The organism is Tyzzerella sp. An114 (assembly GCF_002161055.1).
GTDB classification, from domain to species: Bacteria; Bacillota; Clostridia; order Lachnospirales; family Anaerotignaceae; genus Fimicola; species Fimicola cottocaccae.
This window is the reverse complement of sequence record NZ_NFLT01000004.1, coordinates 57,672-173,014: the sequence shown is the minus strand read 5'-3', so window position 1 is coordinate 173,014 and position 115,343 is coordinate 57,672. Positions and strand designations below refer to the sequence as shown.

Below are 115,343 nucleotides of genomic sequence, written 5' to 3'. Positions count from 1 at the left end.
TTTAATAATATTTCCAAATTCAACAGCTGCATATCCTCCAACAGAAATACATAAAGTGGCAATAAGGGCTGCTAATATAAATTTAAGAGGTGTTATCCTTTTTTTCATAACAAATTCCTCCTTTTTTGCAGCTTCAAATATTTTATTTGTAAGCTGTTCTTTTTCTTCATGGTTGAATTTTATATTTTCAAAATCATTTTTAAAGTCCTTCATAATCCACCTCCATATATTTCTTTATCATATTTCTAGCACGGCTTAATCTTTTTCTAACAGCAGAAGGAGAAATCCCCAAAATATCAGAAGTTTCATCGGATGTAAAACCTTCTATACAACAGAAGTATATTATATTTCTATATTTTTCAGGAAGTTTTTTTATAATATCCAAAATCTCCATTTCATCATAATGACTACTTAAAAAACTTGTATTTTCATATTTATCAATAGATACATTCTTTTTAAATCTACTACTTTTAAGTATATCTTTACATTCATTTACAGCTATTTTTATTATGTATGACCTTTCTTTTCTATAATCTTCAAAAACCATATTCTTTTTCATAAGTTTTATGTAGATGTTTTGACATATATCAAAGGCATCTTCCTTTGAAAGTGAGTATGTAATACATATCCTAAGTATTATATCTGAATATGTATTTACAAAATATTCAGCCTTTTCTCTTGTTTTCCAATCATTCATATTTTCACCCCTTTCACTTATAAAACGAATAATAACATCTATATGTGACAAAGGGTATAACAATATTTACAAACAAAAAAAGAGTATCCCAAATGGGATACCCTTAAAAACTTTTATGTAATATTTTAATTATTATCTAGCAAGTTTTTTGAACTCATCAGCAACAAACTGTACCTGTGTACCAACGATAACCTGAACACTTGTTTTTCCAGGTCTCATAACACCTGCAACACCTGCTGATTTGATTAATTTTTCATTTACAAGAGACTGGTCTTTAACTTCAAGTCTTAATCTTGTAATACAGTTGTCAATGCTTGTAAGGTTGTCTTTACCGCCAACACCTTCAAGTATTATTCTAGCAACTTCTGTGAAGTCGTTATTTGAAAGAGTTACTTTTGTTTCATCTGTGTCATCATCTTCACGACCTGGTGTCTTGAAGTTGAAAGCTTTGATTGCTACACGGAATACTACATAGTAGATTATACCAACAACGATTGCTATTGGAAGTATCATCCATGGGTTCTGTGCTAATGGTGTGAAAGAACTTAAAATCCAGTCGATAGCACCACCAGAGAATGAGAAACCAACTCTAACTGGAAGAGCAACTGTGATACCTGCTGTAATACCTGCAAGTAAAGCATGGATTAAGTAAAGTCCAGGAGCAAGGAACATGAATGAGAATTCAATTGGTTCTGTAACACCTGTTAATATTGAACAGAAAGCTGCTGAAGCAAGAAGACCATAAACCATTTTCTTTTTGCCTGGTTTTGCTGAATGATACATAGCAAGACAAGCAGCTGGAAGACCAAGCATCATGAATGGGAAGAAACCTGTCATGTACATACCTGTCTGTCCGTAAACACCTGTGCCACCCCAGAAGTTTCCAAGGTCATTGATACCTGCAACGTCAAACCAGAATACTGAGTTGAGTGCGTGGTGAAGACCAAATGGGATAAGTAAACGGTTGAAGAATGCATAGATACCAGCACCAAGAGCGCCCATACCTAAGAATGTTTCACCAAGTTTTACAAGTAATCCGTACAATACTGGCCATACGAAGAATAATATAGCTGCTGCTACGATTGATGTAAGTGCTGTTACGATAGCAACTGCACGTTTACCACTAAAGAATGCAAGTGCATCTGGAAGTTTTGTTCCTTTGAACTTATTATAACATTTAGAACCTATAATACCTGCTAAAATACCAACAAACTGGTTCTGGATTTTTGCGAAAGCTGGGTCAGCTTCTGCACCAGTAAGACCTGCTACTGTACCAGAATTTAAGAGTGTTGTAATCATAAGGAATGATACAAGACCTGCAAGACCTGCTGTTCCGTCTCCGTCATCTGACATACCAACAGCAACACCGATTGCAAAAAGCCAGTGCATGTTATCAATGAGTGCTCCACCTGCTTTAATTAAGAAAAATCCAATAGTATAAAGTGCACCGCTTGTTGCGTAACCGTTTAATTCTGCAACTGCCGCTCCTGCCATAACTCCAGGTGCGAGTATGTATCCAAGACCCATAAGGATACCAGCCGCTGGAAGACAAGCAACAGGAAGCATTAAAGATTTACCAAGTTTCTGGAAAAACTTCATCATAATAATATACCCCTTTCTTCTGCCTTTTTGGCTTATAATATTTTTTATATTAATCCGCAGTCCGTAAACCTGCGGATTATATACATTAATTAATAAAGTAATAGATGATTAAAGTTCGATTATTGTATCAAGTTCTTTTACAGCTCCTGTATGAACTTTCATATTAGGATAATCTGCTGAATTACATATAACAACTGGTGTTATAACATCAAAACCTTTTCCTTTTATTGCATCAATATCAAATTCAATAAGAAGGTCTCCCGCTTTAACTTTATCTCCCTGAGATTTATGCGCTGTATAGTGTTCACCTTTAAGGCTTACTGTATCAAGTCCAACATGAACAAGAACTTCAGCCCCATTATTAGCAGTAATGCTTACTGCGTGTTTTGTATCAAACATAACTGTAAGTGTTCCATCAATTGGAGCAACAACTCTTCCTTTTGCTGGTTTTATTGCTATTCCTTTTCCAAGGAGTTCTTCACTAAATGTAGGGTCTGATACTTCTTTTATTGATACTGCTTCACCTTCAACTGGTGCAAGAATTTTTACAGTATCTTTTCCTCCAAACATTTTTTTCAATCCTTCAAACATTCTAAAATTCCCCTTTCCCTAAAATACTATATCATTCTTAATCTTTTTATGTGTACGGCAAGGTATATTGTCTCCTCGTCCGTCACCTCTTTATCATACGCTTCCTTAATATATTCTTTGATTTTTATACTACATTTATACTCTTCAGGATACATACCTGATATAAGAGTATTAAATTCAATATTGTCGCTATTAAGCATATTGTCAGCTATAACTCTTTGGGCAAGAAATCTTAAATGCGTTATAAAACGCTGATAGTCAAGAGATTCTTCGTCCATATTCATGGAAAAATAATCTTTTACTATTTCAACAGCATTATGTATAAGGTTTGTAATGTCTGTTATATCACGCATATTACTTGTATATTCTGCATTGACTATGTGAAGAGCAATAAATCCAGCTTCTGCCGATGAAAGTTTTAATTTCAATTTTTGCTCTATAAGTCTTACAGCATACTCACCTATAAGGTATTCTTCTTTATAAAATGTTTTAACATCATTAAGAAGAGGATTTGAAAACTGAATTCCATTTTTAAATCTCTGTATAGCAAAACTTATATGGTCAGTAAGTGTGATATATATATTCTCATTAAGTCTTCTATTTAAAACACTTTTGGCATAAGATATTATTTCTGCTGAAACCTCTATATGTTCAAGTGGCATTTTTCTTAAAAGCTCTTTAAATTTTTCAAGACCACTTTCATCGTCCATTCTGAAGATTTTTTCTATTTTATCTTCCTTAAGGACTTTTCCACTTTTTGTTCCAAAACCTATGCCTCTACCCATGACAACAATTTCTTTTCCATCATTGTCAATACAGCTTACAATATTATTATTTATTATTTTATCAATCTTCATGGCTGTGCACTCACCTTCTATGGGAAAAAAAAAACCAATTTTGATTTATATAAAAGTACAAAACTATTCATATAAATCAAAATTGGTTTTGCCTGCCTTCCCAGTAACAATCCAAAAACTATCAAATTGAATACATCTACAATATAACTTATGTATCACATAAAGTCAATAGCTTTTTTTCACTTTGTAGATTTTCAATATATTTTAACCAACTTTTTTATGCATAAAAACCATATATATTAAATATAATCTGTCTTTATGTATAAGATTTATATTTTTGATATCTCTAATATATCCAAAGGTTTCTCAGCTATATATTTAGCTCCTGTTTCAATGAGAACTTCTCTATCTCTAAATCCCCATGTAACTCCAATAGAATCAACACCTGCATTTTTTGCTGTTTCCATATCTGTGTCAGAGTCTCCTATATATAAAACACATTCTTTTTTTGAGTCAAGTATTCTTAAAGCCTCAAAAACACTATCTGGAGCAGGTTTTTTTGCTATTCCTTCTCTCTCACCAACAGCAATATCAATAAGGTCGCCAAAATAATCTTTACAAAGCTCTTTTACAGCTCTATCAAATTTATTTGAAACAACTCCAACTTTCATATTATTGTCTTTTAAAGTTTTTAAAAGCTCCATAATACCTTCATAGGGTGCAGTTTTATTTCTCATATTTTTAGAATAATACTCTTTAAAATCTTTTATACACTGGTCAATAACACTATCATCAACATCATTTGGTAAAGCTCTTACCATAAGTTTTCTTACGCCTTCGCCTACAAAACTTCGTACTTCCTCAACAGTTCTTTTTTTATATCCATTTTTTTCAAGAGCAAAATTAGTACTGTCTGCTAAATCGTTAATTGTATTCAAAAGTGTACCATCAAGGTCAAATATAAATGTATTTTTCAAATCTTTTCTTCCTTTCTTTAATATTCAACATCATCAACATTACTATCTTCAATATTACTTTTACTCTTTTTTGAATATAAAAAAGCTGCTATAAAAGATGTAAAAGGAATTGTAAAAAGTATTCCTATACTTCCCACAAGAGCTTGAAGTATTTCAACAACTACCATTTCTCTATTCATAAGACTTAAAATATTAGGATTATATATTATAAGCAAAAGAACAGATGAGAGAGAACTACCTATATATGCAAGAACAAGAGTATTTGCCATAGTTCCCATAATATCTCTACCTATTGTAAACCCTGAACCAATAAGCATATAAAAATCAGCATTTTCAACTTTTTTTGAAAGTTCATAGAGTGATGATGATATAGACATTGAAACGTCCATAACAGCACCCATAGCACCTATTATTATTGAACCAAATATTATACCTAAAAGGTCAATAGGTTTTTCTGTATCAAGAAGTGTTATATGTATTGAAGTTTCATCTAGAACACCTGTAAGATGTAAAATCTTATTCATTATAAGTGTAATTACACCTGCAAGCAATACACCGGAAAAGCAACCTATAATGGCTGAAAGTGTTTTTTTATCACAGCCATTAACTATTACAAGAGTCATAATTATTGTATATAAACATATTATAACAGATGTTATATAAATATTCGCCCCCGCCAACACAGAAGGCACAAAAACACCGAATATAGCAAGACAAGTAAATCCAAGGGAAACTATTGTATTTACACCTTTTTTCCCTCCAAACAAAAGTATAAGCAACAAAAATGCTACCATAAGTATCATAAGTTTATCTGTTCTTAACATCTCTGAATAAATCCAATCTCCGGAAATATCAATGTTATCCCCCTCATCATGGGTTAAAAGAACTTTGTCACCTTTCTCTATCTGTTTTGTGACATAAGGTGAAAAATTATCTATATTCTGTATACCACTTACTATTTTACCTTTATACTCTCCGCTTAATATTTCAGCTTTAAAATTTACCGTTATAGTGGACATAGATGTTCCTTCTCCAAGAGAATATTCATCTGTATCTATGCTTTTTATCTCAATTATCCTAGCTTTTTCAGCCAAGCCATTTTGTCCTTGCCATAACACAGATTTCTGTGTAAAAATCCTATTTCCGGCAAATATAAATATGACAGAGAATATAACCGTAATAATGTACATTATGCTATTAAGTTTTTTCTGTTTAGTTATTTTCACAAATTATCATCTCCTACAAATTATAATAATACATTATATAATCGAAAAAATCAAAAAAAGATTACACAACTTTAAATATATGATAAAATATCAAAGTAGTTTAATATTAAAAAATCCTTTTGGAGAGTTGATTTATGTCATACACAGCATTATATAGAAAATACCGTCCCGACACATTTAATGGTGTTATAGGACAAGACCATATAGTAAAAACACTTAAAAACGAAATGAATACAGGAAGGATTTCCCATGCATATCTTTTTTGCGGAACAAGAGGAACGGGAAAAACTTCAACAGCAAAAATATTTGCAAAGGCAATAAACTGCGAAAATCCTATTGATGGAGAGCCCTGTGGAAAATGTAATCCTTGCACAGCCATAGCCCAAGGACGCAGTGTAAATGTTATTGAAATTGATGCTGCTTCAAATAACAGTGTAGATAACATAAGAGAGATACGTGAAGAAGTAAAATATCCACCAACGGAAGGAAAATATAAAGTATATATAATTGATGAAGTTCATATGCTTTCTCAAGGAGCTTTTAACGCTCTTTTAAAAACATTGGAAGAACCTCCAGCCCATGTTATATTTATACTGGCAACAACAGACCCTCAAAAAGTGCCTGTTACAATACTTTCAAGATGTCAAAGATTTGATTTTAGAAGAATAACTTCTGACGATATTGTTTCTACATTATCAAAATATCTTGAAAATGAAAATGTTCAGGCTGATGAAGACGCATTAAGATATATTTCCCATTTGGCTGACGGTTCAATGCGTGATTCTTTGAGCATACTTGACCAATGTCTTTCATTTTTCTACGGCGAGACAATAACTCTTGAAAAAGTTATTGATATTTCAGGAGCTGTTGACACAACAGTATTTTTTAAAACAGCTGATGCGATTTTTAATAAAGACGCTAAAAAACTTATGGACATTGTTGATGAAGTTGTAATGGAAGGTAGAGATGTCAAACAGTTTGTATCAGAACTTATAAACCATTTTAGAAACCTTCTTGTAGCTATTTCTGTTGATAATCCTTCAAATATACTTGATATGTCAACAGAAAATATAAAAGAACTTAAAAATCAAAGCAATAATACTTCTGCCGATGAGCTTATATATCTTATAAAAACATTTTCAACATTGTCAAACGAAATAAAATATTCAGATAATGAGAGAGTACTTCTTGAAGTTATGTTTATAAAACTCTGTACACCTTCAGCAGAAAAAAGTTATGATGGACTTTTAGCAAGAATAAGTGCCATTGAGAGGGCTGTAAAAGATGGTATAAAGGTTTCTGCAACTATTGAAACACCAGTTTCAAAACCTGTTAAAAAAACTAAAGCAGCCCCTAAACCAAAGGCAGAAAGCGAAGATTTTAAGAGGCTTAGAAATATGTGGCTTGATTTTTGCGAAAACTTCAAAATGCCTCTTAGAGGAATACTTTTAAAAAGTGAGCTTAGACAAAAAGACTCTGACACCGTATATATATCTTGTGAAAAGCCTTTTGAAAGGGATATGGTCAAAAATAGTCTTAACATTATAAAAGATATTCTTGATGAAAAAACAGGAAAAGAATTTGAATTGGCAACAATAACAGAAAGTGAATATAAAAGATGGCATGACATAACTTATGGAGTTGAGGAAAGTCAATCTCCAGAAGATGAGGACTGGGAAAGTCTCATGTCAAATGTATTCCCTGACGCTGATTTTCTATAATTTTTATAAAATCAATGATTTTTATGATAATGTTGCAACTATTTTAAGTATACTGTAAAATATAAAAAAACAAAATTTAGGAGGATTTATAATTATGGCAAGAGGATTTAACCCTATGGGTGGTATGGGCGGCATGAATATGAATAATCTCATGAAACAGGCCCAGAAAATGCAGAAACAGATGCTTGAGGCTCAGGAGACTTTAGGAGATAAGACTCTTGAAATGTCATCAGGTGGCGGTGCCGTAAAAATCGTTATTTCAGGTAAAAAAGAAATAAAATCAATAAAAATTGACCCTGAGGTTGTTGACCCAGATGATGTTGAAATGCTTGAAGACCTTATACTTTCAGCAGTAAACGAGGCTATACGTCAGGCAGATGAAATGTACAACTCTGAAATGTCAAAAATCACAGGAGGTCTTGGTGGAGGTCTTTTCTAATATATGAACTACTACGGAGACCCTATAACAAAACTTATAGAGGAATTTGCCTCACTTCCCGGAATTGGTGGAAAATCAGCTCAAAGAATAGCTTTTCATATTATAAATATGCCTAAAGACAGGGCTTATGCTCTATCTAACGCTATAAAAGACGCTGTTGAAAATGTACATTACTGTTCCATATGCTGTAATCTTACAGATGAAGACCCTTGTCCTATATGTTCAAACATAACAAGAAACCATAATATAATAATGGTTGTTGAAGACCCAAGAGACATGGCAGCCTATGAGCGTACAAAGGAATTTAATGGAGTTTACCATGTTTTACATGGTGCTATATCACCAATGACAGGAATAGGACCTTCCGATATAAAAATAAAAGAACTTCTTACAAGAATTCAAAATAATGATGTGGAAGAAATAATACTTGCAACAAACCCAAATGTTGAAGGTGAAGCAACAGCAATGTATATAAGCCGTCTCATTAAACCTTTGGGAATTAAAGTTACAAGAATAGCAAACGGTGTGCCTGTTGGTGGAGACCTTGAATATGTTGACGAAGTCACATTATCAAGAGCTCTTGAAGGCAGACGAGAATTATAAATTTATAAAAATAAAAGGTGTCATATTAATATGACACCTTTTTATTTTATCTTTCTTCCCTAAAATAGTTTATACCGCAACTTTCAGGTATATTATTTTCTTTAGACTGTTTAACAGATGTTATAACAAGTACAAGAGCTGTTATAAGGAATGGGAGCATATCATAAAATGCATTTGGAAATGGGAATACTGATTTAGGTATATAATACTTAAGTACACGCAAAGCACCAAATATAAATGAGCCCCATATAGCATTTACAGGTTTCCATGATGCGAATATAACAAGAGCAACGGCAATCCAACCAAGACCACCAACGTTGTTACTTATCCACACACCACCGTTTATAATCATAGAACAGTAAGCTCCACCAATACCACATATACCTCCACCAATAAGGAGATTTATATATTTAAGTTTAGTAACCTTTATACCTGCCGCATCAGCTGCCCCTGGATTTTCACCTATTGCTCTTACATTAAGACCAATTCTTGTTTTATAAAGATAAAATCCAACAGCAATAGCAATTATTATTCCCATATAAACAAAAGGATTATATGAGAAAAACATTTTTCCTATTACAGGTATATCACTCAAAAAAGGTATATGTATGTCTCTCATCTGAGAAGTTATATTTTCAGGTAATTTTAATGTTCCTGTTTCAGATTTTCCAAGCATATATATTCCTATAAAGTTTGAAAGACCTATACCGAATATTGTAAGGGTAAGACCTGTAACGTTTTGATTTGCCATAAATGTTACAGTCAACACAGCATATATAAGAGATGATAAAGCTGCTGCAATAAATGAAGCTATAATGGCAAGAACAAAATTATCTGTAATATATCCTACCATAAAGCCTGCACAAGCACCTATTGACATCATACCCTCAACACCAAGGTTAAGATGACCAACTTTCTCATTTATTATCTCTCCAACAGTACCAAAAAGGAGTGGAGTACCTGCAAGAACTGCTGCTACAAATATATTTAAAACCATATCCATTATCAGGCACCTCCTTTTTTGCGGAATACAAATTTATATCTTACAAAAAGTTCACAGCCAAGTACAAAGAAAAGTATTATTCCCTGTAAAACGTCGGCACAATCTGTTGAAAGTCCATAGGATGATTGTAAAACACTACTTCCCTTTTCAAGTATACTGAAAAGGAATGATATTACAAATATCATAATAGGATTAAGTTTTGCAAGCCATGCAACTATAATGGCGGTAAATCCGACACCACCTGCAACAGCTGTTGTAAGAGTTTTGTCAGAACCTGTTGCCTGTATCATTCCAGCTATACCACATATAGCACCACTTAAAAACATTGTTCTTAAAGTTATAAATTTTACATTCATACCGGCATATCTTGCTGTCTCGTGGCTTTCACCTACAACACTTATTTCATAGCCTTGTTTTGTATATTTTATGTATATAAAAACAACAACAGTAAGTATTATAGCCACAATCCAACCTATATGAACACCAAAAACTCTATCAAGCATTGCATTTTTTGAAAATGTAGCAATTTTTGAATAACCTTGAGAACCCGGGTCCATCCAAGGGCCATCTCTTAAATATGACACAATGTGTAATGCTATATAGTTAAGCATAAGTGTGAAAAGTGTTTCATTTGTATCAAATTTTGATTTAAAAAATGCTGGTATAAGACCCCACAAGCCACCGCCTATAATTCCAGCAACAAACATTATAAATATAAGAAGTCCATGATTTAAAGTATCATGGAAAAGTGCAAAATATGAAGCAAATATTGCACCCATAATAATTTGACCTTCAGCACCTATATTCCAGAATTTCATTTTGAAGGCAAGGGTTACGCCCAAAGATGTTATAAGTAGAGGTATCATTATTTTTACAGTGCCTTGAAATGCCATAGCACTTCTAAAAGCACCGGATATTATTGTTCCATAAACAGCAAAAGGATTTTCACCTATTAAAAGTATAAAAACTCCTCCTGCAACTATGGCAAGTATAAAAGCCATAATTCTCAATAAAGCAACCTTTTTCCCTGAAATCTCAGCTTTTTTAACAACACGTGCAAAAGGCTCTTTTGTTGTTTTTAAGGCTGTCTGATTAGTCATCTTCTTCCTCCTCTCCAATTCTTCCACCTGTCATAAGAACTCCTATTTCTTCTTTTGTTGTTGTTCTTGCATCAACAATTCCTGTTATTTTTCCATGACAAAGAACCATAATTCTATCAGAAAGCTCTAACAAAACATCAAGGTCTTCACCTATAAAAAGTACAGCCACACCCTTTTCTTTTTGGTCATTTAAAAGGTCATAAACTGTATATGATGAATTTATATCAAGTCCCCTTACAGGATAGGCAGTTATTAAAAGATTTGGGTTTGATTCTATTTCTCTACCTAAAAGAACTTTTTGCACATTTCCTCCAGACATAAGTCTTACAGGAGTATCAACACTTGGAGTAACTATTTTAAGTTTTTCTTTAAGTTTTTTAGCAAGCTCTCTTGCCGGTTTTCTATCAACAAAAAATCCTTTTTTATCTTTATAGGATTTTAAGAGCATATTATCAACCATACCCATTGAAGCAACAAGTCCCATTCCCAATCTATCTTCAGGAACAAAACTCATACTTATTCCAAGTTTTATTATATCAGCAGGGCTTTTTCCCAATATATTTTCTTTTTTATATAAAATAGCTCCTTCTTTTGCTGGCATAAGTCCTGCTATTGTCTCGCAAAGCTCCTTTTGTCCACTTCCAGCAACTCCAGCAACTCCAAGTATCTCCCCTGTTTTTATATTAAAGGAAATATCATCAAGGGCTTTTGTTCCGTCATCTTTTACTACTGTTAAATCAACAATTTTAAGTATTTTTTTCTTATCTGAAATTTCATTTCTCTCAATTTCAAGACTTACAGGGCGTCCCACCATAAGTTCAGTAAGCTGTTTTTCATTTGTCTCTGAAGTTTTTACAGTATCAATGCTCTTTCCTTTTCTAAGTATTGTAACTCTATCACTTATTGCCATAACCTCATTAAGTTTATGAGTTATTATTATTATTGCACAGCCCTGTTCTTTCATTTTTCTAAGAAGGGCAAAAAGTTTTTCTGTCTCCTGTGGTGTTAAAACAGCCGTAGGTTCATCAAGTATTAATATTTTTGCTCCTCTATAAACTACTTTTAAAATTTCAACAGTCTGTTTCTCACTTACAGACATATTATATATTTTTTTATCAGGGTCAATTTCAAGACCAAGTTTTTTGCTTATATTTCTTATTTCTTCTTTTAAAGCCTTAGGCTTCATTTTCTTTGTATTTGCACCGAGTATAATGTTATCACCAGCACTAAAAACTTCCACAAGTTTAAAATGTTGATGTATCATACCTATTCCAAGTCCCATAGCATCAACAGGAGAATTTATACTTACTTCATCACCGCCAATATATATAGTACCACTATCAGGGTGATATATTCCCGAAAGCATATTCATAAGTGTTGTTTTACCTGAACCATTTTCACCTAAAAGAGCAAGTATTTCTCCATATTCCACATTAAGTTCTATATTATCATTAGCAACAACACTTCCGAAAGTTTTTGTTATCCCCTTACATTCTATGGCATATCTTACTGCCTTTTCATTAGACATAATGTCACCTCAAAATAATAAAATATTTTTAAAAAGGCGGTCATATTAAGACCGCCTTTAAATTTAGGGTATCAATTATTTTTCAACAATATTCTTGAAATACCAGTTAATTCCGCCTGTGATTGTTGCATCATCAAGACCTTTTCCTTCAGGGTCAATAACTTCACCTGTATTTGTCTCAATTGGACCTGTGAATACGTCCCATTCACCAGACTCAATTTTTGTTTTTTCTTCTTCAATTTTTTCTGCTGTTCCTTCAGCACAGAAATCTGCTAAAGGAGCTAAATCAACAAGACCTTCATGAATTCCACCGAAATAGTTTTCACCTGTCCATTTTCCATCTATTATTGACTGAACAGCATATGTATAATAAGCACCCCAATTCCATATTGTTGATGTTAATACAGCCTTAGGAGCATCTTTTGACATATCTGAGTTATAACCTACACCGTAAACACCAGCTGCTTCGGCTGCAAGCTGTGGGTTTGGAGTGTCACAGTGTTGTCCTATAACGTCACAGCCTTCTGCTATAAGAGCATCAGCAGCCTGTTTTTCGCCTTCTGGGTCAAACCAGCTGTTTGTTGTTTTAATATAAACTTTAGCATCTGGATTTACTGCATAAACACCCATAGCAAAGGCATCAGCACCACCTGTTACCTCTGAGTTATCTTTTCCCCATGCTGCAACGTATCCAATTTTATCTGTCTCTGTTTTTAAACCTGCTGCAATACCTGTAAGGTATCTTGATTGATAAATTCTTCCGAAGTAGTTGTTAAAGTTTTTACCATTTGATTTGTAGCCTGTACCATGAGAGAATATAACATCTGGATATTCTTCTGCAAGAAGTTCACAAGTATCCATATATCCCCAACTTGTTGCAAATATTACATTACAGCCTTCTTCTATACACTCAAGCATTGCTGTTTCAATAGCAGTAGGGTCATCATCTGCAACATCATTTTTTCTTACAATCTGACTATCCTCAAGACCAATTGCATTCTGCATTGCAACTATACCTTGGTCATGAGTATATGTGTATCCTGAGCCTTCAGCAGGGTTTGAAATGTGAATAACACCAATTTTAATATCTTCTTTTGCTATGGTAGGCATAACACCTTCACTGCCTTCTTCACTTTCACCTTTTGCTTCTGTCTGTGTCTCTGTGCCTTGTGTGTTTTCATCTTTTGTACTGTTTCCACAGCCAGCAAGAGCACCAAAAACCATTGTCAAAGCAAGTGCAATACTTAAAAACTTTTTCATAACAATCCTCCTTCAAAAAATATCCCTAATTTAAAATATGCAGGTTTTTAAACCCATAAAAATATAAAAAGGCAAAACAAGATACTGTTCTGCCTATTTTTTTATATTTTTACTACAAAATAACTTTAAACTAAAATCATAAAAATTTCAATATTATTCACACAGTATACTTTAATATCTACATCTTTAACAAAATTTATATGTCTAAAAAGGGCCTTTTCAACATTTGAAATCACATAAAAAGATATTTTTTGAGTTGATTTTTTTGTAAAAAAACAATTTTTTTAAATTTTTATTGATTATTTACAAATTTTTTATTCTTCTTAAAAATTTTTTAATATTTGAGAAGGGTTCAAAGTGTTGAAATTACTATAAAAAAGAGGTATCATTAATAGTATTGATTTTTTATAATAAAGTTTTTATGACATAATAAAAAGTATGTTTTTTATATTTTAAAAATCTGACTATACTAGTAACATCTTACAAATTGAAGGGAGAAATTTTTAATGTTTACAAAAGATATGGGTATAGACCTTGGTACAGCAAATACGCTGGTTTATATGAAGGGAAAAGGAATTGTTGTCAATGAACCTTCTGTTGTTGCAATAAACACACAGACAAGAGAAGTTCTTGCTGTGGGAAATGAAGCTAAAGAAATGATTGGACGTACACCAGGAAACATTGTTGCTATAAGACCAATGAAAGATGGTGTTATTGCAGACTTTGACACAACACAGGCTATGCTTCGCTATTTTATAGGAAAAGCTTATGTTCGTTCAATGTTTGGACCAAAACCAAGAGTTGTTGTATGTGTTCCTTCAGGAGCAACAGAAGTTGAAAAAAGAGCAATTATAGAAGCTGCTATATCAGCAGGTTCAAAAGATAAAGACACATACCTTATAGAAGAGCCTATGGCTGCTTCAATCGGTGCTGGACTTCCTGTTGAAGAACCTACTGGAAGTATGGTTGTTGATATTGGTGGTGGTACAGCTGAAGTTGCTGTAATATCTCTTGGCGGTATAGTTACAAGTACATCTTTAAGAGTTGCCGGTGATGAATTTGATTCATATATCGTAAACTACATTAAAAAAGAATATAATCTTGCTATTGGTGATAGAACAGCAGAAGAAATCAAAATACAGATTGGTTCTGCATTCCCTAAAGAAACACCACAGACAATGGACATAAGAGGTCGTGACCTTATAACAGGTCTTCCAAAAACAATTCAGATAACTTCACCTGAAATTATGGAAGCCCTTCACGAGCCTGTATACTCAATAGTAGAAACAATAAAACAGACTCTTGAGGCTACTCCTCCAGAACTTGCTGCTGATATTATGGAAAGCGGTATAACACTTACTGGCGGTGGTGCTCTCTTAAGCGGTCTTGACCAGCTTATATCATCAGAAACAGGAATGCCTGTAAATGTTGCAAACGAACCATTAAACTGTGTTGCTATGGGTACAGGACTTGTTCTTGAACATATTGATACATTAAAATCTGTTCTTGTTTCACCAAGAAAAATAAGATTTTAATTTTGACTTATTGTTTTTGGCTATTTTTAAGGAGAGTTTAAATTGAAATTTTTTGAGAACTATAAAAAACAAATATTGACAGTTCTTGCTGTTGTACTTGTTGCCGCCTCTATACTTACAGCAGGCAGAACAGGCAACGCCAATTTTCTTGAAAGTACTCTCGGCTTTGTAATAACTCCTTTACAAAAGGTTACTACAAATGTATCTTCATTTTTTGGAGATAAATTTTCAAATATAAAAAATGAAAAAGACCTTGAAAAAGAAAACGAGGAACTTAAAGCCGAAATTGAACGTCTTGAAAGAGAAAACAAGAGACTCTCCCTTATGGATGAGGAAAACAAAAAACTTTCCTCACTGCTTGAAATTTCTCAGAAATATGCAGCCTATGACACAACTGCTTCGCAGATAATAGCAAAAGACCCGGGGAACTGGTACAATATATTTGTTATAGATAAAGGCACAAAAGAAGGTCTTTCAGCAAACATGGTTTTGACTGCTGAGGGCGGTCTTGTAGGAAAAATAACAGAGTCAGGATACACATACTCAAAAGGTATGAGTATCCTTGACAGTAGAAGTTCCGTATCTGCCATGAGTGTCAGAACAGGAGACTTAGGAATTGTAAAGGGTGATTATACTCTTATGAATGACGGTCTTTGTAAAATGGAGTATATTGACTCTGATGCGGAAATTATGGAAGGAGATGAGATAATAACATCTCACCTCAGTGATATATTTCCTCCGGGTATAAGCATAGGTACCGTAAAGGAGATTAAAACCGACTCAAACGGTCTTACAAAATATGCTATAATAGAGCCTCATGTAGACTTTAAACATCTTGACACTGTTCTTGTTATAAGTGAAAGCGGAGAGATGGAGGAAACAGCAAAAAAAGCCTCAGATAACGAGGAGGTATCCAATTGAAAGAAAGAGTTATATCAACAGCATTGATACTTATTTTGAATATAATACTCCAATCTACCCTTTTTCAGGCAATACGAATTGTAAATATAATGCCTAACACATCTATTATAATAATAGTTTCTTATGCCCTTTTGAGGGGACGTACTGAAGGAGCAGCCGTTGGCTGCTTTTCGGGTATTCTTACGGATATATTCTTTGGTACATCTTTCGGATTTTATGCTTTTTTAGGCATGATGACTGGGTATATATGTGGAAGAAGTTTCCACAATCTTTATCGTGAAAACTATATTCTTCCAATAATGATTTCCTCTGCGGCAGTATTTATATATGAAAACATAATATATTTTACAGGTTTTCTTTTTAAAGGAAACACAGAATATTTTTATTTCTTAATTCACCTTATAATACCTGAAATGGTTTATACAGGAGTGTTTTCAATAATAATATACAGACTTCTTTTTGCTGTTAATGACTGGCTTGAACAGAGAGAAAAATATAGATATAGACTTTTTTAACATAATTATAAATGCTTTAAAAGGAGGTTTACATGAAAAGTTTTTTTGAAAGACTTTCCGAACTTTTTAAAAGCAGAATATTCATAGTCTTTTGTGGTGTATTAGTTCTTTTTGTTATACTTGTATTTAGACTTTTTTACCTACAAATATTAAATGGTGAAAAATATCAACAAGAACTTAAAACAAGTATAATGAACGAGGTTTCAATACCTGCTTCAAGAGGCTGTATATATGACCGATACGGAAGACCTCTAGCCGTCAATCAGGTGGCCTTTTCCGTAAAAATAGATGACAGTATAAATGTAGATTTTGCAGACTCCAGAAATAATGTTATAGACATAGTAGCAAAACAAATTTTTGCACAAGGTCTTACATTAGAAAATACTTTACCTATATCAGACACAAATCCTCCTGAATTTTTATTTGATGGAGATAAAAAGGCAGAAAAAGAATGGAAAGAAAGTATCGGATTATCAAAATCTAATCTTGATATAAGTGCTTCTGAAACTCTTGAATTTTTATATGACAAATATGATATTTCTTCGTCATATACAGAGAGTCAAAAAAGAGGAATTGTTTCACTTGCTATTGAGTCAAGCGATAGAAATCTTATGCTTATAAATCTTATAAACACCCTTAGAGAAAACGGTGAAGAAATTGTAAACGATGTTCCTATATCTCAATCAGAGCCTTATACATTTATGTTTGATGGCAATGAGAAAAAAGAAGAGACATGGAAAAAAGAAGTAGGCATGGAAGATGACGAACTGAAATACTCTGCTGATGAGACAATGGATTATCTTGTGGACTATTTTGGAATAGCAAAAGGTTTACCTGAAACTATAAAAAGAGATATGGTTTCTTTAAGATATTCACTGTATCTTATACGTTATAAAAAATCTCAACCGGTAACAGCGGCTATGGATATAAGTGATAAAACAATAGCTGTCATAGAAGAAAATCAGGACACTTTACCTGGAATCGTAATAGATACAGACTCACTTAGAGTTTATCCAGATGGTGAATATTTTGCTCATATAATAGGATATATAAGAAGTATGTCCGCTGAAGAATATGATGAATATTCTCAATACAAAACAGCAGATGGTTCCAATGTATATTCTATGAATGACGTTATCGGAAAAATAGGTATAGAAAAAGTTGAAGAACTCAATCTTAACGGTCAGGACGGAGAAATACTTGTAGAGGTTGACAGTCTTGGTCGTCGTATAAACACAATAGAAACTAAACAGCCTGTAAGTGGAAAAAATGTTTTTCTTACAATAGATAAAAATCTTCAAATGGTTGCTTATAATGCCCTTGAAAAATATCTGGCAGATGTTCAAATTGTAAGACTTACAACAGGTTCTTCAAAAGATAAAACTGTTTCAACAACAGAGCTTTTTATAACAATGGTTGAGAGCAACAATATATCAGCTAAAGAAATTTTATCATCAACAGAAGGCGAACAGAAAGCTGTTAAAGATATAATACTTGCTGAAAATCCTGCCTTATCTGCTGAAAACAGTGAAGATATAGAAACTGCAAAAACAATAATAATAAATGATATAGAAAAAGGATTAATTTCTGTCCGTCAGCTTACACTTATATTATTTGAACAAGGTGTAATAACTGGTGACGAGGATTATATAAACAGTGTTAGAAGTGGCTCAAAATCTGCTTTGACAGTTGTACTTGAAAAATTAAGAAGTGGCGACCTTAAACCTTATGAAACAGGTCTTGACCCTTGTACAGGTTCAGTTGTTGTTTCAAAGGTTGACAGTGGTGAGACTCTTGCTCTTGTAACATACCCTTCTTATGATAACAACAGACTTGTAAATACATTTGATAACGATTACTATAACAGTCTTCTTCAAGACCCATCAACACCTCTTGTAAACCGACCATTAAGCGAGAAAAAAGCTCCCGGTTCTACATTGAAAATGGTGACTTCATTAGCTGGTCTTGAAACAGGTGTAATAAGCCCTAATACTACTATATATGACCAAGTTTCATTTACTAAAGCCGGTTGGCCTTATGCTAAATGTTGGATTTCTGGAAGTGGTTCCCATGGAGCTATAAATGTTTCTCATGCTCTTGAAGTTTCATGTAACTATTTCTTTTATGAGACAATGTACAGAATGGGAAATGCACAAGACAATACTACTTTAAACAGTATAAAGACATTAAACGAATATATGACTATATTCGGACTTAACACATATACAGGAATTGAAATAGGTGAGACAACACCTAATATGGCTTCAGCAGAGTATAAAGAACGTACAATAAAATCACAAAACCCTGATGCTTCATCAAGTCAAACAAGATGGACTGATGGTGACTCTATACGTGCTGGTATAGGACAGTCTGTAAATAACTTTACAGCAGCAAACATGGCAAAATATATAGCTACTCTTGCAAATGGTGGAACACTTTATAAAATGCATATCATTGATAAAGTAGATAATCCTGACGGTACAACATTTAAGGAAGTTGAAGAAGTAGTTGAAAATGTTCATGAGTTTAAACAAGAAAACCTTGATGCAGTATATGAAGGTATGCTTCTTGTTACACAGGGCTCAAAAGGTACTTTGAGAAATGCTTTCAGAGATTTTCCTATTGATGTAGCTGGAAAATCTGGTACAGCTCAGCAGTCAAGCCTTAGAAGTGACCATACTCTTTTTGTAGGCTTTGCACCTTATGAGGACCCTCAAATCTCTGTTGCTGTAATGGTTCCTTTTGGAGATTCCTCTGTATCTCCTGCACCAGCTATCGCAAAGGAAGTTATAGCAGAGTATATGGGACTTAATTATCAGCCTGAAAATGATTATATGGAAAATATACTTGCTGAATAAAAAAGGAGTGGCAATAAAATGAATAAAGATAACTGTGTTGTTTTTAAAGGTACTGGCAAAGGAATTGCCATTGTACTTTCAGAAAATGCATCTTTTGATGATATAAAAACTGTTCTCGCTGCAAAAATAGAAGCTTCATCAAAATTTTTTGAAGGTGTGACAACAGGTATAACATTAAAAGGAAAAGCTATATCAGAAGATGAGGAACAAGAGCTTATAGAAATTATTTCTGAAAAGCTTAATATGAATATATCATTTTTAAAAACAGACACAGATACAAATAATACTTCCGCAGTACTTACAAAAGATTTAAAAGATTGTAGCTTCACAAAATATCATAAAGGCTCTATTCGCTCAGGACAGGTTTTAAGTTTTGAAGGAAGTATAGTAATAGTTGGCGATGTAAATCCTGGTGCTGTTGTAAAAGCAACAGGAAATATAACTGTATTAGGTCAACTTAAAGGAATTGCCCATGCAGGTTTTGGCGGTAACAGAGATGCTTTTGTCGCCGCAGTATGTATGGTTCCTGTACAACTTAGAATTGCTGATATAATAACTGTTTTCCCTGAAGAAAATATAAAAGGGAAAAAATCTTCCGAATTTGCTTATATAGAAAATGGGCAGATATATGTGAAACCTCTTAACTAATTTTATAATAAATTGACGTAAAGTGTTACTTTTTAAGATTTTTGTACAAAATTTGCTTTAAAAAACTGGTGCAAATTTTTAAAATTTTTGTTAATATATATTTATTAAAGTAGAAAAGTATAAAAATACCTTCTATTTATTGAGAGGAGTAGCATAAATGAGTGAAGTAATTGTAATAACAAGTGGAAAAGGCGGTGTTGGCAAAACAACCACCACTGCAAACCTCGGCTGCGGTCTTGCCCTTTCCGGAAAGAAAGTAGCCCTTGTTGATGCTGATATTGGACTTAGAAACCTTGATGTGGTTATGGGTCTTGAAAACAGAATAGTATATGACCTTGTTGATGTTGTTGAAGGCAATTGTAGATTAAAACAAGCCCTTATTAAAGATAAAAGATATGACGGTCTTTTCCTTCTTCCAGCTGCACAGACAAGAGATAAAGATGCAGTTACACCAGAACAGATGAAAAAACTCTGTAATAATCTTAAAGAAGAAGGCTTTGAATACATACTTATGGATTGTCCTGCTGGTATTGAGCAGGGATTTAAAAATGCCATTGCTGGTGCTGATAAAGCTATCGTTGTAACAACACCTGAAGTCTCTGCTGTAAGAGATGCTGATAGAATTATAGGTCTTCTTGAAGCAAATGGTCTTAATAACCCAACTCTTATATTAAACAGATTAAGACTTGACATGGTTAAACGTGGCGATATGATGACAATAGAAGACGTAAACGAAATACTTGCAATAGATATATTAGGAGTTGTTCCTGATGATGAAAGTATTGTTGTTTCAACTAATAAGGGTGAACCTGCTGTTACAAATGAAGAATCAAAAGCAGGACAAGCTTACCGCAATATAACAAAAAGAATTATGGGAGAAGATGTTCCTCTTATTTCTCTTGAAGATGAGCCGGAAAGCATAATAGAAAAACTCAAAAAATTATTCCGTCGCTGAGAACAAAGGATGTGTATTTAAAAATGGATTTCTTCAGTTTTTTCAAAAAAAAGGACAGCAATGCCTCAAAAGATGTTGCAAAAGACAGACTTAAGCTTGTTCTTGTTCACGACAGAGTAAACTGTTCATCTCAAGTTCTTGAAATGCTTAAAACAGATATTATAAAAGTAATATCAAACTATATGGAAATTGATGAAGAAGAACTTGATATTCAGATTACACAGACTCAGTCCGAAGACAATACCGGTACTGTTCCTGTGCTTTATGCCAATATTCCTATAAAGAGTATGCGAAAAGTAAATCAGGAAGACTAATTAATGTATTACAAATAAGCATTGTTTTTTACACAAAAAACACTATTTTATATGTTTTGCATAATCAATTCTTTATTTTTAGTATATATTTATACATTTAGAACATCATCTTTTGGCAACTTGCAATAATTGTTTGCATGATATAAACAAAAAATTTACTTTTGGCAGAGTGATTTTTATTGCTCTGCTTTATTATTTCTATTATAATATTAATGGGGTATGTTCCAAACAATGGAGGTATAGAATGGACTTAAAAAGACACATTGCCAGTTTGGATTACTGGGTTATAATTGCGGTGTGTATACTTTCTGTATTTGGTATAATATGTATAGGAAGTGCAACCCATATCAATCTGGGAGAATCGCCCAGTACTTTTTATTCACAAATAGCTTGGTTTGCCATAGGAATAGTCCTTATGATTTTTGCCAGCCATGTGGATTATACTTTTTTTTCACAGTTTTACAAAACATTTTACATTATAAATATAGTTCTTCTTTTGGCTGTTCTTGTAATAGGCCGTGAAGTAAACGGTGCCAGAAGATGGATTTATATAGGACCTGCAAGTATACAGCCATCAGAATTTACAAAAATAATAATGATATTCTGTTTGGCAAAATTTATAGAAAAAAATAAAGAGGATATAAATCGCATACCAACACTTATTAAAATATGTGTATTTGCTCTTGTTCCTGTAATATTGATACAAGCTCAACCTTCATTATCAGCCAGCCTTGTTTCAATAGCAATACTTCTTATAGAATTATTTGTGGCAGGACTTAGTTTTAAAATAATATCCACTTGCTTAGGAATAGGTCTTCCTGTAATAGGTGTTGTTATGTGGGATATAAGCAGGGATACCCATTTGTTTGTTGATAAAATCCTTAAAGCTCATCAGATTTCACGTCTTGAGGCTTTTATCGACCCGGCACAAAATCCCAACACTTATTACCAGACATTTAAGTCAATAAGTGCCATAGGTTCTGGTCAGCTTCATGGAAAAGGTCTTTATGAAGGAACTCTTAACCAGCTTAGCTATCTTCCAGAGCCTCACAATGACTTTATATTCTCAGTAATAGGAGAGGAATTTGGTTTTATAGGCTGTATATTCGTTTTAGCACTTCTCCTTTTTATAATTTTCAGATGTATACTTATTGCATTATCTGCAAGAGACTTCTTTAGCCAGCTTGTAGCTTCCGGAATAGCCGGAATGTTCGCTTTTCAAACATTTGTAAATGCTGGTGTTGCAACAGGAATAATGCCTAATACAGGTATGCCACTTCCTTTTGTAAGTTATGGAGGAAGTTCCATGTGGATGAATATGCTTTCGATAGGGCTAGTCCTAAATATAGGGCTAAGAAATTCAAAATCATTATTCGAGGGGGTTTAAACTATGAACATAGCTCTAATTGCACATGACAACAAAAAGAAACTTATGGAAAATCTTTGTATAGCATACAGACATATTTTATGCAAACACAATCTTTACGCAACAGGCACAACAGGAAGACTTGTAGAAGAAACAGCAAATCTTGTTGTTCATAAATACTTAGCTGGACATCTTGGAGGAGAACAGCAGTTAGGCTCTCAGGTTGCAAACAATGATATTGACGTTGTAATATTTTTAAGAGACCCTGTATCATCCAAAAATTATGAGCCTGATATAAACTCTATATTAAGACTCTGTGATGTTCACAATATACCTGTGGCTACAAATCTTGCTACTGCTGAAATTCTTCTTCTTGCCCTTGACAGAGGAGACCTTGACTGGAGAAATATGGTGAAATAATTATGAGTATAATTACAAAAATACTTATAATTTATTATATTACAGTAAATATAGTTCTTTTTGCAATGATGGGCATTGACAAAAAATATGCCATAAAACACCGCTATCGTATACCAGAGGCAAATCTTTTTGTTGCCTCTCTTTTAGGTGGTTGTGTTGGTGGTTTATTGGGAATGAGAGTTTTTCATCACAAAACAAAAAAAACTTCATTCTATGTAATATATGGTATATCTTTAATATTACATTGTGCCCTTGTGTATTTTATAGCTGTAAATTTCATAATAAAATAAAAAAATCCAAAGCTTTCGCTTTGGATTTATTTTTTTATTTTATATTATCTATTAAAAACAGGTTTTAAAACTTTACAAACTAAATATGCAACTGGTGCAACAATAACAGCTTTTAAGAGATTAAAAGGTGCTATTGAGAAGAATATAAGTGTTTTGAAATCAACAACCATAGGTGTTACAGCATTTGCTATATTTACAAATTCTTCAATATCTGTTCCAAAAGTCTTTGCAAATGCAGGTATAAGTATGTAATAATTAAATACACAAGCAACAACAACCATTACACAAGCACCTATAATACTTCCTATAACAAAGTTTTTAAGTGTGTGGTTCTTTTTATACATAACACCAATAGGAACAACAAGAGCAATTCCTGTAAGGAAGTTTGCAAGCTCTCCAACTCCCGCTGTACTTGTCTTAAAAAGATGAAGTACATTTTTTATAAGTTCTATTAATACTCCTGCTAAAGGTCCCATTGCAACTGTACCAACAAGAGCTGGAATATCACTTATATCCATTTTTAAGAAAAATGGGAATATAGGGAATGAAATCTCAAACATCATAAGTACAATTGAAACTGCACTTAACATACCGATTTTTACTACCTTAGAAGTGTCTGTTCTTCTAACTTTTACTGCTGCTGTTGTACTACTCATTTTAAATCTCCTCCATTTTTTCTGAATTTTCAAAGCCATTTTTTATAATTTTATAAAACCATAAAAAAATGACCTGAAAATCTTCAGGCCAAATAAAGCAAAACAAATATTGATATGCAAAATAAATATGTCAAAAAAGCATATCGATTTATGTTTTTCTTCTCCCATCCAGACTATACTGTCGGTTTTGGAATTACACCAAATCAACAAAGTTTTAAAAATTTAAAATTTTAAAACCAAGCTCGCGGACTATAACCGCCGGTCGGGAATTACACCCTGCCCTGAAGAATTTCTTATTATTATTTACAGTGCTATTATAAAACACAAATATTATTTAGTCAATAGTGCTACATATATTTATAAAAAAATGCTGTTTTTTTTTAAAAAACAGCATTTTTTTGAACTTATTATTTTATACCTCTCATTGTAAGAGAAACTCTTTTCTTTTTAAGGTCAACACCTAAAACCTTAACATCAACTATATCTCCAACACTTACAGCGTCAAGAGGATGTTTTACATAGCCATCTGAAATTTCTGAAATATGAACAAGCCCATCTTGATGAACTCCAATATCAACAAAAACACCAAAGTCTATTACATTTCTTACAGTTCCCTTTAATATCATACCCTCTTTTAAGTCGTCCATTTCAAGAACATCACTTCTTAAAACAGGAGCAGGCATATCCTCTCTAGGGTCACGACCTGGTTTTTCAAGCTCTTTTATAATATCATCAAGAGTTGGAACACCTATGCCAAGCTTGTCCGCCATTTCTTTTTTATTTGAAACTTTATCCCCTATACCATGAATATTTTTATTTTTAACATCTTCAAGGCTATAACCTAAAATATTTAAAAGTTCTTCTGCTGCCTTATAGCTTTCAGGGTGAACCCCTGTATTATCAAGAACCATATCACTTTCAGGTATTCTCAAAAATCCTGCACACTGTTCAAAGGCTTTTGGTCCAAGTTTAGGAACTTTTAAAAGCTCTTTTCTTGTTTTGAATTTTCCGTTTTCTTCTCTATATTTTAATATATTTTTAGATACAGCACTGCTTATACCTGAAACATAAGAGAGAAGTGATGGAGAAGCTGTATTAAGGTCAACACCAACAGAGTTTACACAGTCCTCAACAACTCCGCTAAGTTCTTCTGAAAGTTTTTTCTGGTTCATATCATGCTGATACTGTCCAACACCTATTGATTTAGGGTCAATTTTTACAAGCTCAGCAAGAGGGTCTTGAAGTCTTCTACCTATTGATACAGCACTTCTAAGAGCAACGTCCATATCTGGAAATTCTTCTGCTCCAAGTTTTGATGCTGAATAAACAGAAGCTCCCGCCTCATTTACCATTACATAATAAACTTTTCTCTCAATTTCTTTAAGCATATTTACAACAAATATTTCACTTTCTCTTGAAGCTGTACCATTTCCAACAGCTATTATATCAACATGATATTTCTCTATAAGATTTTTTAATTCTTCTTTCTCTATATCTGTTTTTTTAGGATTAATTGTAAAATATACAACTGTTGTATCAAGAGTTTTTCCTGTCTGGTCTATAATAGCAATTTTACAACCTGCTTTATATCCTGGGTCTAAAGCAAGAACAACTTTATCTTTAATAGGTGGCTGTAAGAGGAGCTGTTTAAGATTTTTATTGAAAACTTTCATTGATTTTTCTTCTGCTTTCTCTGTAAGCTCATTTCTTATTTCTCTTTCTATTGAAGGGAATATAAGACGCTTAAAGCTGTCTTCAATTGTGTCTTTTAATATATCTGTTGTCTGACTGTTTTTTAATATTATATTTTTAGCAATTTTTGATGTGAGATTTTCTGTATCAACAGCTATTGAAACAGAAATAAAACCTTCTTTTTCACCTCTATTAAGAGCTAAAACTCTATGACCTGCAATACTCTTTACAGGTTCATTATAATCATAATAAATTTCATATACAGACTGTTTTTCACTATCTGTTGCCTTTGATGTTACAATACCTGTCTTGAATGTCTCATCACGAAGCATTTTTCTAATATCTGCATCATCAGATATTTTTTCAGCTATAATATCTTTTGCACCGTCAATGGCTTCCTCAACAGTATTTACACCCTTTTCAGCATCAATAAACATTTTTGCATGGTCTTCAACAGTCATTAAAAGTTTCTGACCATAAATAATATCAGCAAGACCATCAAGACCTTTTTCCTTAGCTATTGTAGCTCTTGTTCTTCTCTTTGGTCTGAAAGGTCTATATATATCATCAAGCTCTGTAACAGTCTCAGCATTTTCTATTTTTAATAAAAGCTCAGGAGTCATATTGCCCTGTTCTTCTATTGTTTTTACTATCTGAGCACGTTTCTCATCAAGACCTCTAAGATACATAAGTCTATCATATATACCTCTTATAATCTGGTCATCAAGGGAGCCTGTAAGCTCTTTGCGGTATCTGGCTATAAAAGGTATTGTATTGCCTTCATCAATAAGTTTTACGGTATTTTCTGCCTGAAAATCCTGTATATTAAATTCCTGCTGTAATTTTTTTAAAATATCCATACTTTACCTCTATTCTATAAAACTATCTGAAAATACTGCATGGGATAAATTATATCATAAAAACAAACATTTTTGTTAAAAAAGCCCCCCTTTTTTGCTGTCTTTTTGCATCAAAAAAGCTGTCACATTACCAAAATATGACAGCTATAATATTAATCAATCATCTAAAAGATACTTTTCAACAAGTTTTGCAGCATCCTCAATACAACCAGGACATGACCTTTTCATTCCTGTTCCATCAAGACCTTTAAGTTCACGACAAATCATTGTTTTATTCATTTCAATAAACTCTTTTCCAAGTTCATTTACATGTTTATATGTTTTGGATTTTGTCATACCATTTTCAAGATTTCCTGAACTTTTTTTGAGACCTGCAAGCATATATAAACCTGAAACAGCTCCACAAGGACCATTCATATTTCCCATACCAGCTCCAAAAGCCTCTGAAAGTCTAAAAGCGTCCTCCTCTTTCATTCCAAAAAGGTCGCAATATGTGCACACAACAGCCTGTGCACAGTTATATCCTTTGCTGTGATTCTCAACAGCTTTTTGTATTCTTGTTTCCATGTTACTTCCTCCCATATATTTATACATTAATTTTCACTGATTTTAAATATACTTTTTTACTCTTGTTTTGTCAATAGAAAAATAAAAAAGAGCGTCTTATAAAAGACGCTCTCTTATTTATTATATTATAATTCACTTATAACTTTTGCAATAACTTCTTCAACTTCAGCAGGAAGTTTATCAAAACCTCCTTTAGCTTCATCTCTTGATTTGATGAACTCAAGTCTGTCTTTCATTCTTGCTGTAAGCTGTGCTTTATATTCAGGGTCGTTCATATCTGGAACAAATCCTTCAACTTCCATAATCTCGAAATCTGAGAAATTAGCCCATTTCTTGAATGTAGCTCTGTCTTCTATAACAGCTTCAAGGCAACCTAATGTTACAGCTGGAGTAATTTTCTTATCCATTAAGAAACCTGTGTTAAGTATATAGCAATCAACATTTCTTTCCTCAAAGAGTGCCTTAAATTTAAGGTAATCCTGTGAAAGTGGGAATGTTCTAAATGGGTTTGCATATGGCTCAAATACAAGAGCATCAGGGTCTACACCAGGAGCAAGTCTCTCTGCTGTTGTTCTCTTTGTAGCAAGGCAAGCACCCATAGCTGATGAAAGAGCAGCACCTTTAATTTTTAATATTGGAGGCATTGTTGGGTCTTTCATAAGCCAGAATATAGCATTTACAGGCTCATCAAATTTGTCAACACGGTTTGGTGACCATAATTTAGATTTTATAGCACGACCATTTCCATTTCTTAAGTCCTCTGTAACAATAACTGTTTTTCCGTTTTCGTCAATAGTAGCACCAACGTTCTGAACAGAAAGAAGATATTTATTATCAGGGCTCATAAGAGGATAGTCCTGTGTTTTATCGAAATATGAAGGCTCAAGAGCAACAGATGAACCATTTTCTGTTGAAATAACGAAAGCGTCATCATGAAGAACTGTTACATCATATTTTCCACCATGTTTAGCATGTGTAATTGTTGATTTTCCTGAACCTGAAAGTCCAAATACACCAGCAACGAATTTTCTTCCGTTTTCAAGGTTATAACGTTTCTGTCCACCGTGACATGAAGCATAACCATTTCTGTTAGCAATACCCCAAGCAAGTGTAAGAGTACCTTTTTTAAGTTCTCCAAAGTATCTCATACCAAGAACAGCTGCACAGTTGTGTGTTGGGTCAAAGAACGCAAGTCCAAGTGGATGGTCTGGGTGACTCCAAGAAGGGTCAGCAAAGAAATAAATATCTCCCTCATTTTCCATTGGTTTTGAGTCTTTGTACATCTTTGTATATTCATCTGTTATGTACTGGAAGTTAAGAAGCCAGTTATACATAAGATTTTCTTCACCTTCTGGAAGAAGCATATGAGCTTTTACCATAAAGTCTTTATCAAGTCCGATGTAAGCCTGAGCATGATACATTTTTTTGTATCTTGTATTATAAACAGCATCTCTTATTTTTGTGCAAAGGTCTTTTACATCAACACCTGGTTCTCCTGCAATTCTTCTTGCAGCTGCTGTACGTCCGAAAACAGCACCATCATTGAATACAAGTATTTTTGCATCTTCATCAAGACCGATTTCCTCTGGTCTCTCTACTGGCATATCTGTTACTATTGTACCTGGTGAATTTTTAGCAAGTTTATATGCTTCTTTAAGAGAATTAACTTTTACAACGTTATTTCCATAAAAAGCAGTTTCAATAGTTGTTCTTGCAGCAGAGAAAAGAGGATTGTCTGCTCTTACTTCGTCCCATCTAAAATTAGCTTTTGTTGACATATTTTCAACCTCCCGCATATATAAAATAATTTTTAACTACTTTAAATAACTAAATCATTAATAAAATTTTATCAAAAAAATTAATATTAAACAACAAAAAGAAGCTTAACAACTAACCAAATTTTAGCACTCATTTATATGCAAAGGTATCAACAAAAATCTTTTTCAACATAAATTAACATATTTTTTATTATATAAATATGTATCAATAGTAATTTTTACACTAATTTTTTGTATATTTTTTATAATTTATCGTTAAATTTATTAACACTTAATTTTAATTGTTTAAACACTATATAAAAGTTTGTTATTTTTTAGATTACTTCAAGAAGTTTATAAACAATTTCACCTGAGTTTTTAGCTGCAATATTAACAAACTCCTCATATTTCATATCAGCATCATTATCTGCATTATCAGATATTGAACGTATAATTACAAAAGGAATTTTGTTAAGCCAACAAGCATGGGCAATAGCTGCTCCTTCCATTTCTGTACAGTAAGCACCGAATGTTGACCAAAGTTTTTTCTTTTTATCTTTATCACTTATAAACTGGTCTCCACTGGCAACTCTGCCAAAGAAAACTTTTTCAGGTCCACAAATCTCCTCTGCTGCATTAATGGCAAATTTTACAAGCTCATCATCAGCCTTAAAATAGCTTTCTGCCATTCTAGGCATCTCTCCAAGAGGGTCGCCGAAAGCTGATGTATCCATATCATGCTGTACAGTATCCTTTGATATTACAACGTCACCTACATTTAATTCAGGAGACACAGCACCTGCAACTCCAACATTTATTATATAATCAACAGCAAAATGGTCAGCTAAAACCTGAGCACAAACTGCGGCATTAACTTTGCCTATGCCACTTCTTACAAATACAACGCTGTTTCCGTTAAACATGCCTATATAGAAATCAAGCCCGATTACATTTTTAGCTGTAACAACATCAATTTTCTCTTTTAAAACAGCAATCTCCTCGTCCATAGCTCCTATAATACCTATGGTTTTCATATTAATCATCTCCCCAAAAATTTCTTTTAGTTTAAGCAAATTCACTTTATTTTAGCATATTATTATGATAACATACAATAGTAAAAGGGGATTGAGATGAAACCACTAATACTTATAGTACCCTCATCAGATGAAAAAAAATTACTGAAAATAAATGAAAGTTACATTAATGCTGTATGCCAAAAAGGTGGAATTCCCATAATATCAGCATACTACAACAATGAATGTACTGATGAAATACTCCAAAATATACAAGGAATAATATTCTCCGGAGGTGTAGACCCTAACCCTATTTTTTTTGGTGAAAATCCTATGTATTGTAATGAAGTTTCTCCAAAAAGAGATATTTTTGAAATAAACCTATGTCGTAAAGCCTTTAAAAAAAATATACCTATGCTGGGTATATGTCGAGGTATGCAGATAATAGCTCTTGCTTTTGGAGGTAAAATATATCAGGATATACAAAAAGAACATTTTAATACTTTTAATCATTTTCAGAATTTTTCCGGTAAATACCCCTTCCATGGTGTGAATATAATAAAAAACACAGGACTTTACAGTATACTCCAAAAGAAAAGAATTTATGTGAATTCATTTCATCATCAAGCTGTATGTGAAGTTCCAAAAAATTTTATTATATCCGCTAAAAGCGATGATTTAATAATAGAAGCCATTGAATATACAGGTAAAAATTTTATTATGGGTGTACAGTGGCACCCTGAACAGACATCACAAAAAAGTATACAAAGGTATATTTTTAAAACATTTATAGATAAAGCGAAAAGGAGTTAAAAAATGGACTTTAATGTAGGAGATATTGTTCAGATGAAAAAAAATCACCCATGTGGTGGAAATGAATGGGAAATTTTAAGAACAGGAATAGATTTCCGTATAAAATGTATAAAATGCGGTCATATGGTAATGCTTCCTAGGGTTAAATTTGAAAAGGGATTTAAAAAATTTATAGAGAAAAAAGAACAGTAAAAAGGGCAGACCAAAGGTCTGCCCTTAATTTTTTTGATATTTTTATTTACCGAAAAGTTCACATACTTCTTTATAACTCTGTGGTGTTCCTATATCATAGCACTCACCGTCAAAAATGTATGCATATACATCTTTGAATTTACAAAGCCATTCTGGGAAATGTCCTGGTGCATCTGGCTTATTTCCTTCATCAATGTATTTTTTAATAAGTTTCATTGTATCCTTTGTATACATATATGTAGCATAAGCTACTTTGTCAGACTTAGGATTTTCAGGTTTTTCCTCTATTTCAATTACTTTTCCATTTTCGTCCATAAGCACAACAGCAAAAGCCTTACAGAGTTCAGGGTCTTTAAGCTCTTTTACACATACACAGTCTTTGCCAACTTTTTTATAATAATCAAAATAGTCTTTTAACTTATATGTGAAGAAGTTGTCCCCTGCTATTATAACAGTCTCATCATCAATATTCTTTTCATCTATTGTGTATAAAATATCTCCGATAGCTCCTCGTCTTGTTTCCTCTGTTGTTGTACCATCATCAATAACCTCAACAGGTTTATCTGATTTTACAGTTTTTGCCCAGTTTCCAAAATGCTCTGCAAATTTATGATTTGTAACAACATATATTGTGTCTATTTCATCTATTGTATTTATCTCATCAACAATATAATCTATTATCGCCTTACCGTTAATCTCAAGAAGTGCCTTAGGTGTGTTTAAAGTAAGAGGATAAAGTCTTGTAGCATAGCCTGCAACCAAAATAATAGCCTTCATTTATTTGCCTCCCCTAAATAAAAAAAGTTTACAAATTATCCGAAAATATCTTTTTTTATAGTGCTGAAGGGCTCCGGAAGTGGTGAAACAAACTCTCTGCCCGAAAGATATGAAAGTCCTCCGTCATTTATATTTACAATCAGTTTATATGCATGAAGAAACTGGTTGTTAAGCCCATAATTTATTCTGAAATACCTGTTGATATTTTCATTTCCGTATTTTCTATCACCAACAAGAGGATTTCCCATAGCAGAAAACTGTGCTCTTATCTGGTGAGATTTACCTGTAATAAGCTCTATCTCCACAAGGTCATATTCCTTTACAGAGTTTATTACATTGTATTTTGTGAGTATTTTTTTACCGCCTTCAACTTCTTTATTCATAACAGAAGAAATATTTCTGTTTCCGTCTTTCTTTATATAGGCTGTAAGCTCTCCTTTAGCTTTCAAACCGCCTTTTACAAGGGCGATATATCTTTTATCAATCTTATGTTCCAAAACAGCTCTGTTAAGCTCCTGAACAGCCATAAGATTTTTACCGGCTATAATTATACCGCTTGTATTTCTGTCAAGTCGATTACATACAGCAGGAGTAAAAACTGATGAAGCAGAAGGTTCATACTCACCTTTTTCATAAAGATAATAAAGTATCTGGTCTATAAGAGTGTTTTTGTCACTTTCCTTTTCAGGGTGTGTCAAAACCCCTGCCGGTTTTGAGACAAAAATAACATTTTCATCTTCACAGACTATACCGAAACGGCGTTCAGCTTTATTTATAGTTTTTTCTTCCATAAAGCCTGCCATTGTCTCATCAGCAAGGTACAGCTGAAGGCTGTCACCACTTGAAAGTATTTCTCCACCTTCAGCTTTCTTGCCGTTATATTTTATTCTTTTCTTTCTCAGCATTTTGTAAATAAAGCTTTTAGGTGCTTTATTAAAATATTTTAACAAATACTTATCAAGACGCTGATTTTGTTCTTTTTCTGTAATTTTTATTTCCTTCATAAAAAAGACCTCTTATGAATGAATCCAAGTTAAATAAGCATTTATAAATGGGTCTATATTACCGTCCATTACAGAGGCAATATTACCTGTTTCCTCCCCTGTTCTATGGTCTTTTACAAGGGTATATGGCATAAATACATAGGAACGTATCTGGCTACCCCAGCCAATTTCTTTGACATCCCCTCGTATTTCTGCAAGTTTCTGCATCTGCTCCTCAATCTTAAGTTCAAGAAGTTTTGATTTAAGCATTTTCATAGCTCTATCTTTGTTGCTGTGCTGACTTCTTTCATTCTGACACTGAACAACAATTCCAGTAGGGTTATGAGTAATACGTATAGCTGATGATGTTTTATTTACGTGCTGACCACCGGCACCGCTGGCACGGTATGTATCAACTCGTATATCATCTGGATTGATTTCAATATCAATATCATCATCAATTTCAGGCATAACATCACAGGAAGCAAAGGAAGTGTGTCTTCTTCCTGAACTGTCGAAAGGTGAAACCCTTACAAGACGATGTATACCTTTTTCAGCTTTAAGGTATCCATAAGCATTTTCACCGTTAACCTGTATTGTAACAGATTTTACACCAGCTTCATCTCCCGGAAGATAGTCAAGCTCCTCAACAGAAAAGCCCATATTATCAGCCCAACGAAGATACATTCTAAGAAGCATACTTACCCAGTCACAAGCCTCTGTGCCACCGGCACCAGAATGAAGTGTAAGTATAGCATTACTTCTGTCATACTCACCATCAAGGAGAGTTGAGATTTTAAGCTCGTCAAATTCTCTTTTAAATTCCTCTGAAAGCTCTTTAGCCTCATCAAGAAGGCTAATATCTTCCTCCTCGTTGCCCATTTCTATAAGTGTCTGTATATCCTCATATTTTGATACAAGGTTTTCATATCTTTCTACTTTTGTTTTAAGTGACTTTGTCTGCTGTAAAACTTTCTGACTTTTTTCAATATCATTCCAAAAATCAGGGTCAGCGGACATTTCTTCAAGCTCCATTATCTTTTCTTTCGCACCAGCGACGTCAAAGTGAAGCCCCCATTTCCTCTAATTTTTCGTCGTAAGCTGAAAGCTCAAGACCAAGCTGTTCAAATTCGAACATTAAAATCAACTCCTTTTAAAATAAAAAATATTTGATTTATATTATATGAGCGGCAATAACGCCGCTCAGAAATAACTTTATAAATTTAAGACTTTATAAATTAATTATGCGTTCTTTCCACAGCACTGTTTATATTTAAGACCACTTCCACAAGGACAAAGGTCATTTCTTCCTATTTTTTCTTCTTTACGTTCAATAGGTTTTTTCTGTGCTGAATCATCTCTGTTTGTGAACATTGGACGCTGCACTTCCTCACGAACAGGCTCTGTAACTATTCTTACATGATAAAGTGTTTTTATTGTGTCTTTCTGTATATTCTCGCTCATTTCGTTGAACATATCATAAGCAGCATATTTATATTCAATGAGAGGGTCTCTCTGTGCATAAGCATGAAGACCTATACCCTGACGCATCTGGTCCATATCGTCAATATGGTCCATCCATTTCTGGTCAATAACTCTTAAGAGTATAACTCTTTCAAGCTCTCTCATTTTTTCATCGTCACCGATTTCTTTTTCTTTAAACTCATAAAGTTTAACAGCAAGCTGTTCAAGAACCTCTTTGAGTTTATCCTTTGTCATTTCTTTTACTTTTTCATCTTTGATATTTACAAAGCCCATAGGAATAACAGCATTAATCTGCTCGTTAAGTTCTTTCATATCCCAATCTTCGGCATACTGAACTTCACCTACACAGCCCTCAACTGTTCTATTAATAAACTCTTTAATCATAGACATTATACTGTCTCTTAAGTTTTCACCGAAAAGAACACGTCTTCTTTCGCCATATATCAGCTCTCTCTGTTCATTCATAACTTCATCATAATCAAGAAGATGTTTACGAACAGCAAAGTTATTGCCCTCAACTTTTTTCTGAGCATTTTCTATGGCTTTTGTAAGCATACCATGTTCAATAGGGTCATCTTCCTCAAGTCCCATAGCATCAACAATTTTCATAGTTTTTTCTGAACCAAAAAGACGCATAAGGTCATCTTCCATTGATATGAAGAAACGAGACTCTCCTGGGTCTCCCTGACGTCCTGAACGACCACGAAGCTGGTTATCAATACGTCTTGACTCATGTCTTTCTGTACCTATAATCTTAAGACCGCCAAGCTCCTGAACACCTTCTCCAAGTTTAATGTCAGTACCACGTCCAGCCATATTTGTTGCTATTGTAACAGCACCCATCTGTCCTGCAAGAGCTACAATCTCAGCTTCTTTTTCATGATATTTAGCATTAAGTACCTGATGACGTATTCCTTCTCTTTTAAGCATTTTGCTTAATTCTTCTGATTTATCAATTGTAACAGTACCTACAAGAACAGGCTGTCCTTTTTCGTGAGCTTCTATAACATCACGAACAACAGCTCTAAATTTTGCAGCTTCTGTACGATAAACAACGTCCTGTCTATCAATTCTCTGTACTGGTCTATTTGTAGGTATTATTACAACGTCAAGACCATATATATTTCTAAACTCTGACTCTTCTGTCTGAGCAGTACCTGTCATACCAGCTTTTTTCTCATATTTATTAAAGAAGTTCTGGAATGTTATTGTTGCAAGAGTTTTACTCTCACGTTTAACTTTAACATTTTCTTTAGCTTCAATAGCCTGATGAAGACCGTCTGAATATCTTCTACCTGGCATAATACGACCTGTAAACTCGTCTACAATAAGAATTTCATCATCATTTACAACATAATCTTTATCAAGGTGCATATTGTAGTTAGCTTTAAGAGCATTGTTTATATGATGCTGAAGTTCAAGGTTTTCAGGGTCTGAAAGGTTTTCAACATTAAAGAATTTTTCAGCTTTTTTAACACCGTCCTGAGTAAGAACAACAGATTTTGCCTTTTCATCAACAACAAAATCTCCTTCCTCCTGAATATCTTCTTTTATAAGAGGATTTAAAGCGTCTTCCTCATTAAGTATACGTCCTTTTTTAAGCATTTTTACAAAGGCGTCAGCAACTTTATAAAGCTGTGTTGATTTATCACCACTACCTGAAATAATAAGAGGTGTTCTTGCCTCGTCAATAAGTACAGAGTCAACCTCGTCGATTATTGCATAAACAAGGTCACGCTGTACCATGTTTTCACGGCGAACAACCATGTTATCACGAAGATAGTCGAAACCAAGTTCATTATTTGTTGCATAAGTTATGTCACAATTATAAGCTGCACGTCTCTCATCTGGTTTCATATCATTTAATATAACACCACAAGTGAGACCAAGGAAGTTATAAATTTCTCCCATAGACTCAGCGTCACGTTTTGCAAGGTAATCATTTACTGTTACTACATGAACACCTCTACCTGTAAGGGCATTAAGATATGCTGGAAGTGTAGCAACAAGAGTTTTACCTTCACCAGTTTTCATTTCTGAAATTCTTCCTTGATGAAGAACAATACCACCTATAAGCTGTACACGGAAATGTCTCATACCTGTAACACGTTTTGAGGCTTCTCTTACAACAGCAAAAGCTTCAGGAAGAATATTATCAAGGCTTTCACCCTGTTCCTGAACTCTCTTTTTAAATTCTTCTGTTTTTCCTCTAAGCTCGTCATCGGAAAGTTTTGAAATTTCCGCTTCGAGACTCTCTATTTTATCTACAACGGGAATTATCTTTTTTATTTCCTTATCACTGTAATTACCAAAAATTTTTTCCAAAAGTCCCATTTAAAGACCTCCTCAAACTTTCTTTTATCCTTTTATCATCTTAATAGTTTAACAGAAACCACCTTATATATGCAATATAAAAATACACAAAAGGTTTGTTCTTAACAATTTCTTAACTATTATACGAAAAAAAATAATTTTTTGTTCTGTCAAAAAATATATTTATAATATGTCCACATATATTGAACATTTAATCACATTTTACTTAGCACATAGTTACACATAAAAAATTATTATGTATACTTTTATAATTTCTTTTTAACTATAAAATTTTCAAGAATTATATTATTTCTATTAACATACTGTTTTTTAACTACTGTATAGCCTCTTTTTTCAAAAAAGGGAAGGGCTGTTATTGAAACATGGGAATAAAATTCACAAACTCCACCATTCAAAATATATTTTTCCACATTTTCAATGAGTTTTTTACCTATGCCCCTATTTTGAAAATCTTTATGAACATATAATCTATCAATATAACCTTTATTATCACAATCACAAAAACCTTTTATAATTCCATTATCTTCAAATACAATAGAATAATGTTCTAAAAGTGAATTATTCCATAAGTTTCTGTCTATATTTTCAGGTGCCCAAGCATTAACCTGTTCATAAGTGTAATGTTTTATATTTATAAAATGTACTGTATCATAAAAAAGTTTTATTATAATATCCAAATCTTTTTCTTCATATTCTCTTATCATAAAAACCTCCATAAAATCAGTAAAAATCCCACAGTAATTTTACTGTGGGATTTTTTTATAACTCTTTATTATATTAATTATAAACTATAAAAAAGTGCCGGTATAACCGGCACTAAAATTTACTATTATTCAATTAATATTCAGGCTCAATAAGACCATAAGAACCGTCTTTTCTTCTGTAAACAACGTTTACATCATCTGTTTCACCATTTCTGAATACAAAGAAACTGTGACCGATAAGTTCCATCTGCATAACAGCTTCCTCAGCGTCCATAGGACGAAGTTCAAAATGTTTAATTTTTTCAATTTTATATAAAGGAGATTCATCAAGAACTTCTTCTGAAACTGGAACAGCTTCATATTCTTCTTTAAATGATACATCTCTTCTCATTCTTGAACGAAGACGTTTTTTGTATTTAACAATCTGACCTTCCAAAATATCAACAACGCTATCAACCGCAGCCATCATGTCTGGGTCTCCAGCCTCTGCTCTTATAATTCTTTTGCCCATAGGAATTGTTACTTCTACAATTGTTTCAAGCTTCTGTGATTCAAAAGTAACCACAGCCTCAGCGTCTGCTGGGAAAAGCTTTTCTATTCTGTCAAGCTTAGCAGAAACCTTTTCTCTTGTTCTGTCTCCGATGTCCATGTTTTTTCCTTTGATGTTGTAACGCATAAAAACAACTCCCTTCAAAAGCTGTAAAAACAGCTTAGCTTGATAAATATATTTCAAAAACCAAAAGTTTTTAAAATTCAATATTAAGTTTTATAATAGTTATATTCTATAAAAATATTAAAACTCCTTCTTTTAATTTTAAATTTTTTAGTATAAAACTTTTTTCGTCAATATGCTCATTATTATACTAAAAATTCTGTGTAAAATTACATTTGACCTTAATTTAACATAATATAACAAAAAACAACAAATAAAATGCTATACACCTATTTTTCATCATATATTTCTGTTGATACTGTTAATAACTATGTGTATAACTGGAAAATCAAGGTCTTTTGACTGTTGATAACACACATATTAATAAACACTTACTGTTAATTTATTGTTAATTAATATCCAAAAATTTCTTCGCAGGCTGATTTATATGTTTTATATGTCTTATCATCAAAACATACCATTTGAACTAATTCAATAGTATTATTTTGTTGTAAAAAATCATATATAGCTTGTACAGCAACTTTTGAAGCCAATTCAACAGGAAATCTATAAACTCCTGTACTTATAGAAGGAAAAGATATTGTTGTTATATCATTTTCAACAGCCAAAGCTAAAGAATTTTTATAACAATCTGCAAGAAAACTTTTTTCAAAATGATAACCATCTATCCATATAGGTCCTGGTGTATGTATAACATACTCTGCTTTAAGTTTATATCCACCTGTTATTTTTGCCTCTCCTGTTTTGCAACCTCCAAGAAGTTCACACTCTTTTAAAAGCTCAGGTCCTGCACATCTATGTATTGCACCATCAACTCCCCCTCCTCCAAGAAGTGATGTATTAGCAGCATTGACAATGGCCTGTGTATTCATTCTTGTAATGTCACCCTTTATAACGGAAAATCTGCTTTTATTCATAAATATCAGCCTCCTCCATATCATTATATTCTAATTTTATACCTTTTTCGACACCACGTAAACAAAACTATTTAAAACAATAATATGCACAAAACAAATAGCTATTTTTAGTGCATTATCCCAGAATAACGTTACACTTCAAATTGCTACACTTTAAATTGCTAAATCGTATTGACATTGTTTTGCAACTGCAATAAAATAATCTTCATAAAAATCTTTATTTTTTTATAAAAACAGGGGGGAATTCACAATGAAAAAATATTTAAAATCCATATGCTCACTTGTAGCTATGTCCGCTATGGTATTTTCACTGGCAGGATGCGGAAGTTCAAGTGATACATCTGAAACAAACAGTAATGAAACATCTGAAAATACAGAGAATACAGACTCCGAAATGAAAAAAATAGGTATTCTTCAGCTTGTTGAACATGACGCTCTTGACAATACAAGAGAAGGTTTTATTGCTGCTCTTGCCGAGGAAGGTTTTGTTGAAGGTGAAAATATTGAAATTGACATTCAAAATGCTCAGAATGACCAGTCAAACCTTAAAACAATGAGCCAGAAATTTGTAAATGACGGTGTTGACCTTATATTTGCAATAGCAACTCCTGCTGCTCAGTCTGCTGCAACAGAGACAACAGAAATTCCTATTATAGGTTCTGCCATAACAGATTATGTTGAAGCAGGTCTTGTTGACTCAAATGAAGCTCCTGGAGGAAATGTTACAGGTACAAGTGATAAAACACCTGTAAAAGAACAATTTGACCTTTTAAAAGAAATACTTCCAGATGTTGAGACAGTAGGTATTCTTTACAACTCCAGTGAAGTTAACTCAGAAATTCAGGCAGGATATGCAAAAGAAGCTGCTGAAGCTTTAGGAATGAAATATGAAATGGGAACAGTAACAAGCACAAACGATATTTCACAGGTTGTTCAGTCAATCGTTGGAAAAGTTGATGCTATATATGTTCCAACAGATAATACATTTGCTTCTGCAATGCCACTTGTTGCTTCTGTAACAGACACATCAAAAACTCCTGTTATATGTGGTGAAAACGGTATGGTTTCCGGTGGTGGACTTGCAACTTTAGGTATTGACTATTATAAACTTGGTGAACAGACAGGTAAAATGGCAGCTAAAATTTTAAACGGCGAAGACCCAGCTACAATGCCTGTTGAATTCTCAGATGTTCAGGATATATGTGTAAATCTTGATACAGCAAAAACAATTGGTGTTACAATTCCTGATTCAGTTATGGAAAAGGCTGTAATAGTAATTGAAAATGGTGAAAAAACAACAAAATAATTTTTAAAAATTATCCGGCATATACCTTATGCCGGATAGTTTCATATAAAAACATAATATAGAACAGGTGGAAAATTATATGGAATTAATATCATTTGATACTTTTTTAAACGCAGTATCACAAGGTCTTTTATGGTCTATATTGGCTATGGGTGTATACATAACATATAGAATACTTGACTTTGCCGACCTTACAACAGAGGGAAGTTTCCCTTTAGGTGCTGCTGTTGCTGCAACACTTATAATGAATGATGTAAATCCTTTTATGGCAACTTTTGTATCATTCCTTATAGGTCTTGTTGCTGGTCTTGTTACAGGACTTTTAAACACAAAACTTAAAATACCAGGACTTTTAAGTGGTATACTTGTTATGACAGGACTCTATTCAGTAAATTTAAGAATTATGGGAAAAGCAAATCTTCCCCTCTTAAGAAAACCAACAATAATATCTGCTGTAACAGATATGGGAATATCAAACTCAAACGCTATTATGATTGTTGGTATTGTATCTGTTATAGTAATAATAATCCTTCTTGTACTTCTCTTTGCAACAGAGTTAGGCTTTGCCATAAGAGCAACAGGAAACAATCCTCGTATGATAAGTGCTTTAGGCGTAAACACAGACATTATGATTATAATTGGTCTTATGATAAGTAACGGACTTATATCTCTTTCCGGTGGTATAATAGCCCAGTATAATGGTTATGCTGACGCTGGAATGGGTACAGGTACAATCGTTATAGGTCTTGCTTCTGTTATTATCGGTGAAGTTATATTTGGAAAAACTTCAATATTAAGAAGCCTTATATCTGTTGTTTTAGGTTCAATACTTTATCGTATAATAATAGCTTTTGTACTTCAAAATGGTCTTCAGCCAACAGACCTTAAACTTATATCATCAGTAGTTCTTGCAATTTGTCTTTTCCTTCCTGTTGTAAAGGAAAAATTATTTGCAAAAAAATCAGTTAAAAACATAGTCGGAGGTGGAAAAAATGCTTAAACTTAACAATATATCAAAAACCTTCGAACCAGGTACATTAAACGAAAAAAGAGCCTTAAAAGGCGTTAGCCTTGACATGAAGGAATCAGATTTTATAACAATAATAGGTGGTAATGGTGCTGGAAAATCAACACTTTTAAACGCCATAGCTGGTATGTTTATGACTGATACAGGCTCAATAGAAATAGATGGAAACGATGTTACAAATCTTCCTGAATATAAGAGAGCAAAATATATAGGTCGAGTATTTCAGGATACAAGAATGGGTACAGCCTCAGGAATGACAATAGAAGAAAACATGGCAATGGCTTATAGACGTGGAAAAGGTCGTACCCTTAGAAAAGGTATAACAAAAGCTGAGCGTGATTTTTACAGAGAACATTTAAAAATGCTTGACCTTGGACTTGAAGACAGACTTACAACAAAAACAGGTCTTCTCTCAGGTGGTCAGAGACAGGCTTTAACACTTCTTATGGCTACTATGACAAAGCCTAAACTTCTTCTTTTAGACGAGCATACAGCGGCTCTTGACCCAAAAACAGCTAAAAAAGTTCTTGAGCTTACAAAGAAAATTATAGCAGAAAATAAACTTACAGCTTTAATGATTACACACAATATGCGTGATGCATTAAAACATGGTAATCGTCTTGTCATGATGGATAAAGGTAAAATAATAATAGACCTTCCAGAAGAACAGAAGAAAAATCTCCAAGTAAGCGACCTTTTAAGTATGTTTGAAAAAGTAAGCGGTGACAGTATAACAAACGACCGTATGCTTCTTGGTTAAAAAATTAAATAAAAAATTAAGGGCATTGATTTTCAATGCCCTTTTTTAAAGGTGGATAAAACAATGAAAATTAGACTTTTAGAAGAAAGAGACATAAAAAGAGTTATAGAAATATATTCATACTATATTGAGAATACAACAATAACATTTGAATATACTGTACCTTCCTATGATGAATTTAAAAAAAGATTTTTAAATATACAAAAACAATATCCTTTCATAGTATATGAAGAAAATGAAAAAATATATGGCTATGCTTATGCCTCAACTCATCATGAAAGGGCTGCTTACAGTTGGAATTGTGAATTTTCAATATATATTGACAAAGATTTCAGAGGAAAAGAAATTGGAGCAATTCTATATAAGGCTCTTGAAGATATTGTAAGAGAACAGGGATATTATACAGCCTATGCCCTTATAACTGTTCCAAATGACAGAAGTTTTGCTTTTCATAAAAAACAAGGCTTTGAAATTGAAGGTATAAACAAAAATACAGGTTTTAAATTTGAAAAATGGCTTGATGTTGCTACTCTTTCAAAACCCCTTAGAGAATACACTAAACCTTCAAAATTTCCCCTTTCAATAAACAACATTGACAGTGAAAAAACAAACAATATACTTAAAAAATATTCAGACAATAAAAAAACAGACCTTTAAAAAAGGTCTGTTTTAAAATTATTCTTCCGAGTCTGGGTTTTTGTCTTTTACTTTTTCACTTACTCCATGAAGTTTATGATGTGAAAGCACATCATTCTCCTCACTGTATACCTCATTAAGTTTATAAAGAAGTGTCATAAGACTATCTGTAAGATGGACATTTTCTACCACAACATCATCTGGAACCTGAAGGTCAACATGTGAGAAATTCCACATTCCCTTTACACCCCAACTAGCAAGGTCATTGGCAACCTTTGCAGCCTGAGTTCTTGGAAGTGTAAGTATAGCCACATCTACATCATTATTCTTTACAAATTCCTCCATATAATCTACATCATAAACCTCAATACCTCTTATAGTCATACCTATAAGTCTTGGATTGACATCAAAAACAGCTTTTATAACAAACCCTCTTTTTTCAAAGCTGGTATAGTTTACAAGAGCCTGACCTATATTGCCTCCACCAACAACAATAAGATTATACATTCTGTCAAGTCCTAGTATTTTTTTGATTTCATTGTAAAGATACTCTACATTATACCCATAGCCCTGCTGGCCAAAACCGCCAAAATTGTTTAAATCCTGACGAATTTGAGAAGCTGTGATATTCATTTTTGCACTAAGCTCTTTAGAGGATATTCTTGTAATATCACTCTCAAGCAAATCGCCTAAATACCTATAATATCTAGGTAATCTGTTTATTACTGCCGTTGAAATTTTTTTATCGTTATTCTCCATAATATCAAAACCCCTTTTGAACCCACTCTAGATTTAGTATAACACTTATGATATTTTATTGTCAATGATATACTGAATTGTGTCATTTTAACTAAATAATTTATTCTACTTGTTTAAAAACATATATTTATTGTATGATATGTATAATAAATTTTTAAGGAATTTTAAAGACTACATTTTTAATGTAGTCTATTTAAAGGATTAATTGTATATACTGATTTTTTCTGATATTATATACTAAGTAAAAATTTAAACAGGGGGTAATGAAATGATATTTGCCTGTAAGGATATAAGCAAATCCTATGGTATTGATACAATACTTGAAAAAGTTTCATTTAATATAGAAGATAGAGAAAAGGCTGCCATTGTAGGAGTAAATGGTGCTGGAAAAACTACTGTTTTTAAAATAATAACAGGGGAAATATCTGCTGATGATGGAGATATATTTATAAGAAAAGATGCATCTATGGGTTATCTTGCCCAAAATTTTGTTATTGACAAAGATACTACAATATACAGTGAAATGCTTTCTGTGTTCAATAATATTATGGATATGGAAAAAAATTTACGTGATATGGAAAACAAAATGGCTGATATTCCTGAAGATGAGTTGCCAAAATTTATGGAGCAGTATTCAAGACTTTCACAAGAATTTGAACAGCTTGATAGATACAGCTATAAAAGCCGTATAAAGGGTGTTTTAAATGGTTTAGGCTTTACTGAGGAAGAATATGAAAAACCATTAAATACACTTTCTGGAGGACAGAAAACTCGTGTACATTTAGGAAAGCTTTTATTGACACAACCAGACTTACTTCTTCTTGACGAGCCTACAAACCACCTTGACATAGACTCTCTTATGTGGCTTGAGGACTTTTTGCGTTCATATCCTAAAGCTGTTTTGATAATATCCCATGACCGTTATTTTATGGACAAGATAGTTACTAAAGTTATAGAGATAGAAAACAGAAAATCCACAATATACGAAGGAAATTACAGTTATTACGCACAACAAAAAGAAATCAATCGACAGATACAGTTAAAACAATATATTAATCAACAGAAGGAAATAAAACATCAAGAGGAAGTAATAAGGACTTTACGTTCATTTAATCGTGAAAAATCAATAAAACGAGCTGAAAGCCGTGAAAAAGCTCTTGAAAAAATAGAAAGAGTTGATAAACCTGAAAGCTTACCTGATAAAATGCGTTTAACTCTTACTCCTAGAATAACAAGTGGCAATGATGTTATTCATGCTGAAAATTTATCAAAATCATTCCCAGACAGAGAACTTTTTAACAATGTAGGTTTCGATGTTCGCAGAGGCGAAAAAGTAGCTATAATAGGCCCTAACGGTGTAGGAAAAAGTACACTTTTTAAAATGCTTTTAGGTAAAGTAAATTATGATAATGGTGAAATAAGACTTGGAACAAATGTTAATATAGGATACTATGACCAGGAACAACAAGTTCTTGACGAGACAAAGACAATTTTCCAAGAAATATCTGACACTTATCCTAATATGACTAACGGTGAAATAAGAAACGTTCTTGCAGCCTTTGTATTTACAGGTGATGACATATTTAAGACAATAGGTTCATTAAGCGGTGGAGAAAAAGGAAGAATTTCTCTTGCAAAAATAATGCTTTCAGAAGCTAACCTTCTTATGTTGGACGAGCCTACAAACCATCTTGATATGTTCTCAAAAGAAATACTTGAAGATGCTATAAACAGCTATGAAGGCACTGTTGTTTATATATCCCATGACCGTTATTTTATAAACCGTACAGCTGAAAGAATACTTGACCTTAACCCTTATGGTGTAACAGAATATTTAGGTAACTATGATTATTACTTAGAGAAAAAAGCTGAAAAAGAAAGAGAATTAATGGAGGCTGCTATATCAAATCCTTCAATTCCTTCTCCTGTAATTGAAAGTTCCACAAAAATAGACTGGAAAAAACAGAAAGAGGAACAAGCCAAAGAAAGAAAAATACAGAATAAAATCAAAAAACTTGAAGAAGAAATTGAAAAGACAGAAAATAAAATAAATGAGCTTGAAAAACTGCTTTTTGATGAAAAAATAAGCTGTGACCCAGGAAAGGCAAAAGATATATTTGATGAAAAAACAGCTCTTGAAGAAAAACTTGAAGAACTTTTTGATGAATGGGGAGAACTTCAATAAAATTTTAAGAATAATAAAAATGGTGTGCAATAGCACACCATTTTTTTAATTATTTACTTGCAAGATATGCATTGATGTCATTTAAAAGAGCATCTACGTCCATACCATGAACAAGGCAAGCCTCTTCAAGAGTTTCTCCAGCTGAAGAAGGACAACCTACACAATGCATTCCTGACTGCATTAAAATAGCAGCTATACCTCTGTCTATCATAAGCATTTCGCCAATAAGTGTTGATTTTGTAACCTGTGTTGCCATATTACAAAAACCTCCTTTATAATAATATTAACATAACAATATTATACTTTAATCATAAAAAAAACAAGAGTATTTATATATTATTTTAAAATAAAGGAGTTGTTTTTAAATTTATGATATACGACATAAGCAGAACTATAACAGAAAAAACATATGTATATCCAGAAGACCCAGAGTTTAAAATACAATCTGTATGTGAAAATCCCTTTAAAGTATCACTTTTTACTATGGGAAGCCACACAGGAACTCATATTGACGCACCAAGACATTTTTTCAAAGATATGAATGATATATCATCAATTGATTTAAACTGTATATGTGGTAAATGCAAAGTTATACATATACCTAATAAATTATTAATTGAAAAAGAAGATATTTTAAAATATAACATTGAAAAAAATGATATTATTATTTTTAAAACATCAAATTCAGAAAAATTTGATGGAGAAAATTATCTTTCTGAATACTGTTCATTAACATATGAATGTGCTTGTTATCTTGTGGAAAAAAATATAAATGTTGTGGGTATTGATTATATATCAATAGAGTCTGAAAGCTCAACAGACTTTTGTGTTCACAAAAAGCTACTTGAAAACAATATACCAATTATTGAAAGTCTTGACCTTAAAAATATAGATGAGGGAGAGTATAAATTTTATTGTCTTCCTTTAAAAATAAAATATGCTGATGGTTGCCCTGTAAGATGTATACTTGAAAAATAAAAAACCGCTTTTTTAAAGCGGTTTTTTATTATTTTATAATTTTAAATCCTGGAAAATATTTAAACATAACTTTTCCTAAAACATCATCTTCTTCAACAAATTTATTCTCCCAAAAACGAGAATCAAGAGAATTATTTCTATTATCACCCATCATAAAATAACAACCTTCAGGAACTTCATAAGGGCCATAATCTCCTATATATGTCTCTTTTATATGTTCATCAACACTTTCATTAAGTTCACCGTTAATATAAACAGCTCCGTCCTTTATTTCAACAGTTTCTCCTGGAAGTCCAATAACTCTTTTTACATAAAGAGTTTCACCTGTTGGGTCATCAGGATATTTAAAAACAGCTACATCTCCTCTTTCCGGCTCACCAAACAAATAAGAAAGCCTCAATGCAACTATTCTATCATTGGGCATTATTGTTGTTTCCATTGAACCTGTTGGAACAGTAGCATTTACTATTACAAACATGTTTATAAATACCGCAAGAACTACGGCAAAAAGTATTGTTTTTATCCAGCTGAAAATCTCACTTTTTACTCTATCTGACATATTCATTATCTCCATTTTTTTAAAATAAGTAGGTTTATTATAGCACATAATGAATATTTTTAGTTAATAAAAATTATTATATTTTTCTTAAATTATTGGTATACTTATACATTTTTATTCTTTTACTCTCAAAAGCTCAAGAAATTTTCTTGCTCTTTCCATTTCTTTTTCATTCATATTTGAAATAAGAGTGTTTATAAGTGCCTCCTCATCTTCCTTAGTACTTTCTGATAAAAGTTCTTCTCTTTCTGAGGCAAAAAGCCCTATAATCTCAAGAGGAGTTCTGCCTTTTGCTCTATTTATAAAATCATCTATTTTTTTATTTTCATTCAAAGAAAATTTCCCCTTTCATATTTATAAGTTTTCTCATTTCAATAAATTTTAAAATACTGTCAATTTTTGCTGCCTCCTCTTTGGACATATATTTTTTTATTACACTTAAAAGTTCTTTTTTTCTCTCATAGCTACTTTTTTGAACTGTTTTACTCTGAATAGATATTACAGGCATATCAAAAGCCTTTTTAAGCTCAATAAGTTTTACAGCGATATATATACTTTTTTGATATTCTTCATTCAAAAATGGTATTGCCGCATATATAAAATTGTTTTTATCATCAGTATTTATTTCATTATGTACCTCCTCTTGTTTTTTTACATTGCTATTCATTTCTATAAGACTTTTTATTTTTTTTGCTTTACTAAGTGCTTCAATAATATCATTGTTATTTATATTTTCTGTATTAAAACCAAAATTTTCAAGAATTCCTCTTATATTTGAACTTTCATTGTTATCCATAATGATACACCCCTCTTTTAAAGGATATGCAATTAATATTATTTATAATACAAAAAAGAGGCGGAAAATTTCCGCCTCTTGTGATGTAAGTATTACTCTTTAGCCTCACAGATGTTAAAACCATTATTGTTATTTCCACAAAGGCAAAGTATAAGTAATAAAATAAGTATTTCATCATTACTTCCTCCACAACCACAGCCGTTGTTGTTATTGTTTCCACAACAACAAAGAAGAATGATAATCCAAAGCCAGCTACTTCCTCCACAACCATTACTTAAACAACCCATAAATAAATCCTCCTTTTAAAAATTAAAGTTTTATTTGTTTCACAATTTAATTTTATGGGTGTGTTTTGAAAAAAATTCCAATTTTTTAAAATTTTTAATAAGGACAAGCAATAATTTGTCCAAAAATGAAAAATTAATGTCACAGAGACAGTGTATTTCATAAGCTGTAAAGTAAAGTAATGTTTTTTGGGAGAACAGATATGAACAAATCTTTTTTATATAACAAATTAATATATTCATGTATGAACACAGCAAAAAAAACAGTAAATTATGAAAATCAATTTACAGGAAAAAATGTAGGCATAGCCATACTTGACACCGGAATTTCTCCTGTTGCTGATTTCTGTCTGCCAAAAAATCGTATAATAGCCTTTAAAGATTTTGTAAATGGAAAAACTAATGCCTATGATGACAACGGACACGGTACCCATGTAACGTGTAAAATATTATGCTTACTTTTAGTACAAATTTCCCATATTGACTTTTAAATAATGTGAAATTATAATTAGGTTAAATTTTAAACAAAGTATTTTTCTTCAGAAACGGGGAAGTCCCCTACCGGTAGTAAAGCCTGCGAGCAAATTTTTTTGCTAATCCGTTGAAATTACGGAGCCGACAGAAAGTCTGGACGGGAGAAGAAAAGTTTTTTATTTATAAAAATAAATAAAATTCTTTTCTTCTCCCTTTTTATATTTTAAAGAGACTGAAAGGAGTATTTTTATGACAAAAACATCAAATCCCCTTGGAACAGACCCTATTTTAAGTCTGTTAAAAAAATTCTCTGTGCCTACCGCTCTAACATTAATGGTAAACTATCTTTATAACATTGTGGATCAGATTTTTGTTGGTCAGAGTGTAGGTATAGAGGGAATTGCTGCAACAAATGTTGCCTTTCCTTTTTCAACAATATGTGTATCAGTAGCTTTACTTATAGGTGATGGCTGTGCAGCAAACACAAGTCTATCTCTTGGACGTGGTGAAAAAGATTATGCCGACAGAGGTTTTGGAAACTCTTTTCTTCTGTTAATTCTTTTTAGTTTATTTATACTCATATTTGGAAATATTTTTCTTGAACAACTTGTAACTCTATTTGGTGCAACAGAGACAGTTTTTGAGTCATCAATGATTTATTCAAGAATTATACTTTTGGGACTTCCTTTTATGATTATAAATGTATCCTTTACAGCAATAATAAGAGCTGACGGAAACCCTAAATATACTATGAAGTGTATGATGACAGGAGCTTTAATAAATGTAATACTTGACCCTGTTTTTATATTTGGTTTTAATATGGGTGTTAAAGGTGCAGCCATAGCAACAATACTTGGACAGTTTGTAGCAGGTTTTCTCTGTCTTGCATACATACCAAAATTTAAGTCAATAACATTTAAAAAAGCATATATGAAACTTTCAGGAAAGGTATGTAAAACTATACTTTCTCTTGGAATATCAAGTTTCTTTACACAGATAGCAACAGCAGCTTTACAAATCATAATGAATAATCTTATGAAAATACATGGAGCTGCAACAATATATGGAAGTGATATAGCTCTTTCATGTTACGGCATGATGATGAAAATATATCAAATTGCCCATGCAATGCTTGTTGGTTTATCATCAGGAACACAGCCTATAAACGGTTTTAACTATGGTGCAAAACAATATGACAGAGTAAAGACAACATATAAATACGCATTTATATTTTCATTTATAATATCAACAGGTTGGTTTATTGTATATATGGTATTTCCTTCCCAAATTGCATATCTATTTGTAAATGACTCTCCTATGTATCAAGAATTTGCAAAGGTATGTTTTAGAAGCTATATGCTTGTATTCTTCATATATGGTATGCCAATGGTGACATCATCATTTTTTCAGGCAATAGGAAAACCTTCAAAAGCTCTTTTATTATCATTATCAAGACAGGCTTTTTTCCTTATTCCTCTTTCTTTGATACTGTCATCAAAATTTGGATTAAAAGGAGCTTTATTTTCAGCACCAATAGCTGACACTTTAACATTTATAGTAGCCCTTTCATTAATAATATATGAGTTCAAACTTTGGAAGAAAAATGGCTTTATTTAAAAAAGTGCGGATTTTCCGCACTTTTATTTTTTATTTTTATCAAAAATACTCTGAACCTTTTCAAAATCCTCCCTTGATACAATGGGATTATGAGTATTTTTAACCATTATCCAATTATCAGAAGACACCAAAGTAACCTTTTTACTTTTATAACTTATCTTTTTTTCTTTCCCCTGAACCATATCCCCCACATATACAGGATTTTTTAATATTTTTCTAACAGTATTTTGTGACCAAACCCCATATTTTTTAATATTTTTTCTCCCCAAATCCTGACCTTTTGATATTTTATATTGTGAAGGTGTTGGAATATTTCTATTTGTCAACAAGTTTGCTATCTGACCACAATTTTTGCCTTCAATAAACATATTAAATATAAACTTAACATTTTCCGCTGTATTTTCATCAACATCAAGTTTATGTTTTTCAAATCTATTTTTTATGTATCCATAGGGAGCATAAGGTCCTATAAAAAGACCTTCTTCCATTTTTCTTTTAAACACAGCTCTTATATTTTCTGAAATCTCCTCACAATACCATTCATTAACAAGGCTGTTTATTTGTCTCATACGTTTTCCGCCTTTTAAATCAGTATCTACATTATCAACAACACCTATAAATCTTATCCCCCATTCTGGAAATTTTAAATTAAGATATTTTTCTGCTGTTGCTATATTTCTTGTAAATCTAGATTGATTTTTACATATTATTGTATCAAAAAATCCTTTTTCAGCATTACAAATCATTTCTTTAAACTGTGGTCTATCATCATCAAGACCGGAATAATCCTCATCAAAATAAATTTTATAAACATCATATCCCTTTTCAAAAGCGTATTTTTCCAGAAGTTCTCTTTGATTTTTAATGCTTTCACTCTCAAAACTTCCCTTATCCTCAACAGATATTCGACAGTATAAAGCAGCTCTTTTCAAAAAATTCACTCCCTATATTAATTTTGATTATATTGAAATATATGTCTCATAAATGTATTTTTATGTTATAATACAGTAAATATTTAATAAAGAAAGGAATGTTTTATATGCTTGATGCAAAGGTTTCAGAACTTTTAAATAATCAAATAAACAAAGAATTTTATTCTGCATATTTCTATCTTGATATGTCAAACTATTACGAAGAACAGGGACTTTCAGGTTTTGCAAACTGGTTTAAAATACAGGCTCAGGAAGAAAGAGACCATGCAATGCTCTTTATGACATACCTTCAGAATAATGGTGGAAAAGTGACTTTTGACACTATTGATGCACCTAACAAAGAATATAAAGAATTTATAGAACCTTTAAAAGAAACTCTTAACCATGAAAGATATGTTACAAGTCTTATACATACAATATATGATGCTGCATACTCTGTAAAAGATTTCCGTACAATGCAGTTTTTAGACTGGTTTGTAAAAGAACAGGGTGAAGAAGAAAAGAACGCTGATGATATTATAAAGAAATTTACTCTTTTTGGTTCTGATGCAAAAGGTCTTTACTCTCTTGATACTGAAATGGGTGCTAGAGTTTATGTTGCACCTACACTTGCAATATAAAAATAAAAGTCTTGGGATAATCCCAAGACTTTTTTTAAATATAAAAACTTTCTGTTCCAAAATTTTCAGGTCTAACCCAATCACCTTTTCCAAAAAGTTTATCTTTATCAAATTTTTCATTTTCTTTGAAATTAACTTCAAAGGAATAAACTTCATCTTCTTTACAAAAAACACTTATAGACACAGGCGTAAGCCAATCAGAAGCCTCATTATAAGAGATACTTCCAAAGGATATATTTTCATTTTCAAAACTCCAATCTGTATCAAGAAATCTATAACCATATCTGTCTATAAACACAAGTTTTTTAATTGTATCAATATTTTCAGATACCCACTTTTCAATATAAAAAGCTTTACCCTCAATGTTTTCAATGTTATTTACATCTTTATCATTCATATCATAAACAAAAATATCCATTGAATTTTCAAAAGAATAACATATTCCTTCATCTTTAAGAGATACAGTATATTTTATGTTTGGTATTGTTTTATTAATATCACACAAAGAAGGTTTATTTATATTTTCGATAATATGATTATATTTTTCTGCACTCTTTAATATATTTTCAAAAAATTTTTCATTACAAATTTTTTTAATATTATAAAGTTTCTCAAGGGAGCTTTTTTCACCTCTATAAACAGAATTTAAAAGTCCCATTAAATATTCCTTCATAATATCATTATTTTTTGTCTCATCAAATATATTTTCAAGTTTTAAAAGAGCTTTTCTGTGAAGTTCAATATCCTTTACACCTGCTGAAGTGTTAAAAAGACCTTTTGCATACTCAAAAGCAATTCTATCATCTTTTGTATTACAGTATAAAGAGTATATTTTATCGAGAATTTCTATTCCTTTTTCTGAACCTGTCTCAAAAAATAAATTAAAAAGACCTCTGGAATAAAAATAGGCTATTTCATCGTCTTTAAATTCATTGTAAACTTCATCAATATATTTTATACAATCATCAATATATGGCTTTCCAACTTCCTCAGTTATTCTAAAAAGTGATTGAACATATTCAAAGGCAACTTCTTTTTCTTTTGAGTCTTTATATACCTGTCCCAATATTTCAGTAAGTGAAAAGGCTTCCTCTATATCAACTCTACATATCAAATTTTTCATTGTAAAAGCATATATACCTAAAGCGTCTTTGTCTTGTTTTTCTCTGTATTCATTCAAGAGACTTTCAAGGGCTTTCTCTCCCTCTTTAAATCCCTTTTCATAGGAATAATTTGAAAGAATAAAATAATAATTTATTTTACAGCTTTCACCTCGTTTTAAATATATATTTTTAAGTTCTTCAATATATTTTAAAATTTCTTCATCGCTGTAATATCCGGCTGTTTTCATTATTGCTGATGAATAATAAAAATCAACCCCTTCATTATCTTCATTTTTTCTGAGTTTATTTAAAACATTCATATAAAAAACAGACTTTTCTTTATCTGATGATGATATTACACTTTCAAGAACTCCTGCATAGCTTGAAGCCACACTTTTTCCATGTCTTTTATATAATTTTTCAATTTTTTTAAGTATAACAAGTTTTTCTGAATAATCTGCTTTTTCCGATGAAAAATTTAAACTTTCAGCATAATAACAACCTACAGCATTATATACTTCTTTTGCCCTACTACTTAAAAAACGTATTATACCACCAGCATTATAATATATATTCTCTAACTCTTTACTGTTATTAAAAAGCTCTTTATCATCAGTCTTTCCTTCTGATACAAGATTTACACACATACAATATATACAATAAGCATAGTTAACTGTACTTTGCAGAGAACGGCTTTTTGTATAATCAGACTTCCAGCCTTCTGCACGACATTTTATAATTCCATAGTCATGTTTATAAAGAGGTATTTCCAATTAATATTCCACCTTTCATTTTGACCGGAATATTTTATAATACTCTGTGTTAACTGTCAATAAAATACTTAAATATTATGCATATATTATCATTAAACCTACAAGCATTCCAAAAACAACGGAAAAAGCAGGAAGTTTTGAGCGATACATAAGTATTGCCTGCGGCAATATTTCTCCAAAAACAACATAAAGCATAGCACCACTAGCAAGGCTTAAACTTACAGCCAAACTTAAAGGTCCAAGGTCTCCTAACCAATATCCAAATATAGCTCCTATAACCGTTGGAGCACCACTTGAAGCTGTTATTAAAACAGCTTTAAATTTTCTCATTCCACCACTTATAAGAGGAACTGCAACAGACATTCCCTCTGGTATATTGTGAAGTCCTATAAGAACAGCAAGAACCATTCCAGAACCTGCTCCCACAGTGCCTTCACTTGCCATTGATGCACCTATTGTCATTCCCTCTGGTACATTGTGCAAAGCTATTGCACAAACCATTACTATTCCAGCAACAAAAAGAGATTTTTTAGAATCTTTTTTCTCCATATGTACCATTAAATGGTCACTGTGTATAAGCTCGTCAAGGGCGTCAGCAGTTTCAGGATGATTTGCATCAATATGTGGCACTTCACAGTTTGTTCTTCGGTCTATAATATAGTTAAGACCATATACAACCAAAACACCCAAAGCAATGCATATTAATATTATAAAAATATTAGTCTGACTAAGGGCATTGTCAGGCTGTATTGCATCAAGGACAAGGTCAAAACATACAATACTAAGCATTACGCCTGAAGCGAAACTTAAAAGAAGGCTTACTGTACGGCTTGAGTCCTTTCTAAAAAGAGCTCCTATAACTCCTCCCAGCCCTGTTCCTCCAATTCCCGCTATGGCTGTTATACCAGCAATAAGCAACAGTTCATTCATTTAAAACACTTCCTTATTTTTGATTATCATTAATTATTTATGCGGTTATTATTTTACCACGTTTTTTACAATATGTTTATTGATAATCAAAAATATTGTAGATTTTTGCAATAAAAAAGCACAGCAAAGCTGTGCTTTTTAAATATACACATTTTATTTATTTTGTGTAAAAAGATTTATTGTTATATCGCTATTCTCTAAAGAACCAAAATCGTTTTTACTTCCATCTCTAACAAATTCAAATGAATAAGTTCCATCTTCATTTTCTGTAACTTTATTTTCTGAGCCTGATGCTTTAAGTACAAGTTCTTTTCCATCTTCTACTTCTACTGTAAACTTAATAGTTTTGAATGTTTCAATTCCTTCAGTATTAACAACTATTTTTTCATTTAATTCAATATTTTTTTCTTCACCGTTATCTACTGAAAATTTAACAGATTTAATTCCTGAATCTTTTCCTATATATGTAAAGCCATATTCATAGCTTCCTTTTTCAACAGGAACTGTGTTTACAAGGTTAATTTCTTTAGTATCAGCACCAACTGTTACACTATCAAAACCAACTATATCGTATTCTTGACATCCTAAAACATCTCTTAAATAAACTGAGTCAATAACTGTGCCATAATCTACTGTTAATGGTTTATCACCATGGATATATCCGCCATACTCACCAAGTGTGTTATTATTATAATAATTAACTTTAATATCATATTTGTTTATTTCATATGCAGGAGAAAGAGTTATAGTTGTCCCATCTAATGGTATCATATCCTCTGTAAATTCTGTAACAACTTCATAACCATGTTTCCAACCAAGGAATGTATATCCTTCTTTTTCAGGAGCTTCAAAATCTATTTCATCTCCTAATTTTGCTGTTCCAAGAGTATTTCCTTCTTCATCAACAAAAGTATAAGCTATCTTTTCTGTTTCAATAGAGAAATCAACATCTTTTCCATCTATTCCCCAAAATTCTGCTCCCTCTCTTGTAAATTTGAAAATAACTCCATCATCAGTTTTTTCAAAATCTCCTTCTCTGCCATTTTCAATTACTTTTGAAACTTCATAGCCATCTTTAACATCAACTGTAAATGTTGTAACATTTTTATAGCTATCACGCCATATAATAGTACCTGTTTTTGTTACTACTGTACTTCCTTCTGCGACCTCTCCATTAGCTGTATTATTTGTGTCACTTACAGTAACAGATTCAATTCCTTCCCCTCCATCAACATAAGTAAATTCCCAGCTTTTAAGAGCTCCATCTCTCCAGTCTAAGGCAAAGGCTGGTGTAACAAATATTGAAGATACTAATACTGCTGTTGTTATTCCTGCTAACGCTTTAAATTTTTTCATTATATCAACCTCCATCACATATTATTAGTAAAATTTTGTTAGTTCACTGACAAAATTTTATGTTTTTAATTATACATCAAAAATATTATAATGTCAATGAACAAAAATTACATTACCAAATTAAGTTAATATAATTTTACGTTACTCATGTAACGGGTATAGCTTGCGGAAATGGGTATCTTTCATATGGCAAATATTCAGGTATTGCACCAGAAAGTAATATAATTTCAATAAAAATCCTTGATAAAAACGGTCAGGGCTCACCTTTTAGTGCTGTAAAAGGAATGGAATGGATATTAAAAAATCGTCATAAATATAATATAAGAATAGTAAATTTATCAATAGGTACAGAGGATAAAAGCCTTTTTATGCCCTTAATGAATGCAGTAAATAATCTTTGGAAAAACGGTATAACAGTTATAGCTGCCTCTGGAAATAATATAGACAAAAATTTAAAAGTCACAATACCGGGAATTAATCCAAGAATAATAACAGTAGGCTCCTATGAGGATTTTTGTATAAAGAAAAAATTTGGCTCTCACAGTTTTATATATTACGAAAAATCTTTTTTATCATCATTAAAGACTTTTTCAAAGCCGGATATACTAGCCCCAGGTGAAAATATAATATCGGTAATGTCACCTGACTTTGATTTTTCACAGAAGGGACGTGAAGATTTTAAATCTATTGACAACAACTATATAGAAATGACTGGAAGTTCCATGGCAACGCCTATTGTATCAGGTGCAGCAGCTTTACTTATTGAAAAAGAGCCAAATATAACACCAGAACAAATTAAAAAAAGAATTATTGAGACATCATACAAGGGTAATTTAACATTTAAAAAAGGCATACTGGATATAGAAAAACTTTTAAGTTAGGAGGTTTTTTATGGCAGATTGCAATATAACAGGACTTTTAAGAGATATAAACACAGAAAATTTTGTTAAAGATGAACTTTCAGGTACTCTTGAAGCATTGAGAAGAAATCTTGATGAGAGGTATGTAAAACGTATAAAAAACACAATATCATCAGCACAAAAAGAGTGCATACAGACACCAACAAAAGAAGCCGGTCTTTTAATGGCAATGCGTGAATTTGCAACAGGCGAAAACAGACAAAAATTTGACAGAGCAATAGACATACTTAACAGTATAAATACAGTTTCAATTATACAAAAAGATGTTTCTGAAATACAATCTCAAAAAAGTGTTTATTCTATGAGCGGAGATACTTTGGAAAACTGCAAAAGCTCTAATGTTTCCCCATCTCTTGTAAATGCACTTTTAATGCTTTCAATTTTAAAAATTATATAGTTTGTACATTGACAGAAAACTCCTACAATTGTATGATATAAATATAATACATTTGTAGGAGTTGATTTTTATGAATAAAATAACACGTCTTCCGGACACAGAACTTGAAATTATGAAAGTAATATGGACTATGGAAAAAAATATAAACACAACAGAAATTAAAAAAATACTTGAAAAAAATCGTCCTTGGAATGTTTCCGCCCTTCAAACACTTTTAAACAGACTTATAGACAGAGGTTTTCTTGACACTTATAAAGAGGGCAAAAACAAATGTTACACAGTTTTAGTGACAGAAGATGAATATATATCTTTTGAAAACAAAAGCTTCTTCAAAAAAGTTAATAACAGCTCTATAACAAAACTTGTAGCTTCACTTTATAATAGCAAATCCATATCAGAAGATGACCTTTTAGAGCTTTCAAAATTTATAGAGGATAAAACTAGGGGGGATAAACATGATTAGAAGTATATTTTTAAATGTAATTGAAATATCTGTATTTTCATCATTTTTTATAGTTATAATGCTTTTAATATCAAAAAAACTTAAAAGCAAATATACAAACCGTCTTATGTATATTGTATGGCTTTTTATGGCAATAAGGTTAGCTATACCTTTTAATATTTCAATACCAATAATAAACATACCAAGCAATATAGAAATATCAGAAGAAAGTACAGAAAATTTTAATTCTTTAGATTATGGAGTATATGAATATAATACAAATTCTAATACATACTCTGAAAATTCAATAGCTTCAGAAAATATATCAAACACAGAGACAAAAGAACCAATAAATATATTATCATTTATCCCCTACATATGGCTTTTAGGTGTAATTATATGTTTTTCATTATACATATTTTCACATATATCATTTAAAAGAATGATTAAAAGGTGGAGAGAGCCTATATCTGACGCAAATATACTTGATATTTATATAAATCTTTGTAATGAAATGAATATAACTAAAAGACCTAAAATTTTTATATGCAAAATACTCCCTTCACCCCTTTGTACAGGCATTTTTAAAAATGAGATATACATAAATTCTCAAGATTTATCAGGTATAAAACTTATACTCGCTCATGAGCTTACACACTGTAAAAGAAAAGATATACTTTACAAACTTATACTTATAATTGGAAAATCAATACACTTTTTTAACCCTCTTGTATATATTATGACAAAACAGGCTGAAAAGGATATGGAGCTTTACTGTGATGAGACAGTTATAAAAAATTGTTCAATAGATGAGAGAAAAGAGTACAGTATAACAATACTTAACACTGTAAAATCATCATTAAAAAATCCTGTACTCACAACAGGTTTTTCATCAGATAAAGAAACATTAAAAATGCGTTTTTCAAATATACTTGACACTAAAGTCAAAAAAAGAGGAATTATACTGATGATTGTACTTTCATTGTTGGGAGTTTCAGGAGGTATATTTGTATCCTGTAAGTCAAAAGAAACAAATACAGAAACAACACAAGAACAATATATACAAAATCTCTATGACCTTAAAACTCCTTACATAGGAAATGCTTCTGCTGTTGGTAGTATATATAATAGTCTTGAATATTCAAATGTATATCAACAGGAAACAGAACTTTTTACAACTGAAAATGAACCTTACGGAGTTTTAAAGAATTTCGCAACAGAAAAAATTGATAGTATAGACGAAAAAGAATTTGTTAAAAACTCTGTTGTGATACTTACACTTATAGATAACTGTGATTTTGTAAAATCTCGCATATGTGCCGAGGATGGTGCAGAATTAACATACACCTTAACAAGAGATAATGCCCAATTACAATTCGGTAATTTTAAAGTAAACTTTGATGACAAAGAAAGCTATGAAAAATATATAGAAAACACTTGGGAAAGAATAGATAATGACTATTATGTAATAGAAAGAGAGAATGAAAAAACTTCTTCTGTGGCTCTCATTGATGAAATATTAGAAGATAAAGGAGATAGAGTTAGAGCTGAATATAAATATCACCCAAACTATACACAGCTTTTAAAAATGGGCGAGACAGCTTGTTGGGATTTCATTGATTATTTTAGAGGAACAACCACTGACGGTGACAAAGAATATATAATGATGAAAATATGTCGTGAAAACTATCCTAACACCTATAATATAGGAGATATTGGAGAAACTCAATATGAAAGTGGCAGAGAATGGTTTAATGATTATGAAGAACAGCTTAAAAGATATTCTTTTGGTGAACCTTTTCACTCTTTCGGTGTTGTTGATAAAGCAATACAAAATATATACGAGGATAAATATAAAGACTTAGAAGGCGGATACACAGTAACAAATATTTATGTAATACATTTACCTGAAAAAATAGCAGAAAATCAAGAAGCTTTATATGTAGCTCCAATAGCTGGATATTTTGTTATGGAAGATAACACATTTAAAGCTATAAAGTTAGAAAAAATACCTTGTAGATTAACATTTGATATAACTGACAACAAAAACCCTGTTTTGATAAAATATGAAGAATTTTCAGAAAATAATAAAAATTCCATTGATGAAGAAGTATACAAAGAACTCGAAAATATGTTTAATTACTATGAAGAAGATAAAAGTGATGCTTTTGAATATGAAATTCGCCAATTTATGAAAGACAACAATATAAAAGCAACAACAGTAGAATTTGGAAACTACATATATAAATAAAATAAAAGCCTGATTTAAAAAATCAGGCTTTTTAATATTAGTTGTGACAATGTCCTCCACAAGTGTGGTCATGGCTTCCACAGTCGTGACCTTCACCGTGTTCATGATGATGATTACACTCAACATCAGGGTTTCCAATCTGTTCACCACTTAAATATTTTACTATAACTTCATCAACTTTTCCTGTCACACCAGGTATAATTTCAATTCTCTTTTCTCTGAGGGCATTTTTAGCTCCTCCACCAATTCCGCCACATATTAAAACATTAGCAGAAAGAACATTTAAAAAGTCTGCAAGAGCACCATGTCCCTGTCCATTTGTAGCAACTTTTTTAGTTTCTATTACTGTTCCATTTTCAACTTCAAAAAGTGTAAACTCCTCGCTGTGTCCGAAATGCTGAAAAACTTCTCCGTCTTTTGATGTAACTGCTATTATCATAAAAATTTCCTCCCTAATGGTATTTATTTTATTTATATTTTAAATTATTTTTCATGTCTACATCTTCCACACATTTTACCACAAAGACATTTTTTATCTGAAAGGGCATAATTTCCACCTTCTATTTTTATGCCTTTTCCTTGTGTTATAGCGGTGGCAGTTTTTTTTCTGGCATTATAAAGTATCCTTTGAAAAGTTCCTCTTGATACATTCATAATGTCAGCACAAACATTTTGCTCCATATTTTCCAAATCGGCAAGTCTTAGTGCCTCTGTCTCCTCAACAGTGAGAACAACAAAATCATTGTTTCCACTTTCGGGATAAAATATTTTATTTTCAGGTTCAAAACATACCCTTCTACATTTCGTCATTCTCGGCAATTTCCCACCTCCTAAAGAATAATGAGCATATGCACAATATTATTATAATGTGCATATGCTCATTTGTCAATAATCTCTGTTTCTTTTATTATTTATATAAAGAGCAACAACTATTACACCATAAGCCATAAAAACTCTGAAAAATTCTCCTATTTGAGGGTCATTAAAAATATTTGTACCCGCTTTTGGTGCAACAATAAAAAGCAGATAAAAAAGAAGTGTTCCCACAATGGCATTCATAAATCCGGCTTTTTTTATTGATGCTCCACCTACAAGTATTGCTGCCGCTGCATATATACCAACTTGGTCATGGCTTCCGAATGTGCTTAAAGTTCCTATATTTTGTAAAGATATAATCTGTCCCCAAGCTGCAAAAACAGTTGAAAGTATTATGGCTATAACTCTTACTCTATTAACATTTATACCTCTCTCCTCAGCAGTTTTTATATCAAGTCCAGTTATTTTCATATGATGACCTAATTTTGTTTTACTAAGATACCATATAAAAACACACAAAAGACCACATATAAAAAGTGTAAAAAGAGGAATTTTTATTCCCATAATTCTTATATATGTTGGAAAACGGTCAAGACTGTATTTTATAATTCCAAGGTCTATGGTACTTTTTATACCCCTGCCACCTTCAACACCTATTACAGGATTATTTACAGGTATTAAAATAATTATGAGCTGATATATACCTGAAAAGAAATATCCTGCTATAAGCCCTGTTATCATCTCTCTGCCTTTTGTTTTATTCATAAGTATTCCTATAAACAAACCAAATATAAAAGCTATTGGAAGGGATATTAAAAAGGCTGTGAAAGTTCCAAAAATGCCTTCTATATTCATTATAACAACAGCTATAATAGCCAGTTGCCCAGCCATAGCCCCAATAGTGAGAGCAAAGTTTATACCCATTCCGGCGGTTATAGGTATTATAAGAGATAAAACTATAAAAAGATTTCTTCCAAGTCTTTCTATAATATCATTTAAAACCATTCTAAAGGAAAGACCTGATATTAAAAATCCCACTACTCCCAAAAATATAAATATACAAGGTACAGTATAATTTTTAAATATATTTTTTATTGATGTCATTTTAATCTTCTTCCCCCCTGTCTAACCAGTGCATACAATATTACACCATAACTTATTGTCATTCTCACAGCGTCAGAAAGAGATGAGTCTGTCAATATACTATTTATAACAGGAGTTGATAGTGTTATTAAAAGTTGAAAAATACATACTCCAATTACAGCATTAAAAACAGAAGCCTTTTTTATTGTAGCACCACCTAAAAGTATACCTGCAACAGCTGAAAAAGGCATCATAAGAGGCGATTGATATAACTGTATAAATCCATAACCTGATGAATACACAAGTATTCCTAATGCTCCAAGTATATTTGAAAGAGTTATTCCCAAAACTCTATATTTATCTGGTTTTATACCACAGTTAAGGGCAAATTTAGGTTTTATTCCAGCAGTTTTCATAGCAATTCCTGTTTTTGTATGTAAAAATAAATAGACTAGAACACACATAATCACAAAAAATACTATACTTCCAAAAATACCTAAAATCCCTCCAAAACTATTTTCAAGAGATATTGTTGTTCTTAGTCCTTTTCCTCCTATTGTCCAAACCATATCAGGGCTTTTAAAGGGAAGTAAAACCCAAGCTATTGACATAAGGGACACAGCGGAAAAGCCTGCATAAGTTCCCACTGTCATTTCATCGCCCTTTATTCCATTTAATATTTTCCCATAGCCTATTCCTGTCAATGTAGAAAAAACAACAGATAAAGCCACAGCAAAAATAAAACCACTTACACCTGAAAAACCTAATTCTATCGAAATTACTCCTCCAAGAAGTCCACAGAGTATTCCCATTGATATGCCAAAATTAAGACCTGCTCCACAACATACAGAAGGAACCATAGCAAGTACAAGTATACCGTTCATTCCAACACGATTTAAAAAATCAAAAAAAGTGTTTTTTCCAAAAATAATAAAAATACATATTATAAAAAATAATACATATAAAGAAACAAGCATATTTTTTTTATTTTTTATTGTCAATTTTTTTCACCTCCATAGGACATAGCAATTCCAAATCTCTCAGAAGGTTCATCAGAATTAATTATCTCACTTATGTTTCCATTATTTATAATTGCAATTCTTCCACAAACACTTCTAAGCTCTTTAAGATCACTGGAAATCATAATTATAGTAAGTCCTTCTTTATCACATATATATTTTAAACTGTCTATTATATTGTTTTTTGCTCCTATATCAACACCCCTTGTCACATCAGAAACCACTAGTATTTTGGGATTTAAGGCAAGAGCTTTTGCAATACAAACTTTCTGTTGATTTCCTCCGCTAAGTTCTCCTACAGGTTGATTTATGTTTTCACACTTTATATTAAATTTATCAACACATTTTTTTGAATATTCTCTCATTGATTTTCTATCATTAAACTTTATAAAGCCTATTTTTTTTATAAATTTTCCATTTATATACATGGCACTTAAACATATATTTTCATATATACTTCCAGCCAAATAAAGACCTGTACCTTTTCTGTCTGATGATACATAAGCAATTCCATTTTTTAATATATTTTCACTGTCTCCATTTTTGACTTTAACACCATTAACAAATATATCACCAGTAGAATTTATAATTCCTCCCAAAACATCTCCAATTATATTTCTTCCCTGTCCTGTCATTCCGCCTATGCCGATTATTTCACCTTTATAAACATCAAGACACAAGTTTTTTATAAATTCATTTCCATTTTCTGCTGACAAATTCTTTATTGACAGTGCAATATTATTTGATGTTTTATTTTTATAGTTTTCAATAGGATTAACTTCTTGTCCCACCATAAGTTTTGCCAGTTCATTTTCTGTCACTTCATTTTTATTAAATGTTCCTACATTTTTTCCATATCTCAAAACTGTTATTCTATCAGCATACTCCATAACCTCATCTAATCTATGAGTTATAAATATTATGGAAATTCCTTTTTTAGATAAATCTCTTATAATATCTCCAAAAATTTTACTCTCATCATTTGTCAAAGAAGCTGTTGGTTCATCAAATATAATAACTTTTATATTATCTTTTTTTATCTCTCTACCTATCTCAACAAAATGTTTTTCTCCAACCGATAAATTTTTGCAAATATCATCAGCTTTAAATTCACACTTCATACTTTTAATAATATTAGTTGTTTTATCTCTCATAGAATTTATATCAAGAGTTTTTGAATTTTTATGTACTATTTCATCATTTAAAAACATATTTTCCAAAACAGTAATATCATCTATAATACTTAATTCCTGTTTAGCAATAGATATTCCATACTTTACTGCATCTTTAGGATTATTTATAACTACTTTTTCACCTTCAATAAATATTTCACCTAAAAATCCACCAGTTTTCTCTATAACAGGCATACCCGAAAGTATATTCATAAGAGTTGATTTTCCTGCACCATTTTCTCCTAAAAGAGCATGTATTTCACATTTATTTAATGAAAATGAAACATTATCTAAAACAACATTTTCACCATATTTTTTTGTAATATTTTTTATTTCAATAACATTCATACAATCACCTTATAATTAAAATAGGGGGCTTTAGCCCCCATTTTTATTTAAAAATTAACATAATTTTCAAGTATCATATAAACATTTGGAACTTCTTCCCCTGTAACAAGACTTTTATAGTTTGACATTTTAACCTTATCAGTACCAGCCACAGCGTCAAAGGCTGATTTTAAAGCCTCTGGGTCATTTTTGCCATTAGTCTCACCGTTACAATATTTTATAGCATACTCCACAGCAGACTCTATTATAGTCATATTAACAGGTGTTTCCCAAGTTGAAAATCTTCCTGTACCATTTTTTTCTGCAACTTTTTCACGTATAGCATTTATAATATATTCTGTATCTCCAGAATGTTCCTCATCAACAGATATTCCCAAAGCTCCTGGATAACCATGGTAAGGGCTAGGACAACATTGTTGTGCTACTATTGCACCAGCGTCAACGCTAGCTTTTATAAGAGGCTCTTGCATTGAACAGTTTGTATTAAAGAAACAAGTATTTTTTCCATACTGTTCAACTTTTTTAGGTATATCCTCAAGTATAAACATTTGAGCTCCTGAAATTCCTAAATCTCCCATAGGGTCAGGACAAGTTTCCTCAACAAAATTTATACCTAATTTTTCACACTCTGCTTTCATAATCTCAAAACGCTCTTTATAGAGAGGTGATGACATATGACGAGGGAATGAATAATGGACAAAAGTTTCTGCTCCCATAGATTTCGCCTGTTCTGGTATTGTATAACCCATATTGACTTCATCAGGGTGTATGAGTACATCTACAATCTTGGAAATCATATCAGGGTCCTCAACAGTGTTTCCACATATAAGTAATATATCAGGTCTTTCCTCTCTTACTTTCTCAAAGGCTGCGGAAGCTCCTGTAATACCTATACACATTATAATTGCTTTTATATCAGGGTCGGAAGCAAGCTGCATCATATTTGCAATAGTTGTTTCCTGTTCTTTAACAAAATTATCGGGATATGTGACACATTCTATCATATCGCCGTATTTTTCCTTTAACATTTGAGCGGCTCTGTATTCTTCCTCTCCTTGGGCAACAGTGCCTGTCATAATTCCTATTTTAAAACCTGTACTGCTTTCACTATTATTTGAAGAACAGCCGGAAAACATTGAAACCATAACAACAAGGGCTATAAACAATGCTGTAAATCTTTTAATCAAGTTTTTTAACCTCCCTATAAATAAAATATCTTTTGATATAATACCAAAAAAAACTTATAAAAACCATTAAAGACAAAAATATTATGTTAATTTCTACAAATACAATATCTTAAACATATTAAACATATTTTATATTGTTGTATTTGCTACGGTGTTTTTCTTTTTTTATAAAAAGACAAAAAAATAGGTGCGGAAAATTTTTTCCGCACCCTCATAGCATTTAAATGTGTATTTTTAATTAATCTAAAACGTAAAGTGTTACGTTTCTTACTCCCCAAGAGAAAGCTTCTGATTTTGTGTTGTAACAAAGGTCAATTTTATTTCCCTTTATTGCTCCACCTGTATCTTCTGCAACTGCAACACCATATCCCGGAACATAAACTTTTGTTCCAAGTGGTATAACTCTAGGGTCTACTGCAATAACGCCTTTTTTTGCAACTGTTCCTGATGCTGTTATACCATTACAACCTGCATCAAAGCCTGTATAACCTGTTGCTCTAACGTTTATCGCATCTTTGTATGTGTATCCATCAATATTTCTTGCTGTTCCTTTTTCAATTATTTTTGTCACTGGTTCTTTAACAATTTTTTCTTCAACTACTTCTGAAGATAAAACTTCATCTTTTGAAACTGTTTCTTTGATTGTTGTTTCAAGAACACCTTCGCTACCTTCCTGCACAACTCTTTCTACACCGTAATCAAGTGCATCTGTCTCACGATACTCAACTGTAAAAGGTATCGCATCTGTCTTTGTTATAATGTTTTCTGTTATTGTAGCAACATTTATTATCATGTTACTGCAAAGAGCTGTTGTTTCGCTTACATTTTCAAGTTTGTAGTCTGCTTCAATAAATTCGTCTATACTTGCCATCAGTTCGCCTACTGTTGCTTCTTCAGTGCTTACCATTCTTGGAACACCGTCAATGTTAATTATTACAGGCATATTATTGTCGTCGGCTGAACTTTCAGGTGAAAATGCAGATGCTGTTCCTGTACACATTGCCAATATAAATACTACGATAGCCATTACTCTAAGTCGTTTAGTCATTATTTATTATCCTCCTTGGATTTTTTTAAAACATTTACGGACTTTTTTTGTGGGAAAGAGCTACCGCAAAATATTTTAAAATCCTTATCCTACTAGTTTTTATTTCTGACATTACTTTCTTAAAATGCCTCTCTACAGTATTGTTTTTATAACGTGCTCAGTGTCATAAATACTGCAAAAAATAAAGACATATCATTGTAGATATATCTTTATCTTAATTACAGTAATTATATTAACACATCTGTAACAATTACGCAACAATTTATTTAAAAAACAATTGTTTTGCATTTAATTTTGTAATATTTGCAACTTTTTCAGGTGTTAAATCTTTAATTTTTGCTAGTTTTTTCACTACGAATTGTAAGTTTCTGGAATCATTCCTTTTACCTCTATTAGGAATAGGTGACAAATAAGGGCTATCTGTTTCTATAAGTATTTGTTCTAATTGTATAGTCTCCGCAACTTCGACAAGTTTTTTAGCATTAGAAAAAGTTATAACTCCTCCAATTCCAATATAAAAACCCATATTAATGTAATCTTTTGCCATCTGGGCACTACCTGAGTAACAATGTATTACACCCTTTCTTACTCCACTTTCTTTTATTATGTCAAAAGTCTCTTTTGAAGCCTCTCTTGAGTGAATTATTACAGGTTTATTAACTTCCTTAACAAGTTCAAGTTGACGTTTAAACCAATATCTTTGAACATCTCTTGGTGAGTTGTCATAGTAATAGTCAAGACCTATTTCTCCTATGGCAACGACTTTTTTATGACTGGACATTTGACGGAGTTCGTCCAAGTCAGACTCTTTCATATTTTCAGCATCATGAGGATGAACACCAACAGCTGCATAAACATAGTCATACTTTTCAGCCATTTCAATACTCTTTCTTGAGCTTTCCATGTCACAGCCTACATTTATAACATAGTCTATACCGCAGGAAGGGAGAAGATTTAAAATCTCCTCCCTATCCTTATCAAAACGTCCATCATCATAATGAGCGTGTGATTCAAAATACATATTAGCCTATTTCGACTCCGCTTTCAAAGTCTGGTTTGTCTACTGTTGCAAGGGAGAGGTTTCCGTCACTGTCCTCTGCTGCAAGTATCATACCATAGGAGTATTCTCCCATCATTTTTCTTGGTTTAAGGTTGGCAACAATTATAACTCTCTTACCAACCATTTCTTCTGGTGTATACCACTGAGAAATACCTGAGAATATAACTCTTTCTTCATCTCCAACTTTTACAACATTTCTTAAAAGTTTTTTGGATTTCTGAACTTTTTCTGATGATATAACTTCTCCAACTTTAAGCTGTACTTTTAAGAAGTCATCAATTGTTATTTCAGGAACTTTTTCTTCCTCTTTTTCCTCTTCTTTTTTATCTTCTTTAGAAGCCTCTTTTGTCTGATTAGCAACAGAAGCTGCCTGAGCCGCTTTCATAGCCTCCTCAAGCTCTGCAAGCTCTTTTTTAATGTCAATTCTAGGGAATATTGCTTCGCCCTTAGAAACGGCTACCTGACGGTCTAAAAGACCCCATGTCTTAATTGTATCCCATGCAGTCATTTCACCCTCTGTAATACCTATCTGTTTCCATATAAGAGCTGGAGTATTTGGCATAAATGGCTGTATCATTATTGATACTATTCTTATACTTTCAGCTACATTATAAAGAGCATTTGCAAGAACATCTTTCTTTGTCTCGTCTTTTATAAGTATCCAAGGCTGTGTTTCATCAATATATTTATTTGTTCTTCTTATAAGTGTCCAAATTTCATTTAATGCATCACTAAAGAGCATTTTTTCCATTTTTTCTTCAACTTTTTCAGCTGTTTCTTTTGCAACATTTATAAGGTCAGCGTCAAACTCTGTTTCTTTCTGTTCTGCTGGAAGTTTTCCACCAAAATATTTTTCAATCATACCTGCTGTTCTTGAAACAAGGTTTCCAAGGTCGTTAGCAAGGTCTGAGTTAATTCTCTGTATAAGAGCCTCATTTGAGAAGTTTCCGTCCTGTCCAAAGGCAATCTCTCTTAAAAGGAAATAACGTATAGCATCTACACCATATTTTTCAACAAGAACGAATGGGTCTACTACGTTTCCAACAGATTTTGACATTTTATTTCCGTTAATTACAAGCCAGCCATGACCAAATATTTTTTTAGGAAGTGGAAGGTCAAGAGCCATAAGCATTGCAGGCCATATTATAGAATGGAAACGAACTATCTCTTTACCTACAACGTGAACATCAGCGGGCCAGAATTTTTTAAATAATGAGTCGTCATCTGAACCATATCCCATAGCTGTGATATAGTTTGAAAGGGCATCAACCCAAACATATACAATGTGTCCTGGGTCAAATTCAACAGGAATACCCCATGTAAATGATGTACGACTTACTGCAAGGTCTTCAAGACCTGGTTTTAAGAAATTATTTATCATTTCATTCTGACGTGTTGCAGGCTGAAGCCATTCAGGATTTTCTTCCATATATTTAATAATTCTATCCTGATATTTTGAAAGTCTAAAGAAATAACTTTCCTCTTTTACTTTCTCAACTTCACGTCCACAGTCAGGACATTTTCCGTCTACAAGCTGATGTTCTGTGAAAAATGTTTCACAAGGAGTACAGTACCAACCTTCATATTCACTTTTATAAATATCTCCCTGGTCGTAAAGTCTCTTAAATATTTTCTGAACAGCCTTTACATGATAATCATCTGTTGTACGGATAAATTTATCATAAGATATGTCAAGTTTCTGCCATAAATCTTTGAATGTAGCAACGATTTTATCTGTATAAGCCTTAGGTGTTGTATTCTGAGCCTCTGCAATACGCTCAATTTTCTGTCCGTGTTCGTCACTTCCTGTGAGGAACATTACATCAAAACCTCTAAGTCTTTTATATCTTGCCATTGTATCTGTGGCAACAGTACAGTATGAATGACCGATATGAAGTTTATCACTTGGATAATATATCGGTGTAGTTATATAGAATTTTTCTTTTTCCAAAATAATCCCTCCAAAAGATTTGATTTCTGAAAAATATTATATATGTTTTAGTGACAAAATGCAATTAAAGGAAAAATCAATATAATTTGTATTTTGAATTAATAATACAATTTTTATGCAAAATGATAAAAAGCTCTTGCATTTATATATATAAACTGTTAAAATTCATGTTTTGATTATTGTGTATTATTGAAAATCCAATTCTTGTATGATACTATATTTATAGGTAAATAATAGTTAAACAGGAGGTTTCGAGATATTATGGTGGAAGGTGTAGCAAGGATTTCAAATCCAACTGGTCTTCATGCAAGGTCCGCTTCACAGTTCACACACTTTACCAACAAATTTAAGTGCAAAATTCATTTAGTTCAGGATGATGTTATTTCCAACGCCAAGAGCATTTTGAACGTGCTAGTCCTTGGCTTGGAGCAAGGTATGGATGTGACTGTGCGTGTTGACGGACCCAATGAAAAAAATGTTCTTAAAGAAGTGATTAATTATATCGAAACGCTTGAAGACTAAAAAGTAAGGTATCCGAAAGTTTTTGAAGACTTTTATGGATACCTTTTTTCTTTGCATATTTAACTTATTTTAAATTATTTTAAATTTTCAGGATTTAAACATTGAAGTTCTGGCAAAACAAATATACCGTCTTTTCTTATTAAAACATCATCAAAATATATTTCTCCTCCGCCATACTCAGGAGTCTGTATGAACACTAAATCCCAATGTATAGCTGATTTATTGCCGTTTGGTGCATCTTCATAACAGTTTCCCGGTGTAAAATGTATACTTCCCATAATCTTTTCATCAAAAAGAATATTGTTCATAGGTTTTGTTATATATGGATTTACACCGATAGCAAACTCTCCTACATATCTTGCACCTTCATCAGTATCAAAAACTTTATTTACTCTCTCTGTGTCATTGGCAGTAGCTTTTATTATCTTTCCATTTTCAAATGTAAGACTAACGTTTTCAAATGTAAAACCGTCATACTCAGAAGGTGTATTGTATGTTATAGTGCCATTTATAGAATTTTTTACAGGTGCAGTATAAACTTCTCCGTCAGGTATATTACACTCTCCCGCACATTTTACAGCTGGTATATCTTTTATTGAGAATGATATATCAGTGTTTTTTCCTGTAATTCTTACTTTATCAGTTTTATTCATAATATTTACAAGACTATCCATAGCCTTTGACATTTTGCTGTAATCTAAATTACATACATCAAAATAATAATTTTCAAAACCTTCAAGGCTCATTTTTGCAGACTGTGCCATACTTCCACAAGGGTATCTTAAAACAACCCATTTTGTGTGAGGAACTCTTATTTCATGGTGTACTGGATGTTGATAATATTTATTATATATCTCCATTTTTTCAGAAGGCACATCATAAAGCTCTGCTCCGTTTTCTTCTCCTCTCACACCTATAAAAGCGTCCATGGCTTTCATTTTCTCACAGGCAAATTTTGCTTCTATTTCAGCCTGTTCCTTTGTCATTCCCATTAAAAGTTCTCTCTCAACAGAGTTTGTTCTTATCTCAACAAAAGGATTAGCTCCAACTTTATATATCTCTTTTACAAGAGCTTTTACAAGGGGAATAGGTGCTGTTCCATTACAATTTATAAGAACATTTTCGCCTTTTTTTACACTACAAGAATAATTGACAATATTTTTTGCTAAAATTTCTATTCTGCTATCCATAAAATCTTCCTTTCAAAAAATATTTAAGCGGCAAACTGGAATATAATTCCCACTATTGCCGAAAATGCTATATAAAATACGGGATGTTTATTAAATTTCTTTATAAGTATAAATATTACAACAGCTAAAACTATCTCTTTAAATCTAAAAAACTCCATAATTCCACCGGAAAACAATCCTTCTATATTTATAAGAGATATTTTAACAATCTCAAAACAAGCTGCTGCAATAAGACCTGTTGAAGCTGGTCTAAGACCATAAAAAGCCTTATTAACATAAGAATTTGATTGGAATTTTTCCAAAACTCCAGCAATAATATCTATTATTATTATACTTGGCAAAACAAGAGCAAATGTTGATATAAGACAACCTATAACACCATGAGTTATAAATCCTACATATGTTGACATATTAACACCTATTGCTCCCGGTGTAGACTCTGAAACAGCAATCATATTTGCCAAATCAGTGTATGTGTACCAACCTGTTTTGTCAGAAATATTATATAAAAAAGGTATTGTGGCAGCTCCTCCACCTATTGAGAAAAGACCTGTTTTAAAAAATTCTATAAAAAGTGTTATCAATTCACTCATTTATTATCTTCCCCCTTTTTTATTGATTTTATAATTATTCCTGCAAAGGCTGAACAAATTACAGAAATGATAGGTGAAACATTTGTTGCAACAGCTATAAAAAATACTATAAGACATATTATAAGAGTTGGACTGTCTTTAACTCCCGTTTTTCCTATTTTTATTACAGCATTAAATATAAGAACACAGACACACACTCTTATTCCTGCAAAAGCATTGTTTACAATGGCAAGATGTGAAAATTCACTGAGAAAAGATGCTATAACAGCTATAATAACTATTGAAGGTGATATAAATCCCAAAGTTGAAACTAAACTTCCTATAATTCCTTTATTTTTATAACCTATAAATGTTGATACATTTACAGCTATTACTCCCGGTGTACACTGTCCTACTGCAAAATAATCTATTACTTCCTCATTTGTTGCCCATTTCTTATTTTCCACAATCTCTCTTTGTATTATAGGCAAAAGGGCATATCCTCCGCCGAATGCAATACAGCCCATTTTGAAAAATGTTATATAAAGCTCTATAAGCATTCTCATAATAATCATCTCCTATATTTTAAAAATTTATAAAATATAAAGAGGGCATTTTAAAAAGCCCTGTTTTTAAAATACCCTCATTTATTTACTGAAGTTTTTCTTCTATAAGTGCTGCAAGACTTTCTGCTTCTGCTTTCATAACCTCAAGATTTTTTCCTTCAATCATAACTCTTACAAGAGGCTCTGTTCCTGATGTACGTATGAGAACACGACCTTCTCCAGCAAATTTTGCTGTAAGTTCATCAATACGCTCTTTTATCTCAGCAACTTCCATGTAATCATTTTTCTTTGCATTATTTACCTTTGCATTAACAAGAACCTGTGGCATTGACTCCATTATTTCAGCCATTTCAGAAGCTTTAAGTCCACACTCTTTTAAAACTGTGAGCATCTGTATAGCTGTTGTAATTCCGTCTCCTGTTGTGTTGTAATCAAGGAATATAACGTGTCCTGACTGCTCTCCACCAAGGTTATATCCTTTTTCAAGCATTCTTTCAAGAACATATCTATCTCCAACATTAACCTGTTCAATATCTATTCCATGCTCTTTTCCCATTATTGTGAGACCAAGATTACTCATTATTGTACCAACAATGGCATCATTTTTAAGTTCACCTTTTTTCTTCATATTATAACCACATATTGCAAGAATTTTATCACCATCAATAAGATTTCCTTTTTCATCAACAGCAAGACATCTATCTGCATCACCATCAAAAGCAAAACCTATATCACAGCCATTTTCAACAACAAATTCACATATATCTTCCATATGTGTTGAGCCGCAGTTTTTATTTATATTTGTTCCGTCTGGCTCATTATGAATTATTGATACAGATGCACCAAGATTTAAAAGAGCTATTGGAGCAGCTTTATATGATGCACCATTAGCACAGTCAATAGCAACTTTTATTCCATTAAATTTTGTGTTTGTTGTAGTTGTAAGAAAATCTATATAATCATCAAGAGCATCTTCAGCTATTGATTTTGTTCCTACATCTTTTCCAACAGGTACTGGAATTTCTTCCATTTTAAGAAGAAGGTCTTCTATTTCATTTTCAAGCTCATCTCTGAGTTTATATCCTTCATTATTGAAAAATTTAATACCATTATATTCAACAGGATTATGTGAAGCTGATATTACAACACCAGCGTCAAGTTTATATTTTCTTACAAGATATGCAACAGCAGGTGTTGGCACAATTCCAGCTATTATAGCATGAGCTCCAACAGAACATATACCAGCTACAAGAGCAGATTCAAGCATATCTCCTGAAATTCTTGTATCCATACCAACAAGTATTTTTGGTGCATGAGCAGTTTCCTTTGTAAGTACATACGCTCCTGCTCTACCTAAATTATATGCAAGCTCACCTGTGAGCTCTGTATTTGCAACACCTCTTACTCCATCAGTTCCAAAAAGTTTTCCCATTTATTATTTCTCCCTTCCGAAATACTCATATATTTATTCAAAATACTCTTTTTCCCCTAATTAAAACTGCTTTCGTTATTATACCATTACACTATTATAAAAGTAAATATTAAAAGGTGCAGTAAAACCTAATATTACAGCATTTAACACATTTTCCAACTGTATATTATGTTTTTCTCTGCACCTTGTTAAAATTAATTTTCGGTTTCTGTATTTTCTGTATTTTCTGGAATTTCTGTATTATTTTCGGTTGTATTATTAGAATTTCCAAAAACAGAAACTTCAGCATTATATGCTCCACCTACAATAGAAACACCATCTGGCAGGTTAAATTCAACCTCAACCACGTGAGTTCCTTCTGTAAGGTTATCAACATTTACTGTTCCTGTGATTTCACTTTCATTTACACTATCAATAGCATTCTTTGAACCTTTAATTGTAAGATGAACATTTTCAGGTACAAAGGAAGCTTGAAGTCCTTCTGCTGGTTTTCCTTCAATATTTATTTTAGAAAAGTCTATTATAAGCTCTTTTGTTGTCTCTGTACTTATAGAAACTGTAACTTTGATTTCAGATTCTACACCATCTTTAGGTTTAACATTCTCAGGTAAAATATCATCTATATCATATACAGTTTCAACATTTGCAGTTCTTCCATTTACATTGACAACAGGAAGTGTTATTTCACTTATCTCCTGTAAAACACTGTCTGTGCCTGTAATATCAATATATTGTGGGTCACAAGATATGTTTTCAACAGTATAACCTTCTGCCGGAGTTCCTTGTATTGTAGCCTTTACAAGAACTCTTTTACTCTTACTTATTCCAACTTTTACTTTAACTTGATTTTGACTAAAAGTTATTCCAGAAACAACATTTCCATCTTTATCATAAGCTACAAGGTCTGCATTAACTGTAACATCTTTATCTGGACTATCTATTGTAACAGCAGCTTCTACAGAATTAACCATGTTTACTGCCGACTCTGCACCAGATATTTTTACTGTTTCAGGTGTAACAACAGGTTTTGAAACAACATATCCACTTCCTGCTTGACCATTTACAACAGCCTCAACATTTCTTTCAACAGAAACAAGATTTTCAACTTTTACAGGAACAAAAGCTGGGTCCTTTGACATTATCTCAAAGCCATCTCCTGCATTACTTGGAAGTTTTACCTCTATATAAAGTGAAACATATTCTCCATTTCCTGCACTTGCTGTGGCTTTTTTAAGGTCAACAGTAGCCTGTATATAGTTTCTATATTGAGAAAGTCTATCAAGAGCCATTCTCTCTCCTCTTACTTTTATTGTAACATTTGTGTCCTTAAGTTCTTCAAGGTTTGTTATTACAAGTCCTTGTTCTGCAAGAGCCTCTTCATTTTCAAACTTTATCTGAGTTGTATAATTTCTGTTTTCTATGGGATTTTCTATATTTATTACCATAAACCAGAGACCAACTGCAATACACACGGAAAGAAGTTTCCAGCCTATGTCTTTCATTATCATCTCTTTTATTTTATTCATCTGACTGTCTTCCCTTCCACAAAACTAATTTTTTCTTTATGGATTGTTTTCCACTTTGAGTAGAGAGCATTCCTCTAAGTGTTTCTATACTAACATTTCTGTAAAGAACTCCGTCTTTTGCCATAGATATATAACCCGTTTCCTCAGATACTACTATTACATAGGCATCAGAAACCTCACTGGCACCGATTGCCGCTCTGTGTCTCGTTCCAAGTTCCATACTTATATCATTACTCTCTGTAAGAGGAAGAAAACAAGTTGCTGCGGCAACTCTATTGTTTCGTATTATTACAGCTCCATCATGAAGTGGGGTATCTTTTTCAAATATATTTATGAGAAGCTGACTTGTTACAATAGCATCAATAGGTATTCCTGTTCTTTCAAGCTCTCCAAGAGGTACAGTTTTTTCTATAAGTATAAGAGCTCCTGTCTTTACAGCTCCCATTTTATCGGCAGCTTTAAGTATCTCATCAATTGTTTTTGCATTGGCTTTTTCATCATCTTTATTTTCATCTTTCATAAAAAGCTCAAACATTTTACCTTTTCCAAGCTGCTCTAATGCTCTTCTAAGTTCTGGCTGGAAAACAACTATAATAGCTATTATTCCTACGGATATTGTATTAGTAAGTATCCATGTTATAGTGTTAAGTTTAAGGATAGAGGCAAATATATAAAATACAAATATTACAAGTATACCCTTTAACAGAGTCCATGCCCTTGTTTCCTTTATCCAGAATATTATTTTGTAAATAAGATAAGCAACTATAGCTATATCAAGAATATCTATAATACCTATTGTTAGGGAAGTGTTTATAGTCATGTTCCCTATGCTGTTTAGTGCATCACTTATATAATCCATATATCTCATACCCCATCTATATTAAATATTTTATAAATAAAAATTTGTGTTTTTTAATTTTATATATCGCTTATAAATATATATGCATAAATAATATTATGTATAATAATTTTAAAGTTTGCCTATTTTTTAACAAATTTTTCGTTAACTATAATAATTATATCATAAAAACAACCTTTAAATTAAAAATTTACTATTAAATTTATTAAGTTTTTATTACAAAAAAAGGCAAAACAGCTCTAGATTTTTATCCAGAGCTGTTTTTTTAGATTGTATTAAAATTATTCAAGTATTACACTTGATAAAATATCTCCTATTGCAAGAGAGTAATTCTCTATAAGTTTATATTCTTCTGTGCCTTCATCAAAAGGTATACTATCCATAGCCTTATATGTTAAAACAACATTCATACCTTCTTCTTCATTTCTTATAACTACATTATCAACACTTTCTTCCTGTGATTTTATATTATCATAATCACCTGTATTATAAAGTTTAAATGTTCCTAACACAGCAGTTTTATCATCTTTCTCAAAATTTATTGTAGTCATTGTTCCACCAACTACTGTTCCTTCAATAGGCTCTATTTTAAAATCTATGTACTGTGAAATATCTTCAGGAAGATTAAAAGAAAGAGTATATTCTTTATTATTTGCCCTCATTGTAGTAATTGAGTTTCTCTCTGTTCCTGATGTTTCAACACCTGAATTCCATTCATCTTTTGATGAATTTCCACAGCCTGATAAAATAGCTATAATAGAAATAATTAACACAAATATTTTTTTCATAAATTCACACTCCTGATTAATATTTAAAATTAACATAAACAAATTAATTTATTTAATATACGTTTAATTATATAATTATATTATAATAAAAAACAATATTTTGTTTTTATACGTATTATTTTTTAGAAGGGAGTGTATTATTATGAGTTATCCAAGTCCAAAAAGTAAATGGGTATCACTTTTTCTATGTATATTTTTAGGTGTTTTTGGAATACACAAATTTTATGAAGAAAAAATACTTATGGGAATATTATATATATGTACAGGAGGACTTTTGGGGATAGGAGTTATTATTGATATAATAGCACTTATATTCAAACCAAATCCTTATTATCCATAATAAAAAAAGGCAGTTTTTTAAAAAACTGCCTTAATTTTTTATATTACTGTAAAGGTTTCATTGTTGGGAAAAGAAGAACGTCTCTTATTGATACTGACTCAGTAAGAAGCATTACCATTCTATCTACACCAATTCCAAGACCACCTGTTGGAGGCATACCATATTCAAGAGCTGTCATAAAGTCTTCATCAATCATATTAGCTTCATCGTCTCCAGCTGCTCTAAGTTCCTCCTGATGTTCAAAACGTTTTCTCTGGTCAATAGGGTCATTAAGCTCTGAATATGCATTTCCATATTCACGACCTACTATGAAAAGCTCAAAACGCTCTGTAAATTCTGGTTTATCTGGTTTTCTCTTTGTAAGAGGTGAAATCTCAACAGGGTAATCCATAATGAATGTAGGCTGTATAAGATTTTCTTCTACAAACTCCTCAAAGAAAAGATTTAATATATCACCTTTTGTATGATGTTTTTCATACTCAACGTGTCTTTCATCAGCAATTTTCTTTGCTGCTTCTGTATCAGGTATTTCATCAAAGTCAACACCGGCAAATTTCTTTACAGCGTCAACCATTGTAAGTCTTTCAAAGTCTTTTCCAAGGTCAATTTCATGTCCGCCATAGTTTACAGTTGTTTTACCTAAAACATTCTGTGCTACTGTTTTAAAGAGACTTTCTGTAAGCTCCATCATACCTTTGTAATCTGTGTATGCCTGATAAAGCTCTATCTCTGTAAACTCTGGGTTATGTCTTATTGACATACCTTCGTTTCTGAATACACGACCAATTTCGTATACTCTCTCAAATCCACCAACAATAAGTCTCTTTAATGGAAGCTCAAGAGCAATTCTTAAGTACATATCAATATCAAGAGTATTGTGATGTGTTATGAAAGGTCTAGCAGCTGCACCACCAGGTATTGTTTGGAGTACAGGTGTTTCAACTTCAAGGAAACCTCTGTCATCAAGGAATTTTCTTATTTCTTTTATTATAGCTGAACGTTTAAGGAATGTATCTTTAACTTCAGGATTTACAATAAGGTCTGTATATCTCTGACGATAACGAATTTCCTGGTCTTTAAGTCCATGATATTTTTCAGGTAAAATCTGAAGGCTCTTTGAAAGAAGTGTAACTTCTGTTGCATGAACTGAAATTTCACCTGTTTTTGTTTTGAATACAGTTCCTTTTATACCAACGATGTCACCGATATCATATTTTTTGAAATCAGCATAATTTTCATCGCCAATATCATTTCTACTTACATAGCTCTGCATATTTCCGTTTCTATCCTGAATATTGCAGAATGAAGCCTTACCCATAATTCTTTTTGACATAAGTCTTCCGGCAATAGATACTTCTTTACCTTCAAGTTCTTCAAAATTTGCTCTTATTTCATCACTATGTTTTGTTACATCATATTTTACAATCTGGAAAGGGTCTTTTCCCTCTGCCTGAAGTTTTTCAAGTTTTTCACGTCTTATTTTTATAAGCTCGTTTACTTCTTCTTGAGTCATCTGAATTTCTTCTTTTGTATCATTATTCTGTGACACTTCTTTTTCCTCCTAACCAATTTCTAAAAAACAGTAATATTATTAGTTCTTTTTAATTTCAAGAACTTTGAACTCAACTATTCCAGAAGGAGCTTCTATTGAAATTTTTTCTCCTACTTTATGTCCTAAAAGACCTAAGCCAACAGGTGATTCATTTGAAATTCTTCCTTCCATAGGGTCAGCCTCAGCAGAACCAACTATTGAATATTCAACTTCTTCATCAAATTCTATATCATAGAGTTTTACACGGCTTCCTACTGTTATAACATCGTTTGAAAGCTCATCATCATCAATAACTTCTGCATTTCTGAGCATTTTTTCAAGAACAACAATACGAGCCTCTATTTCTGCCTGTTCCTCTTTTGCAGCGTCATACTCGGCATTTTCTGAAAGGTCACCCTGTCCTCTAGCTTCTTTTATTTTTTCCGCAACTTCTTTTCTTCTTACAGTCTTTAAGTTTTCAAGTTCTTCTTCCATTTTCTTAAGACCGTCATATGTTAAAACTACTTTCTTTTCAGCCACGTTTAATCACTCCTCATAATATTTACTAAAACCACCAAAAATTTAATTTGATGTAGGCCACAGCGAAATTTTTTCTCTATGACTTCATTAAAAACATTAAATTGAATTATACCCAAAACTAGCACCATTGTCAACATACCAACTGCCTAAAAGCCTTGTAAAATCACACTTTCATTAATTTTTTACATAACTTTACAGTATATATTTATCCATAAAATACAGTGATGACAAAGAAATATTTTCATCATTAAATTCTTCTATAACTTCATAAAAATTATCATAATTTTCAATATAATTTTTAAAAATATCACTATTTTCAATTTTAAGTCCTTCATAAAGTTGTGATTTTAAAATACCATTTTTAGTTTTAAGACTTAAACCGTCAATAAACATCATATCGTCTCTTTTTGATGCTATTCTAATTGATTTACTATGATTTTTGACAATATCTATGTATATAGAATTTCTCTTATAATAATAATCATGGTTTTCCATATCACTGCTACAATTTACTATTACATCAGCATCTTTAAAAATCTGATTTTTAGCACTTGAAAATGTATTTATTATAAGTCCTCTTTCAGCCTCTGCTCTTTCTTTTATATCATCAAAAAAATACTCTCTATCTGTAAAAACTGATAAATAATTTACATTATCAATAAGAGAATTTAAAGCTGTAATTGTAAGTTTATCGTTGCCATCAACAACAACAAATTCAGCTTTGGACATATCTATATTTTTAATTTTAAGGGCTTTTTTAGCCATTTTAAAAGTCATAATGGCATTTACTGTGCGACCTCTCAAAACAGGTACAGAACTATAAAAAACATCGTCTTCCGGCAAAACTGCCCCTGTTACACCTATCTCTCCAAGTTTTTCAAGGGCATTATATACTGTATTATACCATCTTTCATAGTTACTCTTTTTTTCACCATATATAAGGGGCAAAACACAATATATTATTTCTGTTCCATAATTTTCTATTATTTCACCTATAAAAGGTTTACGCTTTTTTATTATATATTCCCTCAATTTATAGGGAACTTTATCATAAAAAGGCACAAATTTATTTTTATCTTCATTTTTCATATACATTAAAACAGCTATCATAAAATCACTCCAAAAAACCGTTTTTTAAAAGTATATGAAATATTAAATCAATTATTATTTATTATCTACAAAGTTTATCATAGAGAAGTTTTTCCATTTCCTCATAGGTCTCCGCCATGTTTATTTTGCCTCTAAGCTCTGCTGCTCCCGGACAGCCTTTTATATACCATGATATATGCTTTCTCATCTCTCTTACACCAATATACTCACCTTTATACTCTATGAGCATACGAGCGTGTCTAAGGGCTTTTTCAACCTTCTCTAAAGCTGTTGGTTCTGGTAAAATTTCTCCTGTCTCCATATAGTGTAATACTCTCTTAAATATCCAAGGATTTCCCTGTGCACCTCTACCCACCATTATGGCATCACAACCTGTATATTCAAACATTCTTTTTGCGTCCTGTGGTGTATTTACGTCACCATTACCTATTACAGGTATTGAAACAGCATTTTTTACAGCCTTTATAATATCCCAGTCAGCCTTTCCGCTGTAATACTGTTCTCTTGTTCTTCCATGGACTGCAACAGCTGCTGCACCTGCTTTTTCGGCTATTTTAGCTATCTCTACCGCATTTATATGGTCATCATCAAAACCTTTTCTAAATTTTATTGTTACAGGTTTCTTTTGAGAATTTACAAGAGAATGGACAATCTCTCCAACTCTTTCCGGATTAAGTGTTAAAGCACTTCCCTCACCATTTTTCACTATCTTAGGAGCAGGACAACCCATGTTTACATCAATTATATCTATATTGTAATCTTCAATTTTTTTTGCCATAGCTCCCAATATTTCAGGGTCACTTCCAAAGAGCTGTACTGCCACAGGTCTTTCTTTTTCATCAACTTCAAGAAGTTTTTCAGTGTTTTTACTTCCATAAAGTATTCCTTTAGCACTTACCATTTCAGAATATACAAGACCACAGCCCATTTCTTTACAAAGTATTCTGAAAGGAAGGTCTGTAACTCCCGCCATAGGTGCAAGGAATATATTATTTTTAAGTTCTACATTTCCTATTTTCATATTTTTTCTCCATTTCCATTATCACTTAAAAACCGCCGAAATAAAATTCCGGCGGTACATTTTTTCATTTTTTGTTTTTATTATAAAGTATTCTTAAACCTTCAAGAGTAAGAACAGGATTTAATATGTCAAATATTTCTCCTTCAGGGTCAATAACTTTTGCTAATCCTCCTGTTGCAATAACTTTTGCATCTTCTAAATTAAGCTGTTTTTTAAGTTCATCAATTATGTATATACTTTGACCTATATGACCTAAAACAAGACCAGCTTGTATACTGCCAACAGTATTTTTTGTTATTATAGAATCTGGCTTTGCTATCTCAACTCTAGGAAGTTTTGCAGCTTTTCTATAAAGAGCATCAGCACAAATTTGTATTCCCGGTGATATAAAACCAGTTAAAAACTCACTGTCTCTTCCTAAAACATCAAATGTATTTGCTGTTCCATAGTCAATTACTATGGCAGGTCCTCCATAAAGCTCTTTAACGGCTACAAGATTTACTATTCTATCAGCCCCAACCTCTTTAGGGTTATCCTGTTTTATTTTTATTCCTGTTTTCATACCTGCCCCTACTATCATAGGCTCTATATGAAAATATTTTCTTATTCCCTGAGTGAGAGAATACATAATATTAGGCACAACCGATGATATTATAACAGCTTTAACACTATCTGCCGGAACATCAGAATTATCAAAAAGAGAATGTATAAGTATTCCTGTTTCATCAGATGTTCTATTGTTTCCTGTTGTTATTCTCCAACTTTTTATAAGTTTATCATTATCATAAACACCTAAAACAGTGTTTGTATTTCCCACATCTACAACCAAAAGCATTTTTTATTACACTCCTCAGATTTCAGATTTATTTCCGATATTTTTTTCATAAAGTATTCTAAGACCTTTTAATGTGAGATATGGGTCTAAAACATCGAAAATACTGCCATCAGGGTCAATAACCCTTGCCAAACCTCCTGTTGCAACAACCTTTAAATTAGGCATATTAAGTTCTTCTTTTATCTTATTTACAATATATACAGTCTCACCTATATGACCAAAAACAAGACCAGCTTGTATGCAACCTACTGTATTTTTTGTTATTACAGACTTAGGTTTTTCTATGGCTATTTTAGGAAGCTGAGCAGCTCTCTCATAAAGAGCATCAGCACAAACCTGTATTCCAGGAGCTGTTATACCTGTTATAAAATTTCCTTCTTCATCTATAACATCAAAAGTTGTGGCTGTACTGTAATCTATTACAAGAACAGGACCTTTATATATTTCATTTGCTGCCACAAGATTTACTATTCTATCAGCTCCCATTTCCCTTGGATTGTCCATATTAAGTTTTATACCAGTTTCCATCGAAGGGTTTACTATCATAGGTTCTATATTAAAATATCTGCGTATACCTTGAGTTATTGAATACATTATATCAGGAACAACAGATGATATTATAATATTATCTATACTGTCTGCTGAAACATCTGAATAATCAAAAAGAGAATGTATAAACTGTCCTGTCTCATCAGCAGTTCTTGTATTTGTAGTTGTCATTCTCCATCTAGCAATAAGTTTTTCACCCTCATAAACTCCAAGTACAGAATTTGTGTTTCCTATATCTATAACAAGAATCAAATATAACACTTCCTTTTTTAAAAAAACGGCAGAATAAAAAAATTACTCTGTCGCTTAATATATCCTAATTCTTAATACATTATATCAATAAATACTCATATTACAATATTTTTTTTAAATTTTACGTGAAAAATTTAACCATAAAATTTTGTTAAAAAAAGAGTACAGATTTTGTATTCTGCACTCAAAAAATTTTTATTCATTTCTCAGTAATTCTTCTCTGACAGACTCGCCTTTATCTGTTTTGTATATAAGATACCAAAGACGAAGGGCATTTAAAAGTTCTTTATCTTTTCTTTGTATTTTTTTTATTTCAAGTTCTGCTCCTATCTCATCAAAATCAAAGTCATCTTCACCTCTTACAGTCTCAAAATATACATTTCCATCTTCATCAAAACGCATTATAAATGTACAACAAAGTTTTTCTGCCATTGTAACACACATTATCTGTATATCTTGTTTTATAGACTGGGGAATAGCGTCATATTCACTTGAAAAATAAAATTTCTGCTTTTCCCAGCTTGCCGCTGCAAGTATATTTTCATCCATTTTTATAATTACCTCCTTCTAACAGAAACCTCACCGGAAAAAACAATCTCCCTAGTTCCATTTTCTCTCTCAACAATAAGTTCTCCGCTTTCATTTATTCCAACAGCTTTTGCAGGGTATGTTTCTCTACCTATAACGTTTATATCTCTGCCTATTGTATTACACATTTTTTCATATTCCTCTGTAAATATTGAAAAATCTCCATATTTTACATACTTGTTATAATACATTTCAAAATCTTTTAAAACCTCGTTGAGAAGTTCTTTTCTTGAAAAATCCTTACCAGCTTCTTTCTTAAGGGATGTTGCCACATCTGAAAGTTCTTCTGGGAAGTTTTCTGTATTTACATTTATACCTATTCCAACAACAACATAATTTATTTTCTGTATCTCTGTACTCATCTCTGTAAGTATGCCACATATTTTTTTGTCATTTATAATAACATCATTAGGCCACTTTATAGAAACATCAAGTCCTGTAACTCTCCTTGCAGCACGACAGACACAAAGACCAGCTAAAAGTGTAAGCATAGGAGCTTTTCTTGGGTCAATATCTGGTCTTAAAAGTATTGAAAACCAAAGTCCATCTCCCCTTTCAGACTCCCATTTTCTCCCCATTCTTCCTCTGCCTGCTGTCTGTATTTCAGAGACAGCAACTGTTCCTTCTTTTTCGCCTTTCTCGGCAATATATTTTATAACATCATTTGTTGATGTAACTGTATCTTTAAATATTATTTTTTTGCCTAAAATTTCTGTATGAATAGCGTCCTGTATTTCTTTTTCGTTTATAATATCCACATCATCAATAATATGATAACCTCTGTTATTTACAGCTTCTATATTATATCCTTCTTTTTTAAGTTTTGATATAGCTTTCCATACAGCTGTTCTTGATACTCCAAGTTTTTCTCCTATTTCTTCTCCTGAAATATAACCTTCAGTATTTTTTAAAATATCAAGTATTTTATTGTTCATAATATTCCTCCTAACTAAAAGAGTTATAAAAGAATTTTTAAAAAAAGCGGACTTTTATAAAATATAAAGCCCGCTTAATGCTTTTTAATATCAGTCTTTGAGAGTTGCAACCATAACAGCTTTTATTGTGTGCATACGGTTTTCAGCTTCATCAAATACAACAGATTTTTCTCCCTCTATAACCTCATTTGTAACTTCATATCCTCTTACAGCTGGGAGACAGTGCATAAATATTGTGTTTTCATTGCCTGTTGAGTTCATAAGTTCATCATTAACCTGATAATCTTTTAAAAGAGCAACTCTTTCAGCTTTTTTATCTTCTTCACCCATAGAAATCCATACATCTGTATATATTATATCTGCATTTTTAACAGCTTCTTTAACATCAGATGTTATTTTTATTGTGCTTCCGCTTTCTTTTGCGTAACCTTCACAAAGTTTTACAAGGTTTTCTTCTGGGAAAAGGCTTTCTGGTGAACCTATTGCAAAATTAAGTCCCATTTTTGAACAGCCAATCATGAGAGCATTTGCCATATTATTTCTTCCGTCTCCAACATAAACGAAATTAATACCTTTAAGTTTGCCAAATTTTTCTTTTATTGTGAGGAAGTCTGCAAGAACCTGTGTAGGGTGGTCTTCATCTGTAAGACCGTTCCATACTGGAACACCGCTGTATTCAGCTAATTTTTCAACAGTTTCCTGTGAAAAACCTCTAAACTCTATACCGTCAAACATTCTTCCTAAAACTCTTGCTGTGTCTTCAACAGTCTCTTTATATCCAAGCTGTATATCATCTTTTCCTAAATATTCAGGATGTGCCCCTTCATCAACAGCTCCAACTGTGAAAGAACAACGTGTACGTGTTGAAGGTTTTTCAAATATTAAAGCTACATTTTTGTTTAAAAGATTTTTTTCAAATATTCCTTTTTTCTTTTTATCTTTTAAATCTTTTGCAAGGTCTACAAGATACTCAATTTCCTCTGCTGTAAAGTCTTTTAATGTTAAAAAACTTCTTCCTCTTAAATCAACTGCCATTTTAAATTCCCCCTAAAAATAATTAATAAATAAAATCCAAAAAGGGCGGAGAACACTCCGCCCTAATAACCAAAGTTATTATTTGCCCTTGTTGTTTACCTTGTTAAGGAACTTAGCTGTCTCTATTATCGCTCTGCCATGTGTTCCTTCGCCTATTTTATCAATTTCATCATATGCTTTAACTTTGAATGTAAGCATTCTTCCATTTACTTCTATAACTTCAGCAACAACTCTTACTTTCATTCCTACTGGTGTTGCTGCCATATGTGAAACATTTACACTTGTTCCTACTGTGTCATATCCCTTTGGAAGAACAGCTTTAACTGCATTTAAAGCAGCAGCCTCCATCCAACCAATCATAACAGGTGTTGCAAGAACTGTAACTTCTCCACTTCCAAAATGTACAGCTGTATCTGTGCTTGTTACAACTCTTTCAATTTCCATGCTTATTCCGCAATTTACATTGTATTCCATTTAAAATTCTCCTTCCTTTTTGTCATCTGTATTCAAATCATTATTTTCTTCTGTTGTATCATCAAAAATATTGATTTTTTCTTTTTCTTCATTTTCAACAACATTTAATCTAGCCTCTTTAGCTTCTTTTGCCTCTTTAAAAAGCTGTCTAAATTCATCACCTGTGATTTTTTCTTTTTCAACAAGTATTTTAGCTGTTGCATGAAGAACATCAATATTTTCTTTAATAAGTCTTATAGCTTCCTCGTAAGCTGTATCAATAATTCTCTTTACTTCTTTATCTATTGTTGCAGCTACATCTTCACCATAATTTCTTGAGTGTCCCATTTCTCTGCCTATAAACACTTCATCAGAGTCATTTCCAAACTGTATAGGTCCTAAAATATCGCTCATACCATATTTTGTTACCATACTTCTTGCAAGGGCTGTGGCTCTTTCAATATCGTTTGAAGCTCCTGTTGTTATATCTTTAAATATAATATATTCAGCAGCACGACCACCAAGGAAACTTATGATATCCTGTTCCATATATTTCTTTGTGATATACATTTTATCTTCACCAGGTAAAGGCATAGTATAACCGCCTGCCATACCTGTTGGTATAATTGATATGCTGTGTACAGGGTCTAACTCGCTTAAAACCTCAAAGAGTATTGCATGACCACCTTCATGGTATGCAGTGATGAGTTTTTCTTTTTCTGAAGTAACTCTGCTCTTTTTCTCTGTACCAATACCAACTTTTACAAAGGCACTCTGTATATCAGCCATTTCTATTACTTTTTTGTTAGCTCTAGCAGCTAAAAGAGCTGCCTCATTTAAAAGATTTGCAAGGTCTGCACCTGTAAATCCTGATGTTGTCTTAGCAACTACACTAAGGTCAACTTCAGGTGAAAGAGGTTTACCCTTAGCATGAACTTTAAGTATTGCCTCTCTACCTTTAACGTCAGGTCTACCAACATAAACCTGTCTGTCGAAACGTCCTGGTCTAAGAATAGCAGGGTCAAGTATATCAGCACGGTTTGTTGCTGCAAGAACAATTACACCTTCATTTACACCAAAACCATCCATCTCAACAAGAAGCTGGTTAAGTGTCTGTTCTCTCTCATCATGTCCACCGCCAAGACCTGCACCTCTACGACGTCCAACGGCGTCAATCTCATCTATAAACACAATACAAGGTGAATTCTTTTTAGCCTGTTCAAAAAGGTCTCTAACTCTTGATGCACCGACGCCGACAAACATTTCAACGAAGTCTGAACCAGAAATACTGAAAAATGGTACATATGCCTCACCGGCTACTGCCTTTGCAAGGAGAGTTTTACCTGTTCCCGGAGGTCCTACAAGAAGAACGCCTTTTGGTATTCTTGCACCCATCTGAACAAATTTCTTAGGCTCTTTGAGGAACTCAACAAGCTCTTTAAGCTCTTCTTTCTCCTCATCAAGACCTGCAACATTTTCAAATGTAACTCTGTTTTTGTCATCAATGGTAACTTTTGCTTTACTTTTTCCGAAGGACATCATTTTTCCGCCTCCGCCACCATTCATTTTCTGGAACATGAATGTAAAAAGTATAATCATAAGTATTACCATTATAATCGTTGGAAGTATTGCCATAAGAAGACTTGTCTTAGGAATACTTGGAGTTTTTATATTTATGGAGCCATCTGTATTTTCACTCTGGACATAGTCCATAAATGTATCAACACTTGGAATATTTACTATAACTTCTGTTCCATCAGAAAGCTCTGCTCTGGCTGTTCCGTAGTTTGTTATTTCAGAACTATTCTGAATTTGAAGCTCCACTACATTTCCGTTTTCTATACTCTGTGTAAGGTCACTGTATGTAAACTCAACAGGTTCTTTCTGACCGAAGCTTTTGTTTGTAGCGAAAATTGCTGCTAAAATAATTACAAATAGCAGTCCGTACAAACCAATTGTAGAACCAAATTTCTTCAAAATTATTTCCCTCCTAGACTGATTGTAAGAATGTCTTTTCATTTTAACACGTTTAAATTGTAATTGCAACTTAGACAACTAAGGTTTTGCATACATTATCCCTTAGAATTCTCCATAAACATAAACGTAAAAAATCAGAAAAATACTTATACACAATACATTTTTATTATTAACAAAATTAATATATTTTATCAATTATATAACTACAAAATATGTACATAAAAAAATACATTAAAAATATTAATTTTTTTCACCTAAAAACGGTACAGATTTAAAAATCTGTACCGCTTATGTTTTATAAAATAAAACTTTTATTCCTCTTCAAAAGAAATTACACCTATATAATCAAGGTTTCTGTATTTCTGAGCATAGTCAAGACCATATCCAACAACAAAAGCATCTGGAATTGTAAATCCTGTATATGCAACATCAACCTGTGAAACTCTTCTATCAGGCTTATCAAGAAGTGTACAAATTTTGAGACTCTTTGGGTTTCTGCTGTTAAGAAGATTTACAAGATGACTTAAAGTTCTTCCAGAGTCGATAATATCCTCAACTATAAGAACATTTTTACCTTCAATAGACTCATCAAGGTCCATAAGTATCTTTATATGTCCACTGCTTTCAGTTCCATCACCATAACTTGAAACATCCATAAAGTTAAGTGAAACAGGACTTGTAAGTCTCTTTGAAAGCTGAACCATGAAAAATACTCCACCTTTTAAAACACATACAAGATATATTTCTTCACCTTTATAATCACTGTTTATAACTTCTGCAAGCTCATCAAGTCTTTTTTCAATTGCAGATGTTGAAATCAGGGTTTCTATTTTTTCCTTCATAACTCTTTTTCCTCCCAAATGTAAAAATACACCCTTTTTTTTGTATTTTCAGTTATATAAAATTCAACTGAATCTCTGAGACCTACAAGACTTATGGCTTTTTCATCTGTTGAAAGTACAGGGAAAACATCTCTTTCCTTTGAAGGTATTTTACAATCTATGAAAATATCTTTAACTTTCTTTTTACCATTTTTGAGGGTTATATAATCCCCAGCCCTTCGTGTTCTCAGATAAATGTCCGTATTGATTTTATCATAGTCATATACTTTAGTACATACGTTAAAAAGACCAAAATTCTTTTTTTGCTGATTTAACGATAATAGTGCATATTTACCTATTTCTTTTATGTAAATTTTCTGTTCTGGAGTCAAAATATAGGAATATCCTTCGCTTTTTGTATGATTTTCATTATATATCTTTAATTTTTCATATTCAGTTTCGCATACAATACCAAAAGGAAGATTTACTTTTTTCCCTGTTCCTTTCATTAAAATGTCATTTATGCTCTCTATATGTGTGTATGATATATCTTTTATGTCTTTTTTTATATCTCTTAAAGCTCGTCTTAAAACTCGTCTTATCATTACATTATGAAATTCTTTTATTTTATTTATGTCAATAACAACATTACCCTTATTTTTTGATATAAGACATTTTTCATAATTATATTCTGTAAGACTTTCTAAATACTCCTCCTCCTCATATATTATTGAGGCAGTTCTTGCTATATTTTCAATGGCATTTTCATTTACTTCTCTCATAAGAGGAAGTATATTAAGCCTTATTTTATTTCTTGTATATATATCCATTTCATTGGTACAGTCTGTTCTGTAATCTATATTATTTTTTATACAATACTTTTCAATACTATTTCTCGGACACTCTATGAGAGGACGTATTATATTTTCTCTTACAGGTGCTATTCCACCTATGCCTTTTATGCCACTTCCTCGGCACATTCTCATAATAACAGTTTCTGCTTGGTCATTCATATTATGGGCAACGGCAATTTTACCTTTTTTCTCTTTTGCAAGTTTTGAAAACTCATCATATCTTGCTTTTCTTCCGGCTTCCTCCTCACCTAATCCCCATTCAACAGCTTTTTTCTTTATGTCATAATAAACACTTTTACAAGGCACATTTAAACTTTTACAAAACTCCTCCACAAAACGCTGGTCACCGTCTGCCTCCTCACCTCTTATGCCATGATTTATATGAACAGCGTATATTGATAAATTATAATGCTCTTTTATAGAGCATAAAAAGTGTAACAAAGCACAAGAGTCAGCTCCACCGGAAATTCCTGTTATTATTACATCTCCTTTTTCTATCATGTTATATTTTTTTATTGTATTTAAAGCGGTTCTTCGCAAAAAAATCATTCCTTTCGGTACAAATCTTAATAAAGTATACCAAAGTAAAAGATTTTATTAAAGTCCCTCCCATATTCTCGATGCAACAACTGTCATATCATCATTAGCTTGTCCTCCAGCTTTTTTTATAGCCTCTTTCATTATATAATCCGCTATATCTTTAGGATTACTACTTCTAAAAACAGAAAATATATCTTCAAACCATTTCTCATCTTCACCTGTATTTTTTTCGATTATATCCTCTATACCGTCAGTAATCATAATTATAATATCTCCGTCACGTATCTCATAACTACTTTTTTCTATGTCAGCACCTGAAAATATACCTATTGGCAATGTTTCCTGTCTCACTGCCATAACTTTTCCATTTCGCATTATATATGATGAGGCTGCACCGGTTTTTACAAACTCAGCTTTCTTTTTATAGGTATCTATTTTACATATATCAAGAGTTGCAAAACTATCCTTTGTTGAATTTAAAAGTAATGCTGAATTTATAAGTTTTATTGATATATCACTGTCAAAACCTGCCTTAAAAAATCTCTCTAAAAGCTCTATGGCAAAAAAACTTTCTCTGTTTGCTTCCTCTCCTGAACCCATACCGTCAGACAAGGCTACGACAAACTCTCCTTCCGCTAACGGTAAAAATGTGAAATTATCACCACTCACAGTGTTACCTTTTTTACAAAATACTGCTGATGAAGATGCAACATTATATCTTTTAGCCTCTCTATAAACAAAAACTCTATTATCATCAGTTTTTTCACGTCTCATTTTTCTTCCAGAAACTTTACTTATAATCTTTCCTGTCTCCTCAATGAAAGATTTTTCAATAACATAATCTTTAAGTTTAAATTTTACTGTTATCTCACCTTTTCCACTTTCAACAGCTGTAATATAATAAAATTCAGCGGATTTTTTATCAAAATAGGCTTTTATCTCTCTTTCTATATCCTCCCTAAATATTTGTCTCACATCAATTCTTTGTTCTATATTCTCAAGTATTTTCCCAACAGCAAAAAGCTGTTCTCCAACAAGGTCTCTACTCTCCTTTATTCTATTTTCCCAAAATATCTTTGACCTAAATTCTTCACAATCCTTATTTATTTCCGAAACTATCGTAATAACTTTGGCACAATTTTTTTTGAAATTATTTGGAAAATCATCAACAAAAATTTGACCTTTATTTTCACAAAGTCCCACACTATCATAAAAAATTTTATATGTATTATAAAAATCCTTCTCCCAACAGTAAGAAAACAATCCACAGTTTTTGCAAACCTTTCCACCAACTTCGTCAATTACAGTTTTTATACTTGAAGCATTATATTTTTTATTTTTTCCAAGTTTTTTAAATGTATCTGAAAGGGCATAAAAAGAGTCTGAACACTCTTTTAAATTTTTTTCTGTTATATTTTTCATTGTCATATAATATCTACTATCATAAACATTTTCATTCATATCATAGCTTTTTATAAACTCAAAAGTCTTTTCAGGTATAATCATAAATAAAATTATCCCTGTAATAAGACTTTTAAACCAAGACAATGTTAAAAGCTCCATGTTTATATAGAAAACCATTACTGTCGATACAGCTATAAATCCAAAAGCAGACGTAATTTTTCCGTTTTTTCTTAAACTTCCACTAACCATTGATGACACTGTCAAAACAGAAAACAAATCAGCACTTCCTTCAAAACATATCATAAGCATAAATCCCACAAAAGCTCCTCCAAAAGCTCCTCCAGAAGGTCCCAGCCGATAGGCAAACAATATACAAACAAGTACAGACAATGACATTTTAAAATTTATATTCCATATCTCAATATTTCCAACAGTTATTATACATATAGCTGACATTATAAGAAGGGAGGCTGTCTCCTCAATGGATAATAACTTTCTGTTGGGACTGTCTCTCATTGTATAAAATCCCTTCATAATAACAAAAGAAAGGGCAAAAACTGCTACTCCCTCCAATGCCGATGTTATGATAATATATTTTGAAATACCATAAAATATTGATAAAACAGTTCCACCTAAAAACAGTGATAAACCCATCAAAAAGGCTTTTTTAAATATATCTATTTTTAATGACATTCTTTTTGCTATAAAATTAATAACTATTGCTATACATCCCCACAAGACATATTTTAAATTTAAAAGACTGTTTCCCAAAGCAAAACGCCCTAAAACAGACAAAACCACAGTTATATAAAATATAATACCCTCACCAAAAAATATTGTACAAAAAGAACATCCAAAGGGCGAAAATATATTAAATACATTCGTCCCTCCTGATAAAAAAGCAAAAACACATATAGCACTTTTTTTAATAATGTCATTTTTTCCTGTTTTTTTTATATTTTGAAATTTACTGTCTAATATTATTTTTTCCATATAAACAAACCCCTTTCCGTATTCTTGATTATACGAAAATATGCCTGTTTTTTTTGTCATATTGTGATGTTATTTAAAAAAAGTTTTCGACACAACAAAAAAAGGCACAGTCATATGACTGCGCCTTTTTATTATTATAAATATTCATAATATTCGTCTTCATCATCAAGCATATAGCTTTTTAAACGATGTTTACCCGAAAATGCATTGGTCATTTTAGGTCTTCCCTTTTTCCTGCCTTCACCTTCGAACCTTTTCTTTTGTGCCTCGGCCTCCTTTTGAAGCTTTCTCATTCTGTCATAACGGTCAAATTCAGATTCTTTTTTAGACACTTTATTAATCCCCCTGAAATAATTAAAAGTAAAAATATAATAACGATTTTATTATCATTCAAAAAACCATCTTTGTCAATGAAAATCTTCATATTTATAATGTAATTTTTAAAGACTTTAATATATAATTTCAAACCTCAATATATATCTATGAAAAAACACAATTTTTAGTTAGTTTTTCACAATCTTTTTTTAAAAAACCGACTTGTTATAGATATTTCAATCACATTGATTTTTTATTAATTTTTAAACCAAAAACAGCTATTTTCGACTTTATAAACCTTAATTTAACCATTTTTCAATAAAATTTTATACTGTAATATTATGAAAACCTTAATAATATAATATTGGATAAATCATATATTTTTTTGATAAAAATTTATTAATTTATATAAATATTAAATAAAATATGCTTATTCTTAAGAAAAACAATAAATTTTCTAAAATTTTATTACAATTATTGAAATTACTAAATTTAATTATTATAATACTTTGGAAATCATTTAATTTAAATATTATTTAACGGAAATTTAATCAATTATTAATATTTTGAAAATGGAGGCTGGATTAATCTATGATAAGATTTTTATTGCAATTTAATTTTTGTATTTTTCTTATTTTTACAATCTGTTATTCTTATCAGTTTGTATTTCTTTTCTATGTACTGATACACAGATTAAAATCAAAAAAAGATGTTACTCCTGATGGTAAACAGAACAGATTTGCTTTTGTTACATCTGCTAGAAATGAAAAAAATGTAATCGGCGAACTTATTGACAGCATACGTGCACAGAATTATCCAGCAGAACTTATTGATATATATGTAATCGCAGATAACTGTACAGATAACACAGCAGAAATTTCAAGAGAACATGGTGCATTTGTTTATGAGAGATTTAACAAACAGCTTATAGGCAAAGGATATGCCCTTGATGAATTTTTCAAACACCTTATGAAAACAGGTGAAAGCAAAAAATATGACGGTTTCTTTGTATTTGATGCAGACAATGTTCTTGATGCTAATTTTACAAAAGAAATGAACAAAGTATTTAATAAAGGATATAATATTGTTACAAGTTACAGAAACTCAAGAAACTATGGAAGCAACTGGATTTCAGCAGGTTATGCTCTTTGGTTCCTTAGAGAGTCAAAATATTTAAGCAACGCAAGAATGTTACTTCATACAAGCTGTGCCGTTTCAGGAACAGGTTTCCTTGTAAGAGAGTCAATAATAGAGAAAAACAATGGTTGGAAACATCATCTCCTCACAGAGGATATTGAGTTCTCAATAGATAGCGTTATAAATGGTGAAAAAATTGGATATGCTGATGGTGCTGTAATTTATGACGAACAGCCTATAACATTTGCTCAGTCATGGAACCAGCGTCTTAGATGGTCAAAAGGATTTTATCAGGTACTTGGTAAATATGGCAGCAAACTTGTAAAAGGTATATTCACAAGCAAAGGAAATAAGTTCTCATGTTTCGATATGTTTATGACAATTTCACCAGCTATGTTCATCACACTTTTTAGTATAGCTGTAAACAGTACTGTTCTTATAACAGAAATGATGTCATCTTACGGAAACTATTTCCTTATAAATGAGTCAATGAATGCTATTGGCGGTTCACTTTTTAGATTTTACATACTTCTTTTCGTTGTCGGTGGTATAACAACTGTTACAGAGTGGAAAAACATAAATACATCTACAATAAAGAAAATATTATATACTTTCACATTCCCACTCTTTATAGCAACATATATACCTATTGCAATAGTTGCACTTTTCAAAAAAGTTCAGTGGACACCTATTGCTCATGGTATGGAAAGAAAAGCAGTTGCAATGAAATAAGTAAATTAAATTTTATTGTTAAAATGACAGATTTTTGGGGAGTCATAATTTTTTAGGGCTTCCCTTTTTTTGTAGAATTATTTAGGAGAATGATTATGAAGGATAAAATATTAAAACTACTTAAAAGCTCCATATTTTCGGCTATTTTTTTCTCTGTAATTTCATGTCTTGTTTTCAACACTGCAATGACAATGATTGAACAAAAAACTTTTTATGATACTTTTTACTATATATCAAATCATTTTGATAACTTCTTTAAAAGCTATCTTCTTATGCTTTTTTCATATTTTGTACTTCTCTCAACAGGAAGATACTTTATACCATCTATATTAATAGGTGGAGGCGGATATATATTTGCTCTTGTAAATTTTTATAAAATACAATACAGAGCAGAGCCACTCTTACCTTGGGATATTTTTTCAGCTGGTGAAGCAGCAGAAGTTGTTTCATCATTAAAACTTACATTCCCTTTAATAAATATAGTTGCTCTTGCTATTACAGTATTAATGATTTTTTTAGCATTTAAAAAAGCCCCTATAAATTTTGGTCAGGGAAGAAAGAAACTTGCTGCTATAAGCCTTGTAATAGTATCATCTGTATATTGTGTTTCATCATACTATGAAAAAGCTTATGCTGGAGCTAATGAGTGGCCTGACACATGGTTTAGAATAGACTATTATAAAAACAATGGTCTTTTAAACTCATTTATATACAATTTCCGCTATCTCTCAATAGATGCACCATCAAACTACAATATTACAAATATGAATGCTATTGCAGAACAAATTAAAAATATAGAAGCACAAAAAAGTGAAAACTCTGAAAATTTTAACCCTGATATTATATTTATAATGAGTGAAAGTTTTTGGGACCCTCAAACACTTAACGGAATTACATATGAAGAAGAACTTCTTCCAAATCTTAAAAATTTACAGTCTCAAGGATTATATGGTCAAAATCTTTCTCCAAAATTCGGCGGTGGAACTTCAAATGTAGAGTTTGAAGCATTAACAGGTTTTTCAAATGATTATCTTCCTGACGGCTGTATACCATATCAGCAATACATAAGAAATGATTTCTTCTCTATTGTAGATTATCTTGAAGGCAGAGGATATGAAACTCTTGCAATACACTCTGATGAGGGTAAAAACTGGAACAGAGAAAAAGCATACGCTAAAATGGGATTTGATGATTTTATATCTCTTGAAGATATGGAAAACCCAGAAATGACTCGTGGCAGAGTTTCTGATAGAGAGGTAACACGATATATTATAGATAATTATGAAAAACATATTGCTGAAAGTGATGCACCTTGGTTTAATTTCATTGTTACAATGCAGAACCACACAGGTTATGATAAAAATAATTTTTCTGAAGATGAACTTGTAAAATTCACAAGTGAAAACCCTCTTTCTCCTGACGCTGAAGGACAGCTGGCGGACTTCTCAACAGGTGTTCATATTTCAGATGAAGAACTTGGAAAACTTGCTGATTACTTTATGAACCAAGAAAGACCTGTACTCCTTATATTCTTTGGTGACCATAGAGTAAACCTTGGCACAGAAAACAGAGAAATATATTATGCTACAAACACAATAAACAATGATATGACAGAAACTGAAAAGCAATATACAATACATACAACACCTATTATGGCTATCAGTAATTTTTCTGATGTTCATGAAGATTTGAATGTTATGGCTCCATATATGATACTTCCTTCTGTTTTTGAAGCTTATGGTCTTGATACACCTGTTTACTTCGATTTTCTTAATCTCATAAGAGAAAATAGTACAGGAGCTCATCTTAATATGACTTTAGACTCGGAAGGTGTTCCTATGGAGACTGTTTCTGAGGATGTGGAAACCCTCTACAAGGTTTTGAATATGATTCAATATGATTATATAATCGGTGAAAATTATATTGGTGATGAGATTTTTAAATAATAGAAAAGAGGATACAATATTGTATCCTCTTTTTTATTATTATAAAGTTATGTAAAATAAAATATTGTATTTTTTTAAAACTTATTTTATCATTTAACTATATACAACATACATTTTAATTTTTATAGGTTTTGAAGGAGAAAAATTTTTATGAAAATAGTAGTTGTTGGCTGTGGTAAAGTAGGATATGCATTAACCGAACAGCTTACTGAGGAAGGACATGAAATAACTCTTATAGATACAAAAGAAGAACGTATACAGTCTGTTCTATCACAACTTGATGTTCAAGCTGTATGTGGCAATGGCACAAGTTATGTTGTTCAACGTGATGCAGGAGTTGAAGACGCTGACCTTTTAATAGCTGTTACAAACCAAGATGAAATAAACCTTTTAAGTTGTCTTATAGCAAAAAAAGCTGGTAACTGTCATACAATAGCCCGTGTTCGTGACCCTGAATATTATAGGGAGATAGGTTTTATAAAAGAGGAACTTGGTCTTGCTATGGCAATAAATCCTGAAAAGACTGCGGCTGCTGAAATATCAGACCTTATACGTATACCGTCAGCCATGGAGATTGACAAATTTGCTAGAGGAAAAGTTAATCTTATAAAATTCAAAATACCTGAAAAATCAATTCTTAATAATATGGTTCTTTCTGAATACTCAAATACAATAGGTAAAAATACTCTTGTATGTATTGTAAAAAGAAATTCAGAAATAATCATACCTGATGGAAATTTTGTATTATCAAGCGGTGATATAATATCAATAATAATACCTCCTGAATATATGTCTTCTTTTTTCCAAAAAATAGGCATTAAAATGCGTCCAATAAAAAATGTAATGATTGCAGGAGGAAGTACAATTGCATATTATCTTGCAAGTTCTCTTATACAATCAAAAATAAAAGTAAAAATAATTGAGTCTGACAGAAAGAAATGTGATATATTAAGCGAAATGCTTCCAGAAGCAATGATAATATATGGTGATGCAGCAGATAAAACTTTACTTCTTGAAGAAGGCATAAAAAGAACAGACGCTTTTGTTTCTTTAACAAATATGGACGAGGAAAACATACTTCTTTCACTTTATGCTAATAAAATATCTGACGCTAAACTTATAACAAAAATAAATAAGATAGACTTTGGTGAAGTAATATCAGATATACCTGTTGGAAGTATAATATGTCCAAAATTTATTACTGCTGAACATATAATACAGTATGTTCGTTCACTTAAAAACTCATTTGGAAGTAATGTTGAAGCTCTTTATAGACTTATGGATAATAAAGTTGAAGCTCTTGAATTTTCTGTAAAAAAAGATTCAAAAGTTACAAACGTCCCTTTCTCAAATCTTAACATACGTTCCGGTATAATTGTTTGCTGTATAAATCGTCAAGGTAAAATCATTACACCTTCCGGAAAAGATATGATTTTAAAAGGTGATACAGTTATAATTGTTACAACAGAACTTGGACTTAACGATATTAAAGATATTTTAGAGGATTGATGACAGTATGAATTACACTATTATTTTATATATGTTAGGTAAAGTTATGATGGTAGAGTCTGTTCTCATGCTTATGCCTACCATAACAGCTTTTATATACAACGAAAAAAACGGAATATATTTCCTTTTATGTGGAGGAATAGGTTTTACATTGGGATACTTTATATCTTGCAAAAAACCTAAAAACAACTCATTCTATGCTCGTGAAGGTTTTGCAACAGTTGCTCTTAGTTGGATTGTACTTAGTATACTTGGTGCTCTTCCTTTCGTTTTAAGTAGAGAAATACCAAGTTTTACAGATGCTCTTTTTGAGACCATATCCGGTTTTACAACAACAGGGGCAAGTATACTTCCAGATGTGGAAAAATTATCTTACTGCATGCTTTTTTGGAGAAGTTTTACTCACTGGATAGGTGGTATGGGTGTACTTGTATTTATGCTTGCAATATTACCTTTGGCAGGTGGTGGACAAAGTATGCATATTATGCGTGCTGAAAGTCCTGGGCCTTCTGTTGGTAAACTTGTTCCTAAAATACAAAAAACTGCATTATATTTATATATAATATATTTTGCAATGACAATAATAGAAATACTTCTTTTAATAGCAGGAAAAATGCCTATTTTCCATGCAATATGTCTTTCATTAGGCTCTGCTGGTACTGGTGGTTTTGGAATACTTGCAGACAGTGTTGCTTCTTACACACCTTACCAACAAAATGTAATAACAATATTTATGTTTCTTTTTGGAGTAAACTTCAGTTTTTATTTCCTTATACTTATAAAGCATTTTAGAGACGCTTTTGGTCTTGAAGAAGTAAAATGGTATATAATAATATACCTTGTAGCAGTAATACTTATAACATTAAATCTTACATCAATTTCAGGAAATGTTTTTTATAATCTTCACCATGCGGCCTTTCAAGTTTCATCTATTATGACCACAACAGGTTATTCAACAGTTGACTTTAATCTTTGGCCGGGATTTTCAAAAACAATACTTGTTGTAATAATGTTTGTAGGTGCTTGTGCAGGTAGTACTGGTGGTGGTATGAAAGTTTCACGTTTTATAATATACATGAAAACAGTAAAAAAAGAGCTTTCATATCTTATTCATCCAAGAAGTATTAAAAAACTTAAAATGGACGGAAAACCTATTGAACATGAAGTTGTACGTTCTGCAAACATATTTCTTATAGCTTATATACTTATATTTACATTCTCTGTTATATTTATAAGTCTTGATGAGTTTGACCTTATAACAAACTTTACAGCTGTTGCGGCTACAATAAACAATATAGGTCCTGGACTTGAATTAGTTGGACCTATGGGAAATTTTTCAATGTTCTCTCATTTTTCAAAATATGTTCTTATGTTTGATATGCTTGCTGGTCGACTTGAAATATTCCCTATGCTTCTTGTATTTTCTCCTTCTACATGGAAGGCTAATTGATAAAATAATAAAATAAAAAAAGCTGTACTTTATAAGTACAGCTTTTTTTATAAATTTTATTCAATATCCATGCAACCAAGAAGAACTGCGAAAAATTCTGTTCTCTCTTTAAGTGATGGCAAATATATGCGTTCATTAGTTGTATGTATATCATACCAGAGAGCAGAAAGAGCATCAGCTGTTGGTATTCCAAGAGAACTCAAATAAGCTGCATCTGTTGCAGTAGCTTCTGAAACTTCCTCAATAGGTAATCCCATAAGTTTTGCTGCTTTTTCTGCCTGTAAATAGGCTTTATGATTTTGTTCTCCCTTTTCCATAGCAGGGAAAAGAGTTCTATATTTTATATCTACTTTACAGCCTTCAACAACAATATTATTTTCAAGAGATTTTATATTTTCTTCTGCTGTTTTGAAAGAAGCATTTGTAGGAAGTCCGGCACAACAAAATTCTGCTCTGGCACTTCCAGCAACAATTCCATTAGGGCGTCCACCTTCAATAGGGCTTACATTGTAATATATTTTATTTTCATAATCATTAAAACTATATATATCAATTATTTTATGGGCAAGCTCTAAAACAGCACTTTTTCCATCAAGATAAGCCGCTCCAGCGTGAGCCTCTTTACCTTCAATATTTATTTCACCAAGTATTACTCCTCGTCTTGATGTTACAATCTGCATTACTCCGTCACGGTCTCTGCCACCTTCAAAAACAAAGGCAAAGTCTGCTCCTTTAGCTTCCTTTTCATAAATTTTACTTCCAGATTCTGTTCCAATTTCCTCGTCACAGTTAAATATAAATTTTATCTCTTTGTTAGGTAAAAGTCCCGCCTGTTGCATTATTTTTACAGCATAAATAGACACAACAATACCGGCTTTACAGTCACCTATGCCAAGACCATAGGCATAATTACCTTCAATTCTGAAAGGATGTTTTTCTGTGAAACCTTCACCGAAAACAGTGTCTGTATGAGCATTTAAAACAATCATACCATTAGGATTTTCAGGTTTTATTGATGCAACTATGTGATTTCCAACCTTTTCATCATAGTATAATTTTATGTCTGCTCCCATTTCCTTCAAAATTTCGCATATTATATCCGTTACTTTTTTATTTCCTTCTAAATTCCATGTTCCGCAGTCTATTGCTGAAAATTTTTTTAAAATTTCAACCTGAGTATCAAAATATTTTTCACTGCCATTCTTTGCTGTTTTAAGTATGTTTTCGATATTATTCAAAAAAATCATCTCCTTTGAATAATTATACCATATGGACTATTTTATATATACAATAAAATCAGCATTTCTTTTTTTACATTCTTCTATTACAAATTTTGTGCCTCTACTTTTTCCGTCCCAAAATATTAAAATTTTGTCGGAATATTCTATAATATCAATATTTCTTTTTAGTGGTGCATATTTTCTGTAATGGTTATATTGTGGAATAAATTCTTTGAATTTTATATTTTTTTCAAGAGCATATTTTTTTGCACAGGTATCAACTCCTTTTGCACCACCTGAAATTATTTCTGTTATATTTTCAGGTAAATATTTTTCAATGTTATCAACATTAATATTTCTTGAACCAACAATAGCAATTTTCATAGTTTATCCCCACCCTTAAATTTTTAAAGTTTTTTGTCAAACTTTTTTTCAAAAAAGTTTGTAGGGTTTGGGACGAAGTCCCAACCAGTCTTTAAAATTATATATATAAATATATTGCGTCAAAACTGCGTCATTTTTAATTAATGATTATAATATAATATTATAATTGCGTCAATACTTAGTCATTGAGGTGATTTTTTAATGAAAGATAATCTTCCAAGATTTACATTAAGAATAAACAGAATTCTTCTTGATAAATTACAATATATAGCAGAGTTTGAAGGAAGAACAAAAAATAAAGAAATAGAACAGTTGATAAAAAAACATATTGAAGAATTTGAAAGAGAGCATGGAACAATAGAACTTATAAACAAATAAATTACTGCTATTTTTATATTGGATTATCTTATTTTAAAATTTTATGTACTTATTTTAAGTACATATTAAACATTATAACACAAATAGTACTTATTATGTACTTAAAATAAGTATTATAGAGGTGTTATATGAAACATTTAGGAATACGAATTGAAGATGAATTGCATTATAAATTACACTATATTTCAAAATATGAGGGACGTTCTGGAAATGGTCAGATATTATATTTAATAAAAAAATGTATATCTGAATTTGAAAATGAACATGGTGAAATTAAAATTGAAAACGAAAATAACAACAATTAAAAAGTGTGCTGATTAAATCAGCACACTTTTTTTACTTTTTATTCATATACTTTCTTTTTGTTGCCATTCCACCTCTTATATGTCTTTCAGCCTTATTTATTTCAAGTATTTTTCTCACATCATGGGCAAGGGACGGATTTATTTTTGTTACCCTGTCCGTTATGTCCTTATGTACTGTACTTTTACTTATACCAAATTTTTTCGCTGTCTCCCTTACTGTGGCATTTGAATTTACTATGAAATTTGCAATCTCCACTGCCCTTTCTTCAATATAATTTTTCAAACAAAAGGCACTTCCTTAAATTGTTTTCATATTAAATATATGTACTTTTTTTTATACTATGACTTATAAAAAAAGGACATCACATTTATGTGATGTCCTTAAAAAATTTATTAATGTTTTTTATTATGGGTTATCCCTCAATCTGTATATAATTTGTATGTTCAACAGCTTCAGGCTGTTTTTTAGGCATTGAAAGTTTTAAAATACCATTTTCGTATTTAGCTTTGATGTCTTCTGTTTTAAGTGTTTCACCAACATAAAAACTTCTTGTCATTGAACCTGCATAACGTTCTTGTCTTATATATCTACCTTTATCATCTTTTTCTTCTTTATCAAGACCTTTTGCAGCTGACACAGTCATATAACCATTTTCAAGTTTTACGCTGATTTCATCTTTATTAAATCCCGGTAAATCAATGTCTACTTCATAGCTTTCTTCTGTCTCACGTACATCAGTTTTCATCATATTTTTTGCATGTTTTCCATACAGAGGATTTCTTTTTCCAAAAAATTCTTTTTCAAAAGGAAAATCCATAAAATCATCATTAAATAAGTTTTCTCCAAAAATACTAGGCATCATCATAAGTCATATCTCCTTTCAAAAGACATTTTAATTACGTTAATTTTTAGCACTGTCGGAGAAATCCGAGGGTGTTGATTTTTTATAAAATTTTATATTAACAAAGTAGGTTATATCTTTTAACCTTTTCCTTTGTTCTGAATATACTATAATACTTTTTGTTAGCACTGTCAATAGGTGAGTGCTAATATTTTTCTTTATTTTTCCACAAAAAATATATATTTATTTTGTGCATAATTTAAAATAAAAGCAGCCTTTAGGCTGCTTTTATAATTCTAACAATATTTAATTATTAATCATCATATCTGTCATCATCGTCATCGTCGTCATCGTCATATCTGTCGTCATAATCGTCGTCGTATCTGTCATCATAATCATCATCATAGATATCGTCATAATCGTCATCATACTTATCATCGTCATATCTATCATCATAATCATCATCATAGATATTTCCTGGAAGTGTTATTGCTCCACTATTTCCTGTGCTTGAAAGTGTTACTGTATTTGTTTTTCCGTCCCAACCTACTGTTTTTCCTACTGCTTCTCCAACAGCTCTTACAGGTAAATATGTTGTACCGTCATATATAAAAGGTTCTTTTTCTGTAACAAGCTGTTTTCCATCAACAATAACTTTTATATTATTATATGTTACTGGAATACTTGTCTGTGCAACTTTTGCGTAACCTACTGTAACTCCTCCAACAATAACTGCTGTAAGTATAGCTCCGGCTGTAAAATCTTTTAATCTTCTTGTATTCATATTGTACCTCCTGCAATTTATTATAGTAATTCTAGTATACAAATAAATATACAGTTAGTCTTTAAATACATGTTAAAATAAAGTTAAAATTAAGTTAATAAACATACTATACAAAGATTTTTATTTCTGCTCTTCTCTCAAAACTTTTCTCAAGGTCCATTTTATGATACAAATACCCCTCATCATCATAATATCTTGCATTTTTAGGACACTTTTTTATACAAGCTCCACATTTTATACATATTCCTGTATATTCTCTTACATTTTCAATGCTTATTGAACCCATTGGACATACATAAACACACTTCTTACAATTATTACAATTTTCATTTACTTTAGGTTTTACTTTTCTTATATCAATAAAATTTCCAAACTCATCCTGTGGTTTGTAATATTTTTTCACAGGTCCACCGTCAACAACTATATTATCAAAATTATCCCCTGTCTTTTCTATTTTTTCACTTATCAACAGGGCAAATTTTTTTATTTTATCCACATCATCTTTATCTGGTCTTCCTTTTCCTAATATGTATGAAAAAGCGTGCTCTCCAACAAATCCACCGGCAGAAATATTTTTCATTCCCGATTTATTGCATATTTCACAGAGCTCAAAAAGAGCTTCATCATAATTTCTATTACCAAAAACTACAACTGGAATTGAGATTGCTCCCTCTCCCTCCATTGTATCAAGAAATTTTAATAAAACATTTGGAACTCTCCCTGCATACACTGGTGTACCTATAACTACAATATCATTTTCATTAAATTTAAGCGGTTTTTCCCTTCCTTTTGGCAAAGTAAAATCAAATACTTCAACAGGCAATAATAATTTATTACCTAAAGTTTCACTTATTGTACTTACAACTTTTTTTGTTGTATCTGTTGGACTAAAATATACTGAACAAACTCTTTTTATAACTCTATTCATCATTAACACACCCTTTCAAAAAAAGGGAAATCGTAAAAAATTCGATTTCCCCAATTTTTTATTTTATTATTTTATTTACAACAATCACAACTACATAAAACTTTTTCTGCATAATATACTGACGCCATTGCATCTTTAGAATAATGGTCAGCTCCTATCATATCTGCATACTCCTGTGTTAAAACTGCCCCTCCAACCATTACTTTACAGTCTGGCTTTTTATCTCTGAGGGCTTTTATTGTTTCTTCCATACTTGTTACTGTTGTTGTCATAAGGGCACTAAGTCCCACAAGTTTTATATCATGCTCAATAGCTGTTTCAACTACCTTTTCTATTGGCACATCTTTTCCCAAATCGTAAACTTCAAAGCTATAATTTTCAAGTAATACTTTTACAATATTCTTTCCTATATCATGTATATCACCTTTTACTGTGGCAAGTATAACTTTACCTTTTTTCTGTTGGACTTCTCCTATTTTATCCATAGCTGTTTTAACTGACTCAAAAGCTGATTTTGCAGCCTCAGCAGACATTAAAAGCTGTGGAAGGAATATTGTTCCCTTCTCAAAACCTTTTCCAACTTTGTCTAAGGCAGGTATAAGCTCAGAATTTATAATATCAAGAGGTTTCATTGTCTTTGTCATTTCAAGGGCAATTAATCCTGCTTGGTCTTTAAATCCTTTTTCTATTGTCTCCCCTAAAGTCATATCACCTGAAGTCTGCTGTTTTACAGGTGCTTTTGACTGTTCTCCTGAATATTTTTCTATATAATCAACACAGTTTTCATCTTTTCCAGCTAAAGCCTTATATGAATAATATGACTTCATCATAACTTCTGAACCAGGGTTTATTATGGCACTGTCAAGCCCTGCCATAAGTGCCATAGTATAAAAGTTTGAGTTTATTATTTCCCTCTGTGGAAGTCCGAAAGATATGTTTGATACTCCAAGTATTGTTCTTACTCCAAGTCTCTCTTTAACCATTTTTAATGCCTCAAGAGTTACCATAGCTGATTTATTATCAGAACTTACTGTCATACAGAGAACATCAATAACAATATCTTTTTTATTTATTCCATAGCTTTCTGCTGTCTTTACAATCTTTTCTGCAACAGCATATCTTCCCTCGGCTGTTTCAGGAATACCACTTTCGTCTAATGTAAGACCTACAACAACACCGCCGTATCTCTTTACAAGAGGGAATACTGCTTCCATAGACTCTTTTTTACCATTTACAGAGTTTATCATAGCTTTTCCATTATAATGGCGTAAAGCTTTTTCCATAGCCTCTGTATTTGATGTATCTATCTGTAAAGGAAGGTCTATTACACTTTGAAGTTCTTTTGTAACTGCTTCTATCATTGAAACTTCATCTATATCAGGAAGTCCAACGTTTACATCAAGTATATGAGCTCCGTTTTTTTGCTGTGCAAAGCCTTCTTTTAATATATAATCAATGTCATTTTCTCTTAAAGCCTGTTTAAATCTTGATTTTCCTGTTGGATTTATTCTTTCACCTATTATTACAGGTATATCATTTATTTCAACAGCTCTTGCATAAGATGTCACAACAGTTTTATTTTTAGGCTCGATTTTTTTTGGTGTTATATCTCCACACTTTTTATTTAAAAGTGATATATGTTCCGGTGTTGTTCCACAACAGCCGCCTATTATCCAAGCTCCAGCCTCTGCTATTTCTTTCATAACATCTGAAAATTTTTCCGGTGTAACATCATATACTGTTTTTCCATTTTCATTTCTTGGGAGTCCTGCATTTGGATTTACTATTACAGGGATTGAGGCTTCTTTTAATATCTCAAGGGCTATATCTTTCATCTGAATAGGGCCTAAACCACAGTTTATACCTAAAGCGTCAACACCAAGTCCTTCAAGCATTGCAACAACAGCTTTAACATTTCCACCTGTTAAAAGTTTTCCTTTTTCATCAAATACAACTGTTGCAAAAACAGGAAGTTTTGTATTTTCTTTAGCTGCAAGAACAGCGGCTTTAAGCTCGTAAGTGTCGCTCATAGTCTCTATAAGTATAATGTCTGCTCCTGCCTTTTCACCACAAACAGCCATTTCCTTAAAAGCTTCATAGGCATCATCAAAATCAAGGTCGCCCATAGGTTCTAAGAGCTTTCCTGTTGGTCCCATATCAAGGGCACAGAAAAGAGGTCTATCTGTTATACCACTTTCACAAGCGGCTTTTTTTACATTATTTACAGCAGCTTTAACTATTTCTTCAACTGTTTTATCTGTATCATGAAGTTTTATAGAGTTTCCTCCAAATGTATTGGCAAGAACAATGTCTGCCCCTGCTTCAAAATATTTTTTATGAATATCAACAATGTCATCAGGTCGATTTATATTCCAAAGTTCTGGCACTTCTCCTGCCTGTAATCCTTTTTCCTGTAAAAGTGTTCCTGTTCCACCGTCAAAAAATACTATTCTTTTTCCTAAAATATCTAATATACTCAAAATTTCAACTCCTTCTGTATTTACAGTCAAGTTTTGAACATTCCTCACAGCCTTTTATATGACAATCCTGTTTTTCCGATGAAATGCCCATAACAGCTGTAACAGATTTTGAAGGCACAAGCATAAGGCTTTCTGTAAGCATAAGACCAATTTTTCTTGGACAGTCAAGCATATTTATAATATCTTTCTGATGATTTATAGAAAAATCTCCATAACCCGGAGAAAATCTTGGACGAACAAATTTATTTTCCATAGCCAGTTTATTTTCTATTTCTCTTTGGCATATATCACAATATTCTTCAATTATTGTAGCGGACACAGCTTGTATTATAACTGCATAACTCATGTCAATTCTTGAGTAGCGTTTTATAAGCATATCTACACCTGTTCCAAGGGTTGCTCCAAATAAAACTATTTTTTCACAACCTTTAAGATTTTTTGATAAATTTTTGCTCTCTGTCTTAAAATTTCCGTCTATTGTTATTGTATTTTCTGATACCGAAAGGTCAAATATACGATATATACTTTTCATGTCTGCTGCTTTCATAACAAGGTCTATACATTCCTCAACAGCATTCATAACTTTTTCATCAGCCTTATTTCTGCCATAGCCTAAATATCTTAATACTTCACTTCTTTTTATGTCCATTACTGATTGTCCCCTATTATATATGAAAGATTTTTCTTTATACTTTCAGCAATATCAGGTTTATTCATTGTATATATATGTATTCCCTTAACTCCATTTGCTACAAGGTCTATAATCTGGTCTGTTGCATAGGCAATTCCAGCCTGTTTCATAGCTTCTGGATTATCTCCAAATTTATCAACTATTGCTTTAAATCTTGCTGGAAGATATGTTCCTGAAAGCTGGCATATTCTTGAAATCTGTTTTCCGTTTGTTACAGGCATTATTCCTGCTATTACAGGAACTGTTATGCCCTGTTCTCTTATTCTATAAAGGAAGTTGTAAAGAACATTGTTATCAAAGAACATCTGTGTTGTAAGGAAATCTACACCACTATCAACTTTTATTTTAAGATTTCTTATATCATCAGCTTTATGCTCACACTCTGTGTGACCTTCTGGATAACAAGCTGCTCCAACACAAAAATCTCCCTTTGATTTAATTTCTTTTACAAGTTCTGAAGCATATTTATAATATTCTCCCACAGGATATTCTCCACCCTTTGGAATATCTCCTCTTAATGCAAGTATATTTTCAATTCCGTTTGCTTTTATTTCATCAATGGCTTTTGCAACCTGTTCTTTTGTTGAAGAAACACATGTAAGATGTGCAAGAGCTGTTACTCCTAAATCATTCTGAATATGTGAAGCAATTTTTACTGTATTATTACTTGTTCCACCGCCAGCTCCATATGTAACACTCATAAAATCTGGTTTATCTTTACAAAGCTCATCAACGGCATTTATTACTGGCTCAAATGAAGCACCTGCCTTTGGCGGAAATACTTCATATGAAAGAGTTACCTTTTTACTGTTTAAAATATCTTTAATTTTCATCTATTTTTTCTCCCTTCAAAGCCTTTTGTTTGATATTTCAACTAAATCCCCCAATTTTCATTAAAAAGATTTAAGTTTTATTATAACAAAATACAACTATAAATTCAAACAAACCATATTATGTATATTTATTTGTACTGTAAAAAAAACTTTTTATGTGATATTATTTATACATTGGATTTTGTAAAAAAGGAGCTGATTATACATGAAATATTGTTTTATAGGTACTGGAAATATGGCTGGAGCAATAATAAGAGGCATGGTTTCTGGAAAAAATACTGTCTCTCCAAAGGATATATTTGCTATCAGTAAAACAAATATATCAGCAAAAAAACTTGCTGATGAATGTGGTATAAATATATGTGAAAATTATAATGATGCTGTTAGCGGCTGTGATGTTGTTATTTTAGGTGTAAAACCTCATATATTAGCTGAAGTTGCACCTTTTATAAAAGATATTATATTAAAAGAAAAACCTCTTGTAATATCCCTTGCAGCAGGAAAAACAACAGAATATCTTGAAAATCTTTTTGGTGAAGAAACAAAAATAGCAAGAGTTATGCCTAATATAAATGCTGTTGTTGGTTCTTCTGTTTCTGGAATATGCGGAAACAAAAACACAACAAAAGAAGATATAGAAACTGTAAAAGAAATATTTAAAACAATAGGAAGTGTTACAGAAATAGCTGAAGATAAATTTGGAGTATTTAGTGCTATTGCTGGAGCTTCTCCTGCCTTTGCATATATTTATATTGACTCCCTTGCTCGTGCTGGTGTAAAACATGGTTTGACTAAATCTCAAGCCCTTGAAATAGCTGCTAATTCTGTACTTGGAAGTGCAAAAATGGTTATTGAAAGTGACGAACACCCTTGGGCATTAGTTGACAGAGTTTGTTCTCCTGGTGGAACAACAATAGAAGGTGTATCTTCACTCTTAAAAGATAGTTTTGAAAGTAGTATTATAAGTGCTGTTGATGCAGTTATAGAAAAAGATAACAGAATTTAAGGAGTTTGTTTTGTTATGGAAAATAAAAGAGTTCTTGGCATAGATATAGTCCGTTTTGTAGCATTTTTATTTGTGCCTTGTGTACACTTTTTTCTTAACAATGGTTTTTATACATATCCTGTTCAAGGAAAAAGAATGTTTATAATGCTCAACATGAGATGGCTTTTTTTCACCTGTGTTCCTCTTTTCATGCTTCTTACAGGCTATCTTAACGGCAAAAGAAAAATAAATAAAGACCACTATAAAAGTATAATTCCTATACTTATATCTTATGTCTTTATATGTGTAATAACAATAATATTTAAAATAACATATTTAGGAGAAAAACAGAGTATAATTCAATGGATAATGACTATATTCAATTACAGTGCTTCAAATTATGCATGGTATATTGAAATGTATATAGGTCTTTTCCTACTTATACCTTTTTTAAATCTCCTTTATGATAATCTTAAAACAAAAGGACATAAATCATTACTTTTAGGAGTTTTATTGTTTTCAACAGCTCTTCCTCCTGTTTTTAATTTAAAATCAGGTTTAAAACTTATACCTGATTATTGGATTGATATGTATCCTATAACTTACTACTTTTTAGGAAGATATATCAAAGAGTATCCTATAAAAATAAAAAAATGGATATGTGCTATTGTGATACTTGCAATATGTTTTATTGAAGCTGTTATAACATATAAATGTTGCTATGGTGTTCATTTTAATTGGGGTTGTCTTGGTGGTTACAATGCTTTACCTACATTAATTGTAACTTTATTTATATTTCTTCTTTTCTATGACATGGATATTAAAAATAAAGTTTTGGCGTTTTTTATACAAGATATAGCTATGTTATCTCTTGATATGTATCTTATATCTTATATATTTGATACTATTTTATATCCTCCAGTTTTAGAAAAAACAGAGTCAGTTATAAACACATTACCTTATTTCTTTATAATTGTTCCTCTTGTAATAATATTTAGCTATATAGTAGCTTTCATAAAGAGAATTATATTTGAGACAATAAAAAATAAAAGATTTACAATAATGTAAAAAAAGGCACTGCTAACGCAGTGCCTAAATTTTTTTATATTTTATTCAGTTTCTTCAAAAACATCTTTTCCCTGTGAGCAGAGAGGACATTCCCAATCATCTGGAAGGTCTGAGAATTTTGTTCCTGGAGCAATTCCGTGTTCCTCATCTCCTAATGCCTCATCATAAACATAGTCACATACTGTACATACATATTTTGCCATAATTATTTACCTCCATTTATTTTATTTATATATTGTGTGGCTGATGTTACAGCAGCAGCACCATCTGCTGAAGCTGTAATCAATTGTCTAAGTGTTTTTACACGACAGTCTCCAGCAGCATATACTCCCGGAATATTTGTTGAGCAATCTTCAGTTGCTTTAACATATCCACTGTCATCTGTGTCAACAGGTGGTGAAAATATTTCATTCTGTGCTTTTTGTCCTACTGCTACAAAAAGACCTTCTGTCTCTATTGTTTTAAATTCACCTGTTTTTAAATTTTTAACTTTTATTTCCTTTAATACATCATCGCCTATAATTTCTTCAACAACTGTATCAGGAATAAATTCTATATTTTCTGTCTCAAATACTTTTTTTGAAAGAGTTTCTTCTCCCTTGAAACTATCTCTCCTGTGTATAATATAAACCTTTTTACATATATTTGCAAGATATATAGCGTCCTCAAGAGCTGTATTTCCTCCACCTACAACAGTGGCTGTCTGATTTCTGAAAAATGCACCGTCACAGTAAGCACAGTATGAAACACCTCTGCCTGTAAATTCAACTTCATTTTTTACACCAAGTTTTCTTCTTACTGTTCCTGTTGCTATAATAAGAGTTTTTCCTAAGTACTCTCCACTTGAAGTAGTTATTTTTTTAATATCTCCCTCAATATCTGCACCTATAATTTTTTCATAAACAATTTTAGCTCCCGCATTTTCTGCCTGTTGAACCATTTCATTGGCAAACTCTGGTCCACTTATTGTTTTTATAGCTGGATAATTTTCTATAAAAGGAGATGTTATAATAGCTCCACCCGGAAAAGCACCCTCAAATATTAAAACACTCTTACCACTTCTACCGGCATATATTCCTGCTGTAAGTCCAGCAGTTCCTGCTCCTGCAATTAAAATATCATAAATCATACAAACTCACCTCTTTCAATGTATTCTTAACATCTACATTGAAAGTATACCACATATTTTCAAAAAAGTATACCTTTTTTATATACTTTTTTCATTTTGTTTTGATAGATATTTTAATTCTCTAAGAACTCCAAGAGTAAGAGGTATTGATACTATAAGAGTAAATATATCGGATATAGGCTGACATATTTGTACTCCTGTAAGTCCAAAAAATCTTGGAAGTATAAATATTAAAGGAAGGAAAAAAAGTCCCTGTCTTGATGCTGCAACAACAGATGCCTTAAAAGCCTTTCCAAGAGATTGCAACATCATATTTGACATAACTATCCATGCATTTAAGAAAAATACTCCTGCCTGCATTTTTAAAGCAAAGGTACCTATATTTATAACATCAATATCATCTTTTCTAAATATTGTAACAATAGGTCGAGCAAAAACTACACCTATAATGGAAACTATAACAAGGAATATAAAAGCATATTTTACACAGAACCAAAAAGCTTCTCTAACTCTATCATACTTTTTAGCTCCATAATTCATACCACAAACAGGCTGAAATCCCTGACCAAAACCTATAAGGGCGGAGTTTGCAAACATTGAAACTCTTGATACAACGGACATTCCGGCAATTGCTGCATCTGCCATGGCTCCACCATATATTCCTGCCGCAAAGTTTAGAGCAATTTGTGCTACACTGGCAAGACCTTGACGACAGAGAGAAGGAAAACCTCCTTTAAATATTTCTTTTATATAATATAATCCCGGTGTAAATTTTTTTATTGATATACCTATATTCTGACCTTTTTGGCAACCCCATAAAAGAAGTAAGAAACTTATAATCTGACTTACAGTTGTTGCAACAGCTGCTCCCGAAATTCCCATATTAAAGCCAAATATAAGAATAGGGTCAAGACCTATATTTATAACAGCCCCTGTAACAATACCAGCCATTGCTATTGAAGCACTTCCTTGATATCTTAATTGGTTATTTAAAACGAATGATGACATTATAAAAGGTGTCCCTATAAGTATTATACTAAGATAATCTTTTGTATAAGGAAGTATTGTAGGTGTTGAACCCAACATTACAGACAAAGGCTCTAAAAATATAAGACCTACTATACATATTAAAATTCCTACAAAAAAGGCATAAAAAAAGCCTGTAGCTGCCATTTTTGAGGCATCTTCAAATTTTTTAGCACCAAGTTTTTTTGATATATAATTTCCCGAACCATGGCCGAAGAAAAATCCAACAGCCTGTATAAGTGCCATTATTGAAAATACTACACCTACGGCAGCTGTTGACTGAGTATTTATTTTTCCGACAAAAAATGTATCTGCCATATTATAAAAATTTGTTACAAGCATACTTATTATTGTTGGAACTGCCATTTGACATATTAAAGGAGGTATTGGCTCTGTTGTAAGATATAATACTTTTTGTTCTTGTGTCATAAATTTTGTTTTCATTACTAATTCTCCATTTAAAATATTATTTTAATATTATATAATAATTATATCATTTTTTTTGAAATATTTTATATTCAAATTTACATAAATCGGAAGGTGCAACTCTTTGAAAAATATAAACATACTTGTAATTGACGGTCAAGGCGGCGGAATTGGCAAAAGTCTTGTTTTAGGAATTTCCCAAAAATTTAATAATATAAATATAATTGCAGCTGGAACAACTGATATTGCCTGCGAAAATATGAAAAAGGCTGGAGCTAATATATCTGTATGGGGTGAGGAAAACATTATAAAATTAACAAAAGAAGCTGATATAATAACAGGTGTTATGGGTGTTATGGTTCCTTTTGGTATTCGTGGTGAAATAACTCCTGCTATATCAGAGGCAGTATTTAAAAGTAATGCTGTTAAAATAATGGTTCCTATGAATAAATGCCATATAAGAATAGCTGCAAAAAGTGAAACACTAAAAAATCATATTGATATGGCAATAAATATGATTGGTGAAGAAATTGAAAAAATACAAAAAAACTATAAAGAGCAGTCCTAAAGGGTTGCTCTTTTTATGTATAATAAGTTAAAATTAAGTACATAAATTTTATCTATTATAAAGGAGGATATATGAGTTTAAAAACATTCGATATAGGCCCTATAAGACCACCTAGCGAAGCTGTAAGTCTTCTTTTAAGAGTTACAGAAAACTGTACATGGAATAAATGTCGTTTCTGTACTCTCTATAAAGGGCACAACTTTAAAACACGCACAATAGAAGATATTAAAAAAGATATAGATGCTATGGCTTTTTACAGAGATATGATACTTTCATATACTGAAAATGGCAAGGTTGACTATAACAAAGCCACTGCTGACTATGAAAAATTGGAAACATATCAGGAAAAATCCTGTTATAATATGGTATATACATGGATAGCTTTTGGAAAAATGAAATCTATGTTCCTTCAAGATGCAAATACAATGGTACTTAAAAGCGATAGACTTTCCCATATTATTTCCTATGCAAAAGAAAAAATTCCAGAAATTCAACGTATAACTTCCTACGGTAGAGCTGATACCCTTTCAAGAATAACAGATGAAGGCTACAAAGAACTTAAAAATGCCGGTCTTTCAAGAATACACTCCGGTTTTGAGACAGGTTCTGACAGAGTTTTAAAAATATTAAACAAAGGTACAAACCAAAGTCAACAGATTGAGGGAGGTATAAAAGTAAAAAATTCAGGTATAGAGCTTTCAATGTATTTTATGCCTGGTGCCGGTGGCAAAGAATTTATGGAAGAAAACGCCCTTGAAACTGCAAAAGTTATAAACGAAACAAATCCTGATTTTGTTCGTTTACGCACATTTGTTGTGAAAGAGGGTTCTCTTATGGATGAACTTAAGTCTAAAGGCGAATTTACAGAATGTACAGATATTGAAAAGGTTGAAGAAATACGACTTTTAATAGAAAATATTAAAAATTGTGATGGCTACATAGCAAGTGACCAAATTATAAACCTTCTCGAAAATGTAAAAGGAAAATTGGACACTGATATACCTAAAATAATAGGGTATATTGACAGTTTTCTAAATCTTCCAAGAATTGAACAGAAACGCTATCAAATGGCTCGCCGTATGGGATTTAACGGCGATTTCACGCAGCTTTCAATGCTTTCTGATGAAGATTTAAATAGAGTTAATATGTACTGTAATAGCCTTGATGAAAATGGATTTGAGGAACTTTTGAGAAAATATCTTAATCTTTATATATAGGAGGATAAATATGATTAACGTAACATACATACACCATAGCGGATTTGCTGTTGAAACTGATAAAAATGTGCTTATATTTGATTATTATACTGAAGGCGGAAAAATACCTTCTCTTGACATTGAAAAATTTAATGATAAAAATATATACTTCTTTGTTTCCCACTGTCACGGAGACCATT

The 115,343-nt window shown here is 31.8% G+C and carries 116 protein-coding genes, 1 pseudogene and 2 riboswitches (2 of these 119 cut by a window edge); of the genes and pseudogenes, 41 read left to right on the top strand and 76 right to left on the bottom strand.

Going from position 1 to position 115,343, the window contains the following annotated elements; translation table 11 throughout:
• From B5E58_RS05385 to B5E58_RS05355, 7 genes are all read right to left on the bottom strand, one after another.
• Positions 1 to 213, bottom strand: the 5' portion of a protein-coding gene (locus tag B5E58_RS05385; protein WP_088108663.1) for a DUF4179 domain-containing protein. The gene continues 909 nt to the left of window position 1, outside the view; only the first 213 of its 1,122 coding nucleotides appear in the window; its start codon is at positions 211 to 213; its stop codon lies off the left edge, out of view.
• Positions 200 to 697, bottom strand: a complete 498-nt coding sequence (locus tag B5E58_RS05380) for an RNA polymerase sigma factor (protein ID WP_088108662.1) — start codon at positions 695 to 697, stop codon at positions 200 to 202. The genes B5E58_RS05385 and B5E58_RS05380 overlap by 14 nt, the downstream gene beginning before the upstream one ends.
• A gap of 132 nt (positions 698 to 829) precedes the next feature.
• Positions 830 to 2,299 (bottom strand): N-acetylglucosamine-specific PTS transporter subunit IIBC, encoded by a 1,470-nt coding sequence (nagE, locus tag B5E58_RS05375; RefSeq protein WP_088108661.1) that lies wholly within the window; start codon positions 2,297 to 2,299, stop codon positions 830 to 832.
• Between the two features lie 108 nt (positions 2,300 to 2,407).
• Positions 2,408 to 2,890 carry a PTS sugar transporter subunit IIA gene (locus tag B5E58_RS05370; protein ID WP_088108660.1) on the bottom strand — a complete coding sequence of 161 codons (483 nt, stop codon included), beginning with the start codon at positions 2,888 to 2,890 and terminating at the stop codon, positions 2,408 to 2,410.
• Between the two features lie 26 nt (positions 2,891 to 2,916).
• Positions 2,917 to 3,747 (bottom strand): BglG family transcription antiterminator LicT, encoded by an 831-nt coding sequence (licT, locus tag B5E58_RS05365; RefSeq protein WP_088108659.1) that lies wholly within the window; start codon positions 3,745 to 3,747, stop codon positions 2,917 to 2,919.
• Between the two features lie 269 nt (positions 3,748 to 4,016).
• Complete coding sequence (locus B5E58_RS05360; protein ID WP_088108658.1) at positions 4,017 to 4,664, bottom strand: HAD family hydrolase; 648 nt, start codon at positions 4,662 to 4,664, stop codon at positions 4,017 to 4,019.
• Between the two features lie 17 nt (positions 4,665 to 4,681).
• Positions 4,682 to 5,890, bottom strand: coding sequence for a YibE/F family protein (locus tag B5E58_RS05355; protein ID WP_242956605.1), 1,209 nt, complete (start codon positions 5,888 to 5,890; stop codon positions 4,682 to 4,684).
• A 134-nt stretch (positions 5,891 to 6,024) separates the two neighbouring features.
• On the opposite strand from B5E58_RS05355, the gene dnaX reads away from it, so the two are divergent.
• The 3 genes from dnaX (at position 6,025) to recR (ending at position 8,653) form a co-directional block, all read left to right on the top strand.
• A complete protein-coding gene (dnaX, locus tag B5E58_RS05350) occupies positions 6,025 to 7,611 on the top strand; it encodes a DNA polymerase III subunit gamma/tau (protein WP_088108657.1) in 1,587 nt (528 codons plus the stop codon).
• Positions 7,612 to 7,705: 94 nt separating this feature from the next.
• Positions 7,706 to 8,050 (top strand): YbaB/EbfC family nucleoid-associated protein, encoded by a 345-nt coding sequence (locus B5E58_RS05345; RefSeq protein ID WP_088108656.1) that lies wholly within the window; start codon positions 7,706 to 7,708, stop codon positions 8,048 to 8,050.
• A 3-nt stretch (positions 8,051 to 8,053) separates the two neighbouring features.
• Entirely contained in the window at positions 8,054 to 8,653 is a 600-nt protein-coding gene (gene recR, locus B5E58_RS05340) for a recombination mediator RecR (protein WP_088108655.1), read from the top strand.
• A gap of 46 nt (positions 8,654 to 8,699) precedes the next feature.
• Here recR and B5E58_RS05335 read toward each other — a convergent pair whose 3' ends face one another.
• From B5E58_RS05335 to B5E58_RS05320, 4 genes are all read right to left on the bottom strand, one after another.
• Positions 8,700 to 9,656 carry an ABC transporter permease gene (locus B5E58_RS05335; protein WP_088108654.1) on the bottom strand — a complete coding sequence of 319 codons (957 nt, stop codon included), beginning with the start codon at positions 9,654 to 9,656 and terminating at the stop codon, positions 8,700 to 8,702.
• Between the two features lie 2 nt (positions 9,657 to 9,658).
• The gene (locus tag B5E58_RS05330) at positions 9,659 to 10,756 is read right to left on the bottom strand and encodes an ABC transporter permease (RefSeq protein WP_088108653.1); all 1,098 of its coding nucleotides are present in this window, start codon (positions 10,754 to 10,756) and stop codon (positions 9,659 to 9,661) included.
• Positions 10,749 to 12,284, bottom strand: a complete 1,536-nt coding sequence (locus tag B5E58_RS05325) for an ABC transporter ATP-binding protein (RefSeq protein ID WP_088108652.1) — start codon at positions 12,282 to 12,284, stop codon at positions 10,749 to 10,751. Before B5E58_RS05325 ends, B5E58_RS05330 begins: the two co-directional genes overlap by 8 nt.
• A 75-nt stretch (positions 12,285 to 12,359) precedes the next feature.
• Complete coding sequence (locus B5E58_RS05320; RefSeq protein WP_088108651.1) at positions 12,360 to 13,544, bottom strand: BMP family ABC transporter substrate-binding protein; 1,185 nt, start codon at positions 13,542 to 13,544, stop codon at positions 12,360 to 12,362.
• 506 nt (positions 13,545 to 14,050) lie between these two features.
• Between B5E58_RS05320 and B5E58_RS05315 the strand changes: the two genes are divergently transcribed.
• From B5E58_RS05315 to B5E58_RS05270, 10 genes are all read left to right on the top strand, one after another.
• Positions 14,051 to 15,079 (top strand): rod shape-determining protein, encoded by a 1,029-nt coding sequence (locus B5E58_RS05315; protein ID WP_088108650.1) that lies wholly within the window; start codon positions 14,051 to 14,053, stop codon positions 15,077 to 15,079.
• A gap of 42 nt (positions 15,080 to 15,121) precedes the next feature.
• Positions 15,122 to 16,000, top strand: a complete 879-nt coding sequence (mreC, locus tag B5E58_RS05310) for a rod shape-determining protein MreC (protein ID WP_088108649.1) — start codon at positions 15,122 to 15,124, stop codon at positions 15,998 to 16,000.
• On the top strand, positions 15,997 to 16,515 hold the full coding sequence (gene mreD, locus B5E58_RS05305) for a rod shape-determining protein MreD (RefSeq protein ID WP_158097673.1): 519 nt from the start codon (positions 15,997 to 15,999) through the stop codon (positions 16,513 to 16,515). The genes mreC and mreD overlap by 4 nt, the downstream gene beginning before the upstream one ends.
• Positions 16,516 to 16,547: 32 nt before the next feature.
• Positions 16,548 to 19,373, top strand: a complete 2,826-nt coding sequence (locus B5E58_RS05300) for a penicillin-binding transpeptidase domain-containing protein (protein WP_088108647.1) — start codon at positions 16,548 to 16,550, stop codon at positions 19,371 to 19,373.
• An 18-nt stretch (positions 19,374 to 19,391) separates the two neighbouring features.
• Positions 19,392 to 20,021, top strand: a complete 630-nt coding sequence (locus B5E58_RS05295) for a septum site-determining protein MinC (RefSeq protein ID WP_088108646.1) — start codon at positions 19,392 to 19,394, stop codon at positions 20,019 to 20,021.
• Between the two features lie 157 nt (positions 20,022 to 20,178).
• The gene (minD, locus tag B5E58_RS05290; RefSeq protein WP_088108645.1) at positions 20,179 to 20,976 is read left to right on the top strand and encodes a septum site-determining protein MinD; all 798 of its coding nucleotides are present in this window, start codon (positions 20,179 to 20,181) and stop codon (positions 20,974 to 20,976) included.
• A 23-nt stretch (positions 20,977 to 20,999) separates the two neighbouring features.
• Positions 21,000 to 21,290 carry a cell division topological specificity factor MinE gene (gene minE / locus B5E58_RS05285; protein ID WP_088108644.1) on the top strand — a complete coding sequence of 97 codons (291 nt, stop codon included), beginning with the start codon at positions 21,000 to 21,002 and terminating at the stop codon, positions 21,288 to 21,290.
• A 244-nt stretch (positions 21,291 to 21,534) separates the two neighbouring features.
• Positions 21,535 to 22,677 (top strand): rod shape-determining protein RodA, encoded by a 1,143-nt coding sequence (rodA, locus tag B5E58_RS05280; RefSeq protein WP_088108643.1) that lies wholly within the window; start codon positions 21,535 to 21,537, stop codon positions 22,675 to 22,677.
• Between the two features lie 3 nt (positions 22,678 to 22,680).
• Positions 22,681 to 23,076: a methylglyoxal synthase gene (locus tag B5E58_RS05275; RefSeq protein ID WP_088108642.1), complete on the top strand. Its 396-nt coding sequence runs from the start codon at positions 22,681 to 22,683 to the stop codon at positions 23,074 to 23,076.
• 2 nt (positions 23,077 to 23,078) lie between these two features.
• Complete coding sequence (locus B5E58_RS05270) at positions 23,079 to 23,366, top strand: DUF1294 domain-containing protein (RefSeq protein ID WP_088108641.1); 288 nt, start codon at positions 23,079 to 23,081, stop codon at positions 23,364 to 23,366.
• A gap of 44 nt (positions 23,367 to 23,410) precedes the next feature.
• Here B5E58_RS05270 and B5E58_RS05265 read toward each other — a convergent pair whose 3' ends face one another.
• From B5E58_RS05265 to B5E58_RS05245, 5 genes are all read right to left on the bottom strand, one after another.
• The gene (locus B5E58_RS05265) at positions 23,411 to 24,022 is read right to left on the bottom strand and encodes an ECF transporter S component (RefSeq protein ID WP_158097672.1); all 612 of its coding nucleotides are present in this window, start codon (positions 24,020 to 24,022) and stop codon (positions 23,411 to 23,413) included.
• A 152-nt stretch (positions 24,023 to 24,174) separates the two neighbouring features.
• Positions 24,175 to 24,315: riboswitch (FMN riboswitch) on the bottom strand.
• Positions 24,316 to 24,429: 114 nt separating this feature from the next.
• On the bottom strand, positions 24,430 to 26,574 hold the full coding sequence (locus B5E58_RS05260) for a Tex family protein (RefSeq protein ID WP_088108639.1): 2,145 nt from the start codon (positions 26,572 to 26,574) through the stop codon (positions 24,430 to 24,432).
• A gap of 156 nt (positions 26,575 to 26,730) precedes the next feature.
• Positions 26,731 to 27,141 (bottom strand): C-GCAxxG-C-C family protein, encoded by a 411-nt coding sequence (locus B5E58_RS05255; protein ID WP_088108638.1) that lies wholly within the window; start codon positions 27,139 to 27,141, stop codon positions 26,731 to 26,733.
• A gap of 125 nt (positions 27,142 to 27,266) precedes the next feature.
• The gene (locus tag B5E58_RS05250; RefSeq protein ID WP_088108637.1) at positions 27,267 to 28,919 is read right to left on the bottom strand and encodes a phosphoenolpyruvate carboxykinase (ATP); all 1,653 of its coding nucleotides are present in this window, start codon (positions 28,917 to 28,919) and stop codon (positions 27,267 to 27,269) included.
• A 314-nt stretch (positions 28,920 to 29,233) separates the two neighbouring features.
• Positions 29,234 to 29,932: a 5'-methylthioadenosine/adenosylhomocysteine nucleosidase gene (locus B5E58_RS05245; RefSeq protein WP_088108636.1), complete on the bottom strand. Its 699-nt coding sequence runs from the start codon at positions 29,930 to 29,932 to the stop codon at positions 29,234 to 29,236.
• A 96-nt stretch (positions 29,933 to 30,028) separates the two neighbouring features.
• Between B5E58_RS05245 and B5E58_RS05240 the strand changes: the two genes are divergently transcribed.
• A complete protein-coding gene (locus B5E58_RS05240; RefSeq protein WP_088108635.1) occupies positions 30,029 to 30,724 on the top strand; it encodes a gamma-glutamyl-gamma-aminobutyrate hydrolase family protein in 696 nt (231 codons plus the stop codon).
• Between the two features lie 3 nt (positions 30,725 to 30,727).
• Positions 30,728 to 30,916, top strand: coding sequence for a DUF951 domain-containing protein (locus B5E58_RS05235; RefSeq protein WP_088108634.1), 189 nt, complete (start codon positions 30,728 to 30,730; stop codon positions 30,914 to 30,916).
• 42 nt (positions 30,917 to 30,958) lie between these two features.
• Here B5E58_RS05235 and B5E58_RS05230 read toward each other — a convergent pair whose 3' ends face one another.
• The 7 genes from B5E58_RS05230 to B5E58_RS05200 form a co-directional block, all read right to left on the bottom strand.
• Positions 30,959 to 31,693 carry a nucleotidyltransferase family protein gene (locus B5E58_RS05230; RefSeq protein WP_088108633.1) on the bottom strand — a complete coding sequence of 245 codons (735 nt, stop codon included), beginning with the start codon at positions 31,691 to 31,693 and terminating at the stop codon, positions 30,959 to 30,961.
• A 35-nt stretch (positions 31,694 to 31,728) separates the two neighbouring features.
• Entirely contained in the window at positions 31,729 to 32,697 is a 969-nt protein-coding gene (locus B5E58_RS05225) for an RluA family pseudouridine synthase (protein ID WP_088108632.1), read from the bottom strand.
• A gap of 12 nt (positions 32,698 to 32,709) precedes the next feature.
• A protein-coding gene (gene prfB, locus B5E58_RS05220) for a peptide chain release factor 2 (protein ID WP_143597236.1) occupies positions 32,710 to 33,814 on the bottom strand; the annotation gives its coding sequence in 2 pieces (ribosomal slippage) (positions 32,710 to 33,738 and positions 33,740 to 33,814; 1,104 coding nt in all).
• A gap of 104 nt (positions 33,815 to 33,918) precedes the next feature.
• Entirely contained in the window at positions 33,919 to 36,495 is a 2,577-nt protein-coding gene (gene secA, locus B5E58_RS05215; protein ID WP_088108630.1) for a preprotein translocase subunit SecA, read from the bottom strand.
• Between the two features lie 245 nt (positions 36,496 to 36,740).
• The gene (locus tag B5E58_RS05210) at positions 36,741 to 37,199 is read right to left on the bottom strand and encodes a GNAT family N-acetyltransferase (protein WP_088108629.1); all 459 of its coding nucleotides are present in this window, start codon (positions 37,197 to 37,199) and stop codon (positions 36,741 to 36,743) included.
• A gap of 133 nt (positions 37,200 to 37,332) precedes the next feature.
• Positions 37,333 to 37,875, bottom strand: a complete 543-nt coding sequence (gene hpf, locus B5E58_RS05205) for a ribosome hibernation-promoting factor, HPF/YfiA family (RefSeq protein ID WP_088108628.1) — start codon at positions 37,873 to 37,875, stop codon at positions 37,333 to 37,335.
• Positions 37,876 to 38,264: 389 nt separating this feature from the next.
• Positions 38,265 to 38,789 (bottom strand): O-acetyl-ADP-ribose deacetylase, encoded by a 525-nt coding sequence (locus B5E58_RS05200; protein WP_088108627.1) that lies wholly within the window; start codon positions 38,787 to 38,789, stop codon positions 38,265 to 38,267.
• 250 nt (positions 38,790 to 39,039) lie between these two features.
• On the opposite strand from B5E58_RS05200, the gene B5E58_RS05195 reads away from it, so the two are divergent.
• From B5E58_RS05195 to B5E58_RS05180, 4 genes are all read left to right on the top strand, one after another.
• Complete coding sequence (locus B5E58_RS05195; protein ID WP_088108626.1) at positions 39,040 to 40,095, top strand: ABC transporter substrate-binding protein; 1,056 nt, start codon at positions 39,040 to 39,042, stop codon at positions 40,093 to 40,095.
• A gap of 79 nt (positions 40,096 to 40,174) precedes the next feature.
• A complete protein-coding gene (locus B5E58_RS05190; protein ID WP_088108625.1) occupies positions 40,175 to 41,095 on the top strand; it encodes an ABC transporter permease in 921 nt (306 codons plus the stop codon).
• On the top strand, positions 41,088 to 41,882 hold the full coding sequence (locus B5E58_RS05185; RefSeq protein WP_088108624.1) for an ABC transporter ATP-binding protein: 795 nt from the start codon (positions 41,088 to 41,090) through the stop codon (positions 41,880 to 41,882). Before B5E58_RS05190 ends, B5E58_RS05185 begins: the two co-directional genes overlap by 8 nt.
• 63 nt (positions 41,883 to 41,945) lie before the next feature.
• The gene (locus B5E58_RS05180; RefSeq protein WP_088108623.1) at positions 41,946 to 42,539 is read left to right on the top strand and encodes a GNAT family N-acetyltransferase; all 594 of its coding nucleotides are present in this window, start codon (positions 41,946 to 41,948) and stop codon (positions 42,537 to 42,539) included.
• 18 nt (positions 42,540 to 42,557) lie between these two features.
• On the opposite strand, the gene B5E58_RS05175 is transcribed toward B5E58_RS05180, so the two are convergent.
• Positions 42,558 to 43,277, bottom strand: coding sequence for a redox-sensing transcriptional repressor Rex (locus B5E58_RS05175; RefSeq protein ID WP_088108622.1), 720 nt, complete (start codon positions 43,275 to 43,277; stop codon positions 42,558 to 42,560).
• Positions 43,278 to 43,545: 268 nt separating this feature from the next.
• Here B5E58_RS05175 and B5E58_RS05170 point away from each other — a divergent pair, with 268 nt between their 5' ends.
• Entirely contained in the window at positions 43,546 to 45,462 is a 1,917-nt protein-coding gene (locus tag B5E58_RS05170; protein WP_088108621.1) for an ABC transporter ATP-binding protein, read from the top strand.
• A 49-nt stretch (positions 45,463 to 45,511) separates the two neighbouring features.
• Here B5E58_RS05170 and B5E58_RS05165 read toward each other — a convergent pair whose 3' ends face one another.
• Entirely contained in the window at positions 45,512 to 45,718 is a 207-nt protein-coding gene (locus B5E58_RS05165; RefSeq protein ID WP_088108620.1) for a DUF1858 domain-containing protein, read from the bottom strand.
• A 113-nt stretch (positions 45,719 to 45,831) separates the two neighbouring features.
• Here B5E58_RS05165 and B5E58_RS05160 point away from each other — a divergent pair, with 113 nt between their 5' ends.
• Complete coding sequence (locus tag B5E58_RS05160) at positions 45,832 to 46,440, top strand: cyclase family protein (protein ID WP_088108619.1); 609 nt, start codon at positions 45,832 to 45,834, stop codon at positions 46,438 to 46,440.
• Positions 46,441 to 46,468: 28 nt separating this feature from the next.
• On the opposite strand, the gene lepB is transcribed toward B5E58_RS05160, so the two are convergent.
• The 4 genes from lepB to B5E58_RS05140 all read right to left on the bottom strand — a co-directional run bounded on the left by lepB (position 46,469) and on the right by B5E58_RS05140 (position 48,082).
• Positions 46,469 to 46,999, bottom strand: a complete 531-nt coding sequence (gene lepB / locus B5E58_RS05155; protein WP_242956604.1) for a signal peptidase I — start codon at positions 46,997 to 46,999, stop codon at positions 46,469 to 46,471.
• A gap of 114 nt (positions 47,000 to 47,113) precedes the next feature.
• Positions 47,114 to 47,332, bottom strand: coding sequence for a hypothetical protein (locus tag B5E58_RS05150; RefSeq protein ID WP_088108618.1), 219 nt, complete (start codon positions 47,330 to 47,332; stop codon positions 47,114 to 47,116).
• Positions 47,325 to 47,795, bottom strand: a complete 471-nt coding sequence (locus tag B5E58_RS05145; RefSeq protein WP_088108617.1) for a hypothetical protein — start codon at positions 47,793 to 47,795, stop codon at positions 47,325 to 47,327. Before B5E58_RS05145 ends, B5E58_RS05150 begins: the two co-directional genes overlap by 8 nt.
• Positions 47,796 to 47,887: 92 nt before the next feature.
• Entirely contained in the window at positions 47,888 to 48,082 is a 195-nt protein-coding gene (locus B5E58_RS05140; RefSeq protein ID WP_088108616.1) for a chorion class high-cysteine HCB protein 13, read from the bottom strand.
• Between the two features lie 200 nt (positions 48,083 to 48,282).
• Here B5E58_RS05140 and B5E58_RS13875 point away from each other — a divergent pair, with 200 nt between their 5' ends.
• Together B5E58_RS13875 and B5E58_RS05130 are read left to right on the top strand one after the other, a co-directional pair.
• On the top strand, positions 48,283 to 48,570 hold the full coding sequence (locus B5E58_RS13875; protein WP_088108615.1) for a hypothetical protein: 288 nt from the start codon (positions 48,283 to 48,285) through the stop codon (positions 48,568 to 48,570).
• Between the two features lie 40 nt (positions 48,571 to 48,610).
• Positions 48,611 to 48,726: riboswitch (FMN riboswitch) on the top strand.
• Positions 48,727 to 48,802: 76 nt separating this feature from the next.
• Entirely contained in the window at positions 48,803 to 50,170 is a 1,368-nt protein-coding gene (locus B5E58_RS05130) for an MATE family efflux transporter (RefSeq protein WP_088108614.1), read from the top strand.
• A gap of 23 nt (positions 50,171 to 50,193) precedes the next feature.
• On the opposite strand, the gene B5E58_RS05125 is transcribed toward B5E58_RS05130, so the two are convergent.
• The gene (locus B5E58_RS05125) at positions 50,194 to 51,102 is read right to left on the bottom strand and encodes a recombinase family protein (RefSeq protein WP_088108613.1); all 909 of its coding nucleotides are present in this window, start codon (positions 51,100 to 51,102) and stop codon (positions 50,194 to 50,196) included.
• A 107-nt stretch (positions 51,103 to 51,209) separates the two neighbouring features.
• Here B5E58_RS05125 and B5E58_RS05120 point away from each other — a divergent pair, with 107 nt between their 5' ends.
• Positions 51,210 to 51,722 carry a ferritin gene (locus tag B5E58_RS05120; RefSeq protein ID WP_088108612.1) on the top strand — a complete coding sequence of 171 codons (513 nt, stop codon included), beginning with the start codon at positions 51,210 to 51,212 and terminating at the stop codon, positions 51,720 to 51,722.
• Positions 51,723 to 51,756: 34 nt separating this feature from the next.
• Here B5E58_RS05120 and B5E58_RS05115 read toward each other — a convergent pair whose 3' ends face one another.
• The 3 genes from B5E58_RS05115 to B5E58_RS05105 all read right to left on the bottom strand — a co-directional run bounded on the left by B5E58_RS05115 (position 51,757) and on the right by B5E58_RS05105 (position 55,884).
• Complete coding sequence (locus tag B5E58_RS05115; protein WP_088108611.1) at positions 51,757 to 53,598, bottom strand: hypothetical protein; 1,842 nt, start codon at positions 53,596 to 53,598, stop codon at positions 51,757 to 51,759.
• Positions 53,599 to 53,673: 75 nt separating this feature from the next.
• On the bottom strand, positions 53,674 to 54,528 hold the full coding sequence (locus B5E58_RS05110; protein WP_088108610.1) for a ZIP family metal transporter: 855 nt from the start codon (positions 54,526 to 54,528) through the stop codon (positions 53,674 to 53,676).
• A gap of 153 nt (positions 54,529 to 54,681) precedes the next feature.
• Complete coding sequence (locus B5E58_RS05105; RefSeq protein WP_088108609.1) at positions 54,682 to 55,884, bottom strand: hypothetical protein; 1,203 nt, start codon at positions 55,882 to 55,884, stop codon at positions 54,682 to 54,684.
• 155 nt (positions 55,885 to 56,039) lie between these two features.
• Here B5E58_RS05105 and B5E58_RS05100 point away from each other — a divergent pair.
• The 4 genes and pseudogenes from B5E58_RS05100 to B5E58_RS05085 form a co-directional block, all read left to right on the top strand.
• Positions 56,040 to 56,765 (top strand): annotated as a pseudogene (locus B5E58_RS05100) (S8 family serine peptidase); the annotation flags it as partial.
• Positions 56,766 to 56,775: 10 nt separating this feature from the next.
• Complete coding sequence (locus B5E58_RS05095) at positions 56,776 to 57,201, top strand: hypothetical protein (RefSeq protein WP_088108607.1); 426 nt, start codon at positions 56,776 to 56,778, stop codon at positions 57,199 to 57,201.
• A 70-nt stretch (positions 57,202 to 57,271) separates the two neighbouring features.
• Positions 57,272 to 57,664 carry a BlaI/MecI/CopY family transcriptional regulator gene (locus B5E58_RS05090; protein ID WP_088108606.1) on the top strand — a complete coding sequence of 131 codons (393 nt, stop codon included), beginning with the start codon at positions 57,272 to 57,274 and terminating at the stop codon, positions 57,662 to 57,664.
• Positions 57,657 to 59,894 (top strand): M56 family metallopeptidase, encoded by a 2,238-nt coding sequence (locus B5E58_RS05085; RefSeq protein ID WP_088108605.1) that lies wholly within the window; start codon positions 57,657 to 57,659, stop codon positions 59,892 to 59,894. The genes B5E58_RS05090 and B5E58_RS05085 overlap by 8 nt, the downstream gene beginning before the upstream one ends.
• A gap of 37 nt (positions 59,895 to 59,931) precedes the next feature.
• Here the strand turns inward: B5E58_RS05085 and B5E58_RS05080 are convergent, their stop codons facing one another.
• The 9 genes from B5E58_RS05080 to metG all read right to left on the bottom strand — a co-directional run bounded on the left by B5E58_RS05080 (position 59,932) and on the right by metG (position 69,578).
• Positions 59,932 to 60,333 carry a NifB/NifX family molybdenum-iron cluster-binding protein gene (locus B5E58_RS05080; protein WP_088108604.1) on the bottom strand — a complete coding sequence of 134 codons (402 nt, stop codon included), beginning with the start codon at positions 60,331 to 60,333 and terminating at the stop codon, positions 59,932 to 59,934.
• A gap of 44 nt (positions 60,334 to 60,377) precedes the next feature.
• Complete coding sequence (locus tag B5E58_RS05075) at positions 60,378 to 60,704, bottom strand: DUF134 domain-containing protein (RefSeq protein WP_242956610.1); 327 nt, start codon at positions 60,702 to 60,704, stop codon at positions 60,378 to 60,380.
• 75 nt (positions 60,705 to 60,779) lie between these two features.
• A complete protein-coding gene (locus B5E58_RS05070) occupies positions 60,780 to 61,814 on the bottom strand; it encodes an ABC transporter permease subunit (RefSeq protein WP_088108602.1) in 1,035 nt (344 codons plus the stop codon).
• The gene (locus B5E58_RS05065) at positions 61,811 to 62,770 is read right to left on the bottom strand and encodes an ABC transporter permease subunit (RefSeq protein WP_088108742.1); all 960 of its coding nucleotides are present in this window, start codon (positions 62,768 to 62,770) and stop codon (positions 61,811 to 61,813) included. The genes B5E58_RS05070 and B5E58_RS05065 overlap by 4 nt, the downstream gene beginning before the upstream one ends.
• 20 nt (positions 62,771 to 62,790) lie before the next feature.
• Positions 62,791 to 64,332 carry a sugar ABC transporter ATP-binding protein gene (locus B5E58_RS05060; protein WP_088108601.1) on the bottom strand — a complete coding sequence of 514 codons (1,542 nt, stop codon included), beginning with the start codon at positions 64,330 to 64,332 and terminating at the stop codon, positions 62,791 to 62,793.
• Between the two features lie 47 nt (positions 64,333 to 64,379).
• The gene (locus tag B5E58_RS05055) at positions 64,380 to 65,519 is read right to left on the bottom strand and encodes a DUF3798 domain-containing protein (protein ID WP_242956602.1); all 1,140 of its coding nucleotides are present in this window, start codon (positions 65,517 to 65,519) and stop codon (positions 64,380 to 64,382) included.
• A 238-nt stretch (positions 65,520 to 65,757) separates the two neighbouring features.
• On the bottom strand, positions 65,758 to 66,567 hold the full coding sequence (locus B5E58_RS05050) for a G5 and 3D domain-containing protein (RefSeq protein ID WP_088108600.1): 810 nt from the start codon (positions 66,565 to 66,567) through the stop codon (positions 65,758 to 65,760).
• Between the two features lie 262 nt (positions 66,568 to 66,829).
• The gene (locus B5E58_RS05045; protein ID WP_088108599.1) at positions 66,830 to 67,588 is read right to left on the bottom strand and encodes a TatD family hydrolase; all 759 of its coding nucleotides are present in this window, start codon (positions 67,586 to 67,588) and stop codon (positions 66,830 to 66,832) included.
• Position 67,589: 1 nt separating this feature from the next.
• Positions 67,590 to 69,578 carry a methionine--tRNA ligase gene (gene metG / locus B5E58_RS05040; RefSeq protein ID WP_088108598.1) on the bottom strand — a complete coding sequence of 663 codons (1,989 nt, stop codon included), beginning with the start codon at positions 69,576 to 69,578 and terminating at the stop codon, positions 67,590 to 67,592.
• A gap of 261 nt (positions 69,579 to 69,839) precedes the next feature.
• Between metG and B5E58_RS05035 the strand changes: the two genes are divergently transcribed.
• Positions 69,840 to 70,100 (top strand): HPr family phosphocarrier protein, encoded by a 261-nt coding sequence (locus B5E58_RS05035; protein ID WP_088108597.1) that lies wholly within the window; start codon positions 69,840 to 69,842, stop codon positions 70,098 to 70,100.
• 74 nt (positions 70,101 to 70,174) lie between these two features.
• Here the strand turns inward: B5E58_RS05035 and B5E58_RS05030 are convergent, their stop codons facing one another.
• From B5E58_RS05030 to B5E58_RS05000, 7 genes are all read right to left on the bottom strand, one after another.
• Positions 70,175 to 71,290: an aminopeptidase gene (locus B5E58_RS05030; RefSeq protein WP_088108596.1), complete on the bottom strand. Its 1,116-nt coding sequence runs from the start codon at positions 71,288 to 71,290 to the stop codon at positions 70,175 to 70,177.
• 23 nt (positions 71,291 to 71,313) lie between these two features.
• A complete protein-coding gene (locus tag B5E58_RS05025; protein ID WP_088108595.1) occupies positions 71,314 to 71,883 on the bottom strand; it encodes a chromate transporter in 570 nt (189 codons plus the stop codon).
• Positions 71,880 to 72,428: a chromate transporter gene (locus tag B5E58_RS05020; RefSeq protein ID WP_088108594.1), complete on the bottom strand. Its 549-nt coding sequence runs from the start codon at positions 72,426 to 72,428 to the stop codon at positions 71,880 to 71,882. The genes B5E58_RS05025 and B5E58_RS05020 overlap by 4 nt, the downstream gene beginning before the upstream one ends.
• A gap of 85 nt (positions 72,429 to 72,513) precedes the next feature.
• Entirely contained in the window at positions 72,514 to 73,860 is a 1,347-nt protein-coding gene (glmM, locus tag B5E58_RS05015) for a phosphoglucosamine mutase (RefSeq protein WP_088108593.1), read from the bottom strand.
• A gap of 194 nt (positions 73,861 to 74,054) precedes the next feature.
• A complete protein-coding gene (locus B5E58_RS05010; RefSeq protein ID WP_088108592.1) occupies positions 74,055 to 75,386 on the bottom strand; it encodes a CdaR family protein in 1,332 nt (443 codons plus the stop codon).
• Positions 75,379 to 76,245, bottom strand: coding sequence for a diadenylate cyclase CdaA (cdaA, locus tag B5E58_RS05005; RefSeq protein ID WP_088108591.1), 867 nt, complete (start codon positions 76,243 to 76,245; stop codon positions 75,379 to 75,381). The genes B5E58_RS05010 and cdaA overlap by 8 nt, the downstream gene beginning before the upstream one ends.
• Before the next feature lie 281 nt (positions 76,246 to 76,526).
• On the bottom strand, positions 76,527 to 77,033 hold the full coding sequence (locus tag B5E58_RS05000; RefSeq protein WP_088108590.1) for a hypothetical protein: 507 nt from the start codon (positions 77,031 to 77,033) through the stop codon (positions 76,527 to 76,529).
• Positions 77,034 to 77,175: 142 nt separating this feature from the next.
• On the opposite strand from B5E58_RS05000, the gene B5E58_RS04995 reads away from it, so the two are divergent.
• Entirely contained in the window at positions 77,176 to 77,373 is a 198-nt protein-coding gene (locus tag B5E58_RS04995; RefSeq protein WP_088108589.1) for a TM2 domain-containing protein, read from the top strand.
• Between the two features lie 43 nt (positions 77,374 to 77,416).
• On the opposite strand, the gene lysS is transcribed toward B5E58_RS04995, so the two are convergent.
• From lysS to B5E58_RS04920, 15 genes are all read right to left on the bottom strand, one after another.
• Complete coding sequence (lysS, locus tag B5E58_RS04990; RefSeq protein WP_443080039.1) at positions 77,417 to 78,922, bottom strand: lysine--tRNA ligase; 1,506 nt, start codon at positions 78,920 to 78,922, stop codon at positions 77,417 to 77,419.
• A gap of 42 nt (positions 78,923 to 78,964) precedes the next feature.
• A complete protein-coding gene (gene greA / locus B5E58_RS04985; RefSeq protein ID WP_088108588.1) occupies positions 78,965 to 79,444 on the bottom strand; it encodes a transcription elongation factor GreA in 480 nt (159 codons plus the stop codon).
• Between the two features lie 192 nt (positions 79,445 to 79,636).
• The gene (locus B5E58_RS04980) at positions 79,637 to 80,554 is read right to left on the bottom strand and encodes a hypothetical protein (protein ID WP_088108587.1); all 918 of its coding nucleotides are present in this window, start codon (positions 80,552 to 80,554) and stop codon (positions 79,637 to 79,639) included.
• Positions 80,555 to 80,615: 61 nt separating this feature from the next.
• Positions 80,616 to 81,575, bottom strand: coding sequence for a tRNA dihydrouridine synthase DusB (dusB, locus tag B5E58_RS04975; RefSeq protein ID WP_088108586.1), 960 nt, complete (start codon positions 81,573 to 81,575; stop codon positions 80,616 to 80,618).
• A gap of 64 nt (positions 81,576 to 81,639) precedes the next feature.
• Positions 81,640 to 82,410 carry a type III pantothenate kinase gene (locus tag B5E58_RS04970; RefSeq protein ID WP_088108585.1) on the bottom strand — a complete coding sequence of 257 codons (771 nt, stop codon included), beginning with the start codon at positions 82,408 to 82,410 and terminating at the stop codon, positions 81,640 to 81,642.
• Positions 82,411 to 82,425: 15 nt separating this feature from the next.
• Positions 82,426 to 83,211 carry a type III pantothenate kinase gene (locus tag B5E58_RS04965; RefSeq protein ID WP_088108584.1) on the bottom strand — a complete coding sequence of 262 codons (786 nt, stop codon included), beginning with the start codon at positions 83,209 to 83,211 and terminating at the stop codon, positions 82,426 to 82,428.
• A 195-nt stretch (positions 83,212 to 83,406) separates the two neighbouring features.
• On the bottom strand, positions 83,407 to 83,760 hold the full coding sequence (locus B5E58_RS04960) for a DUF6145 family protein (protein WP_088108583.1): 354 nt from the start codon (positions 83,758 to 83,760) through the stop codon (positions 83,407 to 83,409).
• An 8-nt stretch (positions 83,761 to 83,768) separates the two neighbouring features.
• Complete coding sequence (locus B5E58_RS04955) at positions 83,769 to 84,734, bottom strand: biotin--[acetyl-CoA-carboxylase] ligase (RefSeq protein WP_088108582.1); 966 nt, start codon at positions 84,732 to 84,734, stop codon at positions 83,769 to 83,771.
• A 90-nt stretch (positions 84,735 to 84,824) separates the two neighbouring features.
• The gene (gene argF, locus B5E58_RS04950) at positions 84,825 to 85,769 is read right to left on the bottom strand and encodes an ornithine carbamoyltransferase (RefSeq protein ID WP_088108581.1); all 945 of its coding nucleotides are present in this window, start codon (positions 85,767 to 85,769) and stop codon (positions 84,825 to 84,827) included.
• A 78-nt stretch (positions 85,770 to 85,847) separates the two neighbouring features.
• Complete coding sequence (locus B5E58_RS04945; protein ID WP_088108580.1) at positions 85,848 to 86,243, bottom strand: thioesterase family protein; 396 nt, start codon at positions 86,241 to 86,243, stop codon at positions 85,848 to 85,850.
• Entirely contained in the window at positions 86,244 to 88,241 is a 1,998-nt protein-coding gene (gene ftsH, locus B5E58_RS04940; RefSeq protein ID WP_088108579.1) for an ATP-dependent zinc metalloprotease FtsH, read from the bottom strand. It abuts the gene before it with no gap.
• A gap of 269 nt (positions 88,242 to 88,510) precedes the next feature.
• Positions 88,511 to 89,041 carry a hypoxanthine phosphoribosyltransferase gene (gene hpt, locus B5E58_RS04935; protein ID WP_088108578.1) on the bottom strand — a complete coding sequence of 177 codons (531 nt, stop codon included), beginning with the start codon at positions 89,039 to 89,041 and terminating at the stop codon, positions 88,511 to 88,513.
• Positions 89,038 to 90,375: a tRNA lysidine(34) synthetase TilS gene (tilS, locus tag B5E58_RS04930; RefSeq protein ID WP_158097671.1), complete on the bottom strand. Its 1,338-nt coding sequence runs from the start codon at positions 90,373 to 90,375 to the stop codon at positions 89,038 to 89,040. The genes hpt and tilS overlap by 4 nt, the downstream gene beginning before the upstream one ends.
• Positions 90,376 to 90,471: 96 nt before the next feature.
• Positions 90,472 to 92,811, bottom strand: a complete 2,340-nt coding sequence (spoIIE, locus tag B5E58_RS04925) for a stage II sporulation protein E (RefSeq protein ID WP_158097670.1) — start codon at positions 92,809 to 92,811, stop codon at positions 90,472 to 90,474.
• Positions 92,812 to 92,945: 134 nt separating this feature from the next.
• Positions 92,946 to 93,143, bottom strand: a complete 198-nt coding sequence (locus B5E58_RS04920) for a hypothetical protein (protein WP_088108575.1) — start codon at positions 93,141 to 93,143, stop codon at positions 92,946 to 92,948.
• 574 nt (positions 93,144 to 93,717) lie between these two features.
• Here B5E58_RS04920 and B5E58_RS04915 point away from each other — a divergent pair.
• The 4 genes from B5E58_RS04915 to B5E58_RS04900 all read left to right on the top strand — a co-directional run bounded on the left by B5E58_RS04915 (position 93,718) and on the right by B5E58_RS04900 (position 99,900).
• Positions 93,718 to 94,995, top strand: coding sequence for a glycosyltransferase family 2 protein (locus B5E58_RS04915; protein WP_206608552.1), 1,278 nt, complete (start codon positions 93,718 to 93,720; stop codon positions 94,993 to 94,995).
• Between the two features lie 95 nt (positions 94,996 to 95,090).
• Positions 95,091 to 96,941, top strand: a complete 1,851-nt coding sequence (locus tag B5E58_RS04910) for an LTA synthase family protein (RefSeq protein ID WP_158097669.1) — start codon at positions 95,091 to 95,093, stop codon at positions 96,939 to 96,941.
• Between the two features lie 150 nt (positions 96,942 to 97,091).
• A complete protein-coding gene (gene trkA / locus B5E58_RS04905) occupies positions 97,092 to 98,450 on the top strand; it encodes a Trk system potassium transporter TrkA (RefSeq protein WP_088108573.1) in 1,359 nt (452 codons plus the stop codon).
• A 7-nt stretch (positions 98,451 to 98,457) separates the two neighbouring features.
• A complete protein-coding gene (locus tag B5E58_RS04900) occupies positions 98,458 to 99,900 on the top strand; it encodes a TrkH family potassium uptake protein (protein WP_088108572.1) in 1,443 nt (480 codons plus the stop codon).
• 56 nt (positions 99,901 to 99,956) lie between these two features.
• Here B5E58_RS04900 and B5E58_RS04895 read toward each other — a convergent pair whose 3' ends face one another.
• Both B5E58_RS04895 and B5E58_RS04890 read right to left on the bottom strand, forming a co-directional pair.
• Entirely contained in the window at positions 99,957 to 101,138 is a 1,182-nt protein-coding gene (locus tag B5E58_RS04895; protein ID WP_158097668.1) for a M20/M25/M40 family metallo-hydrolase, read from the bottom strand.
• Positions 101,139 to 101,174: 36 nt separating this feature from the next.
• The gene (locus B5E58_RS04890; RefSeq protein ID WP_088108570.1) at positions 101,175 to 101,504 is read right to left on the bottom strand and encodes a DNA-processing protein DprA; all 330 of its coding nucleotides are present in this window, start codon (positions 101,502 to 101,504) and stop codon (positions 101,175 to 101,177) included.
• A 201-nt stretch (positions 101,505 to 101,705) separates the two neighbouring features.
• Between B5E58_RS04890 and B5E58_RS13340 the strand changes: the two genes are divergently transcribed.
• Both B5E58_RS13340 and B5E58_RS13635 read left to right on the top strand, forming a co-directional pair.
• The gene (locus B5E58_RS13340; RefSeq protein ID WP_143597235.1) at positions 101,706 to 101,882 is read left to right on the top strand and encodes an Arc family DNA-binding protein; all 177 of its coding nucleotides are present in this window, start codon (positions 101,706 to 101,708) and stop codon (positions 101,880 to 101,882) included.
• Between the two features lie 128 nt (positions 101,883 to 102,010).
• Positions 102,011 to 102,187 carry a hypothetical protein gene (locus B5E58_RS13635; RefSeq protein WP_164493543.1) on the top strand — a complete coding sequence of 59 codons (177 nt, stop codon included), beginning with the start codon at positions 102,011 to 102,013 and terminating at the stop codon, positions 102,185 to 102,187.
• A gap of 31 nt (positions 102,188 to 102,218) precedes the next feature.
• On the opposite strand, the gene spoIIID is transcribed toward B5E58_RS13635, so the two are convergent.
• From spoIIID to metF, 7 genes are all read right to left on the bottom strand, one after another.
• Positions 102,219 to 102,470, bottom strand: a complete 252-nt coding sequence (gene spoIIID, locus B5E58_RS04885) for a sporulation transcriptional regulator SpoIIID (RefSeq protein WP_088108569.1) — start codon at positions 102,468 to 102,470, stop codon at positions 102,219 to 102,221.
• A 130-nt stretch (positions 102,471 to 102,600) separates the two neighbouring features.
• Complete coding sequence (locus B5E58_RS04880) at positions 102,601 to 103,053, bottom strand: Hsp20/alpha crystallin family protein (protein WP_088108568.1); 453 nt, start codon at positions 103,051 to 103,053, stop codon at positions 102,601 to 102,603.
• A 289-nt stretch (positions 103,054 to 103,342) separates the two neighbouring features.
• Positions 103,343 to 103,813 (bottom strand): stalk domain-containing protein, encoded by a 471-nt coding sequence (locus B5E58_RS04875; protein ID WP_088108567.1) that lies wholly within the window; start codon positions 103,811 to 103,813, stop codon positions 103,343 to 103,345.
• Between the two features lie 106 nt (positions 103,814 to 103,919).
• The gene (locus B5E58_RS04870; RefSeq protein ID WP_088108738.1) at positions 103,920 to 104,741 is read right to left on the bottom strand and encodes an EFR1 family ferrodoxin; all 822 of its coding nucleotides are present in this window, start codon (positions 104,739 to 104,741) and stop codon (positions 103,920 to 103,922) included.
• Between the two features lie 71 nt (positions 104,742 to 104,812).
• Positions 104,813 to 107,221 (bottom strand): homocysteine S-methyltransferase family protein, encoded by a 2,409-nt coding sequence (locus tag B5E58_RS04865; protein WP_088108737.1) that lies wholly within the window; start codon positions 107,219 to 107,221, stop codon positions 104,813 to 104,815.
• 4 nt (positions 107,222 to 107,225) lie between these two features.
• A complete protein-coding gene (locus tag B5E58_RS04860) occupies positions 107,226 to 107,870 on the bottom strand; it encodes a vitamin B12 dependent-methionine synthase activation domain-containing protein (protein WP_088108566.1) in 645 nt (214 codons plus the stop codon).
• Entirely contained in the window at positions 107,870 to 108,745 is an 876-nt protein-coding gene (gene metF / locus B5E58_RS04855; RefSeq protein WP_088108565.1) for a methylenetetrahydrofolate reductase [NAD(P)H], read from the bottom strand. Before metF ends, B5E58_RS04860 begins: the two co-directional genes overlap by 1 nt.
• A 205-nt stretch (positions 108,746 to 108,950) precedes the next feature.
• On the opposite strand from metF, the gene proC reads away from it, so the two are divergent.
• Positions 108,951 to 109,751 (top strand): pyrroline-5-carboxylate reductase, encoded by an 801-nt coding sequence (gene proC / locus B5E58_RS04850; protein ID WP_088108564.1) that lies wholly within the window; start codon positions 108,951 to 108,953, stop codon positions 109,749 to 109,751.
• Between the two features lie 15 nt (positions 109,752 to 109,766).
• On the top strand, positions 109,767 to 110,798 hold the full coding sequence (locus tag B5E58_RS04845) for an acyltransferase (RefSeq protein ID WP_088108563.1): 1,032 nt from the start codon (positions 109,767 to 109,769) through the stop codon (positions 110,796 to 110,798).
• A 41-nt stretch (positions 110,799 to 110,839) separates the two neighbouring features.
• Here the strand turns inward: B5E58_RS04845 and B5E58_RS04840 are convergent, their stop codons facing one another.
• From B5E58_RS04840 to B5E58_RS04830, 3 genes are all read right to left on the bottom strand, one after another.
• Complete coding sequence (locus B5E58_RS04840) at positions 110,840 to 111,001, bottom strand: rubredoxin (RefSeq protein WP_088108562.1); 162 nt, start codon at positions 110,999 to 111,001, stop codon at positions 110,840 to 110,842.
• 2 nt (positions 111,002 to 111,003) lie between these two features.
• The gene (locus B5E58_RS04835; RefSeq protein WP_242956600.1) at positions 111,004 to 111,927 is read right to left on the bottom strand and encodes an NAD(P)/FAD-dependent oxidoreductase; all 924 of its coding nucleotides are present in this window, start codon (positions 111,925 to 111,927) and stop codon (positions 111,004 to 111,006) included.
• A gap of 78 nt (positions 111,928 to 112,005) precedes the next feature.
• Positions 112,006 to 113,397, bottom strand: a complete 1,392-nt coding sequence (locus B5E58_RS04830; RefSeq protein WP_242956599.1) for an MATE family efflux transporter — start codon at positions 113,395 to 113,397, stop codon at positions 112,006 to 112,008.
• A gap of 106 nt (positions 113,398 to 113,503) precedes the next feature.
• Between B5E58_RS04830 and B5E58_RS04825 the strand changes: the two genes are divergently transcribed.
• The 3 genes from B5E58_RS04825 to B5E58_RS04815 all read left to right on the top strand — a co-directional run.
• A complete protein-coding gene (locus tag B5E58_RS04825; RefSeq protein ID WP_158097667.1) occupies positions 113,504 to 113,947 on the top strand; it encodes a DUF3842 family protein in 444 nt (147 codons plus the stop codon).
• A gap of 71 nt (positions 113,948 to 114,018) precedes the next feature.
• Entirely contained in the window at positions 114,019 to 115,164 is a 1,146-nt protein-coding gene (locus B5E58_RS04820) for a radical SAM protein (RefSeq protein WP_088108560.1), read from the top strand.
• A gap of 10 nt (positions 115,165 to 115,174) precedes the next feature.
• Positions 115,175 to 115,343: the 5' end (the start) of an MBL fold metallo-hydrolase gene (locus tag B5E58_RS04815; RefSeq protein WP_088108559.1), read on the top strand. 533 nt of this gene lie beyond the right edge of the window; 169 of the gene's 702 nt are visible here — the first part of the coding sequence; it begins with the start codon at positions 115,175 to 115,177; its stop codon lies beyond the right edge, outside the window.

What these genes read in the sequence shown, in the direction of transcription:
- B5E58_RS05070 (WP_088108602.1), bottom strand. Translation starts at nt 61,814, where the DNA reads ATGACATCAATAAAAAATATATTTAAAAATTATACTGTACCTTGTATA.
- B5E58_RS05075 (WP_242956610.1), bottom strand. Translation starts at nt 60,704, where the DNA reads ATGACGAAATGTAGAAGGGTATGTTTTGAACCTGAAAATAAAATATTT.
- B5E58_RS05225 (WP_088108632.1), bottom strand. Translation starts at nt 32,697, where the DNA reads ATGAAGGAAATAAAAATTACAGAAAAAGAACAAAATCAGCGTCTTGAT.
- minE (WP_088108644.1), top strand. Translation starts at nt 21,000, where the DNA reads ATGGATTTCTTCAGTTTTTTCAAAAAAAAGGACAGCAATGCCTCAAAA.
- B5E58_RS05035 (WP_088108597.1), top strand. Translation starts at nt 69,840, where the DNA reads ATGGTGGAAGGTGTAGCAAGGATTTCAAATCCAACTGGTCTTCATGCA.
- B5E58_RS05270 (WP_088108641.1), top strand. Translation starts at nt 23,079, where the DNA reads ATGAGTATAATTACAAAAATACTTATAATTTATTATATTACAGTAAAT.
- B5E58_RS04945 (WP_088108580.1), bottom strand. Translation starts at nt 86,243, where the DNA reads ATGGAATACAATGTAAATTGCGGAATAAGCATGGAAATTGAAAGAGTT.
- B5E58_RS05170 (WP_088108621.1), top strand. Translation starts at nt 43,546, where the DNA reads ATGATATTTGCCTGTAAGGATATAAGCAAATCCTATGGTATTGATACA.
- B5E58_RS05165 (WP_088108620.1), bottom strand. Translation starts at nt 45,718, where the DNA reads ATGGCAACACAGGTTACAAAATCAACACTTATTGGCGAAATGCTTATG.
- B5E58_RS04900 (WP_088108572.1), top strand. Translation starts at nt 98,458, where the DNA reads ATGAATTACACTATTATTTTATATATGTTAGGTAAAGTTATGATGGTA.
- proC (WP_088108564.1), top strand. Translation starts at nt 108,951, where the DNA reads ATGAAATATTGTTTTATAGGTACTGGAAATATGGCTGGAGCAATAATA.
- lepB (WP_242956604.1), bottom strand. Translation starts at nt 46,999, where the DNA reads ATGTCAGATAGAGTAAAAAGTGAGATTTTCAGCTGGATAAAAACAATA.
- B5E58_RS04845 (WP_088108563.1), top strand. Translation starts at nt 109,767, where the DNA reads ATGGAAAATAAAAGAGTTCTTGGCATAGATATAGTCCGTTTTGTAGCA.
- spoIIE (WP_158097670.1), bottom strand. Translation starts at nt 92,811, where the DNA reads ATGGAAAAAATAATATTAGACAGTAAATTTCAAAATATAAAAAAAACA.
- argF (WP_088108581.1), bottom strand. Translation starts at nt 85,769, where the DNA reads ATGGCAGTTGATTTAAGAGGAAGAAGTTTTTTAACATTAAAAGACTTT.
- B5E58_RS13875 (WP_088108615.1), top strand. Translation starts at nt 48,283, where the DNA reads ATGAACAAATCTTTTTTATATAACAAATTAATATATTCATGTATGAAC.
- B5E58_RS05330 (WP_088108653.1), bottom strand. Translation starts at nt 10,756, where the DNA reads ATGACTAATCAGACAGCCTTAAAAACAACAAAAGAGCCTTTTGCACGT.
- B5E58_RS05025 (WP_088108595.1), bottom strand. Translation starts at nt 71,883, where the DNA reads ATGAGTGAATTGATAACACTTTTTATAGAATTTTTTAAAACAGGTCTT.
- B5E58_RS05325 (WP_088108652.1), bottom strand. Translation starts at nt 12,284, where the DNA reads ATGTCTAATGAAAAGGCAGTAAGATATGCCATAGAATGTAAGGGGATA.
- B5E58_RS05295 (WP_088108646.1), top strand. Translation starts at nt 19,392, where the DNA reads ATGAATAAAGATAACTGTGTTGTTTTTAAAGGTACTGGCAAAGGAATT.
- tilS (WP_158097671.1), bottom strand. Translation starts at nt 90,375, where the DNA reads ATGATAGAAAAAGGAGATGTAATAATAACAGGAATTTCCGGTGGAGCT.
- hpf (WP_088108628.1), bottom strand. Translation starts at nt 37,875, where the DNA reads ATGCGTTACAACATCAAAGGAAAAAACATGGACATCGGAGACAGAACA.
- B5E58_RS05200 (WP_088108627.1), bottom strand. Translation starts at nt 38,789, where the DNA reads ATGAATAAAAGCAGATTTTCCGTTATAAAGGGTGACATTACAAGAATG.
- B5E58_RS04880 (WP_088108568.1), bottom strand. Translation starts at nt 103,053, where the DNA reads ATGATGATGCCTAGTATTTTTGGAGAAAACTTATTTAATGATGATTTT.
- nagE (WP_088108661.1), bottom strand. Translation starts at nt 2,299, where the DNA reads ATGATGAAGTTTTTCCAGAAACTTGGTAAATCTTTAATGCTTCCTGTT.
- B5E58_RS04955 (WP_088108582.1), bottom strand. Translation starts at nt 84,734, where the DNA reads ATGAACAATAAAATACTTGATATTTTAAAAAATACTGAAGGTTATATT.
- licT (WP_088108659.1), bottom strand. Translation starts at nt 3,747, where the DNA reads ATGAAGATTGATAAAATAATAAATAATAATATTGTAAGCTGTATTGAC.
- ftsH (WP_088108579.1), bottom strand. Translation starts at nt 88,241, where the DNA reads ATGAAAAGACATTCTTACAATCAGTCTAGGAGGGAAATAATTTTGAAG.
- B5E58_RS05275 (WP_088108642.1), top strand. Translation starts at nt 22,681, where the DNA reads ATGAACATAGCTCTAATTGCACATGACAACAAAAAGAAACTTATGGAA.
- B5E58_RS04820 (WP_088108560.1), top strand. Translation starts at nt 114,019, where the DNA reads ATGAGTTTAAAAACATTCGATATAGGCCCTATAAGACCACCTAGCGAA.
- B5E58_RS05300 (WP_088108647.1), top strand. Translation starts at nt 16,548, where the DNA reads ATGAAAAGTTTTTTTGAAAGACTTTCCGAACTTTTTAAAAGCAGAATA.
- B5E58_RS04995 (WP_088108589.1), top strand. Translation starts at nt 77,176, where the DNA reads ATGAGTTATCCAAGTCCAAAAAGTAAATGGGTATCACTTTTTCTATGT.
- trkA (WP_088108573.1), top strand. Translation starts at nt 97,092, where the DNA reads ATGAAAATAGTAGTTGTTGGCTGTGGTAAAGTAGGATATGCATTAACC.
- B5E58_RS05245 (WP_088108636.1), bottom strand. Translation starts at nt 29,932, where the DNA reads ATGAAAACCATAGGTATTATAGGAGCTATGGACGAGGAGATTGCTGTT.
- recR (WP_088108655.1), top strand. Translation starts at nt 8,054, where the DNA reads ATGAACTACTACGGAGACCCTATAACAAAACTTATAGAGGAATTTGCC.
- B5E58_RS05335 (WP_088108654.1), bottom strand. Translation starts at nt 9,656, where the DNA reads ATGGATATGGTTTTAAATATATTTGTAGCAGCAGTTCTTGCAGGTACT.
- B5E58_RS05000 (WP_088108590.1), bottom strand. Translation starts at nt 77,033, where the DNA reads ATGAAAAAAATATTTGTGTTAATTATTTCTATTATAGCTATTTTATCA.
- B5E58_RS13635 (WP_164493543.1), top strand. Translation starts at nt 102,011, where the DNA reads ATGAAACATTTAGGAATACGAATTGAAGATGAATTGCATTATAAATTA.
- B5E58_RS05045 (WP_088108599.1), bottom strand. Translation starts at nt 67,588, where the DNA reads ATGTATTTTGAATCACACGCTCATTATGATGATGGACGTTTTGATAAG.
- B5E58_RS05240 (WP_088108635.1), top strand. Translation starts at nt 30,029, where the DNA reads ATGAAACCACTAATACTTATAGTACCCTCATCAGATGAAAAAAAATTA.
- B5E58_RS05065 (WP_088108742.1), bottom strand. Translation starts at nt 62,770, where the DNA reads ATGCTTGTTTCTTTATATGTATTATTTTTTATAATATGTATTTTTATT.
- metF (WP_088108565.1), bottom strand. Translation starts at nt 108,745, where the DNA reads ATGAAAATTAAAGATATTTTAAACAGTAAAAAGGTAACTCTTTCATAT.
- B5E58_RS05195 (WP_088108626.1), top strand. Translation starts at nt 39,040, where the DNA reads ATGAAAAAATATTTAAAATCCATATGCTCACTTGTAGCTATGTCCGCT.
- dusB (WP_088108586.1), bottom strand. Translation starts at nt 81,575, where the DNA reads ATGAAAATAGGAAATGTAGAACTTAAAAATAATATATTCCTTGCACCT.
- secA (WP_088108630.1), bottom strand. Translation starts at nt 36,495, where the DNA reads ATGGGACTTTTGGAAAAAATTTTTGGTAATTACAGTGATAAGGAAATA.
- hpt (WP_088108578.1), bottom strand. Translation starts at nt 89,041, where the DNA reads ATGAAGGAAAAAATAGAAACCCTGATTTCAACATCTGCAATTGAAAAA.
- B5E58_RS05315 (WP_088108650.1), top strand. Translation starts at nt 14,051, where the DNA reads ATGTTTACAAAAGATATGGGTATAGACCTTGGTACAGCAAATACGCTG.
- B5E58_RS04980 (WP_088108587.1), bottom strand. Translation starts at nt 80,554, where the DNA reads ATGATAGCTGTTTTAATGTATATGAAAAATGAAGATAAAAATAAATTT.
- B5E58_RS05160 (WP_088108619.1), top strand. Translation starts at nt 45,832, where the DNA reads ATGATATACGACATAAGCAGAACTATAACAGAAAAAACATATGTATAT.
- B5E58_RS04970 (WP_088108585.1), bottom strand. Translation starts at nt 82,410, where the DNA reads ATGCTTTTGGTTGTAGATGTGGGAAATACAAACACTGTTTTAGGTGTT.
- B5E58_RS05130 (WP_088108614.1), top strand. Translation starts at nt 48,803, where the DNA reads ATGACAAAAACATCAAATCCCCTTGGAACAGACCCTATTTTAAGTCTG.
- B5E58_RS05230 (WP_088108633.1), bottom strand. Translation starts at nt 31,693, where the DNA reads ATGAAGGCTATTATTTTGGTTGCAGGCTATGCTACAAGACTTTATCCT.
- dnaX (WP_088108657.1), top strand. Translation starts at nt 6,025, where the DNA reads ATGTCATACACAGCATTATATAGAAAATACCGTCCCGACACATTTAAT.
- B5E58_RS05020 (WP_088108594.1), bottom strand. Translation starts at nt 72,428, where the DNA reads ATGAGAATGCTTATAGAGCTTTATATAACATTTTTCAAAATGGGCTGT.
- rodA (WP_088108643.1), top strand. Translation starts at nt 21,535, where the DNA reads ATGGACTTAAAAAGACACATTGCCAGTTTGGATTACTGGGTTATAATT.
- B5E58_RS04910 (WP_158097669.1), top strand. Translation starts at nt 95,091, where the DNA reads ATGAAGGATAAAATATTAAAACTACTTAAAAGCTCCATATTTTCGGCT.
- B5E58_RS05050 (WP_088108600.1), bottom strand. Translation starts at nt 66,567, where the DNA reads ATGACTAAACGACTTAGAGTAATGGCTATCGTAGTATTTATATTGGCA.
- B5E58_RS04835 (WP_242956600.1), bottom strand. Translation starts at nt 111,927, where the DNA reads ATGATTTATGATATTTTAATTGCAGGAGCAGGAACTGCTGGACTTACA.
- B5E58_RS05255 (WP_088108638.1), bottom strand. Translation starts at nt 27,141, where the DNA reads ATGGAAACAAGAATACAAAAAGCTGTTGAGAATCACAGCAAAGGATAT.
- B5E58_RS05120 (WP_088108612.1), top strand. Translation starts at nt 51,210, where the DNA reads ATGCTTGATGCAAAGGTTTCAGAACTTTTAAATAATCAAATAAACAAA.
- B5E58_RS05140 (WP_088108616.1), bottom strand. Translation starts at nt 48,082, where the DNA reads ATGGGTTGTTTAAGTAATGGTTGTGGAGGAAGTAGCTGGCTTTGGATT.
- cdaA (WP_088108591.1), bottom strand. Translation starts at nt 76,245, where the DNA reads ATGGATTATATAAGTGATGCACTAAACAGCATAGGGAACATGACTATA.
- B5E58_RS05260 (WP_088108639.1), bottom strand. Translation starts at nt 26,574, where the DNA reads ATGGATATTTTAAAAAAATTACAGCAGGAATTTAATATACAGGATTTT.
- B5E58_RS04890 (WP_088108570.1), bottom strand. Translation starts at nt 101,504, where the DNA reads ATGAAAATTGCTATTGTTGGTTCAAGAAATATTAATGTTGATAACATT.
- B5E58_RS04860 (WP_088108566.1), bottom strand. Translation starts at nt 107,870, where the DNA reads ATGGACATAAAAAGAAGTGAAGTATTAAGATATTTAGGCTATGGCAGA.
- B5E58_RS04870 (WP_088108738.1), bottom strand. Translation starts at nt 104,741, where the DNA reads ATGAATAGAGTTATAAAAAGAGTTTGTTCAGTATATTTTAGTCCAACA.
- B5E58_RS05180 (WP_088108623.1), top strand. Translation starts at nt 41,946, where the DNA reads ATGAAAATTAGACTTTTAGAAGAAAGAGACATAAAAAGAGTTATAGAA.
- B5E58_RS04840 (WP_088108562.1), bottom strand. Translation starts at nt 111,001, where the DNA reads ATGGCAAAATATGTATGTACAGTATGTGACTATGTTTATGATGAGGCA.
- B5E58_RS05265 (WP_158097672.1), bottom strand. Translation starts at nt 24,022, where the DNA reads ATGAGTAGTACAACAGCAGCAGTAAAAGTTAGAAGAACAGACACTTCT.
- B5E58_RS04960 (WP_088108583.1), bottom strand. Translation starts at nt 83,760, where the DNA reads ATGGATGAAAATATACTTGCAGCGGCAAGCTGGGAAAAGCAGAAATTT.
- B5E58_RS05030 (WP_088108596.1), bottom strand. Translation starts at nt 71,290, where the DNA reads ATGGATAGCAGAATAGAAATTTTAGCAAAAAATATTGTCAATTATTCT.
- glmM (WP_088108593.1), bottom strand. Translation starts at nt 73,860, where the DNA reads ATGGGAAAACTTTTTGGAACTGATGGAGTAAGAGGTGTTGCAAATACA.
- B5E58_RS13340 (WP_143597235.1), top strand. Translation starts at nt 101,706, where the DNA reads ATGAAAGATAATCTTCCAAGATTTACATTAAGAATAAACAGAATTCTT.
- B5E58_RS05345 (WP_088108656.1), top strand. Translation starts at nt 7,706, where the DNA reads ATGGCAAGAGGATTTAACCCTATGGGTGGTATGGGCGGCATGAATATG.
- B5E58_RS04830 (WP_242956599.1), bottom strand. Translation starts at nt 113,397, where the DNA reads ATGAAAACAAAATTTATGACACAAGAACAAAAAGTATTATATCTTACA.
- B5E58_RS05095 (WP_088108607.1), top strand. Translation starts at nt 56,776, where the DNA reads ATGGCAGATTGCAATATAACAGGACTTTTAAGAGATATAAACACAGAA.
- B5E58_RS04875 (WP_088108567.1), bottom strand. Translation starts at nt 103,813, where the DNA reads ATGAATACAAGAAGATTAAAAGATTTTACAGCCGGAGCTATACTTACA.
- B5E58_RS05370 (WP_088108660.1), bottom strand. Translation starts at nt 2,890, where the DNA reads ATGTTTGAAGGATTGAAAAAAATGTTTGGAGGAAAAGATACTGTAAAA.
- B5E58_RS05175 (WP_088108622.1), bottom strand. Translation starts at nt 43,277, where the DNA reads ATGGAGAATAACGATAAAAAAATTTCAACGGCAGTAATAAACAGATTA.
- B5E58_RS05080 (WP_088108604.1), bottom strand. Translation starts at nt 60,333, where the DNA reads ATGATAATAGCAGTTACATCAAAAGACGGAGAAGTTTTTCAGCATTTC.
- B5E58_RS05190 (WP_088108625.1), top strand. Translation starts at nt 40,175, where the DNA reads ATGGAATTAATATCATTTGATACTTTTTTAAACGCAGTATCACAAGGT.
- B5E58_RS05060 (WP_088108601.1), bottom strand. Translation starts at nt 64,332, where the DNA reads ATGAATGTTATTGAAATAAAAAATATTACAAAAAAATATGGTGAAAAT.
- B5E58_RS05105 (WP_088108609.1), bottom strand. Translation starts at nt 55,884, where the DNA reads ATGAAAAAATTTAAAGCGTTAGCAGGAATAACAACAGCAGTATTAGTA.
- B5E58_RS05145 (WP_088108617.1), bottom strand. Translation starts at nt 47,795, where the DNA reads ATGGATAACAATGAAAGTTCAAATATAAGAGGAATTCTTGAAAATTTT.
- B5E58_RS05210 (WP_088108629.1), bottom strand. Translation starts at nt 37,199, where the DNA reads ATGATAAGAGAATATGAAGAAAAAGATTTGGATATTATAATAAAACTT.
- minD (WP_088108645.1), top strand. Translation starts at nt 20,179, where the DNA reads ATGAGTGAAGTAATTGTAATAACAAGTGGAAAAGGCGGTGTTGGCAAA.
- B5E58_RS05235 (WP_088108634.1), top strand. Translation starts at nt 30,728, where the DNA reads ATGGACTTTAATGTAGGAGATATTGTTCAGATGAAAAAAAATCACCCA.
- B5E58_RS05320 (WP_088108651.1), bottom strand. Translation starts at nt 13,544, where the DNA reads ATGAAAAAGTTTTTAAGTATTGCACTTGCTTTGACAATGGTTTTTGGT.
- B5E58_RS05010 (WP_088108592.1), bottom strand. Translation starts at nt 75,386, where the DNA reads ATGAATAAAATAAAAGAGATGATAATGAAAGACATAGGCTGGAAACTT.
- B5E58_RS05185 (WP_088108624.1), top strand. Translation starts at nt 41,088, where the DNA reads ATGCTTAAACTTAACAATATATCAAAAACCTTCGAACCAGGTACATTA.
- B5E58_RS04915 (WP_206608552.1), top strand. Translation starts at nt 93,718, where the DNA reads ATGATAAGATTTTTATTGCAATTTAATTTTTGTATTTTTCTTATTTTT.
- B5E58_RS05085 (WP_088108605.1), top strand. Translation starts at nt 57,657, where the DNA reads ATGATTAGAAGTATATTTTTAAATGTAATTGAAATATCTGTATTTTCA.
- B5E58_RS05110 (WP_088108610.1), bottom strand. Translation starts at nt 54,528, where the DNA reads ATGAATGAACTGTTGCTTATTGCTGGTATAACAGCCATAGCGGGAATT.
- B5E58_RS05090 (WP_088108606.1), top strand. Translation starts at nt 57,272, where the DNA reads ATGAATAAAATAACACGTCTTCCGGACACAGAACTTGAAATTATGAAA.
- B5E58_RS05380 (WP_088108662.1), bottom strand. Translation starts at nt 697, where the DNA reads ATGAATGATTGGAAAACAAGAGAAAAGGCTGAATATTTTGTAAATACA.
- B5E58_RS05250 (WP_088108637.1), bottom strand. Translation starts at nt 28,919, where the DNA reads ATGTCAACAAAAGCTAATTTTAGATGGGACGAAGTAAGAGCAGACAAT.